Below are 114168 nucleotides of genomic sequence, written 5' to 3'. Positions count from 1 at the left end.
CCGGCAGGTCCCACACCTGGGAGTCGACGATCGCGGACGGGACGCCGGCGTGGTACAGCAAGGAGGAGTCCGACGAGAACCCCTCCTCCCCCATCAGCTCCTCGTAGTACAGCCCGCCGTCCGGTTTCCGGAACTGCGTGTGCCGCTTCGGTGGAACATCCCCGACCTGCCGGTAGAACGCCATCTCGCTGTGCCTTTGCTCTCTGCCGAACCTGAGCCGGTATCTGGTGTACGATAATCGAACGTCTGCGTCCGCTTACCGAAAGCATCCGTTAGGCTTCGACCCATGTCAACCGTCCCCGCGCTGTACCGGCACCTGGTCGACGACGCCTCGATGTTCCCGCCGGGCAACCTGCCGCTGCCCGAGGCCGTCGCGGCCCACCACGTCCACCGCCGGGCGCCGTACGCCGACCTCGTCGGCACGTTCGTGTGCACCGACGACGACCTGATGAAGGTCGCCGCCGAAGCCGCCCGCACCGGCACGGCACCGCTCCGCGTCTCCGTGGTGATCTCCGGGGGCGCCGGCGGGATCGAGCCGGTGATCCGGTGGGGAGACCGGTCGAAGGACGTCGAGGTGACCGCCGTCGAGGTGCGACTGCGAGACGAGGACGACCTGTCCCGGAACGCGCTGCGCGTGGTCCGCGCGTGTGACGACTGCCTCGACGAGGAGACAGCGTACGTCGAACTCGGCCTGGACGGCGCCTGGGAACGCGCCCTCGACGTGGTCGCCGACGCCGGGTACGCCGCGAAACTCCGCACCGGCGGACTGGACGCGGCGCTGTTCCCGTCGGAGCATCAGGTCGCCGCGTTCATCACCGCCTGCCTGGATCGCGAGGTGCCTTTCAAGTGCACGGCCGGGCTGCACAACGCGGTCCGGCATACGGCTGAGGACACCGGATTCGAACACCACGGGTTCCTCAACGTGCTGCTCGCCACCCGGGCGTCGCTGGACGGTGCATCGCAGGACGAGCTCGAGCAGCTTCTGGCCGAGCGCGACGGCACCGCGCTGGCGGCGCGGGCGGGTGAGTTGTCCGACGATCAGGCGGCGAGCACTCGGCGGTGGTTCACGTCGTTCGGCTCCTGCAGCATCGACGAACCATTGGCCGATCTGAAGACGCTGGGGTTGATGGAATGAGCTGGATCGACATCCCCGACGGCTCGCCGTTCGGGGCGGAGAATCTGCCGCTCGGTGTGTTCCGGCACGGCGACGAGGAGCCGCGGGTCGGTGCGGCGATCGGCGACCAGATCATCGACCTCGCGCCGGTCGCGTCCGCGCAGATGCTGGACGGCGCGCAACTGTTCGCCGAGCCGACGCTGAACGCGTTCCTCGCGCTCGGCCGCCCGGCCTGGCGTGCGACGCGGAACTGGCTGCTCGACCTCGTGCGCAACGAGAACGACCGGGACGCCGTCGAGCCGCACCTGATCCCGCAGTCCGCGGTGACGATGCAGCTGCCGTTCGAGGTCGGCGACTACGTCGACTTCTACGCCTCCGAACAGCACGCGTCGAACCTCGGCCGGCTGTTCCGCCCGGACTCCGAGCCGCTCCTGCCGAACTGGAAGCACCTGCCGGTCGGCTACCACGGCCGGGCCGGCACGATCGTTGCCAGCGGCACCGACATCGTCCGCCCGTCCGGCCAGCGCAAGGCCCCGGACGCCGCGGCACCGACGTTCGGGCCGTCCCAGCGGCTCGACATCGAGGTCGAGCTCGGCTACGTCGTCGGTACGCCGTCAACGCTCGGAAAGCCTGTTTCCGTTGAGGATTTCGCGGAGCACGTGTACGGCGTCGTGGTCGTCAACGACTGGTCCGCCCGCGACCTGCAGGCCTGGGAGTACGTGCCGCTCGGCCCGTTCCTCGGCAAGTCCTTCGCGACCTCCATCTCGCCCTGGGTCGTCTCCCTCGACGCCCTGGCCCCCTCCGCCGTCCCGCTCCCGGCACAGAACCCACCCGTCCTCTCGTACCTCGACGGACCGAACCTGACGAACTTCGACATCACGTTCGAAGTCAGGTTGAACGGCCACCTGGTGAGCAGCCCGCCGTACCGCGACATCTACTGGTCGCCCGCCCAGATGCTCGCCCACATGACCGTCAACGGAGCCAGCGTCCGCACCGGCGACCTCTACGCGTCCGGCACCGTCAGCGGCCCGGAAAAGAACCAACGAGGCTCATTCATCGAACTCAGCTGGGCCGGCCGCGAGCCGCTGATCGTGGACGGCAAGGAGCACACGTTCCTCGAAGACGGCGACGAGGTCACGATCTCCGCCTGGGCGACCGGGGCGGACGGCGCACGCACCGGCCTCGGCGAGGTCACCGGGCGCATCATTCCTGACTGATCTTGTTCATAACTGTTCGTTTCTCTTGACCTCTTAGCTGTTACGTGCGAACTTTTGCCGCATGAAACGTTCAGTGGGGTGTGGAGTACTGGCTGTAGCGTTGGTTGCCGGTGTGCTGAGCGTGCCCTCAGGTGCGCACGCTGCTGGTGACCTCACGCTGCGGTCCGCGGAGTTGACGGTCACCGTCGGGGCGGACTTTCCCCGGGTGATCAAGTACGTCGACAACGCCTCCGGGCAGGCCCTCGGGGGTCAGCCGGACGCGATCTCGACGGTCACGATCGACGGGGTGGCCCGCACCGCGCATCTCGCGGCGACGCCGACGGTCGAAGGCGCGCGAGCGTCGTACACGCTGGCCTTCGACGCCCTGCCCGGCGTCGAGCTCGACGCGAGTCTGAGCGTGGCCGGCCGGGTGACGAAGTTCGCGATCGACGCGGTGCGCGACAGCGACACGAGCCGGGTGCACACCATCGACATCCCCGACCACGACCTGGTCTCGGTGGCGAGTACGGACGCCGGCGCTACGACCGCGTTCACCACGCTGGATCCGGATTCGACCCGGACCGCCGACAAGATCACGCCCGTCACCGCGAGCACGCCGGGCGACCCGGCCGCGACCGGTGCGGCGTACGCGTTCGTCAACACCAGCGGTCTCGCGGCGGGCATCGAGTCGAACTCGGTGTACGACAAGCCGTCCGGGCCATCGGTCGATGACGGCGCCCGGTTCTGGCACCGCGCCCGCAAGGCCGCCGACGGCAGTACCCGCGTCGGCGTGTGGAGCGGCCAATGGACGTACCGCGCCGACACGTCGCCGTACACCGAACCGCTCCCGTGGGCGAAGGTCGTCGTCACCCCCGACGCGAACAACGACCACACGGTCGACTGGGAGGACGGCGCGGTCGCGTTCCGCTCGATCATGACCGAGCCGAACGGCGGCGACCAGGTCAAGAACCGGGTGATCACGCACATCCCGTTCAACTTCGCCAGCCAGGCCACGCACCCGTTCCTACGGACCCTCGACGACGTCAAGCGGATCTCGCTGGCAACCGACGGCCTCGGCCAGATGGCGGTCCTCAAGGGGTACGGCGCGGAAGGCCACGACTCCGCCCACCCGGACTACGGGGGCAACTACAACACCCGCGCCGGCGGCCTGACCGACCTGAACACGCTGCTCAAGCAGGGCAAGTCCTGGAACGCCGCGTTCGGCGTCCACGTCAACGCGACCGAGTCCTACCCGGAGGCGAACGCGTTCAGCGAGGAGCTGGTCGACAAGAACGCCAAGGGCTGGAACTGGCTGAACCAGAGCTACTACATCAAGCAGCGCCCGGATCTTGCCTCCGGCAACATCGTGAAGCGGTTCCAGCAGCTCCGCGACGAGACCGACAAGAACCTGCAGGAGCTGTACATCGACGTGTACTACCAGTCGGGCTGGCTCGCCGACGGCCTGTCCCGGCAGCTCGCCGACCAGGGCTGGCAGATCGCCACCGAATGGGCGGACCGGCACGAGCGGACGTCGCTGTGGTCGCACTGGGCCAACGACCTCGACTACGGCGGCGCCACCAACAAGGGCCTGAACTCGCAGATCATCCGGTTCGTCCGGAACCACGAGAAGGACGTCTGGAACAACGACCCGATCCTCGGCCAGACCGCGATCGTCGAGTTCGAGGGCTGGACCGGCGAGACCGACTGGAACGCGTTCTACGCCAACATCTGGCAGCGCAACCTGCCCACGAAGTTCCTGCAGCAGCAGAAGATCCTGGACTGGAACAGCGGCGACATCGCCTTCACCGGCGGCGTCCGCGGCGCGGTCGAGAACGGCAAGCGGGCGGTGTACGTCGGGAACGCGAAGGTGCTCGACGGCGACAAGTACCTGCTGCCGTGGGACAACAACAAGAAGCTGTACCACTACAACCCGGACGGCGGCCGCACCACCTGGCAACTGCCCAGCGCACTCGCCGGGGTCCGCACCTTCACCGCGTACCAACTCACCGACACCGGCCGCGCCAAGCCGACCACCATCCGGGCCAACCACGGCACCATCACCTTGGACGCCATCCCGGGCCGGCCGTACGTGATCTACCCGGTGGCCGCTCCGCAGCCGCGGACCGCCGCCTGGGGTGAAGGCAGCCACCTGAAGGACCCCGGCTTCAACGCCGGCAACCTCCAGGCCTGGGACGCGACCGGCGGCGCGACCATCGCGACCCTCGACAACGGCCAGCACGTGGCCCAGCTCGGCGCGCGTGCGTCCTCCCTCAGCCAGCGGATCACCGGCCTCACCGCCGGTCGCACCTACAGCGCGTCCGCCTGGGTCGAGGTCGAGCCGGGCAAGTCACGGACGACGACGTTGACCGTCGACGGCGTACGCAACCAGGTCATCAGGTCGACCGCGCAGAACATGGTTGCTGCTGACGACAAACACGAGGCGTACTATCAGCGGGCTCGAGTCGTCTTCACCGCCAAGGGAACTACCGCTGACCTGGCAATCGGCGCAGTGGCGTCGGCCGCGAGGGTGCGGGTTGACGACGTGCGGGTGGTTGAGACGATGCGACCGGCGGCGAGGCTCGTGGACGACTTCGAGCACGTGGACCAGGGCTGGGGCCCGTTCGTGAAGGGTGATGCCGGTGGTGTCACGGATCCGCGGACAGTGCTCGCTCCCAAGCATGCGCCGTACACGCAGGCGGGCTGGAACGGGAAGCTGGTCGACGACGTGCTCGACGGCAACTGGTCGCTCAAGTCGCACGAGGAGAACCAAGGGCTGGTCTACCGGACCGCGCCGTGGACGGTGAACTTCCAGCCGGGTCACAAGTACAAGGTCAGCTTCGACTACGAGAGCGGTCGCGCCGGTCAGTACGCGTGGGTCCAGGGCGTCGACCGGCCGGCGTCCGTGGAGGTCAAGGCGACGCCGATCGGCGAGCAGCGGACGAAGGCGACGTTCAACCAGGAGTTCGTGGCCGGTTGCGGCGGCGACTACTGGGTGGGGCTGCGCAAGCTCACCGACGGCGGCGACCAGGCCGACTTCATCATGGACAACTTCGCGGTGACCGATCTCGGTACGACGTCGCAGCCGGCGGACTGCACCTCGGTCGCGGTGTCGGGCCTGACCGGGCTGGTGTCCGGTGAAGCGAACACCGTCACCACAACGTTCACCAACAACGATGTGGTGGCCGCCAGCAACATCACGCTGGGATTGACCGCACCGGACGGCTGGACCGTGACCGCGACCACGCCGGCGACCCACGCAACCGTTGCCGCAGGCACCAGTGTGACGACCACGTGGGACGTCACTCCCCCGGCCGGTACGCCGGAGGGCAAGTACCCGGTGACGGCGACTGGTGGTCAGGCAACGATCAGCGCGGAGGCCACTGTGCTGCCGCCGGGAATCGTTCCGCAGTCCCGGATCAAGGTGGCTGCCGTGAGCAGTGAGGACGTTGCGACGGGCGGGGCCGCGACCATGGCACTGGACGGAAACCCCAGCACGCTGTGGCATTCCGCCTGGTCCGAGGTCAGCACTCCGGCCGGGTACCCGCACTACATGACGCTCGATCTCGGGTCGACGTACCGGGTGAACGGGTTCGGCTACCTGCCCCGGCAGAGTGGCACGAACGGGATGTTCAAGGGGTACGAGATCTACGTGAGCGCGGACGGTCAGGACTGGGGTACGCCGGTTGCGACCGGGCAGTTCCCGAACTCCACCGCCGTACAGCGAGTCGACTTCACCGCCAAGCCCGGCCGGTACGTGAAGTTCGTCGGCACAAGCTCCCTGAACGGAGCGGTCTTCGGATCAGCCGCCGAGTTCAACGTCTACGGCACTCACTGAACAGCAGAAGCGGCGCCACTCCCGCCCCTAGGGAGTGGCGCCGCTTCGCGTTCTACTTGGTGATGGTCACCGAGACCGGTGCGGACGCGGTGTTCGCAGCGACGACGCGGAACTTGTTCACGCCGACCCGGCCACTCTGCACCCACACCGAGTAGGTCGCCCGGCTGGTCACCTTGGTGGTGGCCGGGAAGTTGACCCACTTGCCGTTCTGCAGCCGCTGCACCTGGACGACGGTGTTCTTCGCGATACCGGACGTCTTGCCGGTGAACGAGACCTTCGTCCACGCCTTCGCGGTGGTCTTGTCCGACTTGATCGTGATCGACTTCGCCGCGATCGAAGCGCTCGCCGTGGTCGTGGTGGTGGCGGCGTTGGCCTGCAGGGCTCCGGCGACGCCGAGACCGGCGGCAGCCAGTGCGACACCCGCGAAAGCCGCGGCGGTACGGCGAACGAACTGAGTACGCATGATGTTCTGGTTTCCCCTCGTTTTGTTGGTGTTACGGAGGGGAAGACGCGGTGGCCGACGGAAAGGTTGTGTTACAACACCGTCTCAGGCCCGGCCGGCAGGACCAATCGGGCAAGGGCGCCGCCGCCAGGCGCCTCGCCGAACGTCAGCTCGGCGCCCAGCACCTTGGCGTGCCCGACCGCGATCGTCAGGCCGAGACCGTGCCCGGCGCCGCGTTCGGCCATCCCGGACCGGAACCGACGCGGGCCCTCGGCAATCAGTTCCTCGGGGTAGCCGTTGCCGTGGTCAACGACCTCGACGGTCCGGCCGCAGACCGTCACCTCGACCGGCGGCCGGCCGTGCCGCAACGCGTTGACGATCAGGTTCGCCAGGATCCGCTCGATCCGCCGCGAGTCGGTCGAGACCGTCTCGTCCGGCCCGGTCTGGTGCACGATGACACTGTCCGGCGCGAGCGACTGCTGCATCCGCAACCGCCCCACCGCCGAGCCGACGAACGCGCCGAGTCCGACCAGTTCCAGATCGGCCTGCTCGACCCCCGAGTCGAACCGTGCGATCTCCAGGAGATCCTCGACCAGGCGCCGCAGGACCTTTGCCCGATCGCGCACCAGTTCGCTGGGACGGCCCGGCGGCAGCAGTTCCGCGGCGGTGGTCAGACCCGTCACCGGCGTACGGAGATCGTGGGCGACGTCCGCGGTGAACCGGCGCTCGGCCTCCAGTTGGCCACGCAGCGAGCTGGCCATCGTGTCGAGCGCGGTCGCCAGCGACTGCACCTCGTCCTTGCCCTTGCCAACGGCCTCGGCCGCGGACGCGTCGAGGTCGCCCGCCGCGATCCGCCGGGCGGTGCCCGCGACCGCGACGATCCGTTTGGACAGGCTGCCGGCCAGGATCACGCTGACCAGCGCGACCAGCGCCACCGTGCCGATCCCGCCCAGGATCAGCGCCTGCTGCAACGCCTTCATCGAGTCGTCGGTGCTCTCGTAGTCCTGCTCGATCGAGAGCACCTTGCCGTCCTTGACCGCGACCGCCGCCCACATCTTCGCGTGCGGCGACCCGGTCTTGAACGTGGCCCGCTTACCCTCGAGCACCGCCTCCCGCAACTGCGGCGGCAGCTCCGGATCGTCCACCTTCGCCCCGAACACCGGTACGTCGTTGGTGTCGTAGGACTGCGCCGCGAGCTGGATCCGCTCGTCCGCGAAGCTGCGCGTCCGGTCCAGCCGGGCCGACTGGGCCTGGGTGTAGACCGCGACGCACAGCACCAGGATCGCGAGCGCGGAGACCAGCAGGAAGATGAGACCGAGCTTGCCGCGCAGTCCCATCCGCTAGGCCCTGAGCTTGTACCCGAAGCCGCGGACGGTTTCGATGCGGTCGGCACCGATCTTGGTCCGTAGCCGCTGCAGGTGGACGTCGACCAGCCGGCCGTCGCCACCCCACTCGTAGTCCCAGACCCGTTGCAGCAAGGTCGACCGGCTGAGCACCACACCGGGGTTGTTGGCGAACTCGATCAGGAGCTTGAGCTCGGTCGGCGTCAGCTGGACGGTCTGTCCGCTGCGCCGTACCTCCAGCGCCTCCCGATCCAGCTCGAGGTCACCGAACGACTCCACGCCGGAGCCGGCCGCCGGTGCCGGACGCTCCGGATCGGAGACCGCGCGCCGCATCACCGCCCGCAGCCGTGCCACCAGTACCTGGGTGTCGAACGGTTTGGTCACATAGTCGTCAGCGCCCGCTTCCAGGCCGAGTACGACGTCGAGCGCGTCTCCGCGCGCCGACACCATCACGATCGGGACGGTGCTGGTCTCGCGGATCCGTCGGCACACCGAGATACCGTCCAGCCCGGGCAGCATGATGTCGAGCATCACGACGTCCGGATGGATCTTCTCGAAACGCTCGATCGCTTCCAGGCCGTCCTCGGCCGTGGTCACGTCGTAGCCGTGCCGCTCGAGGGTCAACTGGGTCGCCTCACGGATCACCGCGTCGTCCTCGACCATGAGAATGCGCGCTGCCGGTTCTTCCGGTACCACCGAACTTCAGTCTCCCTACTGGTCCGTCGAGCTCACCTTGATCATCTGCCGCCCGTTCCAACGGTAGACCTCGACCCGCCGGCCGGACGGGCAGCAGACCGGGTCGTCGATCGCGAAGATCTTCGACTCGACCACCAGGTCCCCTTGCGGGCTGGCGTTCACGGTCGGTTGCTCGACATCCAGGTTCCAGATCGGTCGCGGGCCGGTCGGCTCGACGGCGATCAGGAAGATACCGAAGACGAACTTCTCCAGAGTATGGATCAGAACGATCTGCTGAGGTGTACCGCTGTGCAATACATCAACGGTCTTACCCCTGCTGAGGCAACGCGAAATCACGGTGCAATTCACGAGGACTGTCCGCGAGTAGCTCGACAGCCGCTTGTCCGCGAGCAGCCGGGACCGGACTTTGTACAGGTCAACGGCCACTTCCGGGGTGCGCACGGCCTTCGGGGAGGTGGTCCCGGTGCCGAACGCGACCGACGGCGTCGGGGTCTCCGGAGGCGGCGATTCGGGGCCTTCGACGCGCAGACCGCCGCCGTTCCCGCAGGCGGCGAGCGTGATCGTCGCGACCACCGCGGCGACGGCAGGCAGCACGGTACGGCGCCACAGACCCATCGGGCGCCTCCTACCCTGCATCAAGTCCCCCCGCGAATTCGTACACGTCCTCACTTCCATGGTGTCGGCCGGACGTCACATTCGACGGGCATGGACGTCGAGTGGCCTCGACAGTTCTATTGCGGTTCCGTCACAGCCTCGGTCCTTGGCTCACCCGGCAACGACCTTTCCCGGATTCAGCAGGTTCTTCGGGTCCAGCGCGGTCTTGATCGCCCGGTGCACGTCGAGGGCGACCGGCCCGATCTCTTCCGCCAGCCAGGTGCGCTTCAGCACCCCGACCCCGTGCTCGCCGGTGATCGTGCCGCCGAGCTCCAGCCCGATCTCCATCACCCGGTCGAACGCGATCTGCGCCCGCTCCGCCTGCGCCGGATCGGTCTGGTCGAAGACGACCGTCGGGTGCATGTTGCCGTCGCCGGCATGCCCGAGGACGCCGATCGTGATGTCCAGCTCGGCCGACAGGTCCTCGAGCCGGCCGATGAACTCGGCCAGCCGCGAGCGCGGTACGGCGACGTCGTCGATCATCGTCGTACCGAGTTCCTCCAGCGCGGTGAGCGCGACCCGGCGGCCCTCGAGGAGCATCTCGCCCTCGGCGTCGTCCTCGGCCTCGATGCACTCCAGCGCGCCGTGGTCGCGGCACAGCTTGGCCACCGCGGCGACATCGGCCGCGCCCGCCTCGCCGCCCGCGTCGGACTGGGCGATCAGCATCGCGGCGGCCTCGTCGGGCAGGTCCATCCGCTTGTACTTGTTGACGGCCTGGATCGTGGTCCGGTCCATGATCTCCAGCAGGCTCAGCGAGACGCCGCTGCGGATGATCTCCAGGATCGCGTTCCCGGCCTCGACGCCGGAGCCGAACAGCGCCGCCATCGTCTTCGGCTTCGCGGCGGCCGGGCGCAACGCCAGCGTGGCCTCGGTGATGATGCCGAGCGTGCCCTCGCTGCCGACGATCAGTTTCGCCAGGTCGTACCCGGCGACGCCCTTCACGGTCTTCCGCCCGGTCCGCAGGATCCGCCCGTCGGCGAGCACGACCTCCAGGCCGAGCACGTAGTCCGTGGTCACGCCGTACTTCACGCAGCACAGGCCGCCCGAGTTCGTGGACAGGTTGCCGCCGATCGAGCAGAACTCCCAGCTGGACGGGTCCGGCGGGTAGAACAGCCCGTGCTCCCCGACCGCGCGGGACAGCACCGCGTTGTAGACGCCCGGCTGCGTGACGACGTACCGGTCGATGGGCTCGATCGCCAGGATCCGGTCCATCTTCTCCAGCGAGATCACGATGCAGCCGTCGAGCGCGTTGGCGGCGCCGGACAGACCGGACCGCGCGCCCTGCGGCACGATCGGTACGCCGGCCTCGGCCGCGACCCGCACCGCCGCCTGGACGTGCGCGGTCTCCCGGGCCAGCACGACCGCGAGCGGAACCCCGGCCGGGCAGAACATCGCCCGGTCGTACCGGTAGCTCTCCATCCGGTCCGGATCGGTCACCAGCGCCTCGGGCGGCAGTACCTGACGCAGCTGCTCGACAACCTCACTCATACTGCGAGCCTAGTTACTACTCCGCGGTACTGCGCACCCCTTGTCTCACCGAGTGCGCTTGGTGACGTTCTCCGAGATCTCCTCGTAGCCGCCGCCGTAGTTGTGGTACTCGCGGCCGATCGCGGCGAACGTGATGCTGCCGGCGGTCGCCTTGACCTTCGGCGTCCGGCAGGTGCGCTGGCCCTGGATCACCGCGCCGTTGCCGCCGCTGCTGTCGCAGCTGAGCACCCGGCCGTTGTTGCCGCCGCCGTACTGCACCAGGAAGGCGTTGGCCTTCGCGTTGGCCACCAGCGGCGACGCCATGGTGATCTCGGCCCAGTACTGGTAGCAGCTGTCGCGGACGAGCCGGACCGTGCCCCAGCTGGGTGGTTGGTGGTTACGCAGCATCGGCGCCGATGCGATGGACCTCGCGCCCGAGCAACTGGCAGCCGTGGCCGCCTCGGCCGGGAGGGCGGACAACGCGAACGCGCCCACGCCGGCCAGGCCGGCGGTGCTGAGCAGAATGCCCAGTGTCTTCATGACGAAACCCTTCCTGAGTGCACGCCCCGACGCCCACTCAGGAAGGCACACTACGCGAACGGAGCCTGCCCGGACAGTCATTCCGGTAATCGGACGGCGACACGCCGTATGCAGTTGCTACCGGCAAGGTTCTGGGCGTCGGTTACCCGCTTAACCGGCTCCTAGAGGTTGCCGCGGCGCTCTTGTTCGCGCTCGATCGCCTCGAAGAGCGCCTTGAAGTTGCCCTTGCCGAAGCCGAGTGAGCCGTGCCGCTCGATCAGTTCGTAGAACACCGTCGGGCGGTCGCCGATCGGCGCGGTGAAGATCTGCAGCAGGTAGCCGTCCTCGTCGCGGTCGACCAGGATGCCGCGCGACTGCAACTCCTCGATCGGCACCCGCACCTCGCCGATCCGGGCGCGCAGCTCCGGGTCCTGGTAGTAGGAGTCCGGCGTGTTCAGGAACTCGACGCCGTTGGCCCGCATGATGTCGACGGTGCGCAGGATGTCGTTGGTCGCGAGCGCGATGTGCTGGGCGCCGGCGCCGTCGTAGAACTCCAGGAACTCGTCGATCTGCGACTTCTTCTTCGCCACCGCCGGCTCGTTCAGCGGGAACTTCACCCGGTGGTTGCCGTTGGCGACGACCTTGCTCATCAGCGCCGAGTAGTCGGTGGCGATGTCGTCGCCGATGAACTCCGCCATGTTCACGAAGCCCATCACCTTGTTGTAGAAGGCAACCCACTCGTCCATCTTGCCGAGCTCGACGTTGCCGACCACGTGGTCGACGGCCTGGAACAGCCGCTTCGGGTGCCCCTCGGGGCGGGTGACCTTGGTGGTCGCCGCGACGAAGCCGGGCAGGTACGGGCCGTCGTACTTGCTGCGGTCGATCAGGGTGTGCCGCGTGTCGCCGTACGCCGCGATCGCCGCGCGCCGGATCGTGCCGTGCTCGTCGGAGACGTCGTTCGGCTCCTCGAGGACGACGGCGCCGACCTTGCGGGCGTGCGCGATGCACTTGTCGACGTCCGGGACCTCGAGGGCGAGGTCGGCGACGCCGTCACCGTGCTTGCGGTGGTGGTCGAGCAGCGTGCTCTTCGGGCTGACGCCACCGGAGATCACGAACCGGGCGGAGCCGGCCTTGAGGACGTACGACTTGCTGTCCTTGAAGCCGGTCTCGGGGCCGGAGTACGCGACCAGGTCCATCCCGAACGCGAGCTGGTACCACTTCGCGGTCTGGGTGGCGTTGCCGACCACGAACACCACCGCGTCCATGGCGGTGACCGGGAACGGGTCGGTGCTCTCGTCGTACGGCACCAGGCCGACGAGCTGCTTCAGCTGGTCGAGGTCGAGATCGGCGTCGAGCTCTGCGGGCGTGAGGTCGGTGCTGGTCATGGGGCCTCCCGGGTCGGTTTCGTGCAGCCGAGCCTGGTGGGTGGGGGCAGGTTGCGCAACAGTTCCTTGTTTCGCTGGACAAGCTGTGCAGTATGCTGCAGATGTTGCTGGACTATTTGGTCAGTCTGACCATCGCGAGAGGTTGGCCATGACGGTCGATGCGCTGGATGCCCGGATCCTGGGGTTGTTCGCGGCCGAGCCGCGGGTCGGCGTACTGGAGGCGTCGCGCCGACTGGGGGTCGCGCGCGGGACCGTGCAGGCGCGATTGGACCGGTTGCAGCGTGACGGGGTGGTGCGCGGGTGGGGGCCGGACATCGACACGAGCGCGATCGGGTACCCGGTGACGGCGTTCGCGACGCTGCAGATCGAGCAGGGCTCAGGTCACACCACGGTCGCCGAGGCGCTCGCCCGCATCCCCGAAGTCCTCGAGGTCCACACCATCACCGGCGCCGAGGACCTCTGGTGCCGCATAGTCGCCCGCTCGAACGCCGACCTCCAACGCGTCATCGACCAGGTAGTCATCGTCCGAGGCATCCAACGAGCCTCCACCGTCATCGCCCTCGCCGAACAAATCCCCCACCGCGTCCTCCCCCTGGTAGAAGCCGCCAGCAGCTAGGCGAGGCGTTTGGCTACTTCTACTGCGGCTCGGGCTACTCGGGGGCCTACGAAGTCTCGGTCGAGTTTGCCCAGGACTACTACGCCGATGGAGGCTTCGACGCCGGGGACGCCCAGGACTGGTGAGGAGACGCCTTGGGCGCCGGCCTGGAGTTCGCCGGAGGTGACGACGAAGGGGCGGCCGGCGGGGTCGGGCTTGCGGCGGCCGGCGAGGATCGCCTTGCCGGCGGCGCCTTGGTCCAGCGAATGCCTCGAACCCATCCGGTACGAGACGTGGTAGTCGGTCCAGCTCGGCTCGACGACCGCGATCGCGAGCGCCTCCTCACCGTCCGCGACCGTGAGATGCGCCGTCGCGCCGGTGTCCTCGGCGAGCGAGCGCAGGACCGGCAGCGCGGCGTCACGCAGCGTCGGCTGCACGCGCCTGCTGTAGTGCAGTACGGCGAGACCGAGCCGGGCCCGCCCCTCGCTGTCACGACGCACCAGCCGGTGCAGCTCGAGCGTGTTCACCAGCCGGTACACGACCGTACGACTCACGCCGAGCGCCGCGGCGAGCTCGGTAATGGACAGCCCGTCCGGGGCGTCCGCCAGCAACTCGAGGACGGTCAGCCCCCGGTCGAGCGTCTGCGAGGTCTCGGCGGGCACCTAGAAAGAGTATCCGTTATTCGGGCGCGGCCCGATGGCCCCGTATCTTGCTGCCGTGCGAAATTACTGGTCGCTGCTTCCAGCCATCGTCGTGATCGTCGTCCTGATCCTGGTCTATGCCGTTCCGACGATCATCAATCCGCAATGGACGAGCACGATCACGGCCCTGTTCCGCACCACCTCGGTCCCGGCCGACGCGACCCCGGAGGAGGCCCGCCGGGCGGCCGGCATCCTCGGCCCGCAGCAGCTGAAGTCCCGCCGGATGCTGGCGATCGCGATGGTCGTCGGCGCGGTCGCGCTGATCGGCTTCAACATCTCGTTGAACCGCGAGGCGGTCGGCTGCTACAAGGCCGCCCGCGCGTTCGGGGCGATCGACGGCCCGGACACCAAGGATCCGTGTATCGACATGATCTACGGCACCTTCATCGGCGACGGCTCGCGGCCGCCCAACGAGAAGACCCAGCAGCCGGTGAAGTACTACCAGCGGGTGGACGGGAAGAAGCCGAAGTACCTCAAGTGGATCCAGAACGCCCCCAAGTACGACGAGGCGGACCTCCTGTTCGGCACCGTCGGCAAGTGCGCGTCGGACCTCAGCGTCCAGCAACTCGACGACAAGATCATGGTGGTCGTCGACACCGACTCGCCCTGCCCGGAGGACAGCAACATGTCGATCACCCCGATCAAGCTGAAGAAGCCGCTCGGCGACCGCAAGATCGTGACCCTCGACGACGAGCCGGTGACCGAGATCCACCCGGACATGGACTCCTGGTTCACGGTCGTGAAGAAGCTGGCGACCGGAGGCTAGGAACCAAGGTCAGCTGAGCGCCCGCGTCTGCGAGTCGTAGACCCGGAACGGCCGGTTCCGCGCCAGCAGGATCAGCAGCCCGGTCACGCACACCGCGGCGCCGCCGAGCAACGCGACGGTCGGGGTGGTCAGCGACGCCGTCGTACCCGCGACGAAGTCACCGAGCCGCGGCCCGCCGGCGACGACCACGATGAACACCCCCTGCAGCCGCCCGCGCATCGCGTCCGGCGCCGCGGACTGCAGCACCGTGTTCCGGTACGCCGAACTGACCATGTCGGCCGCCCCGGACAGGGCGAGCAGCGCGACGCCCAGCCAGATCGTCCGGGACAGCCCGAACAGCCCGACGGCAGCGGCGTACGCCGTGATCGCCAGCACGATCGCCACGCCCTGACGGCGTACGCGGGTCACCCACCCGGAGAAGATCACGCCGATCAGCGCCCCGATGGCCGGCGCGGCCTGCAGCAGGCCGACGGTCCGCACGCCGCCGCCGAAGAACGCGCCCGCCACGGCCGGGAACAGCGCCCGGGGCTGGGCGAACACCATCGCGAGGATGTCCGCGAGGAACGTCGCCAGCAACGCCGGCGCGGCGCGCAGGAACGTGAACCCCTCAAGCACCGAGCGCAGCCCGGCCCGCCGTACGGCGCCGGTCGGTGGCACCGGTGGTAGCCGGAACAGCGCGTACAGCGCCGCGGTGAACGTGATCACGTCGACCAGGTACGCCGCCGCGAAGCCGTGCCAGGCGATCACCGCCGCACCGAGCAGCGGTCCGGCGGTGAACCCCAGGTTGAACGCGGCCTGGCTGAGCGTGTTCGCGGCCGGCAGCAGTTCGGGCCGGATCAGCCGCGGGATGATCGCGGACCGGGCCGGGTTGTTGACCGCGAAGCATGCCGACTGACAGGCCACCACGGCGTACAGCACGGAGACCTGTGCCCAGTCGAGGTGCGACTGCAGTACCAGGACCATCGAGAGCAGCCACAGTCCCGCCGACGAGACGAGAGCGAGCGTACGGCGGTCGATCGCGTCGGCCATCGCGCCGCCGTACAACCCGAAGACGATCAGCGGGACCAGCGAGCACAGACCGACCAGCCCGACCGCGAACGTCGAGTGCGTCAGCGCGTACACCTGGATCGAGACCGTCACCGCGGTCATCTGCTGCCCGAGCTGCGACACCGTCGAGCCGACCCACAACCTCCGGAAGTCGGCGGACTCACGCAGCGGGCGGATGTCGGTGAGCAGACGCACTCCGACAACTTATGACACAACGTGAAAAATTAAACAGTCGGGAATGTCGGGTGGTCGAGCGGTTGGCCGACCGTTAGCTCGAGGCCGTCGGTGACCACGTGGGCGGCGCCGGTGTACGTCGCCTCGGCGTCGAAGTAGATGTTGACGTGCGCGATCCGCGGGTCGTCGGTGAAGTTCGGCGTCGCGGAGTGCGCGAGATAGGCGTTGTGGAAGGTGCAGTCGCCGGCCTGCAGCGGGATCGTGAGGCGCTCGCCCCAGCGCAGGTCCGGCGCGGCGCGGAACAGGTCGTCGCGGTCCGACAGGTCCTGACGGCGCAGGTTCTGATGGTCGTGCGAGCCCGGGATGAACGTCATACAGCCGCGCTCCACCGGCACGTCGACGAGCGCGATCCACGCGGACAGGGACGCACGGGAGTCCTTGTGCGGCCAGTACGGCGCGTCCTGGTGGAACTCGGTCGCCGCGCCGTTGTGCGGTGGCTTGATCAGCAGCTGGTCGTGCCAGATCCGCAGCGGTACGCCGGCCAGCGCGGTCGCCGCCGCGGCGAGCCGCGGGTCGAGGGTGAGCTCCCGCAGTACGTCGTTCTGCTGCCAGACGTTGACGTACTGGTTGAAGATCTTCGACTCCTTGAACAGGTCGTCGGCGCCGGCGGTCCACTCGGTAGCGGCGGCCGCGAACCGGGCCGCCTCGTCGCGGCCGATGATGTTCCGGATCCGGACGACGCCGTCGCGGCGATAGGCGGAAATGGTCTCTTCGTCGACGGTCGCAGGTGCCGTAGGGTCGGTCGTGGTCATCGGGGTTCTCCTCGGATTCCGGTGGCCTGGAAGGTGTTTCCAGCGTCGCGGTTGCCTCGCTCCGGGGACAGACGGTGGTTCACCAGCACTTGACCGATCTTGACCTCCTGGAGGCCTGCATGCACAACGTGCTGAGCAGCGAGGTGTTCCCGGACCCCCGGTTGCCGGTGGCCGGGGAGCGGATCGAACTGGTCGCGGACGTCGCGTCGCACAGCCACGCGTTCTTCGAGATCGCGGTCGTGGTGGCCGGGCGGGGCACGCACGTGTCCGCGGCGGGCGAGGTCGCGCTGGCGCCGGACTCGGTCGTCGTACTGCGGCCCGGTGAGTGGCACGGGTACGTCGACTGCGAGGGGCTGGTGGTGCGGAACGCGTACCTCGGACCAGACGTGTTCGGGTTGCTGTCCGGCGCGCTCGTACCGGGATCACTCGGAGCCCCGGCGCATCCGGCGGTCCAGCACGCGATGCGCCTCCTCGAATCCGACCTGGCCGAACCCTGGGCCCTCGACCAGCTCGCGGCCCGCGTCAGCCTCGCCCCCGGGTACCTGATCCGGCTCTTCGGGAAGTCGGTCGGACTGTCCCCGATGGCCTACCTGAACCGCATCCGCGCCGAGCGCGCCGCCGGCCTCCTGATCGAGACCGAACTGCCCGTCGCGACCATCGGCGCACTGGTCGGCTGGCACGATCCGAGCCACGCCACCCGAAGATTCCGCTCAGCATTCGGACTGAGTCCATCCCAGTACCGATCTGCTTTCAGACCGTAAGCAAAGATGTCCTCCATGACGTCGTCTGTGCAAACGCCTGACCCGAACCCCGGCTGGCTCTCCGAGTTCGCGCTCGCCGAGACCCGGACGCGGGTACCGATCCTGTACGTCGAGGCCGTTCCGGCGCGCGTCGACACCTCCGGCCAGATCGAGCACATCGGGGTCCTGCTCCGGACCTCCCCCGCGACCGGCGAGATCACCCGCACGCTGGTGTCCGGTCGCGTACTGCACAACGAGTCGATCCGCGACGCACTGCAGCGCAACATCGAGAAGGACCTCGGCCCGTCGGCGTTCCCGCGGCTCCCCTCCACGCTGGTCCCGGTCACCGTCGCGGAGTACTTCCCGTTCCCCGGCATGACCCCGCTGCACGACCCGCGCCAGCACGCGGTCGCCCTCGTGTACGTCGTGCCGGTCACGGGCGAGTGCAACCCACGCCAGGACGCACTCGAACTTACCTGGCTGACCCCCGAAGAGGCACTGTCCTCGAGCCTCCTCAACGACATGGAAGGCGGCCGGGGCCTCCTCCTGAAGCAGGCCCTCGCCTGGTCAGGCGCCATCGTCTGACCCGCACTCAGGTGGGTTGGCCCACGAGATGCTGGGTTTGCGTTCGGGATCCGGTGGGCGAACCCGGCATCTGGTGGGTGGACCCACGGGAGGTCGTCGGGCTCACCAGGCGAGGCGACCTTCTTCGGCGTACACGTGCCCCGTCGGCCCGTCGGGACCCAGCGTCGCGAGACCGACCGCGACCGCTGCGCCTTGGGCGGGGGTGCGGGCGGCGGTCCAGCCGCCCATGTCGGTGGCGCAGTTGCCGGGGTCGGCGCCGTTGACCAGGATCCCGGTGCTGCGCAGCTCGTTGGCGAGCATCACCGTGACCATGTTCACCGCCGCCTTCGACGCGTTGTAGCCCAGCGTCAGCACGGTCGACATCCGCGACTCCGGATCGCCGACCTGCTCGAACGACGCCAGCGACGTCGACAGGTTCACGATCCGCGCGGCCTCGGCCGTCCGGAGCAGCGGCAGGAACGCCTGCGTCACACCCACCAGCCCGAGCACATTGGTCTCGAACGCGGACCACAGTACGTCGGCCTCGATCCGCGACACCGCATCGTCGCCCGTGGGGATGATCGCCGCGTTGTTGACCAGTACGTCGAGCCGCCCGTACTCAGCCTCGACCCGCCCGGCCGCCGCCCGGACCGCCGCCACGTCCGTCACCTCCAGCTGGATCCCGACCACATCGAGGCCCTCGGCAACCAGTTCCTTCACCGCCAGCTCGCCGCGCTGCACGTCGCGCGACCCGGCCAGCACCGTGAACCCGGCCTCCCCGAGCTGCCGTGCGATCTCCTTGCCAATGCCCTTGTTGGCGCCCGTCACGAGCGCGATCTTGTTCATGCCCTCCACCCTCCGGCGATCCAGCGGGCTCAGGCAGAGTCGGCTGAGGCTGGGATCGGCGGTCCCTGGCTGACCGCGCGCCCGCCTGAGACCCTGGAGGCATGGATCGCGACGGGCTGGCGGAGTTCCTGCGGGTACGGCGGGAAGCGTTGCAGCCGTCCGACGTAGGACTCCCAGCCGGCCTGCGCCGTCGTACGCCCGGGCTCCGCCGGGAGGAAGTGGCGAGCCTCGCGACCATGTCGACGGACTACTACACCCGCCTGGAGCAGGGCCGCGGTCCTCGCCCGTCCCGCCCGGTACTGACCGGACTCGCCCGCGCGCTGCGGTTGTCGGACGACGAGCGCGGTCACCTGTTCCGGCTCGCGGGCGAGCAGCCCGGGCCGCCGCCCGGTCCGCCGGCGGAGGTACGAACCGGCGTACTGCGGATGCTCGCGCGGCTCGACGTACCGGGTCTCGTCCTGGACGCGAAGTACGACGTACTCGCGTGGAATCCGTTGGCCGCGGCGCTGATCACCGACTTCTCCGCGCTGCCGCCCCGGGAACGCAACCTGCTGCGGCTGCGGTTCCTGACCGATCGGCAGACTGAGTTGTTCGGGGAACAGGCCACTCGGGAGTTCGCCCGCGACGCGGCCGCCGACCTGCGCGCGGCGACCAGCACCTACCCGAACGACCCGTCCCTCGCCCAACTCGTCGACGACCTGCTGGCCGGGAGTCCGGAGTTCGCGGAGATCTGGGCGCGGCACGAGGTCGGGCGGCAGCAGACGCTGTGCCAGACGATCTTCCATCCCCAGGTCGGGCGGATCGACGTGATCTGCGAGGTGCTCGTGGTGCCGGACCGCGGTCAGCGCGTGGTGCTCTACACGGCCGAGCCGGGATCGGCGTCCGAGCAGGCGATCCGGCTGCTGGACGTGATCGGTCTGCAGGAGTTGACAACCGGACCCTGATCAAGCGACTGTTTGATCCGTTGGTTTCCGACGGAGAGGCTTGCCTGATGCGTAAGTTACTTACGGCGCTGGTTGTACTCGGTTTGCTCGTGGTACCTCTGCGGGCCGCGGACGCCGCTCCGGGCCAACTCGTGTTCGCGGACGAGTTCGACGGTACGGCGATCGACCGGACGAAGTGGGCCATCCACTCGAACGCGGAAGCCGACCAGTGCCTGGGAAACAAGGGCAACCAGCAACTCGAGTGGCACACCTGGGACGCGCTGTCGGTGCACGACGGCACGCTGACGATGACCGCGAGGAAGAACAACCCGGCACCGGGGTACGAGTGGTCCGGCGCCCTCATCACCACCGGGCAGGCCTGCGGTCACGAGCCATCGCAGTCGTTCGCCGTACAGCCCGGCGACTACATCGAGACGCGGCTGAAACTCCCGTCCGCCCAGGGTTTCTGGCCCTCGACCTGGACGTGGAACGGCAACGGCTCCAACGAGCAGGACACGTACGAGTTCTACAGCGACAACCACAACGCGCTGTACCTCACCAACCACCAGTCCCCCGGCGGCGGCTGCACCTACCAGTCGCCCACCGACCTGACCACCGACTGGCACACGATCGCCCAGCAGCTCGGCCCGGACGAGACCGTCTGGTACCTCGACGGCAAGGAGATCTGCCGCCAGGGCCCGTACGCCGGCACCGGCGACGCCCTGATCCTCGACCTGTTCGTGTACGCGAAGATCCCGCCGACCGTCACGTCCGAGTCGATGCAGATCGATCACGTCCGGGTGTACCGGCCCTGAAGACTGAGGCCCAGCACCCTTGAGGGACCGGGGTGCTGGGCCTCGGGGATCTACTGCCCGGTGAAGGTGAAGGTGCTGCCGGGTTCCTTGAGGATGTCACCGTCGCGGGAGTTGGTGATGGTGACGTTCGACAGGTTCGCGTTGCCACGGGCGCCGCCCATCGCCAGGATGCCCGAGCCGTTGTTCGACTTGTCGATCCGGACGTTGGTCAGGGCAACGTTCGGCATCTCGCCGCCGCCGGTCTTGAACTGGATCCCGTCGTACGTCGAGTCGTGGATCTCGGTGTCCCGGATGGTCACGCCGGGGATCGGGAGGTTCGACGGGAACAGCGTGATCGCCCCGAACTCCTGGTCCTCGTTCCAGAACACCCCGCCGCAGCGGTAGAGCGCGTTGTTCGCGATCAGCGTCGTACCGGAGAACGGCAGCGGGTCGTGGTCGGTGGCGAGCATGATGCCGGGGTAGTTCATCGTGTCGTAGATCAGGTTGTTCTCGATCTTGTTGCCGTACCCGCCGTAGATCGCGATGCCGTTCGCCCGCCAGGGCAGCTGGACCGTGTTGTTGGTGAACGTGTTGTCGTGGCCGATGTCGACCGACTGGTCCTTGACGTACTTGTTCGCCCAGACCGCGAGCGCGTCGTCGCCGGTGGTCCGGAAGGACGAGTTGAACACCTTCGAGTTCCGTGTGCCGTTCGAGAAGTTGATGCCGTCGGCGTAGGTGTCCCGGATCCGCATCCCGCTGAACTCGAGCCCGTCGGCCGGGCCCCACAGCTCGGGGATGTTGTCGTAGTCGCGGCCGACCCAGACTCCGACGTTCGCGTGCTCGATCCAGACGTTGCTGATCTTCGTACCGGTCCCGAACCGGCCGTTCAGCCCTACCCCACCCTCGGCGTTCCCGTCACCGCCGCGGATCCGGCCGGACCCGAAGATCGCGATGTCCGACAGCTGCACATTCTTGTCGATGTCGAACCCGAAATTGCCCTCATGCGGGTGGTTGATGCCGCCGGCGTTCTGGGGCTCGATCGTCGAGTACAGCTGCGAGTACCACATCCCGGCGCCGCGGATCGTGGCGTTGCTGATCCCGACCTGGTTGTACTGCCCGCGGTTCTGCGGGTCGTCGGTGAGGATCTTCTTCTCCTGCCGCCACTGCCCTTCCGGGATCCAGACGCAGCTGATGACGCCGTTCTGGTCGTCCGTCACGGCCCGCTGGATCGCGTCCGCGTCATCGATCCCGTCGTTCGGCACAGCGCCGTACTGCGTGATCGACGTACACCCGGCCGGCTGGGACAGCGCCGGCGCGACCTGCTCGAGGTCGACCAGATCGATGATGTAGTACGACGCCGTGTCGCCGGAGTCGCGCTGCAACCGGAACTTGGTACCGGACGGGTACGACTGGCCGAGCAGGGCGTGCGACTCGTCGAAGAGCCGACGCGCGTCGCCGCCAGGCGTGTTGGTGAGTGCCTCAGGCCCGTCGCTGTTGCCGTACAGCCAGCTGTTGCGGGACGACAGTGTGAGTTTCTGCTTGAAGGTTCCGTTGACGTACAGGCTGATCGTTGCCTGCAGCCCCTGCCCGTCGGCGGAGTCCGGGATCGAGTTGCGGACCACGACCGAGTTGGTCGGCACGGTCGAGGTGAACTCGACGTACTGGCCGCTCGAGTTCAGCCGGACCGACGAACGGCCGGACGACTCGGTCGCGAAGTTCGTGTGCCCGAAGGTTCGCGTCGCGTCGGCGGTCAGCAGGGTCCCGGTGTAGTCGCCGGCTTCGGCCTCGTACGACGTGTAGGGTACGGCGGCGCCGCGGCCGACCACGATCGACTTGGTGAAGGTGTTGTTGGTTTCGTTGGTCTCGTCAACGGTATTGCCCGCATCCGCCGTGGCGGTGACGGTTGCGCCGCCGTTGGTCGCCGTCCAGGTGCCGCTGATCGCCACGTTGGCGGTAGCCCCGGCGGCGATCGACGCGGTGCTGCCGTTGAGCGTGGTGGCGCCGACGACCAGCTTGGTGGTGCTGGCGGCGGAGGCCGACGTACCGCGGTTGTTGACGGCGACCGTGAAGGAGACCTGCGTGCCGGGCGCCGGGTTGGCCGGGTTGGTGGTGATGCCGGTGACCTGGAGGTCGGGGCCTGGGGCTTGGGCGACGGTCAGCTGGGTTGCTGCCTGGAGTGTGTTGTTGGTATCGCTCTGCTCGACGACCGTGTTGGCCGGGTCGGCGACTGCCGCGACGGTGTAGTTGCCTTGGGCACGGGTTCCCGCGTTGGCGGTGACGGTGGCGGACGCACCGGCGGCGAGAGCTTGGACGCTCGCCGTGCCGGCCACCGAGCCGCCGAGGAGGAAGTTGAGGCTGCTGGCCGGTGCGGCCGCGGAGCCGTTGTTCTTGACGGTCGCGGACAGGGTGATCGGCGTCGACTCGGACGGGTTGGCGGGCGACCAGTCGACGTTCGTCACCACGAGGTCGGGGTTGGGTGCCGCCGTACCGAGGACCTGGAGCTCGGCGACCTGGCCGCCGGGCGCGCCCGTGTTACTGAACACTTGCAGGCGCAGGTCGGCGTACCGGCCGGTGACCGGGATGGTGACGGTGTTCTGGCTCGCCGGGGCGAACTGGTAGTCGGCCCGGGCGACCGCGGAGGTGAAGGTGGTCGCGGACTGCTCACGACCCAGGACCTCGATGCTCTGCGTGCGCGCACCCCAGACCGGATCGGGATTGAGCTTGACGACGACCGAGCTGACGTCGGCGTTCGAGCCGAGCTTGACGGTCAGGGTCGACGGGAAGCCGTTCGACTCCCAGTAGGTGCCGAGGTTGCCGTCGTTGGCGTTCGACGCGACGAAACCGAAGACCGAACTCGACGCCTCGATCGGCTTGCCGGAGGCGAGATCGGTACCGGTCGGAGGGTCGACCGGCCCGCCACCAGGCCCAGCCAGTTCGAACTCCGACAGCTGCGCGGCCGGCCAGCCGGTGTTCGCGGTGAAGGTCAGCCGGACGTAGCGCACCGAGGTGTTGGTGAAGTTGATCGTCACGACATTGGCGCCGCTGAAGGTGTACGCCGTACTGCTGACGACCGTGGTGAAGGAGGAGCCGTTCGCGCTGCCCTGGACCGTGAGGGTCTGGGTGCGCGGACCCCAGGAGGACGGGAGTTTGAGCGTCACCTGGTTGACGTCCTTGGTGGCGCCGAGGTCTGCCTGAAGCCACTGCGGGAAGGCGTTGTTGCTGCTCTCCCAGTAGGTGTTCGCGTTGCCGTCGCCGGCGTTGGTACTCGGGTACTCGCCGAGTGAGCTGCTGGCGGTCAGCGTCTTGGTGAGGTCGGCGGCCATCGCGGTCGGGACGGACAGCAGGCCGGCGGCGACGAGCAGGGCGGCCAGCACGAGCCGCAAGAGATTCTTCCGGTGCATCGGTTGGGTCCTCCATCGTGGGGCGGTGGGAGGTTCCTCGTGCTACGTAAATTGCGTAAGTCTGACGATTTCTTGCAGCACGGGTATCCGAAGCTTGCAGCACCACTCGCAGGACGTCAACACCTCACCCCGACGGAAACGCCCCGTCCTGGAGACCCAGGACGGGGCGTTAGGAGTGCGGGGATTCAGGCGCGGCGTTGGGTGGCCCAGTCGCGGATCAGTTCGATCCGCTCCTTCAGCTGGATCGACGAGGCGTGGGCGGCGGCCGGGCCGCCGAGTTTGCGGCGAAGGTCGTTGTGGATGACGCCGTGCGGCTGGCCGGTGCGGTGGTGCCAGGCGGCGACCAGACCGTTCAGCTCGCGGCGCAGGAGCCCGATCTGCTCGTGGGTGGCCAGCTCGGTCGGCGTCGGATCCTCACGGTCGCTCGTGGACCGTGAAGACTTCTTCTGCGCCGCCAGCGACTTCTGCTGCCGTTTGTGCAGCAACTCCCGCACCTGATCCGGCTCCAGCAGACCCGGCAGCCCGAGGAAGTCCAGTTCCTCGTCGGTCGCGTTGTCGCCGCCGGTCCCGTAGTCGCCGCCGTCGAACACCACCCGGTCGAAACTCGCGTCCGACCCGAGCGCCTCGAAGTTCCCCTCGAGCTCGTCGCTCGCCCCCTCGGCCTGGTTCGCCTGCTTCAGCAGGTCGTCCTCGAGCGCGAAGATGTCGCCGTCCTCGTTGCTGTTCTTCCGCCCGAGGACGTGGTCCCGCTCGACCTCCATCTCGGCCGCGAACCCGAGCAGCCGGGTCACCGACGGCACGAACACCGACGCCGTCTCACCCCGCTTCCGGGCCCGCACGAACCGCCCCACCGCCTGCGCGAAGAACAACGGCGTCGACGTCGGCGTCGCGTACACACCCACCGCCAGCCGCGGTACGTCGACACCCTCGGACACCATCCGTACGGCGACCATCCACCGGGACTCGTCCTCGGAGAACTTCTGGATCTTCTTGCTGGCCGCCTTCTCGTCCGACAGCACGACGGTCGGCGACTCGCCGGTCAGCTCGCGCAGCGTCTTCGCGTACGCGCGGGCGGTGTTCTGGTCACCCGAGATCACCAGTGCGCCGGCGTCCGGCATGTGCCGCCGTACCTCGGTCAGCCGCTTGTCCGCGGCCGCCAGCACCGCGCCCATCCACTCGCCGGCCGGGTCCAGCGCGGTCCGCAGCGCCTGGGCGGTCAGGTCCTTGGTGAGCGGCTCGCCCAGCCGCGCGGCGACCTCGTCACCGGCCTTGGTCCGCCAGCGCATCTCACCCGAGTACGACATGAAGATCACCGGGCGGACGACGTGGTCGCGCAGCGCGTGCCCGTACCCGTACGTGTAGTCGGCCTTGCTCCGGGCGACCCCGTCGTGGCCCTCTTCGTACGTCACGAACGGGATCGGGTTGTCGTCGCTGCGGAACGGCGTACCGGTCAGGCAGAGGCGGCGGGCGGCGGGCTCGAACGCCTCGCGGACGCCGTCACCCCAGCTGAGCGCGTCACCGCCGTGGTGCACCTCGTCCAGGATCACCAGGGTCTTGAACCGCTCGGTCCGGACCCGGAACGCCAGCGGGTTCACCGCGATCCCGGCGTACGTCACCGCGACGCCCGTGTAGTCCTTGTTCGTCTTCCCGCGGCGCCCGGCGAACGCGGGGTCGAGCGCGATCCCGGCCCGGTCGGCCGCCTCGGCCCATTGCACCTTGAGGTGCTCGGTCGGCGTGACCACGGTGATCCGCTCGATCTGCCGCCGGTGCAGCAGCTCGGCGGCCACGGTCAGCGCGAACGTCGTCTTACCGGCGCCCGGTGTCGCCACCGCCAGGAAGTCCCGCGGGTTGCTGTCCAGGTAGAGCTGGAGAGCCTCCGCCTGCCAGGCTCGCAGCTTGCTCGCGGTACCCCACGCCGCCCGGTCCGGATAGGCCGGTGGCAGGACAGCAGGGTTGGCCGGCACGTGCGAATCCACAGACAGCTACTCCCCCGAAGTCGACAGTGTGCCGGGCAGGAAGGTTACCCGAGATCGGTTACGAGATCAGATCGGCGGGCACCACGGTCACGTCGTACGGACTCGTCAACCGCGCCGATTCCGCACCGGTGACCTTCGCGACCTGCACATATGCCCCGTCCTGCAGTTCCCAGGCAATCAAACTCGGCGTGTCGGGATCGACCACCCAGTACGCCTGACACCCGGCTGCCTCCAGCCGCGAGAACTTGACCATCACGTCGAAGCGCCGCGTGCTCGGTGACAACACCTCGACCGCCAGCAACGGCGGCCCGGGAAGGTCACGCCTGGTGAAGGAGTCCCTGCGGGCAACCAGGATGTCGGGAATCATCACCGTGTCGTCTGCCAGCACCATGTCGAACGGCGCCGCCATGACGTAGAGCTCCGGCGGGCACGCCTGCCTCAGATGGATGAGGAGACTGATAGCCGCGTCCTGATGGTTGAACGACGGGCTCGGGGTCACGAGCAGGGCTCCGTCGATGAGCTCGTGCCGGTACCCGTCATCGGGCATCCGGTCGAGATCGGCGCGGGTCAGCGGCGTTGCAGGTCGGCTGAACACGTCGGGTGAGTCCGGGATGCTGTCCACAGCACTCATAGTGCCTCCTTCGGTCGGTCATGTCGGAGAAGGTGCCGGGATCTGCCCCTGGATTCCCCGGGAATCCCTGGGGTGTGGAAAAGTTCCGGGTCTGCTGGTGATGCGTCCTACACTCGGGGGTATGAGTACTCAGCTGACCCCCGGTGCGGAGACGGTTGTCGACGAGCGGACCCAGACGTCGCCGGCGGAGCCGGGTGATCACGAGCGGTTCTCGCACTACGTGCCGAAGGACAAGCTGACCGAGGCGATGGTGATGGGCACGCCGGTGGTCGCGCTGTGCGGCAAGGTGTGGGTCCCGAGCCGTGACCCGCAGCGTTTCCCGGTCTGCCCGGAGTGCAAGGAGATCTGGGACTCCCTCAACCCGGGTGACGACGGCGAGGGCGGCGACGAGTAGCCGCCCCGTAATTCCGGTCTAGTTCTGGGTCGGGTCGTCCGGGTAGGTTGCCAGGTAGGCCATTTGGTCGTTCTGGCGGCGGAGGACCCGGCGCCACAGGGTGTCCGGGTCGTGGCCGAACACGTCTTCCGGCACCGACTCGACGACGTACCAGGCGCCCTCGGCGATCTCGCCCTCGAGCTGGCCGCTGGACCAGCCGGCGTACCCGGCGAAGATCCGCATCCGGGTGATCGCGCCCTCCAGCAGCGCGGGCGGTACGTCGAGGTCGACCAGACCGATCCGCCCGAAGCACTCGCGCCAGCCGGGCGGGTCCGTCGACTCGGCCACCTCGGCGACCGCGAGCGCGCTGTCGGTGCCGACCGGGCCGCCCATGAACAGCACCCCGGGCTCGTCGACCGCGGACGACCAGTTCGGCAGCACCTGCCCCACGGACAGGTCCGCGGCGCGGTTCACCACCACCCCGAGCGCGCCGTCGTCGTCGTGATCCAGCAGCAGGATCACCGACCGGCGGAAGGGCGGCTCGTCGAGCAACGGCGTGGCCACCAGCAGCGAACCGGTCAGGGTCGAGACCGTCATACCCCCATCATGGCGTACGACGGGGCACCCGGCCCCGTCCGTACCTGGCCAGCCAGGCGCCGAGCGCGACCCCGGCCAGGTCGGCGAGCGCGTCGAACGGATCGCCGTCGCGCTGCGGCAGCAGCCAGTGCTGCACCAGTTCGCTGACCACCGCGTTCGCGACCAGTGCCCCGAGCAACCAGCGCACCGGTACGCCGACCTTCAGCCCGGTGAACGCGACCGCGGCGAACAGGAAGCAGTGCGCGATCTTGTCGATCTGCGGGATCCCGACGTGCGGACCCGCCTCGCGCGGCGCGTAGACGCCGTACAGCTGCAACGCCACCGCCGCGACAAAGGCGACCCGCCAGAACCAGACCCGCACCCGCGAGCCGGTGCCTTCCAAAACCGTGCCAGTCACAGCGCCGGGGCGTCGTCCGGGAAGTTCTCGTGCGCGGGCGCCTTGCCGCCGGCCGCGTCGCGGACCGCGTGCGCGACCCGCGTGTGCACCTCGGGGTGGAAGACGCTCGGCACGATGTACGTCGCGTTCAGCTCCTCGTCGGTGACGACACCGGCCAGCGCCTTCGCGGCCGCGAGCTCCATCTCGATCGACACCTTGGACGACTGCGCGTCGAGCAGACCACGGAAGACCCCCGGGAAGACCAGCACGTTGTTGATCTGGTTCGGGAAGTCGCTGCGCCCGGTCGCGACCACGGCCGCGTGCTCGCCGGCCTCGGCCGGGTCGACCTCCGGCGTCGGGTTGGCCAGCGCGAACACGATCGCGTCGTCGTTCATGGTGGCAACATCCGCGCCGGTGATGACGTTCGGCGCCGAGACGCCGATGAACACGTCCGCCCCGGCCAGCGCGCCCTTGAGATCGCCGCTGTACTTGGCCGCGTTGGTGTTCTCGGCGATCCAGCGCAGCTCCGGCGACAGCCCCTCGCGCTCGGTGTGGATGACGCCGTCGATATCGGCGACGCAGGTGTCCTTCACCCCGGCCGCGAGCAGCAGCTTGAGGATCGCCGTACCGGCCGCGCCCGCACCGGACATCACCACCCGCACCGCGCTGATGTCCTTGCCGACCACGCGCAGCGCGTTGTAGAGCGCGCCGAGGACGACGACCGCCGTACCGTGCTGGTCGTCGTGGAAGACCGGGATGTCGAGCTCCTCGCGCAGCCGGGCCTCGATCTCGAAGCAGCGCGGCGCGGAGATGTCCTCCAGGTTGATCCCGGCGAAGCCCGGCGCGATCGCCTTCACGATCGAGACGATCTCGTCCGGGTCCTGGGTGTCCAGGCACAGCGGCCAGGCGTCGATCCCGGCGAACCGCTTGAACAGCGCGGCCTTGCCCTCCATCACCGGCAGCGCGGCCTTCGGGCCGATGTTGCCCAGCCCCAGGACGGCGGAACCGTCGGTGACGACCGCGACGCTGTTGCGCTTGATCGTCAGCCGGCGCGCGTCGTCGGGGTTCGCCGCGATCGCCAGGCAGACCCGCGCGACACCGGGCGTGTAGATCATCGACAGGTCGTCACGGTTGCGGATCGGGTGCTTGGCCTCCATCGAGATCTTGCCGCCGAGGTGCATCAGGAAGGTCCGGTCCGAGACCCGGCCGATCTCGACGCCCGGTACGGCGCGCATCGCCTCGACCAGGCGGCCGGCGTGCTCGGTGTCGGCCGCGGCGCAGGTGACGTCGATCCGCAGCCGCTCGTGGCCGGACGCGGTCACGTCGAGCGCGGTGACCAGACCGCCGGCCTGCTCGACCGCGGTCGTCAGCTTGCTCACCGTCGAGCCGCCCGCGGGCACCTCGAGGCGAACGGTGATGGAGTACGAAACACTCGGCAAGGCAGTCACGCGGGTGATCCTCTCATGTCACTGGTAATGCCCGGAGGTTCCGTAAGTAAAGTGCACGACAGACCTCTGGGTAATCCATTACTGGGCCGGTTACTGTTCCGTCAGGAAGGGAGCCAGAGTGCCGACTGTCAGCGACGTGGCCGCGCGCGCCGGGGTGTCGACGGCGACCGTGTCGCGGGCGCTGAACGGGAAGCCGACGGTCGATCCGGACCTCGCCGCGCGGGTCCGGCAGGCGGCCGAAGAGCTCGGGTACCAGCCGAACGGCCCGGCGCGGAACCTGCGCCGCCAGGAGGCCGCGGTGGTGGCGCTGATCATCTCCGACGTGGAGAACCCGTTCTTCACCGCGATCGCGCGCGGGGTCGAGGACGTGGCGCACGAGGTCGGGTACTCCGTCGTGCTGTGCAACTCCGACGAGAGCGCGGAGAAGGAGCGCCGGTACGTCGACATCGCCATCCAGGAACGGGTCGCGGGGGTCATCCTGTCCCCGAGCGGGCCGGCGTCCACGGTCGCGAAGCTGGCGGCGCGCGGTACGGCGTACGTCGCGGTGGACCGGCCGCTGCCGGGACAGGACAGTGATGTCGTCCTGGTCGACACCCGGCTCGCCGCCCGCGAGGCGACCGCTCACCTGGTTGCCCAGGGCTACGAACGGGTCGGCTGCATCACCGGCCCCGTGGGTGTTCGGACCGCGGACGACCGGCTGGCCGGCTATCGGGACGCCTTGAAGGCCGCGCGCCGCCGCAGCACGCCGAAGCTCGTCCGGCGCACCGAGTACAAGTCGGCCGGCGCGCACCGCGCGGCGCTCGATCTGTTGTCGCAGGCCGAGCCGCCCGACGCGCTGCTGATCGCGAACAGCGCGATGGCGGTCGGTGTGCTGCAGGCCCTGCAGGAGCGCGGTGTGCGGGCCGGGCGGGACGTCGGCCTCGTCACGTTCGACGACGCCCCATGGGCCGCCCTCGTCGACCCGCCGCTGACGGTCGTCGCGCAACCGGCGTACGAGCTCGGCACCGTCGCCGCCCGCCTCCTCCTCGCCCGCATCGCCGACCCCACCCGCCCGCCAACCGCGACCACTCTCGGCGCCCGTCTCATCCCCCGCGCCAGCTCCCACCGTCAGCCGGTGGGGTTCTCCTCGGCATAGATCTTGGCGGCGTTGGATGCGTCGATCAGCCGGGTCGGGAGGATCTGCGACTTCTCGATGGTGCCGCAGTCGACCAGGATCTTCTTGGCGGCGGCGATCGCTTCCTTGCCGTTCGTCGGGTAGGTGAAGGTCGCGGACAGGCGCCCCTGCTCGACGGCCTTGATGCCGCCGGACGGGATCGGCAGCGCGTCGATGCCGGTGAACTTCATCTCCTTCTCGCGGCCGACCGCCTTCGCCGCCAGGTACGCGCCCTCGGCCATCGGGTCGTTGTGCGAGTACACGACGTCGATCTTCGGGTTCGCCTTCAGCAGGGCGTCCATCTGCGACTGCCCCTTCTCCCGCAGCCAGTCACCGCTCGCGGCCGCGATCACCTTGACCTTCGGGTTGCCCTTGATCCCCTCGAGGAACCCCTCGTGCCGCTCGGCCTGCGGCGTCGCGCCGGCCAGCCCCTTGAGCTCCACGACGTTCCCGCCGGAAGGCAGCAGCTTCTCGGCGATGTACTTGCCCGCCTCGCGGCCGATCTGCACGTTGTCGCCGCCGATGAACCCGGTGTACGCGTCGCCCTCGACCTTCCGGTCCAGCACGATCACCGGGATGCCCTTGTCGTAGGCCTTCTTCACCACCGCGGTCAGCGGCTTCGCCTCGTTCGGGCTGATGATCAGCAGGTCGATCTGCTGGGTGATGTAGTTCTCCACGTCCGCGACCTGCTTGGCGTTGTCCTGCGCCGCGTCCGCGAACTTCACGTCGAACTGCGGCACGTCCTTGGCCGCCGCCTTGATGTCGTCGTCCATCCGCTGCCGGTACGGCTCGGCGACGTTCGCCTGGCTCATCCCGATCGTGTACTTGCCGTCGGCGCCCTTGCAGGACTTGGACGATCCCGGCGACGCGGCACCGGAGGTCCGTTCGCTGGTCGTTCCACAGCCGGCCAGCACGAGCGCCGCAACAGCCGCTGCTGCCAACGGAATCTTCACAGAACGCATGACGAAGCCTTCCTTACGAGGTGGGGCGGAGTCGCTGCAGCGCGGCGGCGGCAACGATCACCAGTCCCTTGATCAGGAGCTGGATGTTGGAGTCGATGTTGTTCAGGGCGAGGATGTTGTTCAGTACGCCGAGCAGCAGCGCACCCGCCACGGTCCCGGCGACCGAACCGCGGCCGCCGGCCAGGCTGGTGCCGCCGATCACCACCGCGGCGATCGCGTCGAGCTCGTAGCCGATGCCGTCGTTCGGGCTGCCCTGGTTGAGCTGGACGGCGTGCACGATGCCGGCCAGCGAGGCGAGCAGCCCGCAGATCGCGAACACCGCGATCTTGACCCGGACCACGGGGACGCCGGACAGTCGCGCGGCCTTCTCGTTGCCGCCGACGGCGTACAGGTGCCGGGAGAACGCGCTGACCCGGAGGAACACGACCGCGGCGATCGCGACCACCGCGAAGATGATCACCGGGATCGGGACCAGGCCGCCGAACGTGCGTTCGCCGAGCAGCGCGAACGACGTCGGCGCTTCCTTCGGACCGTCGCCGTACGCGATCGCGACGCCCTGCCCGCCGGACCAGATCCGGGCCAGGCCGCGCGCTATCTGCAGACCCGCGAGCGTGACGATGAACGACTGGATCCCGATCATCGCGGTCGCAACGCCCTGCAGGGCGCCGAAGACCAGGCCGATCGCCAGCACCAGCACGACCGACGGCAGGAAGCCCCAGTCGTTCTCGACCATCAGGACGGCGGACCCGACCGCGGCGAGCCCGAGCACCGCGCCGACCGAGAGGTCGATCCCGCCGATCAGGATCACGAACGTCATACCGACCGCGATGATCCCGATCTCGGACACCGCGCGGACCACGTTCGCCAGGTTGTCCGCGCTGACGAAGAGGATCTCGCCGTTCTTGCGCGGCGAGAAGATGATCGCCGCGACGAACACCGCGATCAGCCCGAACACACTCTGGAACCGGAACAACGTCGCCGCGACGGACCTCTTCTCCGCCGGCGCCGCCACCCTGTCCTGTACGTCGGTCATTGGACTCCTTCGACGTCGAGATGTCCCATAGCGGCGGCCAGCAGATCGCCTTCGCCCGAGTCCGCCGTACTGAACGAGGCGACGTCGCGGCCGTCCCGCAGGACGACGACGCGGTCGCAGACCCCCACCAGTTCGGGAAGCTCCGACGACGCCAGCAGCACACCGAGGCCCTGCGCCGCGAGTTCACCGAGCAACCGGTAGATCTCGGCCTTCGCGCCGACGTCGACGCCCCGTGTGGGCTCGTCGAGGAGCAGCAACTTCGGCTCGGTGAGCAGCATCCGCCCGAACACGACCTTCTGCTGGTTCCCGCCGGACAACGTGCCGACCTCGTCCTGCAGGCGGCCGAACTTCAGCCGCAGCCGATCGGCCATCCTGGTCGACGCGGCGCGCTCCATCCGGCGGGCGATCACGCCGAGCCGGCCGTACGACGGGAGACTCGAGACGACCGTGTTGGCGAGGATCGAGTGGAAGAGCACGAGCCCCGACGTACGCCGGTCCTCCGGGACGAACCCGATGCCCTGGGCCAGCGCGTGTCGCGGCCCGCGTGGCCGGATCGCCTTGCCCTGCAGGAGAATCCGGCCCGTGCGGGTGCCGCCGGGCGCGACGCCGTACAGGGTTTCGAGGAGTTCGGTGCGGCCCGCGCCGAGCAGACCGGCGAGACCGACGATCTCGCCCGCGCGGACGGTCAGCGAGATGCCGTCGGGGTCGCGGCGGCCGGGGCGCGGACGGCGGGCCCGCAACCTCAGACCCTCCACCCGGAGCAGCTCGTCACCGGTAGCGGAGTCCGGGGTCGTGAACATGGTCTGCACCGGGCGACCGACCATCGCCTCGACGACTTCCGCCGTACTGAGCTTGCGGGGATCGAAGCTCGTGACGATCTGGCCGTTGCGGAGGACCGTCGCGCGGTCGGCGACCTTCGCGATCTCCTCCATCCGGTGCGAGATGTAGACGATGCCGACACCGCTCGTGCGGAGCTCGCGGATCACGTCGAAGAGCCGCTCGACCTCGGAGCTGGTGAGCGCGGACGTGGGCTCGTCCATGATCAGGACCCGGGCGTCGAGCGAGATCGCCTTCGCGATCGTGACGAGTTGCTGCTCGCCGACGCGGAGCTCCCCGACCGGGCGGCGCGGGTCGAGGCTGACGCCGCCGCGGTCGAGGAGCTCGCGGGCCTCGCGTTCCATCCGGCGGCGGTCGACCGTGCGCACCGGCGTCCGGAGTTCGCGGCCGAGGAAGATGTTGTCCGCGACCGACAGCCCCGGGACGAGGTCGAGTTCCTGGTGGATCATCGCGATCCCCGCGGCCTGCGCGTCGGTCGGTCCGCCGAACCGCACCGGCGCGCCGTTGATCGCGATGCTGCCCGCGTACTCGGTGACGTCGCCGGAGAGGATCTTCATCAGCGTGCTCTTACCGGCGCCGTTCTCACCGAGCAGCGCGTGCACCTCCCCGGCGCCCAGCACGAAGTCCACCTCGTGACACGCCTGCACCCCGCCGTACCGCTTCCCGATCGCACTCATCCGCACGAGGTCGTCCATCAGCACCTCCGCGATCCGGGCGAGTAATCGATTTCCCGGACGCTAGACCGCGCTCCTCCGACCCGTCAACCCCTCACCTGCCTTTCCACCTCACTCGAAGGGTCAGCTGCCGGAGATGCTCACCTTCGCGAAGAGTGGGCGGCCGCTCGGAGGCATCACGAAGTCCTTCACCCGGGATCGGACGGCGGCGTTGGAGGCGAGGTCGGCGGGGAAGATTCCGACGGCGTCGTCCCAGATCGTCTGGCCGGCCTGCTGGTAGAGCTTCGGGCGCGCCGCCTGGTCGACCGACGAGCGGGCGTCGAGGAGGAGCTTGTCGAGCGCGGGGTTGCAGTAGCCGTTGCGCTTCGCGGTGCACACGTACAGGCGAGCCAGGGTGTAGTCGGCGTCACCGGTGCCGGTCACGTTGGTCTGCAGGTTCATGTCCCAGTTGAGCTTGCCGAAGTCCTCCAGCCATTGCGCGCGTTCCTTCTCCAGCGGCTTGACCGTGACGCCGATCTTCGCCCAGTCGGAGATCATCGCCTGGGCCAGCGCCCGGATGTTCGGCCCGCCTTCGAGCGGCCACTGCATCGACGTGGTGAACCCGTTCGGGTACCCGGCCTCGGTCAGCAGCTGCTTCGCCTTCGCCGGGTCATAGGCGTACGGCGACAACTTCGGCGCACCGATCACGCCCTGGGCCAGCGGCGCCTGCGCGACCGATGCGAGGTCTCCGAAGAGATCCTTCACGGTGCCTTCGAGGTTGAGCGCGTGCCACATCGCCTGCCGGACCCGCTTGTCGTTGAACGGTTTCCGGTTGGAGTTGAACCAGTCGAAGTAGTACGTCCAGCTCGGCGTCGTCGAGTACGTGATCGCGTCGCTGCCCTTGACCGAGCCGACCTGGTCCGGCGGGATCTGCGTCAGGACGTCGACCTCGCCGTTCTCCAGCCCGGTGATCCTCCCGGCGACCTCCGGGATGTTCACGAACTCGAGCTTGGTCAGCTTCGGGGCGCCGTCCCAGTACGTCGGGTTCGCGGCCAGCTCGAGCTTCTCGTCGGGTTTGAACGCGCTGACCGTGAACGGCCCGGTCCCGATCGGCTTGTTGAAGAACCCGTCGGTGTTGATCTTGTCCGCCGGACCGATGAACAGCAGCGTCAGCGAGCTCAGCAACGTGCCGAGCGGCTTGCTGGTCTTCACCGTCACGGTCTGGTCGTCGGTGGCCGCGAACGACGTCACCGTCGAGTAGAGCGGTACGAGCGGGCCGTCGAGCTTCTTGTGCCGCTCGTACGACGCCACCACGTCCTTGGCGGTGAACGGCGTACCGTCGGAGAACTTCACGCCGGTGCGGAGCTTGAACACCCACGTGGTCGGGTCCGGGTTCTCCCACGCGGTGGCCAGGACCGGGACGATCTTGCCGCCGTCGACGCGGACCAGCGGTTCCATGATCTGCTGGATCGCGGTCTGCACGGCCTCCTCACCGGCGTACTTGTGGGTGTCCAGCGACACCGGGAACATCGCCGGGGCGTACCGCAGGATCTGCTCGCCGCTGCTCGGTTCGCTGGCGGGCGAGCAGGCGGCCGCGGCCAGGGTAACGACGGCGAGCGCCGCCACGAATCGCTTCCTCAACACAGGGGTTCTCCTCAGAGCGTGTAGGTGGCGACGACCGGGTAGTGGTCGGAGGGGGCGCGGCCGTCGTGGAAGAAGTCGACGACCTCGCTGGACCGGGCGGCGAGCGGGCCGCGGGCGAAGATCCAGTCGATCGCCTTGGGTGGTGAGGCGAGCGGCGACAGCCGGGTCCCGATCGGACCGGTCGCGACCGTCGGCACCACCGGATGGGTCACCGGTGAGTGCCGGCCGAGGGCGGTGAAACTGTCCAGGAACCCGGCGTTCCCGAGTTCCCACTGCGGTGGGCCGATGTCGTTGATGTCGACCGTGAACAGGCAGGCGCCGTCGCCGGCCAGGCGTTCGAGGGCCTCCCCGATCGCGCGGGCCTGGGCGATCCGGCGGTTGACGTGATCGGTCCGCTCGTCCGGGTGGCCGGGCCAGGTGAGGTGCGCCGTACTGAAGATCAGCTCGGTGCCTTCGGGGGTGCGGAGCCGGACCCAGAACAGGCGCGCGTCTGGGGAGAGGATGCCAACGTCCTCGGCGCCGTGTTCGATGTAGGTGAACAGGTCGCTTCGCCACCACAGGTTGCTTTGGGTCTCCCAGCCAGCGGTTCCGTCGACGCGGTCGTGGTCGGGCAGGACGTCGTCGAGCAGTTTGCGGGTGGCGGGCCGGAGCTCTTGTACGGCGAGCAGGTCGGGCGGGCGGGTCGTGAACAGGCTCGCGATCGCGTCCCGGCGCTGGTCGAGGTAGAACTCGGACCACAGGTTGTAGGTCATCGCCACGAAGGTGAAAGTCATCGGTCCATCCCGGTAGGCACGTTGTACGCCGTCAGTCCGTCGAGCCGAAGCGTGGTGAGCGAGCAGTTCCCCGGCGGATCCAGCACCATCTCCGCCCCCACCGGCAACCCGAGCGCAGCCGCCGCAGCCACCCGAATCGGCCCCCCATGCGTAACCACCAGCACCCGCCGCACGTGCGCGTGGGCGATTGCCTGCATGGCCTCCCACACGCGGGCACGCAACTGCCGGAAGGTCTCGCCGCCGCCGCGTGCGATGTCCTCGCCACGAGCGAAGGCCTCGACGACGTCGGGCTCCTCGGCGGCGACCTCCGCGATCAGCCGCCCGCCCCAGGTCCCGACGTCGATCTCCCGCCACCTTCGGTCGACGTGTACCGACGGTTGATCGAGCGTGTCGACGTACGGCTGCAAGGTCTCGGTCACCCGCTGAAGATCGCTCGCGACGATCGCGTCGAACTCGAACGACTGCAGATACTCAGCGGCCTGCTTAGCCTGCTGGCGGCCGCGGGCGCTCAACCCGGTGCCTTGCTGACCCTGGTACCGGTGTTCGGCGTTCCACACGGATTCGCCGTGCCGGAGGAGGACGAGTTCGATCACGAGGCAGCTCCAGCGAGCTCGGTGGCGAAGTGGCAGGCGGCGGGATGCAACTCCAGCCGGGTGGTGAGTTCAGGTACGTCGTGCGCGCAGGTCTCCTCCGCCTTCCAGCACCGCGTCCGGAACCCACACCCGGACGGCGGATCCGCCGGCGACGGGACATCGCCGCCGATGATGATCTGCTCGCGCGCCGGTTTGCCCCACGGCTTCGGGTCCGGCACCGCGGACAGCAGCGCCTGCGTGTACGGGTGCAGCGGCCGGGTGAACAGCTCGTCCTGGGACGCGGTCTCGACGATCCGCCCGAGGTACATCACCGCGACCCGGTCGGAGATGTGCCGTACGACGGACAGGTCGTGGGCGATGAACAAGTACGCGAGGCCGAGGTCCCGGCGCAGATCCTCGAGCAGGTTCAGGACCTGCGCCTGGACCGACACGTCCAAAGCAGAGACCGCTTCGTCGCAGATCACCAGCTTCGGGCGGAGGGCGAGCGCGCGGGCGATACCGATGCGCTGGCGCTGTCCACCGGAGAACTGGTGCGGGTACCGCTCCGCGTGGTCGGGGTTGAGGCCGACGCGTTCGAGCAGGTCGCGGACCTCGGTGCGGTGCCGGTTCCGGGGGACGACGTCGGGGTGGATCTGCCAGGCCTCGGCGATGATCTGCTCGACGGTCGCGCGCGGGTTGAGGGAGGCGTACGGGTCCTGGAAGATCATCTGCAGCTGCCGGCGCACCCGGCGCATGGATGCCTTGGGCAACGAGGTCAGTTCGTCACCGTCGAAGACGATACTTCCCGACCGCGCCTTCTCCAGCCCGATGATCGTCCGCGCGACGGTCGACTTCCCCGACCCCGACTCCCCCACCAGCCCCAACGTCCCACCGGCCGGGATCTCGAACGACACACCCGCAACCGCGTGAATCTGCCCGACGGTACGTCGCAACACAGCCGACCGCATCGGGAACGAGGTCTGCAGATCCCGTACCGAGAGCAGCGGAGGCGGCGGAGACTCAGTGGACATCGGTGAGGACTCCTTCCGGGTGATGGCAGGCGGCCTGGTGGGTGCTGGGGCGGTCGGGCAACTGGCGGAGGACAGGCTCGACCTCGGCGCACTGTTCGTCGGCGTACTGGCAACGAGGGCGGAAGGAGCAGCCTGAGGGGAGGGCGAGGAGGTCGGGTGGGGCGCCTTGGATGGGGACGAGGCGGTCGCGGGGGCCGTCGAGGGCGGGGACGGACGCCATCAGGCCGGAGGTGTACGGGTGGCCACTGTGTTCGTAGACCTCGCGGAGCGGGCCCGTCTCGACGACGCGGCCGGCGTACATCAGGATCACCCGGTCGGCCACGCCGGCGACGACGCCGAGGTCGTGCGTGATCAGGACGAGCGACATACCCTCCTCGGCCTGCAACCGGGTGAGGAGGTCCATGATCTGCGCCTGGACGGTGACGTCCAGCGCCGTCGTCGGCTCGTCCGCGATCAGCAACCGCGGCGACAAGGCGAGCGCCATCGCGATCATCACCCGCTGCCGCATCCCCCCGGAGAACTGGTGCGGATAGTCGTCCAGCCGCTTCGACGCGGCCGGGATCCCGACCCGCTTCATCAGGTCCAGCGCGGCCGCCCGCGCCTCCCGGCGGGACGCACCGCGATGCCGCCGGAACATCTCCCCGATCTGCGCACCGACCCGGAACACCGGGTTCAGCGAGCTCAACGGATCCTGGAAGACCATCGCGATCTCCCGCCCCCGCAGGCCCTTCGCCGCCGTCAGCAGATCGCGACCGTCGTACGAGATGCTGCCGCCGGTCACCCGTCCGGCGGGCTTGGGCACGATGCCGAGAATCGCCTGCGCGGTAACGCTCTTCCCGCTGCCCGATTCCCCCAGCAGGGCAACGGTTTCACCGGCACCGACGTCGAACGACGCCCCGTCGACGGCCGTCACCACGCCACCCGAAGTGGCGAACTCGACCCGCAGGTCGCGCACACTCAGCAGCACCATCACAGACTCCTCAGCCGTGGGTCGTACCGGTCCCGGAGGGCGTCGCCGAGGACGCCGAGCGAGATCACCAGGAACGCCAGCGCGATCCCCGGGATCGTCGAGATCCACCACGCGTCGGCGAGGTAGTTGCGCCCGTTCGCGATCGTCACACCCCAGCTGGGTGTCGACGCCGGCGTCCCGAGACCGAGGAAGCTCAGCGACGCCTCGGCCAGGATCACGTGACCGATCTCGACCGTCGCCACCACCAGCACCGGCGCGACACACGCCGGCAGCACGCAGCGGGTGATCAGCCGCCAGGTGCCGGCGCCGAGCGTCCGCGACGCGTCGACGAACTCCCGCCGCCGCGTCGCCAGCGCCTGCCCGCGCGCGACCCGCGCGAACGTCACCCAGTTCGCCACCGCCAGCACGATCACCACGTTCACCACCGAAGGACCGAGCAGCGCGGCAATGAAGATCGCCAGCAGGATCGAGGGGAACGCCAGCTGGATGTCCGCGAGCCGCATCAGTACGCCGTCCAGCCAGCCGCCGAAGTACCCGGCGGCGAGACCGATGGTGACGCCGATCGTCCCGGCCAGCACCAGCGTCGTCAGCCCGACCGCGATCGAGATCCTTGCCCCCTGCAACATCTGCGCGAACAGGTCCTGCCCGACCTGGTCGGTGCCGAAGATCGCGAACGACCCGTCGGACAACCGGGTGAACGGCGGCTTCAGCCGGTCCGCGGTCCGGGTGCGAACCGGGTCGAAGCGGAACAGCCACGGTCCGATCACCGCGGCCACGACGTACACCGCGATCACCGCGAACCCGAACCGGATCCGGGCCGAGCCGGCTCTGGTACGGCGCCGTACCGCCACCGGGGCCGCCACGGAAAGCTCAGCAGTCAAGGTCAGTCACCAGCCAGACGGACCCGCGGGTCCAGGAAGCCGTACAGGAGGTCGACGAGCAGATTGATCAGCACGAAGATCGTTGCCACCAGCAAGATCGAGGCCTGGACGACGCCGTAGTCGCGGCGCCCGATCGAGTCGATCAGCAACCGCCCGACCCCCGGCCAGGCGAACACCGTCTCGACGATCACCGTGCCGCCGAGCAACGCGCCGAACTGCAGGCCGACGACGGTCACGATCGGGATCAGCGCGTTCCGCATCGCGTGGACGAGGACGACGATCCCCTCACCGAGACCCTTCGCTCGCGCGGTTTGCACGTAGCCCTCGTGGACGACCTCGAGCAGTCCGCTGCGCGTCAGCCGCACGAGGATCGCCAGGAACGGCAGGGCCAGCGTGATCGTCGGCAGCACCAGATGCGCCCACGATCCCGAGCCCGCACTCGGCAGGACCTTCAGCCCGCGGGCGAACACCAGGATGAGCACGATGCCCAGCCAGAACGACGGTGTCGACTGGCCCATCAGCGAGAACACCGAGATCGCGCGGTCCACCCAGCTGTGCGCCCGCAACGCCGCGATCACGCCGAGCGGCAGGCCGATCAGCAACGACAGCAGCAGTGCGGTCGTCGCCAGCTGGATCGTGGCCGGAACCCGTTGCAGGACAAGGCTCATCGAGTCCGCGTTCAGCCGGAAGGACTCGCCGAAGTCCAGGTGCACGACGTTCGCCAGGTACGTCGCGTACTGCTGGATCAGGGACTGGTCGAGGCCGAGTTGCGCCCGCAACGCGGCCACCTGCGCCTGGTCCGCGTCGGGACCGAGCATGATGTACGCCGGGTCGCCGGGGACCAGCCGGAGGACGACGAAGATGATCGTGACGGCGCCCCACAGTACGAAGAGCGAGAAGAACAGCCGCCGGACGACGTACGCCCCCATCAGACGCCGCTCCGCAGTACGGAGACCACGCGCCGGACCTCGTCGACCGAACCCGGCTGGATCAGCTCGGCGCCCAGAGCGCCGGCGCACGAGCCGTCAGGCGCCCGTACCGGCACCGCGACCATCCGCGGCAGCGAAGCCACCGGGCGGGCGTTGTGCGCGAACCCGGACGCCCGGATCCGCTGCAACGCGTCGAGCAGATCCGCGCTCCCCGTGACCTGCTCGACCGGAAGCGCGGACAGGTAAGCACGCCCAAGCGCACTCCACCGCAACGAAACCGCATGCCCCGGCCGAACCGTCCCGCGCCCGCCACCCGCCTCCGCCGCTACGTCCGTGACCTGGAGGACCAGGCCGGTGGTTTTGGGGAGGGGTTTTGCCAGTACGACCAGGCGACCGAGGCGGGAGCCGAGTTCGGTCAGGGAGTGTTCGGGGGCAGGCCGGCGGTCGGTCGTACGACGTAAGGCGGCCAGACCGTCCTGGGCCATGTAGCGGTGGTCATCGACCTGGGCGGCCAGGCCGTGGGTGCAGAACGTGGCGAGGATGCGGTGCACGGTGCTCTTGTGCAGGCCGACGGTGACGGCCAGCTCGGTCACGCCGTACGCGCGGTCCTCACGGTTGAGCTCGGCCAGGACGGTGAGGGCACGGCTCAGCGACTGCATAGGAGCCTCGATTCCGTGAACGTTAACGGTAGCGTTAATGCACCGTAGATAGGTGTGATTTAGGTGTCAATAGACCGCTGTTGCTGTGGGTGGAACAGCCTGTTGACGGCAATTTCCCGTTAACGTTAATTTCACTCCGTGACGACATCCGACCTACGCACCGCCCTCCTGTCCGCCGATCCCCGGCTGTCCAAGTTCTCGCCGTTGCCGCGGATCCTCGCGTTCGACGAGTTCGACAGCGGGACGCACGGCTGGACCGAGCTGCTCGGCAACTACAACGGCCGCGGCGACCTCAGCACGGTCGACGACCACATGCGCGACTTCCGGCCGCCGCAGCTGTCGGCCTGCAACTTCTTCGACATCGGTACGCACGGCGCGATGAGCGGCACGTACGCGCTCAAGCTCGCGACCCGCCCGCACAAGGGCCATACTGCGGTCGCGATCCGCCGGCTCACGATGAGCGGCCGCGGCCTGGTCCAGCTGGAGACGTACTTCGCGTTCAAGTCCGAGGCCACGCTCGGCGGCGGCGCCGAACTGGACAACTTCGGCGACGTCCAATGGGACGGCAACACGCACCCGTCCGAGGCGCAGTTCGGCGCCTTCACGGTCGCCACCGACCTGTGCGGCGACGGCGGTCTGCGCTACCACACGGTCGCGCGCTACCAGAACACCGATCTGGACAACCACTTCACCCGGCGGTGGATGGCGCCGACCGTCCCCGAGCCGACGCCGCGCGAGCACTTCGAGGGCAAGGTGAAACTGGAGTACGCCGCCGACTTCACCGCGCCGAACCCGGAAGACTGGCAGGCGTTCGGCGAGCCGCAGGAGCTCTGCTACAACGAGGTCCCGACCAAGGTGAACTGGCACTACCTGCGCTGGCTGATCGACACCGACAAGCGGCGCAACGTGGAGCTGCAGGTCAACGACCGGGTGATGGACATGCGCGACGTACCGGTTCCGCCGTACGAGGAACGCTACGAGACGCTCGAGAACCTGCTCAACTTCTACTTCTCGGTCCGCACCCACAGCTCGGTGCGCAACTTCCTCTTCCTCGACTCCGTCCTCATCTCGGTTGATTGGTAGGCCCATGCGACAGTCCATGACGGCGGTGCTGGAGCGCGACACGACGTTCGACACCCGCTTCGCGACCGAGCCCTACGAGGTCGCCTGGGCCGGCGAGGCGCGCTGGTTCGTGCAGCACATCGGCGGCGACGGTACGGCGACATACGTCACGCAGGTGTCCCCCGACGGGATCACCTGGTGCGACCTCGACACCTTGGAGCACGTGGTCGAGCCGGGCAAGCTGGTGAGCTGGCCGGTCACCGGGTTCGGCCACTGGCTGCGGTTGCGCGCTAAGGTCGAGGGCTCGGTCCAGGTACGGATCCACCTGGCTGTGAAGGCGTAAGGCTGTGAAGGCGTAAGAGGGGGACGGATGACGGAGGGCCCACGGCCGCGGCCGACGTTGCGGGACATCGCGACCGCGCTCGGCCTGTCGGTGAACACCGTGTCGCGCGCGCTCGGCGACAAGGACAGCGTCAGCGCGGCGACGCGGGCCGCCGTCCAGGCCGAGGCGGCGCGGATCGGGTACGTCCCGAACACGCTGGCGCGGTCACTGGTGCTCGGCTCCGCGATGACCCTGGGCCTCGTCATCACCAACCCCTCGAACCCGTTCTACGCGCAGCTGATCAGCAGTATCGAGCTCCGGGTCCGCGCCCAGGGGTACTCGTTGCTGCTGCTCGTCACCGACGAGAGCGTGGAGAACGAGCAGCGCGCCACCGAGGCGTTGCTGCGCTCCGCGGTCGACGGCGCCGTGGTCGTACCGGTGCAAGCCGAGTGGGACCACTGGCGCCGGGTCCGGGACAGCGGCATCCCGCTCGTGTTCGTCAACCGTGACGTGCCGGAGCTCGGCTGCGACATGGTCGGGGTCGACTACGAACGCGGGTCGTACGAGGCCACCAGCCACCTGATCGCGGGCGGCGCGCGCCGCCTGCTCCTGCTGGAAGAAGACCTGCCGATCACCACCACGGCGGACCGGATCACGGGCTTCCGCCGGGCGATGGCCGACGCCGGGCTGAAGGTGTCGGACGACCAGGTCCGAGCGGTTCCGACGAAGCGGTACGACTCGCTCGCGCTCCCGTGGCAGCCCGAGGAGGCGTACCGCTTCGCCCAGACCCTGCTGACCGACGGCCACCCCGACGGCGTCGTCACCGGGAACGACTACTTCGCCCTCGGCCTGCTCCGGGCCCTCGCCGAGCGCGACCTCGCCGTCCCGCGCGACGTCGCGATCACGGGGTACGGCGACCACCCGTACGCGGCGTACCTGCAGACGCCGCTGACCACGGTCCGGCTGCCGGCGGCCGAGGTCGGCACCACCGCGGTCGACCTGCTCCTCCAGCGGTTGAAGGCCGGGGCGGAGCGCCCCCGCAAGACGCTGATCCGCCCGGAGCTGGTGATCCGGGCGTCGGCCCCGGACCGCCAGGCCATCACAACCGACCGCTGAACGCGGCGCCCCGCCCTACAGCGTCGGCCACTCGCCAATTGTGATGGCGTGGGCGTCCGCCCTACTCGTCCAGCCAGGCCCGAATCGACTCGTCGTGCTCGCCGAGCCGCGGCGGCGGGAGGTTGGTCTCGCGCGCGCCGGCGTACGGGTTGTCGTCGAAACGCAACGGCGGGCCGGGGAGCTGGATGGTGCCGAGGGTCGGGTGCTCGACATCGATCAGCAGGCCCTGCGAGCGGGTCTGCTCCCAGTCGTACACCTGCTGGAAGTCGCGAACCTTACCGGCCGGAATCCCCTTCTCCGCAAGGCGTTCCAGCCAGACGTCGGCCGATTCAGTCGCGAACGCGGACTCGATCGCCGCAGTCAGCTCGTCCCGATGCGCCACCCTGGCCGAATTGCTCGCGAACCGTTCCTCCGAAGGATCCAGACCGACGATCGGGGCGAACAGCCGCCACAGTCCTTCGCTGCCGATCGCGACCTGCACGATGTCGTCCCGGGTGCGATAGAGCCCGTACGGCGCGATCTGCGCGTGATGGTTGCCGACGCGGCCGGGGAGCTCGTGCGCCACCGTCCATTTCGTGCCGTGGAACGCGTGCACGCCGACGACCGACGCGAGCAGGCTGGTCCGGACGACCCGCCCCTTGCCGGTGATCGATCGCTCGTGCAGCGCGGCGAGGGCGCCGTACGCGCCGTACATCCCGGCCAGCAGGTCCGCGATCGGGGCGCCGACCTTCGTCGGCTCGGTCTCGCCGGTGATGCTCATCAGGCCGCCCTCGCCCTGGGCGATCTGGTCGTACCCGGCGCGGCCGCCTTCGGGGCCGTCGTGCCCGAACCCGGTGATCGACAGGATCACCAGCCCCGGGTTGAGCTCGTGCAGGCGTTCGGTGGAGAAGCCGAGCCGGTCGAGGACGCCGGGCCGGAAGTTCTCCATCAGTACGTCGGCCTTGCGGACCAGCTTGGTCAGGAACTCCTTGCCCTCGTCCGACTTCAGGTCGGCTGTCACCGATTCCTTGTTGCGGTTCGCCGACAGGTAGTACGTCGACTCGCCGTCCACGAACGGCGGACCCCAGCCGCGGCTGTCGTCGCCGCCGTTCGGGGTCTCGACCTTGATCACCCGCGCCCCGAGATCGCCCAGCATCATCGCGGCATGCGGCCCGGCCAGCGCCCGGGTCAGATCCACGACCACGACATCGGAGAGAAGGTTCTGCACGAGGTCGAGCGTAGGCGAGTACGGCGCGGCGGGCCGTGACGCGACTCTCAGGCGGTGACCTTGCGGGCCAGGGAGGCGAGGCGGTGGGAGACGTCGCGGGGGCGCTCCTGCATGAGCATGTGGCCGGCGCCGGGGTAGATCCAGAGGCGGGCGGTGGGGAGCTGGGCGGCGATGCGGTTCGCGTGCCGCGGTGGGAGGAGGCGGTCGCGGGTGCCGTGCATGATCTCCACCGGCAGCTCGTCGAGCACCTTCAGCGCGTGTCCTCGGTCGTGCTCCAGCATCGTCTCGAAGAACCCGCCGTACGACGCTCCCGGCACCACCGCGAGATCCGCCATGAACAGGTCGACCTCCGCCGGATCAGGCTTCTTCCCGAACACCACCCGCCGCAGGGCCGGCCGCTGCAACCGCGCAGCAAGCACCGCCGCCTGGCGGGCACTGGATCGCGCACCGGCGGTCGCGCGGCGGTCGATTCGTCGGCCGACCGCGTTCAGGACGCGTGGTGTGATCCGGATGGCTGCGGGGTCGAGTCTTGTGGGGAGGCCGAGGGCGCCTTCGGTCAGGTGGCCTGAGGTGGTGCTGACGAGGGCTGCCGCGCGGATGCGGGAACCGAAGAGTTCCGGGTACCGATCCGCGGCCGCCATCAGGGTCATGCCGCCCATCGAGTGGCCGGCGTACACGACCGGTCCGTCGCCGACGACCTCGTCGAGAACCGTCACCAGATCGTCGGCCAGCTGATCGAGCCGCGTCGTACCGGCCGGCGCAGCATCCGACCGGCCATGCCCGCGATGGTCATACGTGACAACCCGCACCGCGTCAGGCCCGAGGATCTGCGGCAGCCCCTCCACCTGGTTGTGCCAGGAGCGCGTCGAACACGTCCACCCGTGCACGAGCAGCACCGTCACCGGCGCGTCGGCCGGTCCGGTCACCTCGACGTTCAGCCGTACTCCGTCCGCGGCCGTCACCCCGGACCGCTCCAACTGGATCGTCACGCAGTCTCCCGTTCCCGTTCGCCGGAGGCCAGGTGGGCCGCCCGCATCCGCCCGCCGCGGGCGCCGCGCCCGACCAGCCAGGCGATCCCGATCACCTCGAGCAGCCCGACCACCGCGAGCAGCGCGTACCCGGCGTTCCACATCCATCGTGGCACGTCGGTCCGTTCTTCGCGGCGCAACGTCTGCTGCTCGTTCACGAACTCGACCGTCTGCCCGTTCGACACCTGGATCGCGGGTTTCGCGATCGCCGCGTCCTCTGGCGCGTAGACCCAGCTCGCCACCAGGTCCCGCGGCCCCTGGTGCAGCCGGATCATCGACTTCCACTTCCCGTACATCGGCAGCGGGTCCGCCGACCGGTACGTGCCGTCGGCAACCTTCTCCATCGGGTGGAACACCAGCCCGCCGCCCTGCCAGGCCAGCGCCTCGAACCACCGCGCGTCGTCGGCGGCGTCAGCGGGCGTGAGAGTGATCGTGACGTACGCCGTCGGCTCGGCCCCCGTGGCCACCCGCTCCAACGACACGACCCCTGACACACCCGCTCCAGCTGTCCGCGGCACGCAGAAGAACACCGTCGCCACGACCGCGACCAGTCCGGCCGCGCCCAGTTGATGGGTACGCCGGACCGCGATCGGCCGGATGTACTTGATCCCGATCGCACGCTCCTCGCCGGCCACCTCGGCGTACCGGGTCGCGAACCACGCCCCGACCAGGCCGGCGCCGGCTCCGACGATCACGCCGTACCCGATCGCGGACGGCAGCATCGACGACGGCCACGCGATCGGCATCCAGATCTGGCTCCAGGCGTACTCCGCGACCACGCCGACGGTGCCGATCAGCAGACCGGACACGAGCCCCAGCCGGAACCGGTTCTTGTTGCCGAGGGCAAACGCCACGCCCTCGACCAGCAGCGCCTCGACGACCAGCAGCGGGAAGTGCCCGACGATCTCACCGAGCGGCTCGGCCACCGCCCACGCGATCCCGCCGCGGATCACCAGGTACACGGCGAGCGCGGCGAACGTCGTCCCCGGTCCGCGGCGCGCCCGCAGGATCGTGAACGCCATCGCGGCGCCGAACACGATCAGCAGCGGCTGCAGGATCAGCGGGAACTGCGGTACGCCGTAGTTGAACTCGGTGCTGAACAGGTCCCACGCGATCAGCAGCGCACCGACCGACACGATCTCCTGGAGCAACCGGCGCTTGTTCACGCCCATCAGCTGCTCGACCTCGGCGATGGCCAGCAGCCGCGCGAAGATCGAGAAGACCACGCCCCCGATCATCAGCAGGTGCGTCGGTCCCCAGAGCGTGACGTCCTCGCCGAACAGCCGGTGCCAGACGTCGTCGAGCGGGAACCCGACCAGCGCGAACATCCCGCAGACCGTGATCAGCGCGGCACTGCACGGGATCCGCCAGCTCCTGGGCGTGTCTCTCGACTCCACGCCGTCGCGAGCAGGTGCTCGGCGGAGTGCCTCGGTGAGCGGGAGCGGAGGGGTCGATGTGGTTTCATCGTTCCCTTCGCTCCCGCTCAGCGAGGTGCCCGCCGAGTGCCGCGCAGTAGGCGTGGAGTCGAGAGACACGCCCCTCGTCAGCTTGATCGTCCGGGCCGGCAGCGGCTTGCCTGCGAGAGCGATCGGCAGCACGCCGGACACGATCACGCCGAGGATGCCGAAGAAGATCGGGTAGTGCGCCGGCGTCCCGAACGGGCCGGTGTCGCGGCCCTTGTCGATGTGCACCGCGATGTCCCACCAGACCCCGAAGGCGCAGGCGAGGAGCGAGACGGCGTGCAGGTACGGCGTGAGCGCGGCCCATCGGGGGACTCCGTCCAGTCTCCCGATGGTGTCCGCGAACCTACCTACCAGCGTGACGCGGCCGGTGCGTTCCCGCCACAGCAGTACGGCGAGTGCGACGTACAGCAGTCCGATCACGCCGGTGACGATCGCGATCTGGTCGAACGTCGCCGTACCGGTGGTCGCCAGCGGAATCGCCATCCAGCGTCTCCTTCAGACATAAGACATGCGCCATGGAGCATGTTACATCTACTATGTAACGTGGAGTCTGGAAGACTGTCAAGGGTGGATGAGGAGCTCACTGTCGACCAGCTCGCCGCCAAGGTGGGGATGACGGTCCGGAACGTGCGTGCGTACGCCGGGCGCGGGCTGATCCCGCCGCCGCGGCTGGTCGGCCGGACCGGGTACTACGGCCAGGATCACGTGGCCCGGCTGACGCTGGTCCGCGAGCTGCTCGCCAAGGGCTACACGCTGGCCGCGGTCGAGCGGATGATGGGCGAACTGCCCGACGGCGCGATGGCGCTCGGTGTCTTCGAGACCCTGGTGAACCCGTGGACCCCGGCCGAGCCCGAGGTCCTCGACGAGTTCCAGCTGGCCGAGCGGGCCGGCGTACCGCACGATCCCGCGGTCATCGAGCGGCTGGTCGAACTCGGGATCGCCGAGCGGCTGGACGACGGCCGGCTCCGGATCGCGAACTCGGACCTGCTGCGCACCGGCCTCGAGGTGATCAAGCTCGGCGTCCCGATGCAGGCGATCTTCGAGATGCTGCCGAAGCTGTTCGCGCAGGCGGACGCGGTCGCCAAGACATACGTCGAGCTGTTCCGCAGCACGGTGTGGCGCGACTTCACCAACGCCGGCATGCCCGCGGAGGGCTGGCCCGAGATCCAGCGGACGCTGGAGGGCATCATCCCGCTCGCGGGCCAGGCGCTGGTCGCGGCATTCCGGGAGGCGATGGCCCGCGAGATCGAGATCGTCGCCTACGAAGAACTCGGCCTGGACCCGAAGGCCCTGCCTTCAACTGGCTGAGTCAGAGAGAGCTGACGCCAGGTCGGTGTGAATGAAGTCCTTGCCCTTGAACAACAGGGGTTCCCCGGTGTCCTTCGCCAGTGCATAAGCGAAGCAGTCGCCGAAGTTGAGACCGGCAGGGTGACCGCTGCCCTTGCCGAAGTCGCGGTACGCCTCGCGGGCGGTCCGCGCCTGCCGCTCGGTGACGGGCTCGATCTGAAGATCGGCAGCCGCACACAACTCGTCGAAACGCCGGCTGACGACTGGATCCCGCGCGCTGTCCATCACGACGGCAGCCTCCAGGAAGTTCGCGGCGGAGATCTGGCGTGCCGTGGCAGCCTCGATCGCCTCGGCGAAGTCGGCCGCGTCTGGTTCGGCTCGCAGGATCGCGACCAGAGCCGAGGTGTCGATGATCACCGGGGCAGTCCGTTCTCGTCGTACAAAAGGTCGCCGTGGTCGGCGGTTCGCAAGTCTTCCGGCAGACGCTGCGCGGTATCAGCGCCGATTGCCAGGAGTCGATGCGCAAGCCCCGCGCCACGAAGGCGGCGCACTCGAGCCAGCCGCTCCCTCACTGCGGCGTCCACCGCAGCGGTCTGCGACTCTCCCGTGAGCCGCGCCAACTCCCGCACCAACCCGTGAGTCTCCTCGTTCTTGATGTTCAGGCTCATATCTCCACCCTTCTACCACACCTCTGGTTCCAGTCTACCCCAAAGGCGCTGCCTTCCACGAGCTAGACGCGATCGGTGAGCCAGGTGAATGTGCGGCGGGAGTAGTCGAGTCGGTGCGACGGGCGGCCTGACGACAGGAACAGGTGGCCGGCGCCGGGATACAGCACGAGCTCGGTCTCGATCTGCTGGGTGTGCAGGGCCGCGAACCACTGCTCGGCCTGGCCGACCGGACTGCGGTCGTCGTCGGCGCCGTGCAGGATGAGGGTCGGCGTACGGACGTCCCGGACGGTCTCGTACGGCGATTGCGGGCGGAGGACCGCGGGATCGGTGCCGCCGTAGATCAGGTCCATCATGCCGACGCCGACGTCCGCGGTACCGCCGAGGCTGACCAGGTCGCACATGCCGCCGCCGGACACCGCGGCGCGGAAACGGGTGGTGTGCGCGGTGAGCCAGTTGGTCATGTAGCCGCCGTAGCTGTAGCCCGCGACGGCCAGTCGGTCCGGGTCGGCGATGCCCTCGGCAACCAGTTGGTCGATGGGCTCGAGCAGGTCCGGTGCGTCGCCGAAGCCTTGTTCGGCGTAGACGGCGGCGTGGAAGTCGTCGCCAAATCCGTCGCTGCCGCGGGGGTTCAGGAGCAGCACGGACCAGCCGGCCGCGGCGAGGGCGAGCTGATAGGGGTAACCGAGCTGCATCAGCGGCGCCCACCACCCGTGCGGACCGCCGTGGATGTCGAGCAGCAGCGGACCGGGACCTTCGGCCTGGAACAACCACCCGGAGACCGTCGTACCCTCCGAGATCTGGAAGGTCCGCGGCTCAGGGCGGGCCCAGTCGAGGTCGTGCAGGGCATCGGCGGTGTACGACGTGAGCACCTTGCGGACCCCGGTCACGAGGTCGAGGGTGGCGACCTCGCCGTACGTGTCGAGAGAGGCGTAGGTGATCGCGGCGCGGGTGGTCGCGGCGGAGAGTGCGGTGATCCAGAGCTGTTCTTCGTCGGTGATCGGGCGCAGCGGGTCCAGCTCGTACACGCGGGTGGTGGCGTGCTCGTTGACGGTGGTGAGGACGCGGCCGTCCTGGGTGGTTGTCGGCGTCGCGAGCGTGCTGCCGAAGTCGATCTCGGCGAGCAGGTCGGTGGGTGCGGAACCGTCCAGCGGCACGCGGAGGAGGCGAGGCTGGGTTTCGGAGCGCGGCGCCAGGCGGGCCATGATCAGCGCCTCGCCGTCAGGCGCCCAGGTCAGCGCGCGAAGCATGTCCTCGGTACCGACCCGCGTCGGCTCGTCGCCGGGTGTGAGCACGAAAGGTGCCGTGGACAACGAGTTGTCGGTGCGGGCGTCCTGCAGCCCTGCGAACGCCAACCGGGTTCCGTCCGGCGACCAGACCGGTGAATGCGCGGACCAGTCGCCGTCGGTGAGCTGCGTCGTCACACCGGTCGCGAGCTCGATCACGAACAGATGCGGCCTGCGATAACCACGCAGCCCGCCGTCGCGGTACCCCAACCGTCGCGTCACCACGGGATCGCCGGCCGCGTACGGCGTACCGTCGTCCCTCGTCAGCTCGACCGCCGCCGAGAACGCGATGCGGGTGCCGTCCGGGCTCCAGGCCGCAGCGCCGGCGCCCAGTTCACGATCCGTGAGTTGGCGTTCGTCGCCGGTGTCCGGGTCGATCAGCCAGAGCTGGTCCTCTCTGAGTACGGCGAGTTGGCGACCGTCCGGGGACCAGGCGGGCGACGACCCGTCAGTGCAGAACCGCGGCGCTCCCCCATCGGCGTCGACCGTCCAGACCGCCCGGTGGTACGCGTCGGCGTCCTCGTCCACGGTCGTCAGCACATAGGCGATCCGGCGACCGTCCGCCGACATCACCGCCCCGGAGGGCACCGGCACCCGGCACAACGTCGACAACATCTCAGCGCTCACGGGCCCAGTCTTCCACCCCCCGCAGCCGCTCCACCCGATCGGCGAGGTCCTCGGCGGTGGTCTGACCTTCGACGTACCGCCCGTACCAATGCACGAAACTCGTTGCCTCACGCATCAGTTCGAGTTCCCGGAGCACGAACACCTCGGCACCGGTCAGCGGCAACACGTCGAGGTACCCACGCTCGAACGGCGCACTCGGCCGCCCGACCTCCCCGAAGAAGAACCGCCCGACCGCCAGATCCATCGCCCGGTGCCCGCGACCGGCAGTCTCGAAGTCCAGGATCGCGGTAACCCGATCGATGCTCGGTACGCAGGGGTGGATGTTGGTCAGGTCGCCGTCCCAGACCGGCGGCTGCGGCAACTCGGTCTCGTCCAATCGGCCCAGTGCATGGTCCAGCTCGGCCAACGCTCGTCCGCACGCCTCCGCGCGAGGCGCATCGCCGCGTGCCGGATGCTCGCCGGGTATGCGGTGGCTCAGGCTTGCCAGGACCGGGCGGCCGTGGAGTTCGCCGCGTACTGCGGTTTCTCCGGCAACTGGCACGGGCACCGGGACGGCGAAGGACAGTCCACTCAACGCACGCAGTACAGCGTGCTCGTACGACGGAGTGATCCCGTTGCGATGAATGCGCAGTACGAACTCGTCACCGACGTAGAAGCCGGTGTTGTTCGTACCCTCCGTGAGCGGGCGTACGTCGTACCCCTGAAGTCCCCAGCGGCTCAGCAGATTGTCCACCCCTGCATCCTCCCTGAGGGGAGGCCTGTATTTCTGAGGGAAGCTCAGGGGTCAGATAGGTAATCCTCCGCATGTGTGAACCGGTCCTCATGCGCGAGCGTATAGCTACCAGAACACATCAGGCAGGAGGAAGAGGATGCGCCAGATCCAGATCCGTCGGCGGCCCCGCACCACCACGACCCGTCGGCAGACCCAGACCCAGACCCTCGACCTCCGGACCCCGTCCGGCCGTCCACTGCCGTTCTGAAAGCCGACTCCGATGAGACTCCGCCTGCATGTCCACCACGTCCGCTCCGGCGGCTGGTGCGCCGACATCGACGACGACAACGACCGCCAGCCCGACGACCCGTACTGGTGCGTCGACGCCTGGCCGACCCTCGAGTCCGCCCTGGCCGCCGGCTGCGCCCGCCTCGCCGAACTGGCCCGCACCACCGCCCCATCCCGCGTCAGCGGCTACTACGAACCGGCCCTGGCCGCCTAGAACCAACGGGGAACGGGGAGGCCCGGCGAACCGCAGGGGGTTTGCCGGGCCTCACTATGTCTCCTACTTCTTGCTGAGGTCGCGCCGATCGGGAAGATCACCTAGATCGGCGTCCCAGTCGTCCTCGTCGTCCGGGAGGGTGGCTTCGTGGCGGCGGGCGATGCGGAGGAAGGCGAGGATCAGGAGGATCGGGCCGAGGACCATCGCGGTCTCGGGGACTCCGCCCATGTGCAGGGTGATCATGAGGCCGTCACCAGCGCGATGCCGCCGGCTGTGAACGCGACCATCGCGGCCAGCATCGGGTACTGCGCCCTGCGCAGCTGCCGGCGCCGGAACAGGTCGGCAGCGCGATCGTGCGCGGACACGACCCCAAGTACGTGTCCGAGCACGATCGCACCGATCTGGACCCCCGCGATCAGCCCGGTCCCGAGGAACGCGTAGTCGATCCGCGTCCCGCTCGTGCCGAGCAGGTCCCAGCCGCGCCCGAACGGGTCGGTCGCGAGCAACCAGCCCTCCTGGCCCTGGAACATCGCGAACGAGAAGTAGTGCGCGACGGCGTACCCGATCGCGATCGGCACCAGCGAATGCACGAAGGCGCCTGGCAATCCGGCGTCCCCGACCGCTCCCGGCCGGATCTGCGCCGCGCCGGTCGTCCGCCCGGCCAGCAGGAACAGGGCGGTGACGATCGCGACCGCGGCGATCAACCCCACGGTGTACGCCGGGATGCGGTCGAGTCCACCCGTCAGCCGGGTCCACACCGACCACCGGGAGAGTCCGTCGAAGGCCGTCGACCCGAGCAGCAGACACAGCAGTCCGACGAGGCCCGGTTGTTGCGGTGTCGTCGCCAGTCCGGCGAGCGGGTTCCGCAGTTCGAGCCGACCGTCGGCGCCGCGGCCGAGCGGGCTGAGTCGGGCGAGCGTCTCGGCGTACACCTCGAAGCTGTCCCCGATCGCGAACCAGGACGGACCGTAAACGATGCCTGCGGCAACATTCAGGACGGCGTACGTCGTGGCGAAGATCGCGACCACGCGCGGATCGGAGCCGTCCGGGTACACCAGTTCGAGCCAGAGGAACCCGGCCAGACCGGCCACCGCGGGCCAGTACGCGATGCCGTCGGGGAGTCGCCGGTACGACGTACGCCGGACCAGGCCCGCGATCGTCCGCAACGGGTTCGCGAGCCGCCAGATCGGTCCGCAGAGCAGCGAGAGCGGGATGATGCCGACCCAGATCCACACGTACAGCCAGGTCGGCGCCGGGTTGAGGGACGGCTCGGGGTTACCGAACCAGGCGGCCCCGAGCAGGAGTGCCAGCGCTGCTAGCCCAGCCAGTTTCAGTACGACGCGCGTCGCTGGATGGTCGACGATCCGGGTCAGGAACTCGAGCGGGCGGCCCGCGACGCTTTCGAACCGCGGGCGCGACCAGAACGCGGCGAGCGCGAAGAACGACACCGCGACCGCGGCGCCGGCGGAGTAGATCGCGAGCCACAACGGCACCGGCAGGTCCCCGCGACCACCGATCCCATGCAGTGGCAGCACCGCGCACTCCGATCACCCGGACTATCCGACCGATCGAATGTAACACGCTCGATGTCACATAGCGAGCGTCTGATATTCGGAGGGATCGAAGCGCCGGGTGAGCTGCCGGAACCGGAACGTGAACGACGGCCAGAGGGTCGTGTTGCGGCCCTCCGAGTCCAGGTACCAGCTGGTGCAGCCGCCGCGGGTCCAGATCGTGTTCCGCATCGACGAGTGGACCCCGTCGACGAACGCCCGCTGCACGTCCCGCCGTACCTCGACCTCGCGCAACCCCTGGGCGTCCATGGTCTTCAGCGCGTCGAGGATGTACGCGATCTGGGACTCGATCATGAACACCATCGAGCTGTGCCCGAGGCCGGTGTTCGGGCCGATCAGCATGAAGAAGTTCGGGAAGCCGGCGATCGCCGTACCAAGGTGGGCCTCCATCCCGTCGGCCCAGGCCTCGCGCAGCGAGACACCGTCGCGCCCGTGCACCATGTCCATCACCGGCAGGTCGGTGACCTTGAAACCGGTGCCGTAAACGATCGTGTCGACCTCGTGCTTCACACCCTCGGTGGTGACGATCCCGGTCGGCGTCACCTCGGCGATGCCGTCGGTGACGACCTCGACATTCGGCCGCGCGAGCGCCGGGTAGTAGTCGTCGGAGATCAGCACGCGCTTGCAGCCGAGGGTGAAGTCCGGCGTCAACTTGGCCCGCAGTAGCGGGTCGCGAACCTGGTGCTGCAGATGCTTCTCGGCGACCTTCTGCGCCTGCTTCATGATCGCGGGCAGCTTGGCGAACCCGAGCACCATCGACTCGCGGCCCCAGTAGATCCCGGCCCGAACCGCCTTCTGCACCAGCGGGAAGCGCCGGTAGATCGCCTTCTCCGCCGCGGTGATCGTGCGGTCGGGCCGCGGCATCACCCACGGCGGCGTCCGCTGGAACAGGTGCAGTTCCTCGACCTCGGGCTGGATGGCCGGCACGAACTGGATCGCCGACGCGCCGGTGCCGATCACGGCGACCTTGCGACCGCTGAGGTTCAGGTCGTGGTTCCAGCGCGCGGAGTGGAAGACCTCACCCTCGAAGTCCTCGATCCCGGGAAGCTTCGGGTACGACGGTTCCGCCAGCGGACCCATCCCGGACAGCACGATGTCGGCCGTGAACGTCTGCTGATTCGTGGTGATCAGCCACGTGCCGTCCTCCCAGCGCGCCGACTCGACCGCGTGACCGAAGCGGATGTGCGGACGGACGCCGTACGAATCGGTGACCTTGCGCAGGTAGTCCTCGATCTCGGGCTGCGGCGAGAACGTCGACGACCAGTCGGGGTTCGGGGCGAACGAGAACGAGTAGAGGTGCGACGGCACGTCGCATCGGCAGCCCGGGTACGTGTTGTCGCGCCAGGTGCCGCCGACGTCCTCGGCGCGCTCCAGGACGACGAAATCGTCGTACCCGGCCTGCTTCAGCCGGACCGCCATGCCGATCCCCGCGAACCCGGTGCCGATCACCACGATCCGATGCCGCTCGCCCATCAGGTTCTCCAGCCGTCGTCAGAACTTACTCCCAGTAAGTTACTCGGAGTCAGTTAGACTGCGCAAGTGACGTCGACCACTGAACAGCCACCGAAGCGTCGCCGTGATCGCGCGGCCCGGGAGCGCGAAATCCTGGAAGCGGCCGAGCAGATCTTCGGTGAGCGCGGCTACCAGGGCACGTCGATGGACGACGTCGCCGCGAAGGTCGGGGTGTCGAAACCGCTGATCTACCAGTACTACGGCTCCAAGGACGGGCTGTTCCTCGCCTGCCTGGCCCGCCTCCGCGGCCAACTGCTGGACACCGTCGCCGACGCGGTGATGGCCGCGCCGAACGCCGAGGACGCCCTGTACGCCGGATTCCTGGCCTGGTTCCGTTTCCTCGACGAACACCCGCAGGCCTGGTCCGTCCTGGTCGACGAGGGCATGCTGAGCGTCGGACCGGCCGCGGAGGCCACCGACGAGGTCCGCGCGGCCTTCATCGAACTGATCGCCACGATGGTCCGGATGAACCTCCCCGCCGGCCGCCCGGTCGACGACGACGAGGTCCAGATCGTTGCCCAAAGCATCTCCGGCGCCACCGAACGCCTGGCCATCTGGCGCACCCGCGCTGCCACGCCACCCACTCCCGAGAAAGTGGCACGCACCCTCCAGGACCTCCTCTGGCAGGGCCTCCACACCCTCAAGACCACCTGACGCACCTGAAGGTCACCGTGTCGAGGATCGCCCCGCGACTCCGACGTACCCGGCAACTCGACGAAAGGATGCCCGGATGTCCAAGGTGTACGCGCAGGCGTCGGTCTCGCTGGACGGCTTCATCGCCGGCCCCAACGGAACCGGCTTCGACCGCCTGTTCGCCTGGTGTACCGCGGGAACGGTGGAGACCCCGACCAGCCAGCCTGACCGACTGACCTACCGCACGAACGCAGCCACCGCCGCCTACCTGCGCGACCTGCTCGAAGGCACCGGCGCACTCGTCATCGGCCGCCGACTCTTCGATGCCACCAACGGCTGGAACGGCTCACACCCCCTCGGCAAACCCGTCTTCGTCGTCACCCACGAACCGCCCACCGACTGGGTCGACACCGACACGCCCTACACCTTCGTCACCGACGGCATCGCCTCAGCCATCGCCCAGGCACAGTCCGCCGCCGGCACCCTCGACGTCGGCGTCGGCCCCGGCACGACGGTCGTCCAGGCCCTGGACGCCGGCCTCCTCACCGAGCTCCGCCTCGACCTGGTCCCCGTCACCCTCGGCTCCGGCACCCCCATGCTCGAAGGGCTCACCACCCAGCACACCTTCGCCGACCCCCGAACCATCGCCGGTATCGGCGTAACCCACCTCATCTACGACATCTGAGGTGGGAAGGTGCCGGATCGGGGACGAGGTGGTCGTAGTAGTGGTGAGAGCCCACCAAACCAGGGGAGAACACAGTGACCGCCAGCTTCACCTTCGACATCTTCTCGAGCCTCGACGGCTACTCGAACAGCACGTCGTTCGGTGGCTACTTCGGGAAGCAAGGTCCGGAGTTTCTCGAACACCGCCTCGGCCAGTTCGGCGAACCGCAGCGACTGGTCCTCGGAGCCAACACCTTCCGCGGGATGGCGGGGATGCTCGCCTCGGTCGCCGAGCACCCCGAAGTACTCGACCCGTGGGTCACCCGGATGTGGAACCTGCCGACGACGGTGGTGTCGAACACCCTCGACGAAACCCTCGACTGGCCGGACGCCACCATCCTGAACGGCGACCCCGTCGAGGCCATCGCCGCCTGAAGAAGGAGTCGGACGTGCCGCTCCGCTCCCACGGCAGCCTCACCCTGAACCGCGCCCTCCTGGCCGCCGGCCTGGTCGACCGCATCCAGGTCACGGTCTTCCCCGTCGTCACCGGCCAGTCCGGACTCGGGCGGATCTTCGAGGACGCAGCCGACCTCGACCTGGAACTGATCGAGACCCACACCCTCGACGGCCACACCCAAGAACTCATCTACCGGCCCACCCTTACTCATTGAGGATGTCGGTGACTGTGGCCTGGCCGTTGGGGAGGGTTTCGGGGAAACGGCCCATGTAGTACGGGATGGCGATGAGTACGAGAGACAGGGCCCAGCCGCGGGCGCGGAGCCAGGTGGATTCGTCGACCTCCAGGGCTTCGCGGTAGGCCTTGCGGGATGCGCCTTCGAAGATCCACCAGGCCGGGAGTACGTCGCCGGCGGGGTCGGCGGCACGGGCCGTGGCGAAGTCGATCACGGCCGAGAGCTTGCCGTCAGCAACCAACAGGTTGCCCGACATGAGGTCGCCGTGGATCCACGTCGGCGTGCCGTCCCAGGTGTCGGCTGCCAAGGACTCCTCCCAGGCGGCCAGCACGCGCGCGGTGTCGAAGTGATCCCGTAGCTCGTCCAGCGCTTCGCGGAACATGGCGTCGCGCGGCGCCAGCGGCGTACCGCGGCTGAACGGGTCGTCGTCGGGGACCGGTGCGCCGGTCGTGTCGACTTCTCGTAGGGTGCGCACGAAACGAGCCAGGTCGTGGGCCGCCTGCGTGTCGTCTGCCGATGGGACGAACGGTGCCCCTGGCAACCAGCGGTAGACGCCCCAGGTGAAGGGATAGACCTCCGAGGGCCGGCCGAGTTCCAGGGGTTCCGGGATCGGCAGCGAGACGTGCGGCGCGAGGCGGGGCATCCAGGCCAGGTCCATCTCGACCTGGCCCTGGTTCCGCGACGTCCGCGGCAGGCGAACGGACAGGTCGTCGCCCACGCGGAAGGTCACGTTGTCGGTCCCCGACCGCTCGATCACCCGCGCCGGCAGCCCTGCCCAGCGCGGGAACTGCTCCGCCAGCAATCGCTCCACCACCGCGGAGTCGATGTCCACCTCGTCGTCATGCAGCTTCGGAACACCCGTCACGGCGCGACCCTCACACCCGGACGCCGTACGGTCAACCGATTTCCAGGGCTAAGCTACGTGCTTCGTGGAGCTTCCTGAGGCGTGGCAGCGCGCCGTCGTACCACCGCTGCCGTCGGCTGGGCCCGATGTCGTCGGTGAGTTCGCGCGCACGATCTACGGCTCGACACCGGTGGGTGGCGAGCTGACCGACCTGGTACTGCGTTCGCGGGACAGCGGCGCGTTCGATCGGCTGCACCATCGCGCCGTGATCACCTGCCCGCTGGGCGATCTCGAGCTCGACACCACCACCCATCTGCCCGCCGGTGCGAGCCCGCAGCACCCCGCGCCCCTCGTCGTCGCGCTCACGTTCAAGGCCGACGACGCGCCACCCGCGTCGGTGCTGGAGGCCGGGTACGCCGTACTCACGGTCGACTACCAGCAGATCGAGCCGGACGATCCGAACGCGCACGGTGGTGTTCGCACACTGTTCGAGGCTGGGAGCTGGGGCGCGGTGGCCGCGTGGGCGTGGGGGCTGACCCGGCTTCTCGACATCGCGGGAGGTATCGACGGGGTGGATCCGGCGAACGCGGTCGTGCTCGGGCACTCCCGGCTGGGGAAGGCCGCACTATGGGCCGGTGCGCAGGACGAGCGGTTCGCGGTCACGGTCGCGAACGGCTCCGGCTGCTGCGGTGCGGCGCTGTTCCGGCACCCAGGCGGGGAGGACATCGCCGCGATCACCAGCCGATTCCCGCACTGGTTCGTCCCATCGTTCTCGTCGTACGCCGGCCGCGAGAGCGAACTGCCCGTCGACCAGGATCAACTGCTGGCGAGCATCGCCCCGCGCCGCGTGTACATCACCAGCGCCGAGGACGACGCGTGGGCCGACCCGGTCGGCGAGTACCTGGCCGTCGTCGCCGCCCAGCCGGCCTTCGGCCCGAACGGCATCGGCTACCACCTCCGCCCCGGCACCCACGATCTCCTCGAAGAGGACTGGCTGCACGCCCTGGACTTCGCGAAACAGTAGAGCAGTCAGTCCCCGAACAGCTCGTGGATGGCTGCTTCCTGGTCGTCGGTCAGGTCGGTGTGGATCAGCTTGGCGCGCAGACGGGTGCGCTGGAAGGTCGCGCGTACCTGATCGGTCACTTCCTCGCTGGACAGCAGGAACAACGCCGACGTACCAGGCGTCACCTGCCGACGGACCTCCTTGATGAAGTCGTCGTCGATCCCGACGTCGATCAGGGAACCCGCCACCGCCCCGGCCGCCGCGCCGATCGCGGCTCCTGCCCAGGGCATCAGGAAGATCGTCCCGAACAACATCCCCCAGAACATCCCGCCGACCGCTCCCGGTCCCGTCATGTTCCGCACCTGCCGGGTCCGCGGCCGCCGCTTCTCCGGCTGCCACGACACCGACGCCGCGTCATGGATCTTGATCAGTTTCTGCTTCGCCAGACTCTCCAGAGTCCCGATCGCCTGGTTGGCCCCGTCCCAGGTCTCGAACTTCCACACCGTCAACGTCGCCATCCCACTCCTCCCTCACAACCACCAGTTGACAACCCCCAAGCCCGCCGAACAACCCTGAGGTCCGACCCTGAGAGCGGGCTGACGGATGTCATGGACGGGTGGTGACGGCCGATCGAGGCCTCCCCCGGCGTTCTTCGCGAAGCTCTTGGGTATGACGACAACGACTGCGGTCAGCCTGCGAGGTGTGACCAAGAAGTATGCGGAGGTGCAGGCCGTCGCCGGGGTGGATCTGTCCATCCGGGCCGGTGAGGTGGTGGCGTTACTGGGGCCGAACGGCGCCGGGAAGTCGACCACGATCGAGATGCTGCTCGGGCTGGTGAAGCCGGACCAGGGCACGGTTCAGGTGTACGGCGGTACGCCGACCGACGCGATCGCCCACGGGCAGGTCGGCGTGATGCTGCAGAGCGGCGGGATCATCGAGGACGCCAAGGTCGGCGAACTCCTGAACCTGGTGGCCGGCCTGCACCACGACCCGATGCCGGTCGAGGAGGCCCTCGAGCGGGCCGGGATCGCCGACCTCACCAAGCGGACCATGAAGGGCCTGTCCGGCGGTCAGAAGCAGCGGGTGCGGTTCGCGATGGCGATCATCCCGCAGCCCGATCTGATCGTGCTGGACGAGCCGACGACCGGTATGGACGTCGAGTCCCGCCGCGACTTCTGGGCGTCGATGCACGCCGAGACGGCTCGTGGCCGCACGGTCCTGTTCGCGACCCATTACCTGGAAGAGGCGGATGCGTACGCCGACCGCGTGGTGCTGATGCGCAACGGCAAGGTCGTTGCCGACGGCACCGCCGCGCAGATCAAGGCGAGCGTGTCCGGCCGGACCATCCGCGCCACGATTCCCGGCGCCGATCTGGCGGCGCTCGCGGCGCTGCCCGGCGTACGGAACGTGGAGACCCGTGGCGACGTGGTCCTGCTGCAGTGCGCCGACTCCGACAACACCCTGCGGCATCTGCTGGGCAACACCGGGGCCCACGACATCGAGGTCACCTCGGCCGACCTCGAGGACGCCGTACTGGCCATCAGCGCACAAGAGGAGAGCCTGGCATGAACCGCGACTACCTGATCTTCGACATCCGCCGCACGCTGCGGAACCGGCGGGTGCTGATCTTCTCGATCCTGATGCCGCTGGTGCTGTTCCTGATCTTCGGTATGACGTTGCCGCAGGACGCCAACGAGGCCGGGATCTCCGCGATCGCGTACGTGATGGTCAGTATGGCGATGTTCGGCTCGATGTCCGCGGCGATGAGCAGCGGCGGCGTGATCGCGGCCGAACGCGACGGCGGCTGGAACCGGACGCTGCGACTCACCCCGCTGAAGCCGCAGGCGTACGTCGTGAACAAGGTCATCCTGAGCCTGCTGCTGGCGGTGCCGCCGCTGATCGTGGTGTTCCTGTGCGGCATGACCTTCGGGCACGTGCACCTGAGCGCCACGCAGTGGCTGACGGTCGCGCTCGTGTCGTGGCTCGGCGCGCTGCCGTTCGCGGCGATCGGGCTGGTCATCGGGTACATCGCGAAGCCGGACAGCGTGCAGCCGATCACCGGTCTGACCACGATGCTGATCGCGGCCTTCGGCGGTCTGTGGCTGCCGGTCGACCAGATGCCGTCGGTCATGAAGCACATCGCCCAGCTCACGCCGGCGTACTGGACCGGTCAGACGTCCAGGAGTGCGCTGACGGCGGGCGGTGTCGACACCCACGCACTGCTGGTGGTGATCGGCTGGACGGTCGTGCTCGGGATGATCGGGCTCCGCCGGTACCGCGCCGACACCGCCCGCGCCTGAACCGTCCCGTGGCGGAAACATCCGTGACTGAAACATCCGTGGCCGAAGATCCGGGCGATAGCGTGACCACCGTGAAGACTTCGCCGACCCTGATGGACGCGCTCGCCGAGCGCGGCGGCCGCCCAGGACCTGGGCGGTGGGGCTGGCTGGCCGCCGGGGTCTGGTTGTTCTACCTGAACCAGCCGTTCGAGGAGATCATCCACCGGGACGGCACGACCCGGGTCCTCGGTCTGGTCACGCTCGCCCTCTTCGCGCTCGCGTACCTCGGGTTCTTCGGGTGGATCCGCTGGGTCGGCCTCGGCGCCCGGGGGATGCCGACCTGGCAGCGCCTGGCGTACCTGGCCGGGATGCTCGCCCTGAGCCTGCTGCTGCTGCCGTCGGCGGGTCAGCAGGCGCTGACCTGCCTGGTGTACATCTCGGCAGTCGCGATGATGGCGCTCGACCTCCGGATCGCGATCGGCGTCGTCGTACTGCTGCTCGGCGGCGTCGAGCTGGCGATGCGGGTGGTGCCGGGCTGGACCGACAACGGCAGCTTCGGGTTCGCGATCTTCCTCGGCGCCCTGGCCGTGTTCGGGATGCGACGGGCGATCCAGCGCAGTATCGAGCTGAACGCGGCCCGCAAGGACATGGCGGAGCTGGCGGTGCAGGAGGAGCGGAACCGGTTCGCCCGCGACCTGCACGACATCCTCGGCCACTCGCTCACCGTCATTACGGTGAAGGCGGAGCTGGCCGGGAAGCTGATCGAGGCGAATCCGGCGCGGGCGGCCGCCGAGGTCGCGGACGTCGAGAGCCTGGCCCGGGCCGCGCTGGCCGATGTCCGGGCCGCGGTCGCCGGGTACCGGGAGCTGAGCCTGGCCGGTGAGCTCGTCTCGGCGCGGGCCGCGCTGCAGGCCGCCGAGATCAAGGCGGATCTGCCGACCACGGTCGACGAGGTCCCGGAGGAGAACCGCGAGCTGTTCGCCTGGGTGGTGCGGGAGGGCGTGACGAACGTCGTACGGCACTCCGGCGCGAAGCGCTGCACGATCCGGATCACGGCGGCGCAGATCGAAGTACTCGACGACGGCCTCGGACCGACACCGGGCGGCGGCGCGTCGGGGCACGGGCTGGTCGGGCTGCGGGAACGGGCCGACCAGGCCGACGCGAACGTACAGGTCGGCGAGGCTCCCGGCGGCGGGTTCCGCCTGGCCGTCAAGGTCGGCCTGTGAGGATGGGGCTGTGACGATCCGACTGTTGCTCGCTGACGACCAGGCGCTGGTGCGCGGGGCGCTTGCCGCGTTGCTCGACCTGGAGCCCGACCTGGAGGTCGTGTCCGAGGTCGGTCGCGGCGACGAGGTGATCGACGCCGCGAAGAGCGCCCGGCCCGACGTCGCGCTCCTCGACGTGGAGATGCCCGGGCTGGACGGTATCGAGGCGGCCGCCGCGCTGCGGACCGCCGTCCCGGGGGTGCGGGTGCTGATGGTGACCACGTTCGGCCGCCCCGGGTACCTGCGCCGCGCGATGGAGGCCGGCGCGGCCGGGTTCGTCGTCAAGGACACCCCCGCGACCCAGCTGGCGGACGCCGTACGGCGGGTGCACCAAGGGCTCCGGGTGGTCGACCCGTCGCTCGCCGCCGAGACCCTGGTGGCCGGTACCAGCCCGTTGACGGGCCGCGAGTCCGACGTACTGCGGGCCGCCCGGGAGGGAGGCACCGTCGCCGACATCGCCAAGGAACTGCACCTGTCCGAAGGCACCGTCCGCAACCACCTCTCCGCCGCCATCGGCAAGACCGGCGCCCGGACCCGGGCCGAAGCCGCGCGCATCGCCCTCGACAACGGGTGGTTGTAGCCGGTCTCTACCTCTAGGGTTAGTTGTCCCAGGGAGGGGGGATCTGCGATGTCGATCGAGAGTTTCAGTGTGCGGGGTCGGTTGGCGGACACGGGCGAGGGGATCACGGCCGACGAGCTGCAGCTGGCGGCCCGGAACCACGGGATGCCACTGGAGGGCCTGAGGTACGACGTGACGCCGCCAGGACTGCACTACGTGCTGGTGCATTACGACATCCCGGCAACGAATGCGGGCGACTGGCTGCTCACCGTGGACGGATGCGTCGAGCAACCGCTCACGTTCGGGCTGACCGAGCTGCGCGCGATGGGACGACGTACCGTCCGGGTCACGTTGGAGTGCGCCGGCAACGGCCGCGCGACGCTGCAGCCGCGACCGATCAGTCAGCCGTGGTTGTCGGAGGCGGTCGGTACGGCGGAGTGGACGGGCGTGCTGCTGGCTGATCTGCTTCGGCTCGCCGGGCTGCGCTCCGACGCCGTGGATGTGGTGTTCACCGGCGCGGATCACGGTGTGGAGCGCGGTGTCGAGCAGGACTACCAGCGTGGGTTGTCGGTGGAGGAGGCGATCGACTCCGGCGCGCTCATCGCCTGGGAGATGAACGGAGCGCCCTTGCCGCCGCAGCACGGGTACCCGCTGCGTCTCGTCGTACCGGGCTGGTACGGGATGGCGAGTGTGAAGTGGCTGCGGTCGATCGAGGTGATCGACCACGCGTTCGAGGGGTTCCAGAACGCGGTGGCGTACCGGATCCGCACGGACGCCGACGACCAAGGCGTCGCGGTCACCCGGATCGAGCCGCGGGCGCTGCTCGTGCCGCCCGGTTTCCCGGACTTCATGAGCCGCCACCGCTTCGTTGCCGCGGGCACCGTTCCGCTGTTCGGCCGGGCCTGGTCCGGGTGGGCGCCGATCGAGCGGGTCGAGGTCAGCACCGACGCGGGCGTGAACTGGCACGAGGCGAAGTTGGGTGCCCCCAGCAACGACGACGACGAGCTCGCCTGGCGGGCCTTCGCCTTCGACTGGGAGGCGACACCGGGCGAGCACGTCCTCACCGTCCGCGCGTACGACGCCAGCGGTCGCGAACAACCCATCGAGGCGCCGTGGAACCGCGGCGGCTTCAGCAACAACACCGCCCAGCGCATCACGGTCCTGGTGACCTGAATACGCGTGTCGTTCGTCCGTTCCGCGCGGATGCCGTTTCATCCTGGAGACGTACACGGTCTCACTCCAGGAGTGGTGCGGTGAACGAGCTGGGAACAGAGATCCACCTGCACGCGCGGGTGTTCCGGGCGGCCGGTGAGTGGTACGCCGACGTCGGCGACGAGCACGACCCCCAGCCGGACAACCCGCTCTGGTGGGGGTCGTACGACTCGCAGCGGGCCGCCATCACCGCCGCCTGCGAACGCATCGCCGCCCTACACCGCGCACAGACCCTGCACCTCGACGACCAAGAGGCCTCCTAGGTCAGCCGAACGCGATCGCCAGGCCCATCCCCAGGCACAGCAGGGTGATGACGACGCCGAGCGGCCAGGCCCACCACGGCGTCGACCAGTCGACGGCCACCGCGACCACGTACTCCGGGTTCTCCGGGTCGTCGACCACGTCGATCCGGTCCCCGACCGCGGGCACCGGATCCAGGTCGTTGCCGCCGTCCACCTCGACCGGAGCCCCGCCCGCCGGATCTGCCACCTTCACGGTCACATCGTGGTACTTCGACCACTTGTCTTCCTCGACCGAGACGACCACGGCCTGCAGGACCGGCCCGTCAGCGACCAGTCGTTGATTGTAGTGGCCGGCCGAGATCCCCAACGGCAGGATCGCGAGCGAGCCGAGCGCGATCGGCACACCGACGAGCACCCGGACGGCCCTGATCAGCACCTCACCGAGCCCGATCCGCCGACGCCCCACCCGCCGGTGCTTGCCGTCGACGCCCTCAGACCGGCGAAGAGCAGCCGTCTCCCTGGCTTCGGCCAGGTCGCGTTGACGGGCGCGCTCGCGGCGGTCCTCAGTGCTTTCGCTGGGCTCTCCGAGGCGCTTCCACCACGGAAACAGCTCGGCGAGCCAGCGGGCGGGGTAGCACGCCCCGCCCGCGATCGCGGCGCAGACGAGCGGGTTGTCGTACAGGAAGCTCGGGCGAGTGAACCACCCGACGATGTACAGCCCACCGCCGACCGCGACGAAGAACACGAGCAACAGCACCTGCTGACGGCCGAGGAGGTCGTCGTCGAGGCTGCTCATCGCCACATCATGAGCCATTGACGCCGACCGCCATGAACCGGTTCCACCGGCTGATCTGCAGCTGGACAGTACGTATAGCCCCACTGCGCCGCTGCGGCGGCCTGACTGAGCGTGGGCGTTTGGGAAGTGCACATATACGTACTGTCGAGCTGCAGCTACTCCGGTTCGTTGTGGGAGTCGCCGCCTACTCGGTACGGGGTGGTGACGCCCTCGTACATGAGGTGGGTCATGAGGCCTTCGGAGGCGTGGGGGAGGTTGTGGCAGTGGTCCATCCAGAGGCCGGGGTTGTCGGCGACGAAGGCGATCTCGTAGGTCTCCTTGTTGCCGACCTCGAGGGTGTCGACCCACCATGGTGAGCCTGTCGCCGCGACGCCGTTGCGGGACAGGACGACGGCGTGGTGGCCGTGCAGGTGCATGGGGTGCGCCTGACCGCTGGTGTTGGAGATCTTCATCCGGACCACGTCCCCCTCGGCGACCATGAACATCGGTACGTCGGGGAACTTGTGGCCGTTGATCGTCCACCACAACCCCGGCACACCGTCCAGGAACCCGGGCCGCCGCCCGATCCGGTACTCGAAGTTCCGGTCCGCCTTCGCCGGGTCGAACCCGGTCGGCGCCGTCGTACCGTAGGTCAGCAGATCCACCGTCTCCGCCGGCAACTCGCCCTTCGGCGGGTCGACCGGCCCGATGCCGAGCGACAGCGCCGACGTACCGGCCACCAAGCGCATCCCGCCGGCCGGCACCGCCGCCTCGAGATCCACCCGTCCGCCGGCAGGCAGCGCATACGCGGCCGTCACCGGCGTCGGCCCGTGCACGTCGCGACCGTCGACCGCGACCACCTTGTACGGCGTCCCGAGCAGCCCGACGCGGAGGATCGCGTTGTCGGTGTTGATGACCCGCACGCGTGCGGTCGTACCGGCCGGGAGGTCCACCCGCTCCGTCCCGGTCCGCCCGTTGATCGTGCGCTTCCCGTCGTACGTGTGGATCGTTGCGACGACCTCGCCGGACGTGGCCGGTGCGATCACGATCGGACCGAACAGGCCGCCCTTGACCTCATCGCTCGACACCTGATGCGAGTGGTACCAGTACGTCCCCGCCTGCTCGGCCTTGAACCGGTACACGTGCTTCCCACCGACCGGTACGGCGTCCTGCGTCACCCCGGCAACCCCGTCCTCGGCGTTCGGTACGTCGATCCCGTGCCAGTGCAGCGTGGCGCCGTCCTTCACGGACTCGTTCACGAACGTGACCTGCACCAGGTCGCCCACCCGCGCGCGGATCAGCGGACCGGGCGATGTCCCGTTCACCGTGTACCCGTCGATCGTCTCCCCGGACGCGAGCTGGAACTTCTGCTTCCGCGCCACCAGCGTCACGTCCACGTTCGGCGTACCGGTCTTCGGTCCCGTCAGGTCCGGGACGTCCAGGCCGCTCATCGTGTGGTGCTCGTGATTCATCGACGGTCCGCCGCCGTAGTCGGCGTACCCCATCTCCGCCGGGTTGTACTCCCCCGGGACCAGGCTGGTCGCCCAGAGGTACCCGAGCGGTACGAGTACCGCCAGGGTGACCCCCAGAGCGACCAGCCGGCCCCGCCGGCGGTTCTTGACGTCAGCCACTGGTCACAGGCTGATTCGGTACGACGGCGCGCCGGGCGGCCGCACCCGCCACACCGGCGATCGCGAGTCCGTTGATGCCGTGCAGCAGGCCGAGGGCCGGCACCCCGAAGGACACGACCGCGAGCAGGAACTGCACGACCACCAGACCGACCACGATCCCGGCCAGCGTGCGCCCACGCGGTACGTCGGTCAGGAACGACACGATCAGGAACACCAGCGCCAGCAGCGCGATCACCGAACCGGCGATGCTGTGGTAGCTCTGTCCGAAGTTGCTGTAGTCGGCGCCGATCGAGGTGCCGTCGTCGGCGTCCTTCGCGATCGTGAACCCGGCCAGCGCGATCGACGCGACCTGCAGCACGACCGCGACCGCGATCAGCATCCCGACGATCCGGTACACGTTCCTCATGCGCGCCGCTCCATCCGCCGCTTCCGCACGATCAGCACACCCGCCACGATCAGCAGCAGCGGCAGGACCGGCGGATGCCCGCCACCCGCCACACACCCGATCGAAGCCAGTACTCCGACCACGCTCAGCAGAATCAGCAACGGAAAGGGCACCCGCCCCAAGAACCCCCGCGCCGCCCACGCCGGCCGCCTCGGCCCACTCCAGGCACCGCCCGGTCCCGCGCCCGTTCCAGCGCCCGGGCCGTTGGCTCCGGCACCAGCAGCTGCGGCGCCCTCGGTGGTTTGGTGTGCGCCCGGCAGGTCGGCGAACAAGCCGTCCAGGTCTGCTCCCGTCCTGGCCTGTAGTGCCTGCTCGACGCGCTCGGAGTGTTCGTCCGCGCTCAGCCGGCCGGCTTCGTAATGCTCGCCCAGACGCCGGACGGCGTCCTCACGCTCACTGTCGCCGATGCGGATCGATCCGCCCGGCCTCTCGTCGTTCATGACACTCCTCGGTGATCGTTGTTCTTCCAACGTCACCAAGACTGTCTTTCGGACCCCTCCCACCGCGTCGCCTCAGCGGCGACACCTCCCCTACCCCCGGAGGAGCACACTGCACCGCTGGACGCAGTACGACGTACTCCCCCGGGCGTAGGTCACCCCAGGGTGAACCCTCAGGTGTTCGCGGAGAGGATCTGGTTCACATCGTCGTTCGCCTTGGCGAGCGACGCCGGTTCGGCCTCGAACGACATCACCGACTCCATCGCCGGTGTCATCACCGCGGTCACGTCCGCCGCGTTCGGGTTGGCCGGGTACGGGAACACGTCGCCGGCCTCAACGGGCTCCAGGAACGGCGTGACGTCCCACCCGCTCTTCGCGAACGCCGCCTTCGCCGCCGGCATGCTCGCGGCAACCGCCGGGAACACCACCCCGGCCTTGGCGACGATGTCCTGCGCCGTCTGCGAGCCGAGGAACTTCACCCACGCCCAGGACGCGTCCCGCTGCGTCGTACCGGCCCAGATGGTGTCAGCCAGCCCGTTCATCATCGACATCCGCTTGCCGACCGGCCCGATCGGCAGCCGGGCGAGCTTCGTCTTCACCTGCTTCAGCGTCCCGTACGTCCCGAGCATCCAGGAGCCGTTCGGGGTGATCGCGTACTTGCCCGCACCGAACGAGGTCGTCACGTCCACCCCGGACTTCGCCTGCGCGTACGTCGGCATGTACCCCTTGGTGATGAGCCCACGCCACCACCCGATCGTCTCGGTGAACTTCGGGTCGCCGTAGAAGAACTTCGTACCCCACGGCTCGCCCTCGGAGTACTTCCAGCCGTTGATCGCGGCGTACCAGCTCCAGCTGGTCTGCCCGTCACCACCGCCGGCGTCGGCGTACCCGAGCCCGTAGACCTTGATGTTGTCCTTGTCGAACCCCGGCTGGTCGCCGCGACGGTCCTTGGAGTCCACCGTCAGCCGGCGGACGATCTGCTCGAACGTCCCGCCGTCCTGCGGGTTCCACGTCATCGAGTTGAGCTGCTCGGCACTGATCCCGGCCGCCTCGGTGAACGCGCTGTTGTAGAAGTAGACCTCGGTGTCCCAGTCCTTCGGCAGGCCGTACCGCTTGCCGTCCGCACCGATCCAGCGATCCGCCAGACCCTTCTGGTAGATGCCCAGATCAACGTTGTCCTTGGCAACGTAGTCGTCGATCGGCAGCACCTGCCCCTTGTCCGCGAACAGCGGGTACTTCGACGAGTGCCCGGTGAACACGTCCGGCGCGGTGTCCGAGATGAACCCGGTGACGAGCTTCGACCAGTAGTCGTTCCAGCCGTACTGCTCGATCTTCACCGAGTACTGCGGGTTCTGTTCGTGGAACACCTTCGCGCACTCGGTGTACATCGGCAGCTGCGCCGAGTCCCACAACCAGTAGATGATCTCGCCGTCACCCCGCGCCGCGGCCCCGTTGTTGCAGGCGGCAACAGCCGGTACGGCGAGACTCGCCAGCCCTGCCTTCAGCAGGGTCCTCCGTGTGAGCATCATTTGATCCCCGAGAATCCGATGGAGTTCGTGATCCGCTTGGCGAACGCCAAGAACAAGATGATCATCGGCAGTGCCGCGATCAGCGTCGCCGCCATCAGCCCGGCCCAGTCCGGTCCGCCCTGCGGCGTCTGCGACCGGAACACCCCGAGCGCGACCGTCAGCACCCGCACGTTTTCCTGCTGACCGACGAGCAACGGCCAGAAGTAGTCGTTCCACGAGTTGATGTAGGTCAGGATCGCCAGCGTCGCGATCGGCGCCGCGCTCATCGGGATGATCAGCCCGAAGAAGATCCGCCGGTGCCCGGCGCCGTCGATCATCGCCGCCTCCTCGAGTTCCCGGTTGATGCCGAGGAAGAACTGCCGCAGGAAGAAGATCGCGAACGGCGTCATGAACGCGCCCGGCAGGATGATGCCGGCGAAGCTGTTCAGCAGCCCGAGGTTCTTGATCAGCACGAAGTTCGGCAGCGTGGTGAAGATCGGCGGCACCATCAGCGCGGCCAGGAACAACGCGAACACCTTGTCCCGCCCGGGCCAGCGCAGCCGGGCGAACGCGTACGCCGCCATCGCGCTGAAGAACACCTGGCAGACCGTCGTGACGGTTGCCACCACCAACGAGTTGCGCAGGTACAGCCAGAAGTTCACGGCCGCACCGGAACCGCCCTGCGCCTGCGCCTCCTCGATCGATGCCAGTCCGAGCACCCGCTTGAACGCGCCGAGCGTGGTCTCCACCGGCAGCAGCGAATTCGGGTGACCGGGCAGCTGCGTGTTGTCGGAGAACGCCGTCCGCAACATCCAGTAGAACGGGAAGAGCGTGACGATGAGAAGAATGAACAGCATCACCCAGGCGACGGTCCTGCCAACGCCGAGCTTTCTCATGCGAGATCACTCTCCTTCGCCCGCAGCAGCCGCAGCTGGAGCAGCGACACGACCGCGAGGATCGCGAACAGCACCAGCGCCATCGCCGACGCGTACCCGAAGTCGAACCGGGTGAACGCCCGTTCGTAGATGTAGTAGTAGATGACCCGGGTCGCGTTGATCGGACCGCCCTGCGTGGTCACGGCGACCGTGTCGAAGATCTGGAACGACCCGATCATGGTGACCACCAGGACCATCACCAGAACAGGCCGCAGCAGCGGCAGCGTGATCCGCCAGAACGTCTTCCACTCGGTCGACCCGTCCACCTCGGCGGCCTCGTAGACGTACTTCGGGATCATCTGCAGACCGGCGAACACGAGCAGCGCGGTGTACCCCATGTGCCGCCAGACGTTGATCCCCGCGACCGTCGGGATCGCCCAGTGCGAGTCGCCGAAGAACGCCACCGGGTCGACCCCGAACCAGCCGAGGAACGTGTTCACGATGCCGACCTGGACGTCGAGCATCCAGTACCAGACGAGCGCGACGACCACGTTCGCGACCAGGTACGGCGCCAGGATGATCGCCCGGACCGTGATCGACTTGGTCAACCGGTACATCAGCATCGCGATCCCGACCGCCAGGACGGTCTGCACCCCGATGTTGATCACGACGTACTCGACCGTGACGCCGAGCGCGTTCCAGAAGAAGCTGTCCTGGACCATCCGCTCGTAGTTGGCCAGCCCGTTGAACTTCGGCGCCTCGAGCAGGCTGTACTCGGTGAAGCTCAGGTACGCGCCGCGCAGCGTCGGCCAGATGTAGAACACGACGAAACCCAGGGTCGCCGGGGCGATGAAGATCATCGCGACCTTCAGGTCCCCCAGGTTTCGCCGTCTCCCTGGTGGTGCTGCCGAGTCCCCGTGACTTCGTTTCCTGGTAGGTGGTGCGTTGGTGGTGGCGGTCACGGGGATCTCCTTGTCTGTCGGCGATCGAGTGGGCTTACCCGATCGCTGTCACGTCCAGCAAAATCGCGTTCTCGGGCCATTGCGCGGGCATGAGTACTCCGACCGAGGCGAGGGCGGCGCCGTTCAGCTCCACGCTGCCGCCGTCGGCCGACCAGACCGTGGATCGCGACGCGGGCCCTGGCGTCACGACCTTGCTGATCCGGTACGTCCGCTGCGGGTCGAGGCCGGGCAGCCGAACCCGCCCGACGGCCGACGTCACCGACTGCTTCGTCTGTACGACGCTGAACACGCCACGCTGACCGTCCTGCGCGACGACACCGTGCACGAGGACGTCCTCGGGACCGCGGTCGGCACGGATCACGCGACCGGTGTGCAGCAGCGGCCGCAACTCCTTGTGCAGGGCAACCCATCCCTTGAGCTCCGCGCGCTCCTCAGGGCTGGCCGAGGCGATGTCCCACTCGATACCGAAGTGTCCGAACAGCGCGGTGATCGCGCGGAACGACAGCGTCTGCGTGCGGCCTGTGGTGTGGGCCCGCGGCGGGCCGACGTGGCAACCGATCAGCTCCGGCGGCAGCAGCAGCTGCGTGTAGCGCTGGATCGTCTGTCGCTCGAGCGCGTCGTTGCTGTCGCTGCCCCAGATCCGGTCGGTGCGCTCCAGGATGGCGAGGTCCACGCGGGCGCCACCCGACGAGCAGGACTCGATCTCGAGTCCCGGGTGCCGGCGCTTCAGCTCGTCGATCAACCGGTACACAGCCAGGGTCTGCTCGTGAATACCCGCCGTACCCGTGTGCTGGTTGCCGCCGTCAACGAAGTCGCGGTTGTGGTCCCACTTCAGGTACGCGATGTCGTACTCGGACAGGATGCTGTCCAGCCGCTCGAGGATGTAGTCGTACGCCGCCGGGACGCCGAGGTTCAGTCCCTGCTGGTGGCGTGCGGTCGGTGGCATCCGGTCGCCGGCGGCGAGGATCCAGTCCGGGTGCTCGCGGGCCAGGTCGGAGTCCGGGTTCACCATCTCCGGCTCCACCCAGAGGCCGAACTGCAGGCCGAGACCCTTCACGTGGTCGACGAGCGGGTGCAGGCCCTTCGGCCAGATCCCCTCGTCGACGTACCAGTCACCGAGACCGGCGTGGTCGTCGCGCCGGCCGCGGAACCAGCCGTCGTCCAGCACGAACCGCTCCGCCCCGACCTCGGCGGCGGCGTCCGCGAGCGACTTCAGCTTGTCCAGGTCGAGGTCGAAGTACACGGCCTCCCAGGTGTTCAGTACGACGGGGCGCTCGGTCTGCGGGTGGTTGGTCCGCGCGCGCAGGAAGTCGTGGAAGCGGTGCGAGACCTGGTCGAGGCCGACGCCGTACGAACCGTAGATCCACGGGGTGCTGTAGGTGCCTGCGGGCTGGAGGCGCCCCTCGCCCGGGAGGAGCAGTTCGCCGCCGCCGATCACGCCGTACCCGCTCATGCCGCGCTCGGCGTACGAACGGTGGTTGCCGCTCCAGGCGGTGTGCACGGCCCAGATCTCGCCGGTGCGGAAGCCGAAGCCCTCGGTGCCGGCCAGCAGCAGGAGCGTGGCGTCGGCGCCAGTGCGGCCGCGGCGGTTGTCGCGGATGTGGGCGCCCTGCGTGAACGCGTGCCGCTGCGGGTGCCGCTCACCGATGTGCCGGCCGGTCATATCGAGCAGCTCGGTCGCCTCGGTCGGCACCGGCAAGGCGAGGTAGAGCCCGTCGAGCGTGTACGGCGTTGCGCCGGTGTTGGTCAGGTCGGCCTTGGTCCGCACCAGGCCCGAGTCCGTGAGCTCGACGGTGAGCCGGAGTTCGAGCCCGGCGTCGACGGCGTCGATCTGCACGGTGTTGTCGGTCCGGGCGACGCTGCTGAGCGTGAAGCTCACTGAGAAGTCCTGCCCGTCGCGGTGGCCGTTCAGGCCCGGGAGGCCGAACCAGCCGGCCGAGTACTCGGGCACGATCGCGATCGGACGGTTCTCGTCCAGGCCGTTCCCGTCCTGGACCGCACCCGCGCCGCGGCGCAGTTCCAGCAGAGCCTTCTCGGTCAACTCGCCCAGATCCGCACCCCAGTGCAGCACGGACGGAAGAGCCGGCCCGGAGCAGTCGAGCACCAGGCTGACACCACCGGCGCGAAGCTGCAGAATCTCGATGTTCGACACTGTTGATTCACTCTGCTTTCTGATTGATTTCAGGACGAAACTATTTACCCCGCCAGCCCCGTTGTCAATGCTTCACGAAGTTAAGTAAATACCCTAAGCCTGTCACCGATGTCAGAACAGACCTACCGGCAACCGCTCTCCGCTAGCGGGACAGCCGTGCCCGAACCAGCAAGTCATGCAACCCCGGCTCCGCCGTGGGCCGCGCAGGCAGCCTGCTCGCCGCCTCCGCCTCGTCGAGGACGACCTGCAACCGGCTGACATCCTCGGCCAACAACTCCTCCGACGGACCGTCCAGCGGAGCATGCTCCGCCTCCGCCTTCGCGACCATCAGCTCAGGCAGGTACGACGGCCCGCCCGGTAGCTCACGCAGATCCGCCTGGACCACACCCGTCCGCATCAGGTTGATCCCGGTCAGCAACACCCGGAACGTGTACAGCAGCGGCTTCAGCTCACGCTTCTTCTCGAAGAACTCCCACTGCGTACGCGCGAACCCGCGGTAGTGGTGCGCGTGCCACTTGGTGATGCACCCCTTCGCCATCTCGACGAGCTCCGCGTGTTCCGGCGTACTCAGGACCACGAGGGGTGACAGGACCTGTTCGAGGACGTAGCCGTTGCGACGGAGCATCAGCCGCGCGAACTTGGCCAGGTCATGAGTTACCAGGTCGACCTCGGCTTCGTTCTCGAACCAGGTGCGGTCGAGGGTCTCCGGACCGTGCCGCAGTCCGACCACCTCGGCGGCCGGCAGGACGTGTACGCCGCGGAGGTCGACGTCGGAATCGCGGGACGGGAAGCCGTACAGGTGCGCGCCCGAGACTGTGGCGAAGAGCAGCGGATAGGGCTGCTCCCCCATGATGGTTCGCAGCTCGGGGTAGTCGAGCTGCCGCATGTCACGCGTCACTGAGGTTTCTCTTTCGTACTGAGCGGAGCCAGTTGTTGACGGTTGGGACGTCCGGTGTTGCTGGGAGGACTGTGTGCTGGAGGGCTTTGTCGAGGTCCTCGTGGAGGGTCAGGCGCCAGCGTTCGACCTCGTCCCAGGGGAGGTCGCCGCGTTTTACCGCCAGGAGGCGTTCGCGGTGCGGGCCCACGTCGACGACGAGCGTTGCTTCGAGTAGGAGTTCGCGGGCCGAGAGCAGCAACCGGATCAGGTGCATGACGTGCTTCCACTTCGGCGTACCGTCGCGGCGGAAGTCCGTTTCGAGCTTCTTGAACTGGCTGAGCACGTAGCCCGAGTACGTCTGATACGCCAGCTGGGACAGGAACGCCGTACGGAGTCCGACGAGCTCCGCCCCCAGGGGCGTCTGCTGGACGACGAGGGGTGAGTGCAGGACCTCCAGGAGGTTCGGGTTCGACTTCAGGGCGAGTTCACAGAACCGTTCGACCTCCCACGAGAACCATTCCGGCTCCGGTCCGTCGACGTGCGTCGGCGGCTTCCCGAGCGACCAGAACGCCTCGGTCGGCGCGACGTACACGCCACGCGTGTCGGTGTCGGACTCCTCCGTGTCGAGCCCGAACGCCCGCGATCCGACGACCGCCGCGTAGATCGTGTGCTCGCGCACCAGCCGGTCGCCGTCCGGCTGGTCCAGCTCGATCGCTTCGTCCTGGTACGCCGTCCGCAGGCTGAGCTGATCGCGCCGGGCCACGGTATGCCGGCCGTCCACGAGGCGGACCGTGTAGCGGCCGTCCGGCGTCACGCCCGCCACCCGCCCGGTCGCCCCGCGCTGCGCCGTACCGCCCCGGTCGTCGGGCGCCGCGACCCGGACCACCACCTGCGTACCCACCGGCAACTGCGGACCCATGGCGGCATCGTGTCATCCTCCGGGTCGATCTATTGACAAATTTTTCTGTCAAGTGGAGATTGAGGGCATGCTGCGGTACGTCGAGGAGCCTGAGAAGGTGCGGTTGGCGTTGTCACCGATTCGGCGGCGGTTGCTCGAGTTGTTGCGGGAGCCGTCGTCGGCGACCCAGCTCGCGGCCGCGCTCGACCTACCGCGGCAGCGGGTGAACTACCACCTGCGCGAGCTGGAGAAGGCCGGCCTGGTCGAGCTCGTCGAGGAGCGGCAGCGGCGCGGGTTCACCGAGCGGATCCTGCGCGCGGCGGCCGATCTGGTCGTCGATCCAGGGGTCATGGGCCGCGCGTTCACCCAGATTGAGGACCAGTACGCCGCCGAGCACCTGGTCGAGGTCGCCGCGGGGACGGTGCGGGACGTGGCGCGGATGCAGACCGCGGCCGACGTGGACGGGAAGCGGCTGCTGACGTTCACGCTCGAGACCGAGGTGCGGTTCGCGGAGCCGGGCGACATCCACCGGTTCACTGACGCGTTGACCGCGGCGATGCAGCAGGTGGTCGACGAGTTCGACAGCCCGGACGGGCGGCCGTACCGGCTGATCGCGGGCGGCCACCCGGCACCCCGCCGTACCGAAGGAGAGTCATGAAGATCGTGGTCACCGTCGCGGCTCCGGTCGAGGCCGTCTGGGACGCCCTGCGCAACAAGGAGAAGATCCGGCACTGGCACGGCTGGGAGTACGAAGGTCCCGAGGGTGGCCTGGAGGAGGAGATCGACCTCATCTACTTCACCGAGACGACCGAGGACGGTACGACGCTGACCCTCGGCCACGGCGACCGCTTCGAGGTCGAGCCGGTCGAGGGCGGCTCCCGGGTCACGCTGACTCGCGCACCGCGCGGCGCCGACCCCGAGTGGGAGGCGTACTACGACGACGTCACCGAGGGCTGGATCACGTTCCTCCACCAGCTCCGCTTCGCCGTCGAACGGCACCCCGGCGAGCCGCGCCGTACCCTGTTCTACTCGGGAACCGGCGCCGTCTCCCCCATCCACGAACTACGGATCCCGGCCGGCGACGCCTTCGACCTCGACCTGATCGGTGAGGCCGTCAAGTGCGAGGTCTGGTACCGCTCCGACCATCAGCTCGGCCTCACGGTAGATGCCTGGGGCAACGGTTTGCTCGTGCTCAGCCACATCCCGCCCGGCGATATCAAACCCGACGGCGCCACGATGGCGATCCTGTCGGTGTACGGCGACACCGACCGGGACGCGCTCGAGGCCCGCTGGCGCGCGTGGTGGACGGAGCGCTACCCGGAGGAGCTCAAACTCGCCGACTAGCCGCGACACAGTGGTGACAGGGCGCAAAGGTGTCAGCACTCTCGGTCTACCGGGCGTGGTTACCGGGAAGTACATTTCTGCCGACGGTGATCTGGTGGGGGTCCTGAGATCACCGAACTCCGGCGAGAGAGGCCTTCCGGATGATCATTCCGAGAAGTCGTCGAGTATCAGCGATCCTTGTGCTCTCCATGACCGGGCTCGGCCTGGTCGCGTCCCCGGCGCACGCCGACGGTCCCGGATCGGGAACGCCGTACGTCGTCACCGTTGGGGACTCCTACATCTCGGGCGAGGCCGGCCGGTGGGCCGGGAGCTCGAACGACTCCGAGGCACCGGCCGACGCGCTCGGTGCGCACGCGTACCACGACAACGCGACGCACACCGCCGAACTGATCCCGAAGTGCCACCGCAGCCTGTCCGCCGAGGCGTACGTCGGCGGCGGCGTCGGCGGACTGAACCTGGCCTGCTCGGGTGCCCGCACCACGACCGGCACCGGCAGCGACTTCAAGCCCGGCCTCGACTTCTACGACGACGGCGCCGGCAAGCAGGGGCAGGCGAAGATGCTGCAGGCCTTCGCCGCGACCCACAACGTCAAGCAAGTGGTCGTGTCGATCGGCGGCAACGACTTCAACTTCGCGTCGGTCGTCACGCAGTGCGTGCAGGACTTCCTGCTCTCGCCGTCGTGGAACCCGGACTACTGCCGCGACGACTCGTCCGTCGTCGCGAACTTCACCAGCAGCAACGTCACGGCGGTCCGTGCCAAGATCGCGGCGGCGTTCCAGAACATCCGTACGGCGATGCGGAACGCCGGGTACGGCGACAGCGCGTGGAATCTCGTCGTACAGACGTATCCGTCACCGATCCCGGCCGCCAGCGGGTTCCGGTACGGGCAGACCGGCTACACCCGGCAGAGCGTCGGCGGATGCGGCTTCTGGAACGCGGACGCCGACTGGGCGAACAGCACCGCGCTCGTCACGATCAACACCACGGTCCGGGCCGCGATCGGCCAGTCGGGTCTGTCCAACGCCCGGCTCCTCGAGCTGCAGTCCGCGTTCAACGGGCGCCGCCTGTGCGAGAAGACCGTCGGCCTGTACGAGGAGGTCGGCCTCAGCTCGTGGACCCAGCCGACCGCCGTCGACAAGACCGAGTGGATCAACCAGATCCGCACCGTGACGACGGTCGGCTCGAACTACTACATCCAGGAATCCCTGCACCCGAACTACTGGGCGCAACTCGCGCTCCGCTCCTGCGTCCGCCAGACCTACACCCAGAACCGCGGCGGCACCTGCACCATCGCCGGCACCGGCCTGCTGAACGGCGAACCGCGCATGACCTTGAACTGAAGGTACGGCGGCTCCCCGTGGCGCCGCCGTACCGTGAGCCGGCCGCCGCACCCTTCGCGGGTGTGGCGGCCGGTTCATTCAGTGGGTGATCAGCTCAGGTTGAGGCCCGTGTCGTCGATGACGAACGAGGTCTGCAGGGAGCTGTCTTCGGTGCCGGTGAAGCTGATCGACACCGTCTGGCCGGCGAACGACGAGAGGTTGAACGACTTGAGCGAGTAACCGCTCGCCTTGTTCAGGTTCGAGTACGTCGCCAGCGTGGTCGGGCCCGCCTTCACCGTCAGCTTGTCGTACTGCGTCGACGAGGTCGTCTCCGCGGAATCGATGTGCAGGTAGAAGGAGAGCGTCGCCGAGCATCCGGCCGGGATCGCGACCGACTGGCTCAGCGTGTCGGTGTGCGTCTGGCCGTAGCCGTCCAACCAGGCCTTCCAGGTGCCGCTGCGCGCGGGCTGGGAGGTGCTGTTGTCGATCACTCCGGCCGACGCCGACCACGGAGCCGCCGTACCGGTCTCGAAGCCGGGGTTGCCGAGCTTCTGGCCGGAGCAGCCACCGGTGCCGCCGATGGTGAAGGTGAACGACGTGCTGCCCGATCCGCCGGCACTCGCGGTCGCCGTCGCGGTGACGTTGAACGTGCCGCTCGCGGTCGGCGTACCGGACACGGTGCCGGTCGACGAGCCGAGAGTGATACCGGCCGGAAGACCGGTCGCCGACCAGGTGTACGGCGCGGTGCCGCCGGTCGCGGTCAGCGTGAACGACGAGATCGCCGTACCGACCGTACCGGTCTTGTTGCCCGGGTTCGTGACCGTGACGCCACCCGACGTGGAGCAGGTCGGGTCCGCCGTCTGCGCCGGCACGCTGACCGCGTCCCAGGCCGCCTTCACGGTGTTGAACTCGGTGCAGCTGCCCGGGTACAGGTTCTTGGCCGCGGTCAGCGTCCAGGTCCGGTACTTCAGGTACGAGCTGCTGCTGGTCTTCATCAGCATCGCGTTGTACATGATCCGGATCGCCTTCTGGATGCCGATTCCGGTCACGGTCGAGCTGTTGCAGGTCGGGCTCGCCGGGCTCGCGTTGCTGCCCTGGGACAGCAGGTAGAACCAGTGGTTACCCGGACCGGCCGCCGCGTGCACCTCGGTGCCCGGGATCGAGCTCGAGTAGCAGTTCGGGTCGCCGAGCGCCGACGGGTTGTACATGTTGCGGATCGGGCCCTGGCCGACCAGGTTCACCTCTTCGCCGACCAGGAAGTCCGGCGGGTCGTACGACGCGCCCTGGTTGCTGTAGTACTCGGTGGCCGCGCCGAACGTGTCGGCGACGAACTCCTGGGTGCCGCTGCCGGAGATCCCGCCCGGCGTGTGGTCGTCGATCCCGTGACCCATCTCGTGGGCCACGACGTCCAGCGAGCCGATCCAGCCGCCGGCGGTGTTCTTGCCGATCTGGACCTGCGTGCCGTCGTAGTACGCGTTCTGGTCGTTCAGGCCGACACGGATCGGCCAGGCGCCGCCGTTACCGTCCATCCCGTTGCGACCGAGCCAGTCGGTCAGCATCTTCTTCTCGGTCTGCGCCGCGAACAGGGCGTCGACGCAGCCGGTCTCCTTGTTGGTCGCCGTACCGTTGCCCCAGTTGTCGTCCGGGCCCGAGAACGTGGTGTTGTTCGCCGAGTCCTGGCAGGACAGGTTGGTGGTGCTGGGGTCCTTCATCGAGTACGTGCTGCCCGACAGCGTGGTGTCCAGGTGCAACGGGTTCGGGCCGCTGTAGACCGCCGTACCGTTGCCGGCCATCACGTGCTCCTTGGTACCGAGCACCTTGCCGCTCTGCGCGTCGACGTACACCGACAGGCTCGACGGCTCGTGACCGTTGCTGCCGCTGACCCGGGACTGCCAGGCGAGCTTCGGGGTGCCGTTCAGGGCGTAGACCGCGAGCGTCGGGGTAGTCGACGAGTCGACCTTCTTCAGCTGCTTGGTCGCCGTCGCCTTCGCGGCCGCGGGGGTCACCTTCGCGGACGTCGACAGCTCGGGTACGGCGGTGGTCTGGGCGACCGAGGTGGACATCACGGCGCCCTTCTCGTCGGTGACCACGACGAAGTCACCACCGACGACCGGGAGACCCTTGTACGAACGCTCGTACGGGACGTACTGCAGACCGGACTGCTCCGAGATCACCGGCTTCGCGGTGAACTTGTCGTCCTTCGACGCGTGCAGGGCACTCGGCCTGCCCGCCACGAGTGACGAGGCGGAGTCGGCGGCGAACGCCTTCGACTGCGCCTGAGAGGGCCGCGGCGGAGGCGCCGCACTCGTCGCCGCACCGGCCGACGACCCGAACCCGGCGAGAGCAGCCGCTGCGAGGCTGGTCACCCCGATGACGACCGCAACTTTGCGGGAACGCTGAAACAAGACCATGGATGTGGTCCCTTCGCGATGTGGTGCTGGGCGGGTTGCGCCTCGCCGGACTGCAGGCGGTGCACCACTCCGCCTGGAACCTCCGGCCTACCCCTCGGCACGGCTGTCCGGAAGACCCCTTTCCATCCAGCCCCGATGGATCGCGCGGACGGACACTATGTCCCACCCCCCACCCGAGCAAGACGCTGTCGTGCCGCTGGCACGACAATGACAACTGACCGCGTTGTCACAACTACTAAGCGCTGACAAACCCTCGCCGTTCCTCGCCTCGAAGGCCACTTTGTGCACGGCGTCCGTACGTCGCTCGCCGAAAAGTACGGATCTGGTGCACAAAGTCGGGGGGCGGCGGGCGGTGCGTGAGGGGGCGGGCGCGGAGGGTTGTGGGTGGGTCTGCTGGTGGTCTGGGGCTGGTGTGAATGGCAGAATCGCGCAGACGGGTTGGCGGCGGCGGGGTGCGAAACCCCCGGCGGCGGGACCGGATCGCGATCAGGACGACGCCGGCTGGGGTGTGAGTGGAAACCGAATTCGTGCTGTCGCTCGGCGAACAGCAGTGGACGCTGCAGGCCGGGACCGACACGATCACCATCGGCCGCGCCTCCAACGCCGACATCCGGCTGCAGGCGGACGACCAGATCTCCCGCATCCACGCCCGCCTGAGCCGCGACGGCGCCACCTGGACCCTCCACGACGAGTCCCGCAACGGCACCGGCCTCAACGGCCGCCGCCTCACCGCCCCCACCGCCCTCACCACCGGCGACCGAATCCACATCGGCCGCTCGGTCCTCACCTTCCACAAACCCACAGACACATCACCCGAGGAGTCCCCCGCGGCATCCCCGGCGCCCCCGCCGGCCCCTGCCGTCCCCGAGGCCGCCACACCACCCCCGGAGCCGCCGTACGCCGAACCACCCCAATCAGCCGAGCACGCGTCCCCAACCCCACCCAACCAACCACCCGCCGACCAGCCCTCCCAGCCAGACCCGACACCTGACCCGAGCCCGTTTGCGCCGGTCGAGGGTGCGGCGAATCCGTTCGTCTCGCCGCCCGCTGACGAACGCGGTGACGCAGCCGGTGCGGATGATGGGTACGCGGCTGAGCCGGGTGGTCGGGAGTACGGGGCTGCGGGCGTTGTTCCTGGGTTCGAGGTGGGGGACGACGGGGGGCGCGACGGTGGGACTTGGGCGGCTTATCCGTCGGCGGACAATCCGGAGCCGGTGCGGTCGCCGTGGGAGATTTCCGCGCAGATCGACCAGTCGGAAGCGAACTGGAACGAATCCGCAGGCTGGCCCGATCCAACCGCTCACGGGCCCGACCAGCGGGCGCGGGGCGAGCAGCGGGTACGTGCTGACGAGTGGGTGGGTGACGAGCAGGCTGCCGGTGGGGTGCGCGCGGTCGGGCGGGAGCGGCGGGCCTCCGGGGGCGGGCGCCGCGGATCGAGCGGGGACCAGCTGGACGATCGGCTGCCCGAGGTAGATCGGGCGTCGGGTGATGACGCTGTGGGGACTGTGCGGTTGTCGCGGGTGCTGGTTGTGGCCGGGGCGATCGTCTTGGTGGGGATCGGCGTGAATCTGGTCGTCACGTTCCTGGCCGACGGGCCCGGCGGTGTGCTCAGGTGGCTGGTGGCGCCTGGGATCGCTCTCGTGGTGGCGATGATGCTCGCGCTGGTTGACGCGGCGCTTCCGAAGTACCACCGACCCGGCCGTCTGGACGTGTCAGTGCTGGTCGCGGTGGCCGTGGTGCTGGTGGGCGTCGGGGTCGGCGGGTTCGCGCTGACCGCGGGCGCGGAGTACGTCGGCGGCTATCTGACCGGCAACGAGACCGGCGAGGATCGCCTGATCAAACCGGTCTCGAAGCCCGGCTCCGGCGTCACGATGACCGTCGAGAACGTCACGTACACGAGCCACTTCACCCGCGTCGAGGTCAAGCTGGTCAACACGTCGAAGGAAGCGATCACGGTCCCGATCGACGGTACGACGTTCACCGCCGCCGACGGCACCGCGCTGAGGGCCGACCCCGGACGCAGCGCCTGGCCGAGCCGGATCGCACCCGGCGGTACCGAACAGGGCACGCTGACGTTCAAGGGTCACCTCCCGGACAGCGCCACCGCGGCGGTGCTCACGTTCAAGTCCGGCTCCACGAGCTTCGCCATCTCCAAGATCGCCCTCAGCAACTAACCACCCCCTCCGCCGACTTACATCGAAAATTGATATAGTCGGCCCAACCGCCACGGCGGAAGGAGGAGGGCGTGGACGTGGATCGGCTGACCACGGTCATCGAGGACTTCAACACGATCTTCATTCGCCTGCCATCGGTACGGCGCCTCAACTTCTCGGCGCTCTCGGTCCTGCACACGCTCCACCGGCGCGGGCCGCTGCGCCTCACCGACCTCCTGGCGACCGAGCAGCTGAAGCAGCCCGCCCTGACCAGCCTGGTCGCGAAGCTCGAGCAGGACGGGCTCGTCCAGCGCCGTCCCGACCCCGCCGACGGCCGCGCCAGCCTGCTGTCACTCACCCGCACCGGCCAGGAGCTCGTCCAGTCCCGGCACACCAACCGGGTCACGAAGCTGACCGCGCTCGTCGAGCAGCTCACCCCCGAAGAGCGCGCGGTGCTCGCGGGCTCGATCGACGTACTCCACCGCCTGACCGCACTCGCCGAGGACACCCCATGATCCCAACGCCCATCGCCGTACCGGATGAGGTCCTCGACGACCTCCGCCGCCGTCTGCGCGCGACGAAGTGGCCGCGCGACGCCGGCAACGACGACGGTTTCTACGGTGTACGCCGGACCCGTCTGCAGCCGCTCGTCGAGTACTGGGCGGACGGTTTCGACTGGCGCGCGGCGGAGCAAGCGATCAACAAGTACGACCACTACCGCGTCGACGTCGGCGACGTACCGGTGCACTTCCTGCGCCGGCCGGGCGTCGGGCCGGCGCCGATCCCGTTGATCCTGAGTCACGGCTGGCCGTGGACGTTCTGGCACTGGTCGAAGGTGATCGACCGGCTCGCCGATCCCGCGGCGTACGGCGGTGATCCGGCGGACGCGTTCGACGTGATCGTCCCGTCGCTGCCCGGGTTCGGGTTCTCGACGCCGACCCGGCCGGACATGAACTTCTGGAAGATCGCCGACGTCTGGCACGAACTCATGACGGGCGTCCTCGGGTTCCCGAAGTACGCCGCGGCCGGCTGTGACGTCGGTGCGCTGGTGACGGGGCAGCTCGGCCACAAGTACGCCGACGAGCTGTACGGGATCCATATCGGGTCGGCGCTGAAACTCGACTTCTTCAACGGCGATCGCGGCTGGGACCTGAGTGGCGGCAAGCCGATACCGGACGGGCTGCCGCCCGAGATCCACGACGGGATCGTCCAATTCGAACGCCGCTTCGCCGCGCATCTCGCGGCACACGTACTGCACCCGACGACGCTCGGCTTCGGACTCGCGGACTCGCCCGCCGGCATGCTGGCGTGGATCATGGAACGCTGGCTGAGCTGGTCGGAGAACGAGCCGTTCAGCGACGACGACCTGCTCACCCACGCGACGATCTACTGGGCGGGCAACGCGATCGACACCTCGATCCGCACGTACGCGAACAACAACCGCTACCCGTGGACGCCGTCCCACGACCGGACGCCGATCATCGAGGCCCCGACCGGCATCACGTTCGTCGGCCACGAGAACCCACCCGGCGTCCACACCCCCGAGGACCGCGTGCAGAACTTCCTCGCCAGCGACCGCGCCGCCTGGTACAACCACACCAACATCACCGCCCACCCGACCGGCGGCCACTTCATCCCGTGGGAGGTCCCCACGGAATGGACCGACGACCTCAGGCGAACGTTCCGCGAGCTCCGGTGAAGTACCGCATCGTGCGCTCGTCCGCGGGCAGGTACGTCTCGACCGCGACTTCTTCGAGGGTGATGTCGAAGGCGGTGCCGAAGGTCGCGATGGTGGTGAGGAAGGTCAGGTCGGTGCCGCGGTGGTGGATGTGGATCGGGAGGGCGATGTCGGCGGGATCCGGTGGCGTGGTGTCGACGGGGCCTTGGGCAACTAGTTCGTCGTACAGCTGGTGGAGTTCGGGGTCGCCGGAGGCGGCGGCCTGACGGGCCAGGCGGGGCAGCAGGTAGCCGCGGACCTGTTCCAGGTTCCGGATCGCCAGGCCGCCGGGGGTCAGGCCGAGGCGCATCAGGTTGATCGGTGCTGTGAGCAACTTCTTGTCGCTGGCGGCGAGGAACGCGGTGAAAGAGTCGTTCGCCAGCAACAGGTTCCAGCGGCGATCGACGGCGACGGCCGGGTACGGCGCGTGCGCCCGGACGAGCTGTTCGAGGGCCGCGCGGACCCGCGTCATGTCCGGGTCGTCAGGCGGGGTCTGCCGATACACGGGCGCGTGGCCGGCCGCGACCAGGAGCCTGTTGCGTTCCCGCAGCGGTACGGCGAGCTGCTCGGCGAGGTGCAACACCATCGCACTGCTCGGCATCGTCCGCCCGGTCTCCACGAAGCTCACGTGCCGCGACGACACGTCCGCCTGGATCGCCAGGTCGAGCTGACTCAACTTCCTCCGCCGCCGCCACTCCCGAAGCAGCTCACCCACCGGCCTGTCGTTCACCCCTCCATTACAAGCCATGTAATCGACAGCACCGCACCTCGGGGCAGATCGTCGTACGCATGACGATCAAGCAGCTCACCCTGCACGCCTTCCAGGAATTCGCCAACGGCAACCTCGAACCGCTCCGCCCGCTCCTGCACGAGAACTTCGTCGAACACAACCCCAACAACCCCTCGGGCCGCGACGCTTTCATCGAGTCCATCGCCCAGGCCCCCGTCGCCGCCGCCGAACTCACCCTCCACCGCGTCATCGCCGACGACACCCACGTCGTAGTCCACTACCTGATGACCACCCCCGGCACGACCCAGTCCGTCGTCGACATCTGGCGCTTCGAAAACCACCAGATCGTCGAACACTGGGACGTCGTACAACAGCTCTGACCCTGCACCGGACCTGTCGACCGGCCCGGACGAGTCACGTGTCGCTCAGCCGATTCAGCGCCGCCCGGATCCGGTCTGCCTCCGCGCTCCCGGTCGTCGGCAGCCGGAGCAGAGGCATCCGGTGTGCCGCGAAGATGCCGTTCTTGAGGGCGTCGCGGGCGAGCTGCTCCGGGTTGTTCTCGTGGTACTCGAATCCGTCGACCTCGACCCCGAGCACCGGCCGGTTGCTGATCCGGTTGTAGACGACGAAATCGACCGACGAGGTGCGGCCCAGGAACCTCGCTTGCGCCTCCGTGAGCTCGGCCTGCCGTGGTACGCCGGTCATCAGGTTCCGCAGCATCACCTGCGCGACCACGGTCAGATGCCGGTAGCGTGGCTCGGCCAGGATCTCGTGCAGCAGCGTCCAGATGATGTCCTCGGACTTCCAGCGCTGCTCGTTCCGCAGCCGCCCGGCGAAGGCCCGCAGCCGTTCGTCGTACTCGCGGTACAGCAGGTCGAAGACCGACACGATGTCGCTGTCGACCACGCCGGCGTCGAGCGCCTGGTAGTCGATGTAGCCGATCAGGTCCCGGATGTTGCGGCTCCTCGGCAGCCGTTCGTAGTTGGTCACCAGAACGAACTTGCGCACCGCCCGCGACACCGCGACGTTGACCAGGTGCGGATCATCGACGAACTTGACCCCGATATGACCGTCTTTCGTCTCGTCGAGGACCGTGCTCATGATCATGACGTCCTTCTGCCGGCCCTGGTACCGGTGCACCGTGTCGGCGTCGATCGGGTCCATGAGCTGGTTGGTGAGCTTGTCCGCCTGCAGTCGGTACGGCGAGGTGATCCCGATCTGTTCCGGCGGCAGGCCGGCGCACTCGCGGACCATCACCTCCTCGAGGATGACGTCGATCTCGCGCTGGTTCGAGAAGCCGCGTCGCATGTGGTTGCCGGCGGTCGTCCGTACGACGAGCATCGACCGCTCCCCCTGGCTGCGGGTGTAAGGGACCAGCCGGCCGTCGTAGAACGCCTTGTTGCAGAAGCCGATGATTGCCGGGTCGCAGCGGTAGTGCTCGCGGAGCAGGGTCCGCGGCACGTCGGCGTACACCCGGCCGATCGAGGCGAGAATGCTCAACCGGTAGTCGCAGGCCTCGTACGGCGCTACGACGCCGGTGGCGCGCTGGTCGAGGATGGGCTCAAGCTGGTTCAGGTCGCCGACCACGACCAGGTTGCGGCAGGAGCCGAGGACTGCACCCGCGGCCAGCAGGTCCACCATCGACGCCTCGTCGATGATCAGGTAGTCGAGCAGGTACCCGGGCGGGAGGTTCCGGCGCAGTGAGTGGCAGGTGCTCAGCACGACCGGATAGTCGGCCGCGAAGTCCCCGAACTTCCTGGTGTAGCTGCTGATCTCGTACGTCGTCCGCTTCCCGGCGTACCGCTCGCCGAGCGCGGCGTGCAGCGCCTGTACCGACAGCTGCCCGTGTTCCTCGACCAGACCGTCGAAGTCCGCCTTGCTCAACTCGGCGTCCATGCGGGCGAGTTGCGCAGTGAGCTCAGCGAGACGCCGGTCGTAGAACGTCCGCTGCAGGCGCAGCACGACATCCGTGTCGCCGGGGTCGAGTCCGCGCAGGGACCCGTACCGCAGGTACTTGCGCACACGGCCGATGAAGCCCACCTGATGTCCGTCTTCCATCGCGGTCTCGGCCAGGTAGTCGAGGACGCGACCGGACGAGCGGCGTAGCAGCGGGAGCCGCTCGAGATGCGCCAGGTCGCCGGGCGCGACATGCTTCTCGAAGTGCTTGAGTTCCAGGGAGTATGCCTCGATCTCCTGGCGGAGCCGAGCCCGTTCGCGGTCTGTCTGTTGGAGCCGGCGCAGGCGGGTGTCGAGTTCGCTCAGCCGTTCGGGCGGCGGCGGAGGCGGGATCTGGTGCTGGAGGTTCGTGACCCGGCTGTTGCGCGGCTCCTGTTCGGCGAAGAACGCCTCCGCCAGCTCCCTGCGTCCGAGCCGCGCGATCACGTGACCGAAGCCGAGGGCCTCGAGTTTCTCCCGCACGTTGTCGACGGCGGCGTTCCCGAACGAGACGACGCCGACAGTCGCCGTACCGGACCTGACGATGTTCGCGATGAGGTTCAGGATGGTCTCGGTCTTGCCGGTCCCGGGCGGCCCTTCGATGACCGACACCGAGTGAGTCAAGGCGTGTTCGACCGCCTGGCGCTGGCTGAGGTTGCAGCGGAACGGGTAGATCACCGGCACCGGCAGCTCGCGCGACTGGATCGGCGCGCCGGTCAGGTACTGCGCCAGCACGCTCTCCGGATGCACGAACGTCAGCGACTTGTACACCTCCCGAATCGGATCCTTGGGTCCGAGACTGCTCACGAGCGCACGCCAGTACTCCATGACGGTCGCGATGCCCGGGTCGGCCGTCGCGTTGGCGACCACGCGAACTCGTCGTACGCGCTTGCTGATCCAGGTTTCGCCCGCGGCCGAGCGATAGAAGATGTGCGCCACGGCGCCACCGGGCGTGTCGAACGTACTGGCCTCGGTGGCGTTCTCCCATACGCTGCCGTCGACCTCGATCAGCGTCCCGTCCCCCGGCACGAAACGCTCCCGGACCCCGAGGATCTGTACCTTGCCGGCCCCGTACGTGTACGGCTTCGACATCCCGTATGTGACGACGACCTGCCCGTTGCCCGTCGGCGACCAGGAGCTGACGTCTCGCGTCCGATCCTCGAAGCTGCCGTTCCTCAAGACCAGCACGGCCTGACTGCGTGGATCGACCACGTCACCCCCAAATCCGGACTCAGCCTAAACAGCCCAGTCACAGAGCGCGACCGGACGAGTGTCCCAGCTTCGCCACCGATCGTGTCGGGCCGGATCCGGGGTGAAGGCGCTGACGCGTGGAACAATGGTGTCCGGAGATGAGGAGGAGACGATGACAGCTGTCCCGCTGCCGCCTGCCCATCTGCTCACCGTCGGCGAGTACGCGACACTCGGCGAGGACGATGCCGGCCGGTCCGAGCTCATGGAGGGCAATCTCGTGATGTCGCCGAGCCCCAGCCCGGACCACAACATGGCCGCGCTGCGGATCGCCCTGCAACTGATGCCTCAACTGCCGCAGGATCTCGAAGTCATCACCGACGTGGACATCGATCTGGAGCTCGTGCCGCCGGACCAGCCAGGCTTCTCACGCCGGCCTGACGTCATCGCCGTACGCCGCTCCGCCCGTCGACGCGTCCGCACCGAGGGCGGGCTGATCCGGGCGTCGGAGGTTCTCGTCGTCGTCGAGATCGTCTCCCCGGGATCACGCCGTACGGACAACGTCGTCAAGCGCGCCGAGTACGCCGACGCCGGAATTCCCCACTACTGGATCGTCGACCTCCAAGAGCCGGTCTCCCTGCTGGCCTGCCACCTGACCGAGAAATTCGGCTACCTCGACGCCGAGGTGGTCGCCGGCATCTTCGCCGGCACCGAGCCGTTCGCCGTACAGCTCGATCTGGAAGACCTTCAGTAGCACCAGGCTAGGACTCCCGGGACGATCGGTAGCCGGTTGGGGAGGTGCCGTAGTGGGTGCGGAAGCGGCGGGAGAGGTGGAACTCGTCGGAGAAGCCGATGCGGCGGGCTATTTCCCGGCAGGTCAGGTTGGTTGCTCGTAGCAAGGTTGCTGCTGCCTCGAGGCGGCGGTCGTTGCGGAAGGCGAGGGGGGATCGGCCGAAGCGGTCACGGAAGGCGCGGCGGAAGCGGTCGTACTCGAGGTCTAGTTGGGCTGCGACGTCGCGCATCTCCAGGCGGTGGGGTAGGTCCTCGCTGAGTAGGCGGGCTGCCTGGTCCCAGAGGGCTGTCTCGTCGTCTACGGATGGAGCCAGCGCTCCGGACAGCCAGGTCGCGAGTGCCCAGATCTGCTGCTCGGCGCCCGAACCAGGCGGTGCGCTGCGGAGGAGTAGCGCCAGGTCGGCCTCCCGAACACCTCGCGGCAGCGGCCGGGGACCCGACCAGGTCAGTCGGCCGGTCTGCCGCAACAGGTCGAACGCCGGACCCTCGACGACCGCGAACCATTCGCTCCAGCGCTGGCCTGGGTGCGTGCCGTACCAGTGCTGCTCGCCGGGCAGCACCACCGTCAGCGAAGGTCCGACGATCGGTTCGGTGCGCCGATCGGCGTGCCGGTAGAAGCCGGTACCGGCGGTGACGAGTGAGATGACCGTGCCAGGCAAGGCGTGCAGCGGTCCGGGCACCAGCGGTTCGGCGTCGGACACCTCGCCGGCCAGCAGGACTCTGCCGAACGGCGTCGGCTCCTGGTCCGACATCGTGATCCGCTGGTACCCACCGGCCATGACCGTCAACCTCCGCGCCAGAACGTGCATCGAACAGCCACCGCGGGCATTCCGGCGCCTGCTGGTGGTTTGCCAGAGTGATCATCATGACGCAAACGGAGAACTCGCAACTGGTCAGCGACGAGCAGATGTCCCAGTACGCCGACGAGGGCTACTTCGTCCTGGAGAGCGTGATCGGCCCGGAGGACCTGGAACTGTTGCGCGGTGCCGCGCAGTTCTCCATCGATCGCCTCGACGCCGCCATGGACGCCGCCGGGGTCGACCGGATCGGCATCAACGCCAAGGGCAAGCGGTACTTCAGCAACATGATCTACCAGCAGCGCCCGGAGCTGCGGAGCTTCATCTTCGGACCGATCATGGAGCAGATCTGCCGCCGGGTGCTCGGCGAGAACGCCTACCTGTTCTGGGAGCAGTACGTGATCAAGGCGGGCGATCCCGACACCACGTTCGCCTGGCACCAGGACTCGGGGTACGTCCACGAGAACCACACGCCGTACCTGACCTGCTGGATCGCACTCGACGACGTGACCGAGGAGAACGGGTCGGTCTACCTGCTGCCGTACAGCCGCTCGGGCATCAAGTCCTACATCAAGCACGTGACGATCGAGACCGGTGACCGGGTCTGCTACTTCGGCTCCGATCCCGGGATGCCGGTGATCGTCCCGGCCGGGTCGATCGTCTGCTTCTCGAGCACCGTGATCCACCGCAGCGGGGCGAACCTGACCGACAAGCTGCGCCAGGTGTACCTGCTGCAGTACTCCCCCGAGGTGATCATGAACGCCGACGGTACGGCGCCGCACGGCTCCTTCGAACCGTTCCTGGTCGACGGAACCGTGCAGGCCTGAATGCTCAGGAGCGGGCCGCGGCGAACGGGTTCGGGATCGCATCGAGAAGCAGCCGGGTGTAGTCGTCCTGGGGCGAACGGATCACGTCCAGAGCAGGGCCCTGCTCGACCACCTTGCCCTCGTTGAGTACGACGACCTCGTCGCAGAGCATCCGGGCGCTGAGCAGGTCGTGGGTGATGTAAAGGATCCCGACGTTGCGCTCGTGGACGAGCTTGTCGAACAGTTCGAGCACCTCGGCCCGGATCGACACGTCCAGGCTGGAGATCGGTTCGTCGGCGACGATCAGTTCGGGCTCGACGGCCAGCGCGCGGGCGATCACGACTCGTTGCCGCTGGCCCCCGGACAGTTCGTGCGGATAGCGGTTGACGAACCGTTCTCCCGGCGACAGCGCGACCGTCTCCAGCAGCTCGATCACCCGTTCCCGAAGCTGGGAACCGCGCAGTTGCTGGAAGTTGATCAACGGCCGGGAGAGTGTGGCGCCGAGGGTCTTCGTCGGATTCAGCGCCGAGTACGGGTCCTGGAACACCATCTGGACGCTGCCGCGATAGCTGCGCAGCCGACGGCCGCGCATCCGTGCGACGACCTGGTCACCGTCGGAGCCGTGGAAGGTGATCCGGCCCGTGGTCGGCGCGTCGACTCCGGTGATCATCCGGGCCAGCGTCGACTTGCCGCTGCCGCTCTGCCCGACCAGGGCCGTCACGCCACCACGATGCAGGACGAAGTTCGCCCCGGCCACCGCCTCGGTCCGGACGGCGCGCAGTCCCTGCCGGCGGACGTAGGTCTTGGACACGTCGTCGACGGTGACCAGCGGCAGGCCCCGAGCGGCCTCCGCCGACTCGGCGGCCGACTTCACGAACTGCGGCCCGGCGAAGGTGCGAATCGGCGGGCCGACCTCGATGCCGGACCCATCGGCACCACGCTGAATGGCCGCGACATGACACGCCACCAGCCCCTCGCCAACCTCCGTCCGCGCGGGCTCGACCTCGGTACAGCGGTCGATCCGCTCCGGACACCGCGCGGCGAACGCACACCCGTCAGGACGATGCGCCAGGTCCGGCGGCCGGCCCGGAACGTACGTGATCCGTACGGTTTCCGCGCGAGGGTCGCCGTACGATCCCAGCAATCCCTTGGTGTACGGGTGCAACGGATCGCGGAGCAGTTGCCGGGTCGCCTGCTCCTCGGCGAGCTTCCCGGCGTACATCACCATGGTCCGGTCGGACAGATCGAGAACGGTGCCGAGGTCGTGGCTGATGAAGAGCACCGCGAAGCCGAGCTCTGCCTGCAGCCGCCGGACGTTCTCCAGGATGCTGTGCTGTACGACGACGTCCAGCCCGGTCGTCGGCTCGTCGAGTACGACGAACCTCGGTCCGATCGCCAGCGCGAGGGCCAGGTTGATCCGCTGCCGCATGCCGCCGGACAGCTCGTGCGGGAACGCGGTCATGAACTTCGGGTCGATCAGGACCATGTCGAACAGGGTCCTGATCCGCTCGGTGACCTCACTGCCGCGCAACTGGGTGTGGCACTGGATGACGTCGGCGAACTGCGCCTCGACCCGGGTCACCGGGTTGAGCGCGTTCATGCTGCTCTGGAAGACCGTCGAGATCTCGCGCCAGCGGTACTTGCGTAACTCGTCCTGGCTGAGGTGAGCGATGTCGGTGCCGTCGAAGGTGATGGACCCGCCGCTGATCCGTCCCGGCCGTTGCAGCAACCTGAGTACGGCCATGCCGACCGTCGTCTTGCCGGAACCGGACTCACCGATCAGGCCGACGAACTCACCCTCGTCGATGCTGAAGCTGAGCTGATCGACCGCGTCGACGGCCGGCCGCTGCTTGGGTTCGTAGCGGATCGACAGATCGCGGACGTCGAGGAGCGCCATGTCTCAGTCCTCCCTGAGGTGCGGATTGCTGAGGAGATCGATGCCGAAGTTGATGAAGGCCATCGACGTGATCAGGATCGCCAGCACCAGACCGGGGACGAACACCCAGACGAACAGTCCCTGGGAGATCGCGCCGGCGGCGTCGGCCTGGTAGAGGATCGTCCCCCAGGACACCGAGTCGCTGCTGCCGAGTCCCAGCACCGCGAGCCCGGCCTCCGCGCCGATCGCACCGGTGGCCGCACCGACGAACGCGGCGGCGACCAGCGAGGTCATGTTCGGCAGGATCTCGGAGAAGATGATCCGGAACGTGCCGTCGCCGGAGAACTTCGCCGCCGTGACGAAGTCCCGGTTCCGCAACGTGATGATCTGCGCCCGCTTCGACCGCGCGGCGCCCGCCCAGGACGTGAACGCGATGACCCCGACGATCAACGGGATGCCGCGGGTGTCGGAGTACGCGACCAGCGTGATGATCAACGGCAGCACCGGGATGACCAGCGCGGTGTTGGTGAGGAAGGTCAGTACGTCGTCGACGAACGTACCCTCCGCGTAGCCGGAGACCATTCCGATCACGAGCGCGATCGCGGTCGCCAGCAACCCGCCGAGCAGCCCGACGATCAGCGAGACCCGGCTGCCGTAGATCACCTGGGAGAACACGTCGACACCGGCCACGTTGGTACCGAGCAGGTGCTGCGCCGACGGTCCGGTCAACGGAGTGAACGAACCGTCGGTCGGCCCGTACGGCGCGATCACCGGCGCCAGCAGTGCGACCAGCGTGTAGATCGCCACGACGACGATCCCCACCCGGGCCTTCTTGCTGCTCCACACCACCCGGTACCAGCGGTCGGCGACATCCGGTGCTGTGACTGTTTCTGTGGCCACGGTGCTCATGCGGCTGCCCTCCTGGCTCGCGGGTCGAGGACGCCGTACAGCAGGTCGGCGATCAGATTGGCCACCAACGTCGCGACCGCGGTCAGCAGCATCAGGCCCTGCAACAGCGGATAGTCCTTGATGCCGACCGCTTCGCCCATCAGCCGGCCGAGGCCGGGATAGTCGAACACGGACTCCACCAGGATCGTGCCGCCGAGGATGCCGCCGAGCGCGAGCGCGAACCCCGCGACGCTGGGCAGCAGGGCGTTCCGGGCGGCGTACCGCAGGGCGATCATCCGGTCCGGCAGCCCCTTGGCCCGGGCCAGCCTGATGTAGTCCTCACCGAGGTTCATGATCATCGTGTTCCGCATCCCGAGGATCCATCCGATCGGCGTCACGATCATCAACGTCAGCGCCGGCAGGAACGCGTGCGACAACGCGTCGTACAGGAACGCGCCGTTGAATCCCGGTGTCGACGCCTCGTAGCCGCCGGCCGTCGGGAACCAGCCCAGGCCGTAGCCCAGCCCGTAGATCAGCAGCAACGCGATCCAGAACGGTTGCAGGGTCCCGACGAAGGTGGAGATCACGGTCACCGACGTGTCGAACCGGCTGTTCCGCCGCCACGCGGCGAAGGCGCCCAGCAGGATCCCGATCGCGAACGACAGCAGCTGGACGGCGCCGACCAGGATGACGGTCCACCAGAACGCCTTACCGATCACCTCCGCCACCGAGTACGGGAAGTACGTGTAGGAGATCCCGAGGTCGCCGTGCGCGAGCTGTCCGAGGTAGTCCCAGTACTGGCTGAGCAGCGAGCCGGACGGAGCGCCCAGCAGATCGCGCATCGCCTCCACCTGCGCGCGATTCAGCTGCGCGTTCTTCCCGGCGAGGTTCTGCACCATCATCTCGGCGGGATCCCCCGGCTGCAGCCGGGGGATCAGGAAGTTCAGCGTCACGACCGCCCAGAGGGTGAGGACGAAGAAGCCGATCTTGCGCGCGAAGTACCGCATCCGGCTACTTCGACGGTGCCGCGGTCAGGTGCGTGATCCACACCAGCGGCTGGTCCTGCGGATTCGCGTACGGGTCGTCGGCGGTCGGCCAGCCGACGGCGTGATCGGTGCGGTAGATGGCCCGGGCCGGCGCGTACAGGATCGGCAGCACCGGATAGTCGGTCATCATCGCGTCCACCAGTACGCCGACCTGCTCCTTCGTCGCCGCCTCGTCGGTCGCGGACGCCATCGCCCCGATCGCCTTGTCCACGGCGGGATTCGTGTAGCGCCCGATGTTGCCCTTGATCGTGGTCTTGTCGGGAATCTCCGCGGTCGAGACGGTCGCCCCCATGCCGTGCGCGTAGTCACACCCGGCGCCCATGTAGTTGATCATCAGCTGGAAGTTGCCGGACTTCTTCTGCTGGTCGACGGCCTCCGGCGGCATCTTGCTGACCGTGATGTCCAGCCCGAGTTTGCGGAAGTTGCTGGTGATCTCGTCGGCCATCGCCTCGTAGTCGATCCAGCCGGCCTGCACCGAGAACGTGATCTTGATCGGCGAGCCGTCGGGATTCTGCCGGACGCCGTTCGAACCCTTCCGGTACCCGGCGTCGTCGAGCATCTGGTTGGCCTTGGCCAGGTCGAACGGGATCACCGTGCTGTCGGCGGGATACTTCGACGGCAGCATGTCGTCCTTCTGCGGCAACGGCAGACCGGACTGGCTGGCGACCTTCATCAGGCCGTACGTCGCCTTCTCGGTCGCCCGCTGCTTGTCCATACCGTGCGCCAGCGCCTCCCGGAACTTGACGTCGCTGAACGGCTTCTTGGTCAGGTTCGGCGCGACCACGGTGACGCCGTTCGGCGCGTACCAGACGTGGTTGGTCTTCGGGTCGTCGGCGACGAACGCCTTCTCCGGGTTGGGAATCTCGCCGCTGTAGAAGTCCAGCTCGCCGGCCTTCAGCTTGGCCGCCGCCTGGTTGGCGTTGTCGCTGTAGTGGCCTTCGAGGACGAGCTTCTGGACCTTGATCTTGTCGGCCTGCCAGTAGTCCGGCCGGCGCTCGAGCACCAACTGCCGTCCGTTGTAGGAGGCAACCTTGAACGGACCGGTCGAGATCGGGTTCTTCGAGACGTACTTGGCCGGGTCACCAGCCGGGCCGAACTCCTTCTCCGACACGATCTTCTGGCCGATCAGGTACGGGAACTTGGTGGCGGCCGGGCCCTCGAACTCGAACGTCACCTTGTCGCCGTCGGCCGTCACCGATTTCGCCTTGGGCCCGAAGGTGTTGTTCCAGACACCGGCCAGGTCGATCGGCGGGTACTTCTTGGTCAGGTTGTAGGTGAACGCGACGTCCTTCGCGGTGAAGGGCGAGCCGTCACTCCACTTCACCCCCTGGCGAATCGTGAACACCAGCTTGCTCGGACTCTCCCAGGTGTAGGCCGTCGCGAGCCACGGCTCGACCTTGCAGTCAAGGGAACTCTGCTGCATCAGCGGCTCGTACAGCCAGGTGCGGACCGTCTGCTGGACCGCGAACGGGTTGTAGTTGACCAGACTCCCCATGGCCGCGTCGGACTCGGAACTCAGATTCAGCTCCGGGATCATGCCCGACGCCGCCGTACTCCCCTGCTGCGCTTGCTTCTCACCGGCGACGCGGCTGCCGGCACACGCCGGCAGCGCCAGAACGGCCACCGCCGATACCGCGACTAGGACCCCCCGCCATGACCGCTGCCCCCGTCGGATGCGGAACGAAGTACTTGCCATGACGACACCTCCGTGTGTCAGGTTGCTACCTGGTTTCGGGTGTTGTGTTTCGATTCAGCCCCGGCAACCGCAACTGGCCCTGCGGACCAAGCGCGACGGAAGGACGGTCTCGGGCGCGACGTCCGCGCCGTTGATCAGATCGAGCAGCAGCCGGGTTGCTGTCGCTCCGAGCTCGGCCAGCGGCCGGGCGACTGTGGTGAGCCCGGGGCTCACCAGCGAACTCATCGGGACGTCGTCGACTCCGGTGATCACCAGATCGCCGGGTACCCGCAGGCCGCGTCCCAGGACCGCCATCATCAGGCCGAGGGCGGTTTCGTCGTTGCCGCAGACGGCACCGTCGTACCCGCCGGCCAGCACCTCGTCGGCGGCCTGTACGCCGTGGGTCTGTTCGAGGCCGGTCCGGAACTGTTTCCCCGGCCGGAGCCCGAGTTCCTCGTGGGCGGCCACGAACGCGTCCCAGCGCTCGGTCAGGTCCGGCGAGCCTTCCGGGTTGCCGACGAAGATCAGCTTCCGCAGGCCGTGATCGGCCAGCAGATGACTCACCAGCTGCCGGAACGCCTGATGATCGGTCCGGACGACGACCGGCGCCGGATGCGGATCCGGGCCGATCATGACCACCGGATGCCTGGCGGCCAGTTCCTTGATCACCGTCTTCGGGACGGTGCCGCCGTGGATGGCCATGCCGTCGACGCGGCGGGCGACGTCGAGCAGTTCGTCCGGCGCCTCCCGCCGCAGGTGGGTGCCGATCACATGAACACTCACCTGACGCGGTACGGCGACACTCTCGACGCCGTTGATCAACTCGGCGAAGTACGGCCCGGACAGACCCGGGAAGACCACCGCCAGCGCTCCGTGCCGCCGATTGGCCAGCGCCTCACCGAGGTGGCTGGGCCGGTAACCGTACTGCTCGATCGCGGCCTGGACCTTGGCCCGCGTCTTGGCCGAAACGCTGCCGACGCCGCGGTAGACCCGCGACACGGTGGCCGTGGAAACGCCCGCCAGCTTGGCGATCTCACGCACACTCATGCGGTCGTCAGTCACTGACGGATCTCCTTTCCGGATCGGTAAGGGCTTGCCGGTTTGGGAGTGTAACCGGTTACAATTCCAACCGCCAGAGCTCGTTGCCAGACCCGACCGGAGCGTTACCGCGCCCCATGAAGGAACCTCAGGAGCCTCATGAGCCCAGCAGCCGAGACCGATCCACGCCCGCAGCGGGGCCAGATCACCCTGCGATCGACGCAGATCGAGGTCGCCGGGACGCCCACCCTGCTGCTGTCCGGAGAGGTGCACTACTTCCGGCTGCGCCGCGACGAGTGGGCCGACCGGCTGACCCAGGCCAGGGACGCGGGCCTGGACACCATCGCCAGCTACATCCCCTGGATCTGGCACGAGTTGCCGAACGGGGACCTCGACCTCACCGGGCGCACCAGCCCGGAACGGGACCTGCCGGCCTTCATCGACCTGTGCGACTCTCTCGGCCTGCGGTTTCTCGCCCGGCCCGGTCCGTTCGTGATGGCCGAACTGAAGAACGAGGGCATCCCGGACCGGATCCATCGCGAGTATCCGGACGCCAAGCCGACCGGCTGGGACGGCAGAATCGCCCCGACCGAGGACCTCGACTATCAGCACCCCGGCTTCCGTGCCGAGGCCGAGCGCTGGCTCGATGCCGTCTTCGAGGTACTGGCACCGCGCCAGGCTCCCGACGGCCCGGTCGTCGGCGTACAGCTGGACAACGAGGTCGGCATGCTCGCCTGGGTGTCGAACACGCCACACCTGAACAACGCTGCTGTCCGCGCCGCCGGCGATCCGGCACAGACGCTCGCGTTCCACCAGAAGCTCGGGCTCTGGGCCCGGGACGACTTCGCGGACTACCTGCGGCACCTCGAGTCCTTCACCCGCGACCGGGGCATCGCGGTGCCGTTGCTGATCAATGTGCACGGAACCGGCGGCGGGCGCGGTACGACGTTCCCGATCGGGATCAGCCAGCTGGCCCCGGCGTACCGGGGACGCGACGGACTGCTGGCCGGCTCCGACTACTACCTGGGCGAACTGACCGTCCAGAACGTCGCGGATCTCTATCTGTGCAACGCGATTCTGGCCTGCGTCAACGGCCCCGACCAGCCGGCGTCCTCGCTGGAGTTCGAGATCGGGACCGGTGACTACGGCGACAACCTCGATGCGCTCAGCTCACCGGAGTCCGGCGTACACAAGACGCTGCTGACGCTCGGCCAGGGCAATCGGCTGATCAACTACTACCTGCTGACCGGTGGCCGCAACCCGGTCCTCGAGGGCTCCGGGAACGACGGCATCCCGCGGATCGCCTTCACCGGCGAGCGCCACGGTTTCGCGGCGCCGATCGATCCCGAAGGGCGGCCGACGCCGGCGTTCGACGCCTTGGCGGCCGTGATCAAGGAGATTCGATCGTACGAGCCGATCCTCGCCACCGGGCGGCAACTGACCGACGACATCGGCTTCGGGTTCGTCGCCGATCACTACCTCACCGAGTACGTCCACCCGACGGCCACGGTCCGCCGCGAGCAGGTCGACGACCTCGAGCGCTATCGCGGCTTCGGCGCCCGGGACGCGCTCGGCCGCGCGATCGTGCTGGGCGGCTATCACGTCGACGCCGTCGACCTGCAGGCGCTCGCCGATCCGGAGTCGGCCTGGACGGCCGGTACGACCGCGCCCGAAGCACCGCGGACGATCGTCCTCGGCAGCCCGCGCACGCTGAGCGCGAAGGTCCAGCGGTGGCTCGCCGACCACGTACGCAACGGCGGCAACCTGCTGCTGACCGGGCTGCTGCCGGATCGCGACCACGACGGTACGCCGTGCACGATCCTGGCCGACGCCTTCGGGCTCTCATCGGCCGGTGTCCGCGTCGACCGCCGAGACGAGTCGGGACCGTACTGGCCGACCGTGACCGGCTCTCTCGACGCCGATCTGCGGGTCAGCTCCGCGCAACTGCTTCAGGTGCCCGCCGAGGTCGACGTACTGCTCCGCGAAGTCGGGTCCGGGCTGCCCTGTGCGGTCCAGGCGCAGCTGGGAGCGGGCTCGCTGATCTTCGTCGGCTGCGACTTCCCGGCCGCACATCTCGACAACTGGCACGCGCTGTTCGCGAGGTTCGGCGTACGGCCCCGCGTCGGAATCGACGCCGACCGGACCGGACTGGTGACCGTGCCGGTGACGTCGGAGTACGGCAACCTGCTGATCGCCGTCAACGTGGCGCCGTACCCGATCAGCGCGTCGATCAGCGTCGACGGGCAGCAGGTGCAACCACAGACCACGTTCCCCGCCCGCGGCCACGCGCTGCTGCGGTTTTGAGCCCCCGCCGAAAGGACCCGCAGATATGACTTCCTCGACCCCCGCACCCCAGCAGTTCCTCTGGGGTGCCGCGACCGCCGGTCATCAGATCGAGGGCGGCAACACGAACACCGGCCACTGGGTGCTGGAGCACGCCCCGGATACCTGGGCCAAGGAACCTTCGGGCGATGCGTGCGACTCCTACCACCGGTACGGCGAGGACATCGCCCTGCTGGCGAACGCCGGCTTGAACGCGTACCGGTTCTCGCTGGAGTGGTCCCGCATCGAACCGGCCAAAGGTGAGGTCTCCCGGGCGCAACTCGACCACTACCGGCGCATGATCGACACCTGCCGATCGGCCGGCGTCGAACCGATCGTGACGCTGCAGCACTTCACCGTGCCGCTGTGGCAGCACCAGGAAGGCGGCTGGTACGCCGACGACGCCGTCGACCGGTTCCGGTTCTTCACCGAGACCGCGACCCGGATCCTCGACGACGTCAGCTGGGTGATCACGATCAACGAGCCGAACATGATGGTCAACCAGACCGAGGCGCGGATCGACACCGAGGTCGGGGTGAACTTCCCCGGGCCGTCGCCGCACGCGGCCCGGGTGATTGCCGAGGCGCATCACGCGTCGGTCGAGGTCCTCCGCGGCCTCGGCCATGTGAAGGCCGGCTGGTCGGTCGCGAACCAGGTCTACCAGGCGGTCCCCGGCCACGAGAAGGAGCGCGACGAGTGGGGCTACTGGCGCGAGGACTTCTTCCTCGAGCAGAGCCGCGAGGACGACTTCGTCGGCGTGCAGTCCTACCTGCGGACGATCATCGGACCGGACGGGCCGGTGCCGTTCGCGGACGGCGTCGAACGTACGCTCACCGGCTGGGAGTACTACCCGGAGGCGCTCGGGCAGGCGCTACGCCATACCCGCGAGGTCACCGGCGGCGTACCGATGATGGTCACCGAGAACGGTATGGCCACCGCCGACGACACCCGGCGGATCGACTACACGAGCGGGGCGCTGAGCGGTCTCGCGGAGGCGATCGAGGACGGCTGCGACATCCGCGGCTATCTGCACTGGTCGCTGCTCGACAACTACGAGTGGGGATCGTACGAGCCGACGTTCGGGCTGATCGCCGTCGACCACGAGACCTTCGTCCGGACGCCCAAGCCGAGCCTGGCCTGGCTCGGTGACCTTGCCCGGCGCAACGAACTCCCGCGGGTCCCGGAACGGCCGGAGGCCGCGGCGAACTTCGCCGCAGCCGTGGCCGACTAGACGGTCTGTTGCTCGATCCCGAAGCCTTGGCTTCGGTAGATGTGATCCGACGGCTGCTCGGTGAATCGGGCAGCCGTCGTCAGCACCGGGTGCTCGAAGAACGACTTGCTCGAGGCCGGGAACTCCAACGGGGTCCCGACCTCGAGCCAGTGGCTGACATGCACCATGGCGATCATCGGCCGCGGCCGGTCGGTGCGGTTCGGCATCCCCGCGTGCCACAGCCGTACGTCGCGAATCAGCACGCTGCCGCGCCGGATGACCGGCTGGATCGGCGGCGCGATCGCCCGCCGGGCCTCCAGTGCGTCCAACGGCACCTCGATGTCGCCGCCGACACCGACGGTGAGGTCCCGGTGGGTTCCGAGCCAGATCTCGGTGGCGCCGTTCTCGGCCGAGACGTCGACGGTGGGTACGTTTACCACCAGCTGGGCCGGTGGATGGGCGATCTCCAGGGCCTCGGACGGCCACAGGTGCCCCATGTCGGCATGCACCGGCTGCCGGGTGTCGCTGGGCAGGGACGTGTTCCCGCTGTACATGACGTTGCGCAGCCCCGGCCCGAGGATCGCCGCGGTCACCGCGATCACGTGCTGATTCAGCAGGACGTCCTCGAAGAGGTACGGCTCGAACGGCGGCGGATCCTGCTGGATGTTGCCCGCGGTCCAGTTGTACGGCGCGTCGGGCCGGGCCTGGAGCAGCGCCAGGTCGCTGATCATGCGTTCATGGAGGGCGTCGATGTGGTCGAGGTCGACCACGTCCGACAGCACCACCAGGCCGTCGGTCCGCAGTGCCTCCAGGGCGGCCTGCAGTTTCTCCGGCGCCAGCCCGCCGGCGCCGCGGTCGGCTTCCTCAACGTCGATCGTGATCACGGTGCTCCCGTCTCCGGTGGCCAACAGGTTCAGATGATCACTTTGGCAGCGCGGCCCGCACCGGCGGAATGACCGCCCTGGCAGGCCGATGCACGTTCTGGCACCGGTCTAGATCGTCGGCTTATGATCCACCGACCGGCGACCGAAAGGATCTGTCATCGTGCGTCCCCTCGGAACGGTCTTGGTGTCTGCTGGTCTGCTGCTCGCCGGATGCTCGGGGCCGTCCACCCCGCAGTCCACCGGCACACCGTCAACCAGCCAGCCGTCCGAGCCCTCGTCGCCGTCGCCGTCGCCGTCGGTGGAGCTCAGCCCGTTGGCTGAGCGGTGCGGCGTGGCCGCTCAGCCCGCCGCGACACCACGGGTGATCAAGGTGCGCAACGACGTACAGCTCTACTCGGCCGCTGCGGGCAGCGGAAAGCTCGGCGTAGTGCTCGTCCACGGCTCGGGATCGCGAGGTATCTGCAACTGGGCCAACGAAATCGGCTGGCTCGCCAAGGCCGGCCTGAACGTAGTCGCCTACGACCAGACCTGCATCGGCGCAAGCACCTGCGCCAACGAGGTCCGGCCGATCGAGGACCTCCTCGCGGTCGTAGCCGACCTACGCAAACGCGGAGCCACCCAGGTCGTAGTCGTCGGCGCCTCCGCCGGCGGCTCCATCCCCCTCATCGCCGCAGCCCGCCCCAACTCCGGCATCACCGCCGCCGTCTCCCTCTCCACCGCCGGCCTGACAACACCCCTAGGCACCGCCGACGCCCCCAACGCAAGCGCCACGTCAGTCGCCCGAACCATCAGCCAGCCAGTCCTCTACGTCCTGGCCCGAGACGACACAGCCTCCTCCGTCCCAGAAATCACGTCGATCAGCAAGACCACCCCACGATCCCGCCTCCTGCTCCTCCCCGCAGGCTCCGGCCACGCCCAACAAGCCCTCTACACACCCGACGGCCAGAGCGCGTCCGCGTTCCGCCAGACGTTCCTGACCTTCCTCCGCGCCCCTTCCACCTGAGAAACGACGAAGTGCCTGGTCGATGTTGCTCTGACCAGGCACTTCTCAAGGGGTGGACCTAAATGCCGGATTGGCGGTGTCATCTATGGCTGAGCGTCATCTCCGGTGTCCTCCAGTTCCGGCCTGTGGGATGACACCTCGGGGGTGGTCGGCTGGCTTCGGACCTGACCTCTGACACCAACTGGTGAACCGTCCCGGCTTCGAAGTGCGGTAGCGATCAGTGTTATGGCCAGCAATGCGGTGAATATTGCGCCGACGAGGGCGGCCACGGTGAGTCCGTGAGTGTAGGCAACGGAGGCTGCATCGAGGAGTTCGGCGGCGATGCGGTCAGCAGTATGTCGTGCCGTCGCTATTGCACCGGCGATAGTTTCGAGGGCGTCGGGTCTAGTGCCAGCGGGTGCCGAGCTGGTCATTGTGGTGCGGTAGACGGCGTTGGCGATGGTGCCGAGAGTCGCGATTCCGACTGCAGCGCCGAGCATCGTGGTGGTTTCGGAGATTCCGGATGCGGCTCCGGCGCGTTCGGACGGGGCACTGCTAAGCACAAGGGAGTTAGCGATCGTGGCAGTGAGTCCGACGCCGAAGGTGAGGATGGTGTATCCGGCGAGGAAGACCCACAGTCGTGTCTGCGGGTTGAGCGTGGTGATGACGGTTAGCCCGCTCGTGGCAGACAGTAGTCCGGTGGTCAGGAGAGTGGCCGACGAGAGCCGGCCGGTGAGTGCGGTGGCGGCCGCAGTGCCGGCGAAGGAACCGGCCAATGTCGGCAACGCCCACAGAGCGGACTGCAGAGGCGTGAGTCCGTGCACGTCCTGCATGAACGGGAACGCGAGCACGCCCAGTCCCGACGTCACCAATGCAACGACTGTGTTGGTGGCGACTGCGGCGGAGAAGGTCGGGATGCGGAACAGGGTGAGGTCGATCAGGGGGTGCGATGCGCGGTTCTGCCGTATGACGAACACCGCCGCGGCCACGATGCCCGCTGCGGCAGCGGCGGACGTGGTAACCGTCATGCCGTCGCGTGCGACGTGGGTCGTGGCGAAGACGAGGCTCAGGATCGCGACGAGGGAAGAGGTGGCGCCCAAGAGGTCAAAGCGCGCCCGTGTTGGGTTCTTCCGCTCGGCGATGAGGAATGGAGCCGCGATGAGGAGTACGAACATGACTGGAACATTGACAAGGAACACTGCTCCCCACCAGAAGTGGTTCAGCAGTACGCCACCAAGGATGGGACCTGCCACGGCGCCGCCGGTAAAGGCGACAGTCCACGCTCCCACCGCAGTACGGCGCTGACTCTCGACCTCGAACATTCCGCGGATTAGGGAGAGGGTCGATGGCGCCAGGGTGGCACCACCGATCGCCATCAGTGCGCGAGCGAGGATGAGTAGTTCGGGAGTGGGGGCATAGGCCACTGCGACTGAGACGCCGCCGAAGACGGCTGCCCCGATGAGCAGAATCCGTTTGCGGCCTATGCGATCGCCGAGGCTCCCCATGGTCATCAGCAGGCCAGCCATCACGAAGCTGTAGATGTCCATCGCCCAGAGCCATTGATCTGAGGTGGGGTGAAGTGCTTCGGCGATGGCCGGGCCGGCGACGAACAGCATCGAGGCATCCATTGAGGTCAGTAGCGCCGGGCAGAGCAGCACGAGGAGACCGCACCAGGTGCGCCAGTTTGCACGGGTGTGGTCAGTTCGCATGGCTGTGATCGTACGTACGTACAGATCGAGAGACAATACGTACGTACGTTCAAGTGGTAGCTTGTGACGCATGGGCCAACGCGAGGACCTGCTGGTCGGGGCGAGGAAATGTCTCGTCGAGAAGGGGTATCACCGGACGACTGCGCGGGATATCGCGATGGCGTCCGGTGCCCATCTGGCGTCGATCGGGTATCACTACGGGTCCAAGGACGGCTTGATGAGCGCGGCAGTATTGGAGGCCCAGGGGGAATGGGGCGACGCGATCGACGCGGCTGTGCTCGCCGCGGGCGACGCGAGCCCGGCCCAGCGACTCCAGGTCTGCGTCGACGAACTCATAGCGGCGATGTCCGGCCAACGGGAAATACTCATCGCGAGCGTGCAGGCCTATGCCCAAGCTGCATTCGCCGACGACATCCGCCAATTGCTCACCACCGCCACCGAGGGAGCTCGCAGAGACCTGGCCGCGATGATTCTCGGTCGTCAGCCCGAAGAGATCGACAGCGCAACCGCCCAAGGCCTGGGGGCCGTAGTTCACTCACTCATCGTTGGTCTGTCACTGCAAGCGCTGCTCAGTCCGGAGTCCTTACCGTCCAGCGAGCAGGTTGTCAGTGCTGTGCGGGTCCTCGCGAGCGAGCAGTAGATCCACTGCGCTAGGCAGGCTGCAGGCACTCACCGACCACGAGCGGAGTACGACGTGGCGCGGTCTCGCGCGGATAGCAGAATGCGCATGTCAGGATGTGCTCTGGCCTGCGCGTTCAGGGGTGGACCTGAATGACGGCTGGACGTTTCGTCGGCGTCGGCGTCGGCCTGAGTGCCCTCCGTGCTGCGCGCGGCGGACTGACACCAAACGGCCGGACGGCTGTTCAAGCCTAGGCTCGGGATACTGTCGCTTCGCCACGAAGGTGGTGGGCAAGATCCCTCCATGCTGCTTGTTCGTCCGCCGGTCTGTTGCCGGCGTGCTGCTCCACGAACCACAGCAGGTCAAGGTTGGGCTGCGGGTCGCCCGGCAGGGGTCCCGGTGCCCGTGTGGCAATCACACGCCGCAGCAGCGTCGCGATCTCGTCCGGGGCATCTATGACCGGACTGCAGACCTGCAGTGCTGGTTGGACGTTGGCAACGGCAATGGTAGGAAGTTCATCTGGGCTGAACAGCAGGCCGTTCGCGACACCGACGCGGTAGCTGGTTGGCCAGCGCTCGAGGTCGTTGTCACTGACCGCGGCATCGACCCCCTCGATGCGGACGTTGAAGGTGTGCTGCGCTGCCCGCTGTCCCACTGCGAGTCCAATTGAGCGCGCATGGCGTGGATCGATGTTGGGCAAGTCGGCGCTCTGCAGGCGAGAAGTGAGGTCGCCGGCATAGAAGCTGATCTGGCCGGTGGGATCGCCGACGAGATCGCGGATCAGGGTCTCGGGACGTCCTTGGGCAAAGTAGCCGAGACGCCGGATGGCCCATCGGACCCAGAGGAGTGAGCCGTCCATAGCCAGGTCCAGCATCTCGGCTTGAAGCTCGGGCTGTCGGGCTCGGCCGTGCCCGCCTCCGTAGTTGTTGCGAATAGTGCTCATCGAGACTGCCATTTTGCGCGCCTGCGTCGCGAGATTGCCGAACTGAGTGCCGTTGGCGAGCTCGTGTCCCGGTTGGGCTGCGAGCAGGTCGTGTGCCTGCTTCACCGTCGGGTCGAAGCTGTCGGATCCGCCGGCCGGGGTACCGTTGAGGTCCAGGACCACCTTGGCGATGGCTTCGATGAGGCACTTGAGGTAGCCGATCGCCTGCCCGTCGTCCCGGGCGTCGATCGCACGAGAGAAGCGTTGCAGTTCCAGGTCGATGGCCTCTGTGTGCGCCGTCCCGATGTGTTCGGGCAGCGGGACACGGAAGCGGTCGTAGGGGTCGTCTGTCACATGACCCAGCATCTCAGGCCGACCTGGGTTGTATGCAGGGCTTGAAGTTCATCGCCACCCGGGGCGACGAGACGAGATGGCAACGACCTTCTCGTTCCCCATAGCACCGAGTTGAAGTTCAAGCGCCACGATCACGGAGGCCGCTCCGTCGAGCTGCTGACGCATCGCCGCGTTCTCGGCGTTGCGGTGCTCCAGCAAGGCCTGAAGCTTGTCCGTCTTGGCCTGTTCAGGTGTCCGCCTGCGTGATGGCCCATCGCTGAGCGCGTCGAATAGTCGACGCAGCTGCCACCGCTCCGGATATTCGTCATCCTGCCGAAACGCTCGAGCGACCAAGTCGTGGGACAGGCCGGTGCGGCGTTGCAGTTCGCGCTTGGTGCGGGGAGTTGTGGGCTCATCGTTGAGTGTTTGGATCGCTGCCCGAATCCGCGCCATCGAATCATCGCTGACCTGCTTCGGCTTGGGGCTAGGCACCGAACTCCTCCTGGTTGTAGTGAAGATCTCTGAGCAACTCGACGTAGAACCGCCGCTCGCGCTCGTACTCGGTTCGTAGCTCGGGGTGGATTCGGTCGCCGTCGATGAAGTCTTCCAGGCGGCGTACGTGGGCACTGATGGCGAGTGCGTGGGCAGTGGTCCAGGTCGCGTTGCCACAGTTGTGCGCGATGCACTTGTGGTTGACCAGCTTCGGGCCGTCCGCGCAGGCGCGCGGCGCGTTGAGCCGGTTGTAGACGCAATCGTTCATGAGTCCTAGGTGCAGGTTGTCGCCGAGCTGCTTGACGATTCGGTCGGCCTGGTCTGGGTTGCTGACGACGAGGGCGTTGAACTGGCGGTCGACCTCCTTTCTCAGGGCACCGACTGCTCGCTGCTCTCCTTGGACGATGCGCCGGACCTGCTCGCGTGCGACATTGCGGCGTTCGTCGTTGTAGATGCCGACAGCCACGCGCTGGCCGTCGGTGTAGTAGCCAGATGTCATGCGTAGCGCACAATGTCCGAGCTGGATGCCCAGTCCGAGCTCGGCTGTCGGGTGGGTCGAGGCGTAGACCGCGAACGATCGCCTCAACGTCAGCTGGTTGATCTTGTGGCGACCGGCGGGCACCTTTGACAGTCCGAGGTCTGGGCCGCGACCGGGGCGTTCGGACGGGTCTGCGTTGACGAACTCGATGAGACGGCGGACGTCACGCGTGGGCGGGTACGCGGACAGCTCGGAGGCAGATCGAGCGAAGAGTTTCTCGGGGTTGAGGGTGATTCGGGTGAGCACCTGGACGGCCTTGATGACAGGCGTTGGGGCCCACCAGGAGCGCTCACGCGCGTGGTCGCCGCGCTCTCCCTTGAACTGTTCACCGGTCAGCGCGGGCAGGCCGTCGGTCTGCGTGACGCAATTGCCGGCGAGTGCCTGCAGCTCGCTATCCCGCATGCCTGTCAGGGCCGCGATCAGTACGTAGCAGGCGGCGCGGAGCACTGAAATGAGGTATTCGATCTCCCGGCGGCCCAGCTCGCTCACCCAAGGGACGCGCGTGCCGTCAGGGAGCTCGATCCTGACAGTGGCCTCGGTGACGCCGCCGAAGGAGGTTCGGGCGGGGTCAGTCGCTAGCTCGTCCAGCAGTTCGTCCATCCGCTGGTTGTAGGAGTGGTGGGTTGGATTCAGGATCGAGGGGTTGATCCGGAGCAGAATCGCCAGGAGGAGTTTGTTGGGCCTGCCCCGCGGTCGAGGGGAGCGAGCGAAGCCGGTATGCAGTGGGATCTTTCCGCCGTGCTCGAGGTGCTCCTCGAGGACCCGTTTGGCGCGTTGCCCGTACGGTCCACGGGGCCTTTCCGGCAAGCTGCGAGCGATCTCGTGTGCCCTGATGATGTCGTCGCTGAACCGGTCGATGAACGACCACGCTGCCGCGACAGTCGATGACCACACCTCCCACGGCAGCGGCGCCGTGAGGTTTTCCACCGGTGCCGCGTCGCCGGAGACGTTGATCGTGGTGCGCCCCGGCCACGGGAAGAAGGTGAGGCCGCCTGGGCCGGTCAGTGCCGGTGCTAGCTCGTCGAGAAGGCGCAGGGCTTCGATGTAGGCGCGTTTGCTGGTTGGCTTCACCGGTCTCCCGTGCGGGCGGTGCGTACCGGCTGCGAGCGCGAACAGCAGATCGTCTGCATCTGCCTGGGTGAGGTCGGCCGGCCGTTCGGTGCCGCGCGCTGTCGCCCAGCGCGCGATCGTGGCCAGGTGAAAAGCGGTGTCGGTGATTCCGTTCAGAGCCCTCGTTCGCGCTCGCCAGACGACCCCTGCGTCGACGAGGGCAGGGTGCGTGGGCTGCGCCAGGAAGCCACAGGCCTCTCGGAGCGCCAGCGACCAGGTCGGAGCCAGGTCACCGAACCAGATGCTGCGCTCAGTCATGTTCGATCGGGTAACCAGCGGAGCCACATTCCAGAGGACCTCGCCGAAGCGCGGGCCACTCGGCTCGCCAGGCCAGACCAGCTCATCATCGGCGAAGCAGGCGGACCTCAGGGGCCCGGCATCCTCGTCGAACATGAAGCGTGGTTTGGACATCAGGCTTCACCTCGGGGCTGGTTGAGTAAGCCAGCCGACATCGGGACCTCGTCGACGCCCTGGCGCGCGGCGGCGATGTCGTCGTCGCTGAACGACGGAAGCACGTGCTCGGTCAGGTACTCGTAGAGGTCCCTCCAGGATTCGTTCCAGTCCTCCATACGCGCTGCTTTGTGGGGCGCGAGCCGGTTGACCGTCGCGAGCACGCCGGGCAGGTGGTGGCGCATGATCAGGGCGTTTCCGCAGGTGTAGCAGGTGCCGTCTGCCGTGAATGGGCAGATCTGTCCGGCTGGAGCAAACGGTGACGCCTTGATGTCCTTGCAGGCTGCTGTGGGTGTATCGAGTTCGCCAATCGCGGCCTTCTTGACAAGGTCCGCGTCGAGTCCTGGTGCGGGTTCTCCGGCCGCGATCAGGTCCTCGGCCTCGGGGGTCACGACGGTGGGTCCGTTGACGGCCGCGTTGAACTTGGTGGTGATGGCCTCGACCAGGACGCGACCGGCCTCGGCTCGAAGGATCGGTGAGGTGGCGTAGTGCACGAGGAAGGTCTGGGGTGTGTGGCGGCGGCCGGTACGGAGGTAGCGGGTCGGATTATCGAGCGCCTCGGCGGTGGTGACGGTCTTGCGGATGCGCCTGAACTGTACCGGTGTGCTCAGTTCCAGATCGGGGGCGTACCTGGCGCACCAGTTCTGGAGCAACGCGAGGCCTTTCCAGTTGCATTGGACGACATGACCGGCCGCGTTGCGGGTCAGCCAAAGCTGCTTCATGCCGCTCTCGGCGCGCGGTCCAGCGGTGAGCTCGAGGACGGCTCCGTAGGCCGCGAGTGCGTCGGGATGTCGGCTGGTGTAGCCCACGGTGTAGCTGATGCGAGCGCGGGTCTTGACGTAGTCGACGGCGAGCGCTTCCAGCTTGCTCCCTTGGACAGGTCCTCCGTCGCGGCGCCTGCGGTAGGTCGGCGTGACGTCGTCGGTCGTGAGGCGTCGGATGACTTCGGGCGGCTCGCCGGTGCTGGCTGCCACCAGGATGTGGAGGGCTGCTATGAGGGAGGCGTCCGGCCCGGCGAAGGAACTGGGGTCGACGCGGACTTGTTCGAGTGCAGCCCTGACCATCGCCCCTGCGGTTTCGGCCAGGGCGAGGACTTCTTCAATAGGGAACGGTGGGACGTTGGCTCTGCGGATATGGTGCAGCCGAGACTCGCGCAGGAGCCGCGCGGACACCTCGGGTCGAAGGTAGCCGGGTCGGTCATCGTCGATGCGACGCAGCAGCGCGAACAGGTGAACGACGGCTCGGTAGTGGCGTTCGGCCCGGTCTCGTCGCTGGATGTGCACAAGATGTAGCTCCCAGGCATCCAGCTGCTCACGGCTGAGTTCCGACAGCGATTGCGGTCCGTGGATCGCGTCATCGAAATACCGCAGCAGCGACCGGATCCCGTCCCGCACCGAGCCGAAGCTGCCGGGCAGCTCGGGAGCGACATCAAGCCACGCGTCGGCGAGCTCCGCGGCGAGCGCCGTACAGCGAAAGTCGGCCGGTCTGATGTAGTGGCGCAAGGTTTCGCCGTGAGCCTTCTGGATCCAGACGCGCGGGGCGGCGATGTCGACCGTCGGCTCAGGCAACTGGAACCTCGGTGCTGGTCTCGTGGCCGAGCGCGTTCGCGATGTGCCCGCGCAGCGCGGCGGGTAGCTCTTCGGTGAATCGTTCCGCGGCGTAGAGGTAGACCTGGGTCGTCTCGGGGCTGGCATGGCCGAGAAGTTGCTGGACCGTGATGACGGGGTTGGCGAGCAACTGGTAGGGGTCGGCGCTGCGCTCGCGGCCCTCGCGCATCAACGCGGCGAGCATGCGGACCGCGAAGGTGTGCCGCATGACGTGCGGTGTGACCTTGAGGTGCGCCGGCGGCGTGTCTGGCTGGTTGCCGCTCCGCAACCGGGCGTCGGCGAGGTCGAAGACGTGATCCCAGTGCTCGACGAGAGGGCGGGCATTACGGCCGAGGAAGAGACTGATCGGGTTCAGGGAGCCGTCCGCAGCACGGGTCACCATGGTGGCTCGAGCGCTGCCATCGAGGACCTCGATCGGGATCCACTCGCCGCTGGGACTGGTGCGGATGTGCTGACTGCCGGTGTCGAAGTCCCGTGTCTCGACGAGATCGACCGCGCCAGCGCGCTTCCGGCGTCTCAGGGTGGGCTGTACGGCGGCGACCAGCCGAGCCCGTTCCCCGATCCGGTACAGCTCGATCTGTGTCGCCAACTCCCGGGCGACGTAGACGGTGCGCGGACGCGCCCCCTTGCCGGTGATGACGAACTCGATGACGCCGCCCGGCGGGAAGGCGTGAGGCGGTGGGATCTGCACGTCGAGGAGCGCCGCGCCTTCAGCTCGACGCATGCCTGTGCTGACCAAGGTCAGGCCGTAGCAGTAGTCGCGGTCCGGGTAGCTCGGTGCTCCGGGCAGCAATTGACTGCTGCGGAGGCCGTGCTCGAGGAAGGCGCGCAGTTGGAGCTCGGTCAGGAACTTGGCGTTGCGGTGGTGCGCGACGCGGGAGCGGAGGGTGTCTCGCTGGTTGCGCCCCCACAATGGCCGCGGATCCCGGTCGATCCAGCTGGCGGCGACGGCATAGACAAAGAAGCCGGCGATCGCGGACTCCTCGGTGTTCCACGAGTGGTGCTTCACGGTCGCTTGGCGGTGCTCGCTGTACGCGCGGAGGTCGTCCCTGGTGGTCTCGGTCAGGCAGGTGGTCGGTTCGCCGTAGGCTGCGAGCCAGTCGGCCACCGGAATGTCAGCATGCTCTGCCTGCAGCTCGGCTCGTCGGCGCCGGACGAACCGAAGGCACCGCGCGAGGTGGTACGAGTGCATGTTCGTAATGCTGTCGAGCTTCATGCCGCCGTCCCGGCGGGCTGCCAGCATGTACTCGTTCAGGCGCCGGGTCCCGGTCATCGCCCCATCGTCGTCAAGGTAGACAGGAAGACCGTCTGGGACGCCACGTGCGTCGAGCAGGGACACGACGTCGGAGGGGGCGCTGGTACTCCCTGGCAGATTCAGGCTCAGCACTGCGCGTCGGTCGATACGTGCCCTGAGCACTCGCCCACACCTCCAAAGTCCACCGGCTGATGGTCCGAGGTCCCGGGTGCGGGCAGATACAGCGAGACCTCCCTGCAGATGACACTAGGCAGGGAGGTCTCATTGTGGCGGACCGACACACCCTCGTATGAGGGGTATCTAATCCGGCATGTGGAGGTGGCGGGAATCGAACCCGCGTCCTTCGGCGTCGCTTCAAGGCTTCTCCGGGCGCAGTCTGAATGGCGCTTTTCTCAGCCCCAGCGTTTGTACAGACGTCTCGCTGACAGGCTCAGTCACTGTAAATGTCCCGTACTAACCCCGTGACCGGGCTAGCAAAGCAAGCTCTCTAAATGAGGCCAGGGGCCGGGGCGAGAGCATCCCCGGGCTGACCGCTTCTTTAAGTGCTCAGGCCGTCAGGCGGCGAGAGCGAAGCTACTGCGCTTGGAATTGGCAGTTATTGGTTTCCAGAGATCGTTAACGAGATAACCCTGGATCCTCGGCCCGCTTCCCTTGGAACGTACGTCCAAAGTCGAAACCGTTCACCCCCTGTTGAGTTGTCAAACTCCCACCCGTACCGCGGTGGAAGATCCACACTACCAAGTCCAACAGGCTGCCCGCACCTGACATTCCCTACTTGATCAGGCGCAGGGTGAACGGATAGCGGAACTTGCCGCCTGCCGCCGTGGCCAGGCCGCCGATGCCGGTCAGCAGGAACCAGAGGATCCCGAGGATCGGGAACAGGAACCCCAGGAACCCGTCGGTGATCCCGGTCGCGATCCCCAGCAGCGCGAACGCCCCGAACGCGGTCAGCTGGAAGTTCAGTGCCTCGACGGCGTGCCGGCGTACGGCGGGATTCTTCTGGCCGGAGGTCGCGACGACCAGCGCCGGGCCGACGAACGACGTCGGGTACCCGAGCCAGTGCGCGATCGTGCCCATCCCGCGCCCGTCGCCGCGGTACGTCTGCAGCGGCGCCGGCCGGGTGAAGGCGGCCGGGGCGAACGTCGGGACCGGCCGCGAGACCAGCCCGTCGAACGAGCTGTTCAGCTCCGCCCGGGTGCGAGCCTTCAGGGCCTTCTCGAGCCGGAGGTCGAACTCCATGTGGTCGAGCCGACCGTCGGCGTACATTTCTTTCAGGATCTCGACGGCCCGGTCGCGCTGGGCCGGCGTCACGAGCAGCTCTGATGTGGACATGTTTCCACTCTGCGCGCCGACGGCCGCTCGCCCCATCGGGTTCGCCCCCGAAGCGCCCCTGACCGGACCCGGATCAGCGCACCGGTTGCCCGTAGTCCGATAGTACGAACGGCGGGATCAGGTCGGCGACCCCGCTCAGCACGGGCAGCGCCGTCAGCGTCTGCGGGACCGTCCAGGGCTTGGCGGCGTACGCGACGAGCAGGCTCCCGGAGATCCAGAAGTTCAGTGGCGGCTGGTTGAGCAGCCATTCCATCAGCCGCGGGTGCAGTACGGCGGACGCGTACCGCGCGTCGAGAGCGGTCGCGCGGAACTGGCGGTTGAAGTCCTCGCTCTCCACCTCGACCCGCGCCATCCGCGGCTCGACGGCCGCCCTCTCGTCGAGGACGGATTCGGCGCGGATGTCCAGGTCGTGACCGATGGCCAGCTCGGGCAGCCGGACGGGCAGTTCGATCGCGACCAGGTGATTGACCGAGGTGCTCGGCAACCGACCCCCTTCGCTGTAGACGAACTCGGCCATCCGGATCGGGCGGCCCTGGTACTCGCCGACCAGGGTCCGGCGCAGGTTCCCGTCCGGGGCGAAGATCCGGCAGCCGGCCGCGTGCAGCTGCCCGTCGGCGTCGGTCCCCGGGAGCCAGCCGTACCGCTCGGCGCCGGCCTGTTCCTTGGCAAGCTTGGCGTTGGCCCGGTCGACCCACGGACCGCCGATGCGCGCGATGAGGAGGCCGAACACGACGATTCCACCGATGAACAGGGCCATCCCGAACAGGATTCCGCCCACGGCTTCAAGCCAGCGAGGCACCGCGAGAGCGAGCACAGTCGCAACCTAGCCCACCCAGGGGGTACTACTGGCGGCGGCGGTCCGAG

General features: G+C 68.3%; 110 protein-coding genes and 1 other RNA gene (2 of these 111 cut by a window edge). 40 read left to right on the top strand and 71 right to left on the bottom strand.

Annotated elements, in window-relative coordinates:
* Positions 1-184 carry the beginning of a homogentisate 1,2-dioxygenase gene (locus E0H92_RS25095; protein ID WP_131497903.1) on the bottom strand. Its footprint begins 1010 nt before the window's first position, so 184 of the gene's 1194 nt are visible here — the first part of the coding sequence; it begins with the start codon at positions 182-184; the stop codon falls past the left edge of the window.
* Positions 185-286: 102 nt separating this feature from the next.
* Between E0H92_RS25095 and E0H92_RS25090 the strand changes: the two genes are divergently transcribed.
* The 3 genes from E0H92_RS25090 (at position 287) to E0H92_RS25080 (ending at position 6145) form a co-directional block, all read left to right on the top strand.
* On the top strand, positions 287-1135 hold the full coding sequence (locus E0H92_RS25090; protein ID WP_131497902.1) for a hypothetical protein: 849 nt from the start codon (positions 287-289) through the stop codon (positions 1133-1135).
* Positions 1132-2331 carry a fumarylacetoacetase gene (fahA, locus tag E0H92_RS25085; protein ID WP_131497901.1) on the top strand — a complete coding sequence of 400 codons (1200 nt, stop codon included), beginning with the start codon at positions 1132-1134 and terminating at the stop codon, positions 2329-2331. The genes E0H92_RS25090 and fahA overlap by 4 nt, the downstream gene beginning before the upstream one ends.
* 61 nt (positions 2332-2392) lie before the next feature.
* Entirely contained in the window at positions 2393-6145 is a 3753-nt protein-coding gene (locus tag E0H92_RS25080; protein WP_131497900.1) for an endo-alpha-N-acetylgalactosaminidase family protein, read from the top strand.
* 52 nt (positions 6146-6197) lie between these two features.
* Here the strand turns inward: E0H92_RS25080 and E0H92_RS25075 are convergent, their stop codons facing one another.
* From E0H92_RS25075 to hppD, 7 genes are all read right to left on the bottom strand, one after another.
* A complete protein-coding gene (locus E0H92_RS25075; RefSeq protein WP_131459861.1) occupies positions 6198-6608 on the bottom strand; it encodes a hypothetical protein in 411 nt (136 codons plus the stop codon).
* A 71-nt stretch (positions 6609-6679) separates the two neighbouring features.
* Complete coding sequence (locus tag E0H92_RS25070; protein WP_131293691.1) at positions 6680-7924, bottom strand: HAMP domain-containing sensor histidine kinase; 1245 nt, start codon at positions 7922-7924, stop codon at positions 6680-6682.
* A gap of 3 nt (positions 7925-7927) precedes the next feature.
* The gene (cseB, locus tag E0H92_RS25065) at positions 7928-8626 is read right to left on the bottom strand and encodes a two-component system response regulator CseB (protein WP_131293492.1); all 699 of its coding nucleotides are present in this window, start codon (positions 8624-8626) and stop codon (positions 7928-7930) included.
* A 15-nt stretch (positions 8627-8641) separates the two neighbouring features.
* Positions 8642-9241 (bottom strand): hypothetical protein, encoded by a 600-nt coding sequence (locus E0H92_RS25060; RefSeq protein ID WP_131459863.1) that lies wholly within the window; start codon positions 9239-9241, stop codon positions 8642-8644.
* A 150-nt stretch (positions 9242-9391) separates the two neighbouring features.
* The gene (locus E0H92_RS25055; RefSeq protein ID WP_131293490.1) at positions 9392-10768 is read right to left on the bottom strand and encodes an FAD-binding oxidoreductase; all 1377 of its coding nucleotides are present in this window, start codon (positions 10766-10768) and stop codon (positions 9392-9394) included.
* A 45-nt stretch (positions 10769-10813) separates the two neighbouring features.
* Positions 10814-11287: a DUF2690 domain-containing protein gene (locus tag E0H92_RS25050; protein ID WP_131293489.1), complete on the bottom strand. Its 474-nt coding sequence runs from the start codon at positions 11285-11287 to the stop codon at positions 10814-10816.
* A 161-nt stretch (positions 11288-11448) separates the two neighbouring features.
* Positions 11449-12651, bottom strand: a complete 1203-nt coding sequence (hppD, locus tag E0H92_RS25045; protein WP_131459864.1) for a 4-hydroxyphenylpyruvate dioxygenase — start codon at positions 12649-12651, stop codon at positions 11449-11451.
* Between the two features lie 148 nt (positions 12652-12799).
* On the opposite strand from hppD, the gene E0H92_RS25040 reads away from it, so the two are divergent.
* Entirely contained in the window at positions 12800-13267 is a 468-nt protein-coding gene (locus E0H92_RS25040; RefSeq protein ID WP_130382013.1) for an Lrp/AsnC family transcriptional regulator, read from the top strand.
* On the opposite strand, the gene E0H92_RS25035 is transcribed toward E0H92_RS25040, so the two are convergent.
* Positions 13264-13908, bottom strand: coding sequence for an IclR family transcriptional regulator (locus E0H92_RS25035; protein WP_130382015.1), 645 nt, complete (start codon positions 13906-13908; stop codon positions 13264-13266). The genes E0H92_RS25040 and E0H92_RS25035 overlap by 4 nt on opposite strands.
* 55 nt (positions 13909-13963) lie before the next feature.
* Here E0H92_RS25035 and E0H92_RS25030 point away from each other — a divergent pair, with 55 nt between their 5' ends.
* Positions 13964-14713 (top strand): hypothetical protein, encoded by a 750-nt coding sequence (locus tag E0H92_RS25030; protein WP_238152482.1) that lies wholly within the window; start codon positions 13964-13966, stop codon positions 14711-14713.
* A 9-nt stretch (positions 14714-14722) separates the two neighbouring features.
* Here the strand turns inward: E0H92_RS25030 and E0H92_RS25025 are convergent, their stop codons facing one another.
* Both E0H92_RS25025 and E0H92_RS25020 read right to left on the bottom strand, forming a co-directional pair.
* Positions 14723-15955, bottom strand: a complete 1233-nt coding sequence (locus tag E0H92_RS25025; protein WP_131459867.1) for an MFS transporter — start codon at positions 15953-15955, stop codon at positions 14723-14725.
* A 29-nt stretch (positions 15956-15984) separates the two neighbouring features.
* On the bottom strand, positions 15985-16746 hold the full coding sequence (locus E0H92_RS25020) for a phytanoyl-CoA dioxygenase family protein (protein WP_131459869.1): 762 nt from the start codon (positions 16744-16746) through the stop codon (positions 15985-15987).
* Between the two features lie 119 nt (positions 16747-16865).
* Between E0H92_RS25020 and E0H92_RS25015 the strand changes: the two genes are divergently transcribed.
* Together E0H92_RS25015 and E0H92_RS25010 are read left to right on the top strand one after the other, a co-directional pair.
* Positions 16866-17507: a helix-turn-helix domain-containing protein gene (locus tag E0H92_RS25015; protein ID WP_131459871.1), complete on the top strand. Its 642-nt coding sequence runs from the start codon at positions 16866-16868 to the stop codon at positions 17505-17507.
* Between the two features lie 15 nt (positions 17508-17522).
* Positions 17523-18071 carry an NUDIX hydrolase family protein gene (locus tag E0H92_RS25010; RefSeq protein ID WP_202873798.1) on the top strand — a complete coding sequence of 183 codons (549 nt, stop codon included), beginning with the start codon at positions 17523-17525 and terminating at the stop codon, positions 18069-18071.
* Between the two features lie 102 nt (positions 18072-18173).
* Here E0H92_RS25010 and E0H92_RS25005 read toward each other — a convergent pair whose 3' ends face one another.
* Positions 18174-18896, bottom strand: coding sequence for an SDR family NAD(P)-dependent oxidoreductase (locus E0H92_RS25005; RefSeq protein WP_131497899.1), 723 nt, complete (start codon positions 18894-18896; stop codon positions 18174-18176).
* A 101-nt stretch (positions 18897-18997) separates the two neighbouring features.
* Here E0H92_RS25005 and E0H92_RS25000 point away from each other — a divergent pair, with 101 nt between their 5' ends.
* Together E0H92_RS25000 and E0H92_RS24995 are read left to right on the top strand one after the other, a co-directional pair.
* A complete protein-coding gene (locus E0H92_RS25000; RefSeq protein WP_131497898.1) occupies positions 18998-19840 on the top strand; it encodes a helix-turn-helix transcriptional regulator in 843 nt (280 codons plus the stop codon).
* A gap of 47 nt (positions 19841-19887) precedes the next feature.
* Positions 19888-20634, top strand: coding sequence for a glycoside hydrolase family 16 protein (locus tag E0H92_RS24995; protein ID WP_131497897.1), 747 nt, complete (start codon positions 19888-19890; stop codon positions 20632-20634).
* A 50-nt stretch (positions 20635-20684) separates the two neighbouring features.
* Here the strand turns inward: E0H92_RS24995 and E0H92_RS24990 are convergent, their stop codons facing one another.
* The 3 genes from E0H92_RS24990 to E0H92_RS24980 form a co-directional block, all read right to left on the bottom strand.
* Positions 20685-24014 carry a CARDB domain-containing protein gene (locus E0H92_RS24990; RefSeq protein ID WP_131497896.1) on the bottom strand — a complete coding sequence of 1110 codons (3330 nt, stop codon included), beginning with the start codon at positions 24012-24014 and terminating at the stop codon, positions 20685-20687.
* A 185-nt stretch (positions 24015-24199) separates the two neighbouring features.
* Positions 24200-25990 (bottom strand): DEAD/DEAH box helicase, encoded by a 1791-nt coding sequence (locus E0H92_RS24985; protein ID WP_131497895.1) that lies wholly within the window; start codon positions 25988-25990, stop codon positions 24200-24202.
* Between the two features lie 58 nt (positions 25991-26048).
* Complete coding sequence (locus tag E0H92_RS24980) at positions 26049-26621, bottom strand: Uma2 family endonuclease (RefSeq protein WP_131497894.1); 573 nt, start codon at positions 26619-26621, stop codon at positions 26049-26051.
* 121 nt (positions 26622-26742) lie between these two features.
* Between E0H92_RS24980 and E0H92_RS24975 the strand changes: the two genes are divergently transcribed.
* Positions 26743-27015, top strand: coding sequence for a DUF3039 domain-containing protein (locus tag E0H92_RS24975; RefSeq protein WP_131459886.1), 273 nt, complete (start codon positions 26743-26745; stop codon positions 27013-27015).
* Positions 27016-27033: 18 nt separating this feature from the next.
* Here E0H92_RS24975 and E0H92_RS24970 read toward each other — a convergent pair whose 3' ends face one another.
* Genes E0H92_RS24970 through E0H92_RS24960 form a run of 3 tightly spaced genes read right to left on the bottom strand, consistent with a single transcriptional unit; the run spans position 27034 to position 29415 of the window.
* The gene (locus tag E0H92_RS24970) at positions 27034-27591 is read right to left on the bottom strand and encodes a YqgE/AlgH family protein (RefSeq protein WP_131459888.1); all 558 of its coding nucleotides are present in this window, start codon (positions 27589-27591) and stop codon (positions 27034-27036) included.
* A 7-nt stretch (positions 27592-27598) separates the two neighbouring features.
* A complete protein-coding gene (locus E0H92_RS24965; RefSeq protein ID WP_238173583.1) occupies positions 27599-27988 on the bottom strand; it encodes a VanZ family protein in 390 nt (129 codons plus the stop codon).
* Positions 27985-29415 (bottom strand): NAD-dependent malic enzyme, encoded by a 1431-nt coding sequence (locus E0H92_RS24960; RefSeq protein WP_131459889.1) that lies wholly within the window; start codon positions 29413-29415, stop codon positions 27985-27987. Before E0H92_RS24960 ends, E0H92_RS24965 begins: the two co-directional genes overlap by 4 nt.
* Positions 29416-29533: 118 nt before the next feature.
* Here E0H92_RS24960 and E0H92_RS24955 point away from each other — a divergent pair, with 118 nt between their 5' ends.
* Entirely contained in the window at positions 29534-30550 is a 1017-nt protein-coding gene (locus E0H92_RS24955) for a LacI family DNA-binding transcriptional regulator (protein WP_131497893.1), read from the top strand.
* Here E0H92_RS24955 and E0H92_RS24950 read toward each other — a convergent pair.
* The 11 genes from E0H92_RS24950 to E0H92_RS24900 form a co-directional block, all read right to left on the bottom strand.
* Complete coding sequence (locus E0H92_RS24950; protein WP_131459893.1) at positions 30523-31530, bottom strand: substrate-binding domain-containing protein; 1008 nt, start codon at positions 31528-31530, stop codon at positions 30523-30525. The two genes, E0H92_RS24955 and E0H92_RS24950, sit on opposite strands and share 28 nt — an antisense overlap.
* A 13-nt stretch (positions 31531-31543) precedes the next feature.
* The gene (locus E0H92_RS24945; RefSeq protein ID WP_131497892.1) at positions 31544-32563 is read right to left on the bottom strand and encodes an ABC transporter permease; all 1020 of its coding nucleotides are present in this window, start codon (positions 32561-32563) and stop codon (positions 31544-31546) included.
* Positions 32560-34095 (bottom strand): sugar ABC transporter ATP-binding protein, encoded by a 1536-nt coding sequence (locus E0H92_RS24940; RefSeq protein ID WP_131459897.1) that lies wholly within the window; start codon positions 34093-34095, stop codon positions 32560-32562. The genes E0H92_RS24945 and E0H92_RS24940 overlap by 4 nt, the downstream gene beginning before the upstream one ends.
* A gap of 102 nt (positions 34096-34197) precedes the next feature.
* On the bottom strand, positions 34198-35697 hold the full coding sequence (locus E0H92_RS24935; RefSeq protein WP_131459899.1) for an ABC transporter substrate-binding protein: 1500 nt from the start codon (positions 35695-35697) through the stop codon (positions 34198-34200).
* A gap of 11 nt (positions 35698-35708) precedes the next feature.
* Positions 35709-36470 (bottom strand): endonuclease/exonuclease/phosphatase family protein, encoded by a 762-nt coding sequence (locus E0H92_RS24930; RefSeq protein WP_131459901.1) that lies wholly within the window; start codon positions 36468-36470, stop codon positions 35709-35711.
* Positions 36467-37063, bottom strand: a complete 597-nt coding sequence (locus E0H92_RS24925) for a histidine phosphatase family protein (RefSeq protein WP_165549965.1) — start codon at positions 37061-37063, stop codon at positions 36467-36469. The genes E0H92_RS24930 and E0H92_RS24925 overlap by 4 nt, the downstream gene beginning before the upstream one ends.
* Entirely contained in the window at positions 37060-38073 is a 1014-nt protein-coding gene (locus E0H92_RS24920) for an ABC transporter ATP-binding protein (RefSeq protein ID WP_131497891.1), read from the bottom strand. Before E0H92_RS24920 ends, E0H92_RS24925 begins: the two co-directional genes overlap by 4 nt.
* Positions 38063-39043, bottom strand: a complete 981-nt coding sequence (locus E0H92_RS24915; RefSeq protein ID WP_202873797.1) for an ABC transporter ATP-binding protein — start codon at positions 39041-39043, stop codon at positions 38063-38065. Before E0H92_RS24915 ends, E0H92_RS24920 begins: the two co-directional genes overlap by 11 nt.
* A complete protein-coding gene (locus tag E0H92_RS24910) occupies positions 39043-39924 on the bottom strand; it encodes an ABC transporter permease (RefSeq protein WP_202873796.1) in 882 nt (293 codons plus the stop codon). The genes E0H92_RS24915 and E0H92_RS24910 overlap by 1 nt, the downstream gene beginning before the upstream one ends.
* 2 nt (positions 39925-39926) lie before the next feature.
* A complete protein-coding gene (gene nikB / locus E0H92_RS24905; protein WP_131347880.1) occupies positions 39927-40853 on the bottom strand; it encodes a nickel ABC transporter permease in 927 nt (308 codons plus the stop codon).
* Positions 40853-41512, bottom strand: coding sequence for a helix-turn-helix domain-containing protein (locus tag E0H92_RS24900; RefSeq protein WP_131497890.1), 660 nt, complete (start codon positions 41510-41512; stop codon positions 40853-40855). Before E0H92_RS24900 ends, nikB begins: the two co-directional genes overlap by 1 nt.
* Positions 41513-41650: 138 nt before the next feature.
* Between E0H92_RS24900 and E0H92_RS24895 the strand changes: the two genes are divergently transcribed.
* The 3 genes from E0H92_RS24895 to E0H92_RS24885 are packed head-to-tail and all read left to right on the top strand — an operon-like array spanning position 41651 to position 44012.
* Positions 41651-42595: a DUF6772 family protein gene (locus E0H92_RS24895; RefSeq protein WP_131459909.1), complete on the top strand. Its 945-nt coding sequence runs from the start codon at positions 41651-41653 to the stop codon at positions 42593-42595.
* Between the two features lie 4 nt (positions 42596-42599).
* Positions 42600-42917, top strand: coding sequence for a hypothetical protein (locus tag E0H92_RS24890; protein ID WP_131459911.1), 318 nt, complete (start codon positions 42600-42602; stop codon positions 42915-42917).
* Between the two features lie 27 nt (positions 42918-42944).
* Positions 42945-44012: a LacI family DNA-binding transcriptional regulator gene (locus E0H92_RS24885; protein WP_131459913.1), complete on the top strand. Its 1068-nt coding sequence runs from the start codon at positions 42945-42947 to the stop codon at positions 44010-44012.
* A gap of 61 nt (positions 44013-44073) precedes the next feature.
* On the opposite strand, the gene E0H92_RS24880 is transcribed toward E0H92_RS24885, so the two are convergent.
* Genes E0H92_RS24880 through E0H92_RS24870 form a run of 3 tightly spaced genes read right to left on the bottom strand, consistent with a single transcriptional unit; the run spans position 44074 to position 48193 of the window.
* A complete protein-coding gene (locus E0H92_RS24880; protein WP_131497889.1) occupies positions 44074-45219 on the bottom strand; it encodes a CaiB/BaiF CoA transferase family protein in 1146 nt (381 codons plus the stop codon).
* 47 nt (positions 45220-45266) lie between these two features.
* The gene (locus E0H92_RS24875) at positions 45267-46208 is read right to left on the bottom strand and encodes an alpha/beta fold hydrolase (protein ID WP_238173582.1); all 942 of its coding nucleotides are present in this window, start codon (positions 46206-46208) and stop codon (positions 45267-45269) included.
* Entirely contained in the window at positions 46205-48193 is a 1989-nt protein-coding gene (locus E0H92_RS24870; protein ID WP_238173581.1) for a hypothetical protein, read from the bottom strand. Before E0H92_RS24870 ends, E0H92_RS24875 begins: the two co-directional genes overlap by 4 nt.
* A gap of 84 nt (positions 48194-48277) precedes the next feature.
* On the opposite strand from E0H92_RS24870, the gene E0H92_RS24860 reads away from it, so the two are divergent.
* A complete protein-coding gene (locus E0H92_RS24860; protein ID WP_238151268.1) occupies positions 48278-49018 on the top strand; it encodes a MerR family transcriptional regulator in 741 nt (246 codons plus the stop codon).
* Here E0H92_RS24860 and E0H92_RS24855 read toward each other — a convergent pair.
* The 4 genes from E0H92_RS24855 to E0H92_RS24840 form a co-directional block, all read right to left on the bottom strand.
* On the bottom strand, positions 49007-49414 hold the full coding sequence (locus E0H92_RS24855) for a type II toxin-antitoxin system VapC family toxin (RefSeq protein ID WP_131497888.1): 408 nt from the start codon (positions 49412-49414) through the stop codon (positions 49007-49009). The two genes, E0H92_RS24860 and E0H92_RS24855, sit on opposite strands and share 12 nt — an antisense overlap.
* Complete coding sequence (locus E0H92_RS24850; protein WP_131497887.1) at positions 49411-49665, bottom strand: type II toxin-antitoxin system VapB family antitoxin; 255 nt, start codon at positions 49663-49665, stop codon at positions 49411-49413. Before E0H92_RS24850 ends, E0H92_RS24855 begins: the two co-directional genes overlap by 4 nt.
* 62 nt (positions 49666-49727) lie before the next feature.
* Positions 49728-51575 (bottom strand): S9 family peptidase, encoded by a 1848-nt coding sequence (locus E0H92_RS24845; RefSeq protein WP_131497886.1) that lies wholly within the window; start codon positions 51573-51575, stop codon positions 49728-49730.
* The gene (locus E0H92_RS24840) at positions 51565-52308 is read right to left on the bottom strand and encodes a phosphotransferase enzyme family protein (protein WP_165549963.1); all 744 of its coding nucleotides are present in this window, start codon (positions 52306-52308) and stop codon (positions 51565-51567) included. The genes E0H92_RS24845 and E0H92_RS24840 overlap by 11 nt, the downstream gene beginning before the upstream one ends.
* 259 nt (positions 52309-52567) lie before the next feature.
* On the opposite strand from E0H92_RS24840, the gene E0H92_RS24835 reads away from it, so the two are divergent.
* A complete protein-coding gene (locus E0H92_RS24835) occupies positions 52568-52789 on the top strand; it encodes a hypothetical protein (RefSeq protein WP_131497884.1) in 222 nt (73 codons plus the stop codon).
* Between the two features lie 63 nt (positions 52790-52852).
* Here the strand turns inward: E0H92_RS24835 and E0H92_RS24830 are convergent, their stop codons facing one another.
* Genes E0H92_RS24830 through E0H92_RS24820 form a run of 3 tightly spaced genes read right to left on the bottom strand, consistent with a single transcriptional unit; the run spans position 52853 to position 55833 of the window.
* Positions 52853-53032 carry a hypothetical protein gene (locus tag E0H92_RS24830; protein ID WP_131459924.1) on the bottom strand — a complete coding sequence of 60 codons (180 nt, stop codon included), beginning with the start codon at positions 53030-53032 and terminating at the stop codon, positions 52853-52855.
* A complete protein-coding gene (locus E0H92_RS24825; RefSeq protein ID WP_131497883.1) occupies positions 53029-54324 on the bottom strand; it encodes a hypothetical protein in 1296 nt (431 codons plus the stop codon). The genes E0H92_RS24830 and E0H92_RS24825 overlap by 4 nt, the downstream gene beginning before the upstream one ends.
* Before the next feature lie 54 nt (positions 54325-54378).
* Positions 54379-55833, bottom strand: a complete 1455-nt coding sequence (locus E0H92_RS24820) for a flavin-containing monooxygenase (protein ID WP_131497882.1) — start codon at positions 55831-55833, stop codon at positions 54379-54381.
* 66 nt (positions 55834-55899) lie between these two features.
* Between E0H92_RS24820 and E0H92_RS24815 the strand changes: the two genes are divergently transcribed.
* The 4 genes from E0H92_RS24815 (at position 55900) to E0H92_RS45190 (ending at position 57839) form a co-directional block, all read left to right on the top strand.
* Positions 55900-56526 carry a TetR/AcrR family transcriptional regulator gene (locus tag E0H92_RS24815; RefSeq protein ID WP_131497881.1) on the top strand — a complete coding sequence of 209 codons (627 nt, stop codon included), beginning with the start codon at positions 55900-55902 and terminating at the stop codon, positions 56524-56526.
* 76 nt (positions 56527-56602) lie between these two features.
* Positions 56603-57190 (top strand): dihydrofolate reductase family protein, encoded by a 588-nt coding sequence (locus tag E0H92_RS24810; RefSeq protein WP_131497880.1) that lies wholly within the window; start codon positions 56603-56605, stop codon positions 57188-57190.
* 74 nt (positions 57191-57264) lie between these two features.
* Positions 57265-57603: a dihydrofolate reductase family protein gene (locus tag E0H92_RS45195; protein WP_238173580.1), complete on the top strand. Its 339-nt coding sequence runs from the start codon at positions 57265-57267 to the stop codon at positions 57601-57603.
* A gap of 14 nt (positions 57604-57617) precedes the next feature.
* Positions 57618-57839, top strand: a complete 222-nt coding sequence (locus E0H92_RS45190) for a dihydrofolate reductase family protein (RefSeq protein ID WP_238173579.1) — start codon at positions 57618-57620, stop codon at positions 57837-57839.
* Here E0H92_RS45190 and E0H92_RS24800 read toward each other — a convergent pair.
* Positions 57829-58725 carry an aminoglycoside phosphotransferase family protein gene (locus E0H92_RS24800; protein ID WP_131497879.1) on the bottom strand — a complete coding sequence of 299 codons (897 nt, stop codon included), beginning with the start codon at positions 58723-58725 and terminating at the stop codon, positions 57829-57831. The two genes, E0H92_RS45190 and E0H92_RS24800, sit on opposite strands and share 11 nt — an antisense overlap.
* A gap of 64 nt (positions 58726-58789) precedes the next feature.
* Between E0H92_RS24800 and E0H92_RS24795 the strand changes: the two genes are divergently transcribed.
* The gene (locus tag E0H92_RS24795) at positions 58790-59728 is read left to right on the top strand and encodes a glucuronyl esterase domain-containing protein (RefSeq protein WP_131497878.1); all 939 of its coding nucleotides are present in this window, start codon (positions 58790-58792) and stop codon (positions 59726-59728) included.
* Between the two features lie 5 nt (positions 59729-59733).
* Here E0H92_RS24795 and E0H92_RS24790 read toward each other — a convergent pair whose 3' ends face one another.
* Positions 59734-60225, bottom strand: coding sequence for a DUF1269 domain-containing protein (locus tag E0H92_RS24790; protein ID WP_131459939.1), 492 nt, complete (start codon positions 60223-60225; stop codon positions 59734-59736).
* Between the two features lie 151 nt (positions 60226-60376).
* Between E0H92_RS24790 and E0H92_RS24785 the strand changes: the two genes are divergently transcribed.
* From E0H92_RS24785 to E0H92_RS24760, 6 genes are all read left to right on the top strand, one after another.
* The gene (locus E0H92_RS24785) at positions 60377-61276 is read left to right on the top strand and encodes an ABC transporter ATP-binding protein (RefSeq protein WP_131497877.1); all 900 of its coding nucleotides are present in this window, start codon (positions 60377-60379) and stop codon (positions 61274-61276) included.
* The gene (locus E0H92_RS24780) at positions 61273-62007 is read left to right on the top strand and encodes an ABC transporter permease (protein ID WP_131497876.1); all 735 of its coding nucleotides are present in this window, start codon (positions 61273-61275) and stop codon (positions 62005-62007) included. Before E0H92_RS24785 ends, E0H92_RS24780 begins: the two co-directional genes overlap by 4 nt.
* 71 nt (positions 62008-62078) lie before the next feature.
* Entirely contained in the window at positions 62079-63212 is a 1134-nt protein-coding gene (locus E0H92_RS24775) for a sensor histidine kinase (RefSeq protein WP_131497875.1), read from the top strand.
* Between the two features lie 10 nt (positions 63213-63222).
* Positions 63223-63831 (top strand): response regulator transcription factor, encoded by a 609-nt coding sequence (locus E0H92_RS24770; protein ID WP_131287079.1) that lies wholly within the window; start codon positions 63223-63225, stop codon positions 63829-63831.
* Positions 63832-63879: 48 nt separating this feature from the next.
* A complete protein-coding gene (locus E0H92_RS24765; protein ID WP_131497874.1) occupies positions 63880-64983 on the top strand; it encodes a sulfite oxidase in 1104 nt (367 codons plus the stop codon).
* Between the two features lie 80 nt (positions 64984-65063).
* Positions 65064-65285, top strand: a complete 222-nt coding sequence (locus E0H92_RS24760; protein WP_131459949.1) for a hypothetical protein — start codon at positions 65064-65066, stop codon at positions 65283-65285.
* A gap of 1 nt (position 65286) precedes the next feature.
* Here E0H92_RS24760 and E0H92_RS24755 read toward each other — a convergent pair whose 3' ends face one another.
* The 10 genes from E0H92_RS24755 to E0H92_RS24710 all read right to left on the bottom strand — a co-directional run bounded on the left by E0H92_RS24755 (position 65287) and on the right by E0H92_RS24710 (position 75845).
* Positions 65287-66060: a DUF3592 domain-containing protein gene (locus E0H92_RS24755; protein WP_131497873.1), complete on the bottom strand. Its 774-nt coding sequence runs from the start codon at positions 66058-66060 to the stop codon at positions 65287-65289.
* Between the two features lie 155 nt (positions 66061-66215).
* Positions 66216-67670: a multicopper oxidase family protein gene (locus E0H92_RS24750; RefSeq protein ID WP_131497872.1), complete on the bottom strand. Its 1455-nt coding sequence runs from the start codon at positions 67668-67670 to the stop codon at positions 66216-66218.
* Positions 67663-68076 (bottom strand): hypothetical protein, encoded by a 414-nt coding sequence (locus E0H92_RS24745; protein ID WP_131497871.1) that lies wholly within the window; start codon positions 68074-68076, stop codon positions 67663-67665. Before E0H92_RS24745 ends, E0H92_RS24750 begins: the two co-directional genes overlap by 8 nt.
* The gene (locus E0H92_RS24740) at positions 68073-68555 is read right to left on the bottom strand and encodes a DUF1707 SHOCT-like domain-containing protein (protein ID WP_131497870.1); all 483 of its coding nucleotides are present in this window, start codon (positions 68553-68555) and stop codon (positions 68073-68075) included. The genes E0H92_RS24745 and E0H92_RS24740 overlap by 4 nt, the downstream gene beginning before the upstream one ends.
* 170 nt (positions 68556-68725) lie before the next feature.
* A complete protein-coding gene (locus E0H92_RS24735; RefSeq protein WP_238173578.1) occupies positions 68726-70078 on the bottom strand; it encodes an ABC transporter substrate-binding protein in 1353 nt (450 codons plus the stop codon).
* Entirely contained in the window at positions 70078-70956 is an 879-nt protein-coding gene (locus E0H92_RS24730) for a carbohydrate ABC transporter permease (RefSeq protein WP_131459956.1), read from the bottom strand. Before E0H92_RS24730 ends, E0H92_RS24735 begins: the two co-directional genes overlap by 1 nt.
* Entirely contained in the window at positions 70953-71795 is an 843-nt protein-coding gene (locus E0H92_RS24725) for a carbohydrate ABC transporter permease (RefSeq protein WP_131459957.1), read from the bottom strand. The genes E0H92_RS24730 and E0H92_RS24725 overlap by 4 nt, the downstream gene beginning before the upstream one ends.
* A gap of 136 nt (positions 71796-71931) precedes the next feature.
* Complete coding sequence (locus E0H92_RS24720) at positions 71932-74049, bottom strand: alpha-galactosidase (RefSeq protein ID WP_131497868.1); 2118 nt, start codon at positions 74047-74049, stop codon at positions 71932-71934.
* A 142-nt stretch (positions 74050-74191) separates the two neighbouring features.
* A complete protein-coding gene (locus E0H92_RS24715; RefSeq protein ID WP_238173577.1) occupies positions 74192-74947 on the bottom strand; it encodes a nucleotidyltransferase domain-containing protein in 756 nt (251 codons plus the stop codon).
* Positions 74937-75845 (bottom strand): nucleotidyltransferase domain-containing protein, encoded by a 909-nt coding sequence (locus E0H92_RS24710; protein ID WP_131459959.1) that lies wholly within the window; start codon positions 75843-75845, stop codon positions 74937-74939. Before E0H92_RS24710 ends, E0H92_RS24715 begins: the two co-directional genes overlap by 11 nt.
* A gap of 52 nt (positions 75846-75897) precedes the next feature.
* Between E0H92_RS24710 and E0H92_RS24705 the strand changes: the two genes are divergently transcribed.
* The 3 genes from E0H92_RS24705 (at position 75898) to E0H92_RS24695 (ending at position 78508) form a co-directional block, all read left to right on the top strand.
* Positions 75898-76482 carry a winged helix-turn-helix domain-containing protein gene (locus tag E0H92_RS24705; protein ID WP_238173576.1) on the top strand — a complete coding sequence of 195 codons (585 nt, stop codon included), beginning with the start codon at positions 75898-75900 and terminating at the stop codon, positions 76480-76482.
* The gene (locus E0H92_RS24700) at positions 76479-77168 is read left to right on the top strand and encodes an SRPBCC family protein (protein WP_131459961.1); all 690 of its coding nucleotides are present in this window, start codon (positions 76479-76481) and stop codon (positions 77166-77168) included. The genes E0H92_RS24705 and E0H92_RS24700 overlap by 4 nt, the downstream gene beginning before the upstream one ends.
* A gap of 188 nt (positions 77169-77356) precedes the next feature.
* On the top strand, positions 77357-78508 hold the full coding sequence (locus E0H92_RS24695) for an SGNH/GDSL hydrolase family protein (protein ID WP_131459962.1): 1152 nt from the start codon (positions 77357-77359) through the stop codon (positions 78506-78508).
* 89 nt (positions 78509-78597) lie between these two features.
* Here the strand turns inward: E0H92_RS24695 and E0H92_RS24690 are convergent, their stop codons facing one another.
* Positions 78598-80898: a M4 family metallopeptidase gene (locus E0H92_RS24690; protein WP_131497867.1), complete on the bottom strand. Its 2301-nt coding sequence runs from the start codon at positions 80896-80898 to the stop codon at positions 78598-78600.
* Positions 80899-81410: 512 nt separating this feature from the next.
* Between E0H92_RS24690 and E0H92_RS24685 the strand changes: the two genes are divergently transcribed.
* The 3 genes from E0H92_RS24685 to E0H92_RS24675 all read left to right on the top strand — a co-directional run bounded on the left by E0H92_RS24685 (position 81411) and on the right by E0H92_RS24675 (position 84750).
* On the top strand, positions 81411-83072 hold the full coding sequence (locus E0H92_RS24685; RefSeq protein ID WP_131497866.1) for an FHA domain-containing protein: 1662 nt from the start codon (positions 81411-81413) through the stop codon (positions 83070-83072).
* 71 nt (positions 83073-83143) lie between these two features.
* A complete protein-coding gene (locus E0H92_RS24680; RefSeq protein ID WP_131497865.1) occupies positions 83144-83566 on the top strand; it encodes a MarR family winged helix-turn-helix transcriptional regulator in 423 nt (140 codons plus the stop codon).
* A complete protein-coding gene (locus E0H92_RS24675; RefSeq protein WP_131497864.1) occupies positions 83563-84750 on the top strand; it encodes an epoxide hydrolase family protein in 1188 nt (395 codons plus the stop codon). The genes E0H92_RS24680 and E0H92_RS24675 overlap by 4 nt, the downstream gene beginning before the upstream one ends.
* On the opposite strand, the gene E0H92_RS24670 is transcribed toward E0H92_RS24675, so the two are convergent.
* Positions 84722-85498, bottom strand: a complete 777-nt coding sequence (locus tag E0H92_RS24670; protein WP_238173575.1) for a helix-turn-helix domain-containing protein — start codon at positions 85496-85498, stop codon at positions 84722-84724. The genes E0H92_RS24675 and E0H92_RS24670 overlap by 29 nt on opposite strands.
* Positions 85499-85557: 59 nt before the next feature.
* On the opposite strand from E0H92_RS24670, the gene E0H92_RS24665 reads away from it, so the two are divergent.
* Positions 85558-85878, top strand: a complete 321-nt coding sequence (locus E0H92_RS24665) for a nuclear transport factor 2 family protein (RefSeq protein ID WP_131497862.1) — start codon at positions 85558-85560, stop codon at positions 85876-85878.
* A 34-nt stretch (positions 85879-85912) separates the two neighbouring features.
* Here E0H92_RS24665 and E0H92_RS24660 read toward each other — a convergent pair whose 3' ends face one another.
* A complete protein-coding gene (locus E0H92_RS24660; protein ID WP_131497861.1) occupies positions 85913-88621 on the bottom strand; it encodes an AAA domain-containing protein in 2709 nt (902 codons plus the stop codon).
* Between the two features lie 175 nt (positions 88622-88796).
* Between E0H92_RS24660 and E0H92_RS24655 the strand changes: the two genes are divergently transcribed.
* The gene (locus E0H92_RS24655; RefSeq protein ID WP_131497860.1) at positions 88797-89375 is read left to right on the top strand and encodes a Uma2 family endonuclease; all 579 of its coding nucleotides are present in this window, start codon (positions 88797-88799) and stop codon (positions 89373-89375) included.
* Between the two features lie 7 nt (positions 89376-89382).
* Here the strand turns inward: E0H92_RS24655 and E0H92_RS24650 are convergent, their stop codons facing one another.
* Complete coding sequence (locus E0H92_RS24650) at positions 89383-90192, bottom strand: AraC family transcriptional regulator (protein WP_238173574.1); 810 nt, start codon at positions 90190-90192, stop codon at positions 89383-89385.
* Positions 90193-90278: 86 nt separating this feature from the next.
* On the opposite strand from E0H92_RS24650, the gene E0H92_RS24645 reads away from it, so the two are divergent.
* Complete coding sequence (locus E0H92_RS24645) at positions 90279-91037, top strand: phytanoyl-CoA dioxygenase family protein (RefSeq protein ID WP_131497858.1); 759 nt, start codon at positions 90279-90281, stop codon at positions 91035-91037.
* 4 nt (positions 91038-91041) lie between these two features.
* On the opposite strand, the gene E0H92_RS24640 is transcribed toward E0H92_RS24645, so the two are convergent.
* The 5 genes from E0H92_RS24640 to E0H92_RS24620 form a co-directional block, all read right to left on the bottom strand.
* On the bottom strand, positions 91042-92913 hold the full coding sequence (locus E0H92_RS24640) for a dipeptide ABC transporter ATP-binding protein (protein ID WP_131497857.1): 1872 nt from the start codon (positions 92911-92913) through the stop codon (positions 91042-91044).
* Positions 92914-92916: 3 nt separating this feature from the next.
* Positions 92917-93801: an ABC transporter permease gene (locus E0H92_RS24635; RefSeq protein ID WP_131459973.1), complete on the bottom strand. Its 885-nt coding sequence runs from the start codon at positions 93799-93801 to the stop codon at positions 92917-92919.
* On the bottom strand, positions 93798-94787 hold the full coding sequence (locus tag E0H92_RS24630) for an ABC transporter permease (RefSeq protein ID WP_131459974.1): 990 nt from the start codon (positions 94785-94787) through the stop codon (positions 93798-93800). Before E0H92_RS24630 ends, E0H92_RS24635 begins: the two co-directional genes overlap by 4 nt.
* A gap of 4 nt (positions 94788-94791) precedes the next feature.
* Positions 94792-96450: an ABC transporter substrate-binding protein gene (locus E0H92_RS24625; RefSeq protein ID WP_165549959.1), complete on the bottom strand. Its 1659-nt coding sequence runs from the start codon at positions 96448-96450 to the stop codon at positions 94792-94794.
* Positions 96451-96576: 126 nt separating this feature from the next.
* Complete coding sequence (locus tag E0H92_RS24620) at positions 96577-97563, bottom strand: LacI family DNA-binding transcriptional regulator (protein WP_202873794.1); 987 nt, start codon at positions 97561-97563, stop codon at positions 96577-96579.
* Between the two features lie 135 nt (positions 97564-97698).
* On the opposite strand from E0H92_RS24620, the gene E0H92_RS24615 reads away from it, so the two are divergent.
* Positions 97699-99843, top strand: coding sequence for a beta-galactosidase (locus E0H92_RS24615; RefSeq protein ID WP_131497855.1), 2145 nt, complete (start codon positions 97699-97701; stop codon positions 99841-99843).
* A gap of 25 nt (positions 99844-99868) precedes the next feature.
* Positions 99869-101092: a glycoside hydrolase family 1 protein gene (locus E0H92_RS24610; RefSeq protein ID WP_131459977.1), complete on the top strand. Its 1224-nt coding sequence runs from the start codon at positions 99869-99871 to the stop codon at positions 101090-101092.
* Here E0H92_RS24610 and E0H92_RS24605 read toward each other — a convergent pair.
* The gene (locus tag E0H92_RS24605) at positions 101089-101955 is read right to left on the bottom strand and encodes a phytanoyl-CoA dioxygenase family protein (protein ID WP_165549957.1); all 867 of its coding nucleotides are present in this window, start codon (positions 101953-101955) and stop codon (positions 101089-101091) included. The two genes, E0H92_RS24610 and E0H92_RS24605, sit on opposite strands and share 4 nt — an antisense overlap.
* A 160-nt stretch (positions 101956-102115) precedes the next feature.
* Here E0H92_RS24605 and E0H92_RS24600 point away from each other — a divergent pair, with 160 nt between their 5' ends.
* Positions 102116-102958 carry an alpha/beta hydrolase gene (locus E0H92_RS24600; protein WP_165549955.1) on the top strand — a complete coding sequence of 281 codons (843 nt, stop codon included), beginning with the start codon at positions 102116-102118 and terminating at the stop codon, positions 102956-102958.
* Positions 102959-103041: 83 nt separating this feature from the next.
* On the opposite strand, the gene E0H92_RS24595 is transcribed toward E0H92_RS24600, so the two are convergent.
* Positions 103042-104646, bottom strand: a complete 1605-nt coding sequence (locus E0H92_RS24595) for an MFS transporter (protein ID WP_131497853.1) — start codon at positions 104644-104646, stop codon at positions 103042-103044.
* A 70-nt stretch (positions 104647-104716) separates the two neighbouring features.
* On the opposite strand from E0H92_RS24595, the gene E0H92_RS24590 reads away from it, so the two are divergent.
* The gene (locus E0H92_RS24590) at positions 104717-105286 is read left to right on the top strand and encodes a TetR/AcrR family transcriptional regulator (protein WP_131497852.1); all 570 of its coding nucleotides are present in this window, start codon (positions 104717-104719) and stop codon (positions 105284-105286) included.
* Between the two features lie 229 nt (positions 105287-105515).
* On the opposite strand, the gene E0H92_RS24585 is transcribed toward E0H92_RS24590, so the two are convergent.
* From E0H92_RS24585 to smpB, 9 genes are all read right to left on the bottom strand, one after another.
* The gene (locus E0H92_RS24585) at positions 105516-106541 is read right to left on the bottom strand and encodes an abortive infection family protein (protein ID WP_165549953.1); all 1026 of its coding nucleotides are present in this window, start codon (positions 106539-106541) and stop codon (positions 105516-105518) included.
* Positions 106542-106589: 48 nt separating this feature from the next.
* Positions 106590-107012, bottom strand: coding sequence for a hypothetical protein (locus E0H92_RS24580; protein ID WP_131497850.1), 423 nt, complete (start codon positions 107010-107012; stop codon positions 106590-106592).
* Positions 107005-108918, bottom strand: a complete 1914-nt coding sequence (locus E0H92_RS24575; RefSeq protein ID WP_131497849.1) for a hypothetical protein — start codon at positions 108916-108918, stop codon at positions 107005-107007. Before E0H92_RS24575 ends, E0H92_RS24580 begins: the two co-directional genes overlap by 8 nt.
* 152 nt (positions 108919-109070) lie before the next feature.
* Positions 109071-110678, bottom strand: coding sequence for a hypothetical protein (locus E0H92_RS24570; protein WP_131497848.1), 1608 nt, complete (start codon positions 110676-110678; stop codon positions 109071-109073).
* Positions 110671-111990, bottom strand: a complete 1320-nt coding sequence (locus E0H92_RS24565; RefSeq protein ID WP_131497847.1) for a tyrosine-type recombinase/integrase — start codon at positions 111988-111990, stop codon at positions 110671-110673. The genes E0H92_RS24570 and E0H92_RS24565 overlap by 8 nt, the downstream gene beginning before the upstream one ends.
* Positions 111991-112282: 292 nt before the next feature.
* Positions 112283-112660, bottom strand: a transfer-messenger RNA (tmRNA) gene (gene ssrA, locus E0H92_RS24560).
* 83 nt (positions 112661-112743) lie between these two features.
* A complete protein-coding gene (locus E0H92_RS24555) occupies positions 112744-113304 on the bottom strand; it encodes a DUF1707 and DUF4870 domain-containing protein (RefSeq protein ID WP_131287171.1) in 561 nt (186 codons plus the stop codon).
* A 73-nt stretch (positions 113305-113377) separates the two neighbouring features.
* The gene (locus E0H92_RS24550) at positions 113378-114118 is read right to left on the bottom strand and encodes a hypothetical protein (RefSeq protein ID WP_165549951.1); all 741 of its coding nucleotides are present in this window, start codon (positions 114116-114118) and stop codon (positions 113378-113380) included.
* A 28-nt stretch (positions 114119-114146) separates the two neighbouring features.
* A protein-coding gene (smpB, locus tag E0H92_RS24545) for an SsrA-binding protein SmpB (RefSeq protein ID WP_131459981.1) crosses the window boundary here: on the bottom strand, positions 114147-114168 show its final stretch. 452 nt of this gene lie beyond the right edge of the window; the window shows 22 of its 474 coding nt (coding positions 453-474); its start codon lies off the right edge, out of view — the gene reads right to left on this strand; its stop codon occupies positions 114147-114149.

The sequence above is a fragment of the Kribbella speibonae genome, from assembly GCF_004331375.1.
Lineage (GTDB): Bacteria > Actinomycetota > Actinomycetes > Propionibacteriales > Kribbellaceae > Kribbella > Kribbella sindirgiensis.
The sequence above is the reverse complement of the archived record's forward strand: the minus strand, read 5'-3'. Positions and strand labels throughout refer to the sequence as shown.

Excerpts from the sequence above, each read along its gene's own strand:
- E0H92_RS25090 (WP_131497902.1), top strand. The coding sequence starts at position 287 with ATGTCAACCGTCCCCGCGCTGTACCGGCACCTGGTCGACGACGCCTCG.
- fahA (WP_131497901.1), top strand. The coding sequence starts at position 1,132 with ATGAGCTGGATCGACATCCCCGACGGCTCGCCGTTCGGGGCGGAGAAT.
- E0H92_RS25080 (WP_131497900.1), top strand. The coding sequence starts at position 2,393 with ATGAAACGTTCAGTGGGGTGTGGAGTACTGGCTGTAGCGTTGGTTGCC.
- E0H92_RS25075 (WP_131459861.1), bottom strand. The coding sequence starts at position 6,608 with ATGCGTACTCAGTTCGTTCGCCGTACCGCCGCGGCTTTCGCGGGTGTC.
- E0H92_RS25070 (WP_131293691.1), bottom strand. The coding sequence starts at position 7,924 with ATGGGACTGCGCGGCAAGCTCGGTCTCATCTTCCTGCTGGTCTCCGCG.
- E0H92_RS25060 (WP_131459863.1), bottom strand. The coding sequence starts at position 9,241 with ATGGGTCTGTGGCGCCGTACCGTGCTGCCTGCCGTCGCCGCGGTGGTC.
- E0H92_RS25055 (WP_131293490.1), bottom strand. The coding sequence starts at position 10,768 with ATGAGTGAGGTTGTCGAGCAGCTGCGTCAGGTACTGCCGCCCGAGGCG.
- E0H92_RS25050 (WP_131293489.1), bottom strand. The coding sequence starts at position 11,287 with ATGAAGACACTGGGCATTCTGCTCAGCACCGCCGGCCTGGCCGGCGTG.
- hppD (WP_131459864.1), bottom strand. The coding sequence starts at position 12,651 with ATGACCAGCACCGACCTCACGCCCGCAGAGCTCGACGCCGATCTCGAC.
- E0H92_RS25040 (WP_130382013.1), top strand. The coding sequence starts at position 12,800 with ATGACGGTCGATGCGCTGGATGCCCGGATCCTGGGGTTGTTCGCGGCC.
- E0H92_RS25020 (WP_131459869.1), bottom strand. The coding sequence starts at position 16,746 with ATGACCACGACCGACCCTACGGCACCTGCGACCGTCGACGAAGAGACC.
- E0H92_RS25015 (WP_131459871.1), top strand. The coding sequence starts at position 16,866 with ATGCACAACGTGCTGAGCAGCGAGGTGTTCCCGGACCCCCGGTTGCCG.
- E0H92_RS25010 (WP_202873798.1), top strand. The coding sequence starts at position 17,523 with ATGACGTCGTCTGTGCAAACGCCTGACCCGAACCCCGGCTGGCTCTCC.
- E0H92_RS25005 (WP_131497899.1), bottom strand. The coding sequence starts at position 18,896 with ATGAACAAGATCGCGCTCGTGACGGGCGCCAACAAGGGCATTGGCAAG.
- E0H92_RS25000 (WP_131497898.1), top strand. The coding sequence starts at position 18,998 with ATGGATCGCGACGGGCTGGCGGAGTTCCTGCGGGTACGGCGGGAAGCG.
- E0H92_RS24995 (WP_131497897.1), top strand. The coding sequence starts at position 19,888 with ATGCGTAAGTTACTTACGGCGCTGGTTGTACTCGGTTTGCTCGTGGTA.
- E0H92_RS24990 (WP_131497896.1), bottom strand. The coding sequence starts at position 24,014 with ATGCACCGGAAGAATCTCTTGCGGCTCGTGCTGGCCGCCCTGCTCGTC.
- E0H92_RS24980 (WP_131497894.1), bottom strand. The coding sequence starts at position 26,621 with ATGAGTGCTGTGGACAGCATCCCGGACTCACCCGACGTGTTCAGCCGA.
- E0H92_RS24975 (WP_131459886.1), top strand. The coding sequence starts at position 26,743 with ATGAGTACTCAGCTGACCCCCGGTGCGGAGACGGTTGTCGACGAGCGG.
- E0H92_RS24970 (WP_131459888.1), bottom strand. The coding sequence starts at position 27,591 with ATGACGGTCTCGACCCTGACCGGTTCGCTGCTGGTGGCCACGCCGTTG.
- E0H92_RS24950 (WP_131459893.1), bottom strand. The coding sequence starts at position 31,530 with ATGCGTTCTGTGAAGATTCCGTTGGCAGCAGCGGCTGTTGCGGCGCTC.
- E0H92_RS24945 (WP_131497892.1), bottom strand. The coding sequence starts at position 32,563 with ATGACCGACGTACAGGACAGGGTGGCGGCGCCGGCGGAGAAGAGGTCC.
- E0H92_RS24940 (WP_131459897.1), bottom strand. The coding sequence starts at position 34,095 with ATGGACGACCTCGTGCGGATGAGTGCGATCGGGAAGCGGTACGGCGGG.
- E0H92_RS24930 (WP_131459901.1), bottom strand. The coding sequence starts at position 36,470 with ATGACTTTCACCTTCGTGGCGATGACCTACAACCTGTGGTCCGAGTTC.
- E0H92_RS24920 (WP_131497891.1), bottom strand. The coding sequence starts at position 38,073 with ATGTCCACTGAGTCTCCGCCGCCTCCGCTGCTCTCGGTACGGGATCTG.
- E0H92_RS24915 (WP_202873797.1), bottom strand. The coding sequence starts at position 39,043 with ATGGTGCTGCTGAGTGTGCGCGACCTGCGGGTCGAGTTCGCCACTTCG.
- nikB (WP_131347880.1), bottom strand. The coding sequence starts at position 40,853 with ATGGGGGCGTACGTCGTCCGGCGGCTGTTCTTCTCGCTCTTCGTACTG.
- E0H92_RS24900 (WP_131497890.1), bottom strand. The coding sequence starts at position 41,512 with ATGCAGTCGCTGAGCCGTGCCCTCACCGTCCTGGCCGAGCTCAACCGT.
- E0H92_RS24890 (WP_131459911.1), top strand. The coding sequence starts at position 42,600 with ATGCGACAGTCCATGACGGCGGTGCTGGAGCGCGACACGACGTTCGAC.
- E0H92_RS24885 (WP_131459913.1), top strand. The coding sequence starts at position 42,945 with ATGACGGAGGGCCCACGGCCGCGGCCGACGTTGCGGGACATCGCGACC.
- E0H92_RS24870 (WP_238173581.1), bottom strand. The coding sequence starts at position 48,193 with ATGGCGATTCCGCTGGCGACCACCGGTACGGCGACGTTCGACCAGATC.
- E0H92_RS24850 (WP_131497887.1), bottom strand. The coding sequence starts at position 49,665 with ATGAGCCTGAACATCAAGAACGAGGAGACTCACGGGTTGGTGCGGGAG.
- E0H92_RS24835 (WP_131497884.1), top strand. The coding sequence starts at position 52,568 with ATGAGACTCCGCCTGCATGTCCACCACGTCCGCTCCGGCGGCTGGTGC.
- E0H92_RS24830 (WP_131459924.1), bottom strand. The coding sequence starts at position 53,032 with ATGATCACCCTGCACATGGGCGGAGTCCCCGAGACCGCGATGGTCCTC.
- E0H92_RS24820 (WP_131497882.1), bottom strand. The coding sequence starts at position 55,833 with ATGGGCGAGCGGCATCGGATCGTGGTGATCGGCACCGGGTTCGCGGGG.
- E0H92_RS24810 (WP_131497880.1), top strand. The coding sequence starts at position 56,603 with ATGTCCAAGGTGTACGCGCAGGCGTCGGTCTCGCTGGACGGCTTCATC.
- E0H92_RS24790 (WP_131459939.1), bottom strand. The coding sequence starts at position 60,225 with ATGGCGACGTTGACGGTGTGGAAGTTCGAGACCTGGGACGGGGCCAAC.
- E0H92_RS24785 (WP_131497877.1), top strand. The coding sequence starts at position 60,377 with ATGACGACAACGACTGCGGTCAGCCTGCGAGGTGTGACCAAGAAGTAT.
- E0H92_RS24780 (WP_131497876.1), top strand. The coding sequence starts at position 61,273 with ATGAACCGCGACTACCTGATCTTCGACATCCGCCGCACGCTGCGGAAC.
- E0H92_RS24765 (WP_131497874.1), top strand. The coding sequence starts at position 63,880 with ATGTCGATCGAGAGTTTCAGTGTGCGGGGTCGGTTGGCGGACACGGGC.
- E0H92_RS24755 (WP_131497873.1), bottom strand. The coding sequence starts at position 66,060 with ATGAGCAGCCTCGACGACGACCTCCTCGGCCGTCAGCAGGTGCTGTTG.
- E0H92_RS24745 (WP_131497871.1), bottom strand. The coding sequence starts at position 68,076 with ATGAGGAACGTGTACCGGATCGTCGGGATGCTGATCGCGGTCGCGGTC.
- E0H92_RS24740 (WP_131497870.1), bottom strand. The coding sequence starts at position 68,555 with ATGAACGACGAGAGGCCGGGCGGATCGATCCGCATCGGCGACAGTGAG.
- E0H92_RS24735 (WP_238173578.1), bottom strand. The coding sequence starts at position 70,078 with ATGCTCACACGGAGGACCCTGCTGAAGGCAGGGCTGGCGAGTCTCGCC.
- E0H92_RS24730 (WP_131459956.1), bottom strand. The coding sequence starts at position 70,956 with ATGAGAAAGCTCGGCGTTGGCAGGACCGTCGCCTGGGTGATGCTGTTC.
- E0H92_RS24725 (WP_131459957.1), bottom strand. The coding sequence starts at position 71,795 with ATGATCTTCATCGCCCCGGCGACCCTGGGTTTCGTCGTGTTCTACATC.
- E0H92_RS24710 (WP_131459959.1), bottom strand. The coding sequence starts at position 75,845 with ATGGGTCCGCAGTTGCCGGTGGGTACGCAGGTGGTGGTCCGGGTCGCG.
- E0H92_RS24700 (WP_131459961.1), top strand. The coding sequence starts at position 76,479 with ATGAAGATCGTGGTCACCGTCGCGGCTCCGGTCGAGGCCGTCTGGGAC.
- E0H92_RS24695 (WP_131459962.1), top strand. The coding sequence starts at position 77,357 with ATGACCGGGCTCGGCCTGGTCGCGTCCCCGGCGCACGCCGACGGTCCC.
- E0H92_RS24690 (WP_131497867.1), bottom strand. The coding sequence starts at position 80,898 with ATGGTCTTGTTTCAGCGTTCCCGCAAAGTTGCGGTCGTCATCGGGGTG.
- E0H92_RS24675 (WP_131497864.1), top strand. The coding sequence starts at position 83,563 with ATGATCCCAACGCCCATCGCCGTACCGGATGAGGTCCTCGACGACCTC.
- E0H92_RS24665 (WP_131497862.1), top strand. The coding sequence starts at position 85,558 with ATGACGATCAAGCAGCTCACCCTGCACGCCTTCCAGGAATTCGCCAAC.
- E0H92_RS24655 (WP_131497860.1), top strand. The coding sequence starts at position 88,797 with ATGACAGCTGTCCCGCTGCCGCCTGCCCATCTGCTCACCGTCGGCGAG.
- E0H92_RS24650 (WP_238173574.1), bottom strand. The coding sequence starts at position 90,192 with ATGGCCGGTGGGTACCAGCGGATCACGATGTCGGACCAGGAGCCGACG.
- E0H92_RS24645 (WP_131497858.1), top strand. The coding sequence starts at position 90,279 with ATGACGCAAACGGAGAACTCGCAACTGGTCAGCGACGAGCAGATGTCC.
- E0H92_RS24640 (WP_131497857.1), bottom strand. The coding sequence starts at position 92,913 with ATGGCGCTCCTCGACGTCCGCGATCTGTCGATCCGCTACGAACCCAAG.
- E0H92_RS24635 (WP_131459973.1), bottom strand. The coding sequence starts at position 93,801 with ATGAGCACCGTGGCCACAGAAACAGTCACAGCACCGGATGTCGCCGAC.
- E0H92_RS24630 (WP_131459974.1), bottom strand. The coding sequence starts at position 94,787 with ATGCGGTACTTCGCGCGCAAGATCGGCTTCTTCGTCCTCACCCTCTGG.
- E0H92_RS24615 (WP_131497855.1), top strand. The coding sequence starts at position 97,699 with ATGAGCCCAGCAGCCGAGACCGATCCACGCCCGCAGCGGGGCCAGATC.
- E0H92_RS24610 (WP_131459977.1), top strand. The coding sequence starts at position 99,869 with ATGACTTCCTCGACCCCCGCACCCCAGCAGTTCCTCTGGGGTGCCGCG.
- E0H92_RS24595 (WP_131497853.1), bottom strand. The coding sequence starts at position 104,646 with ATGCGAACTGACCACACCCGTGCAAACTGGCGCACCTGGTGCGGTCTC.
- E0H92_RS24590 (WP_131497852.1), top strand. The coding sequence starts at position 104,717 with ATGGGCCAACGCGAGGACCTGCTGGTCGGGGCGAGGAAATGTCTCGTC.
- E0H92_RS24575 (WP_131497849.1), bottom strand. The coding sequence starts at position 108,918 with ATGACTGAGCGCAGCATCTGGTTCGGTGACCTGGCTCCGACCTGGTCG.
- E0H92_RS24565 (WP_131497847.1), bottom strand. The coding sequence starts at position 111,990 with ATGACCGGGACCCGGCGCCTGAACGAGTACATGCTGGCAGCCCGCCGG.
- E0H92_RS24555 (WP_131287171.1), bottom strand. The coding sequence starts at position 113,304 with ATGTCCACATCAGAGCTGCTCGTGACGCCGGCCCAGCGCGACCGGGCC.